Origin of the sequence: Pseudomonas sp. NFACC51, from assembly GCF_900103575.1 — a bacterium.
Taxonomy (GTDB): domain Bacteria; phylum Pseudomonadota; class Gammaproteobacteria; order Pseudomonadales; family Pseudomonadaceae; genus Aquipseudomonas; species Aquipseudomonas fluorescens_Q.
Window position 1 is genome coordinate 66,775 of sequence record NZ_FMXH01000015.1, and the last position, 99,338, is coordinate 166,112.

The 99,338-nt window shown below is 60.7% G+C and carries 88 protein-coding genes, 9 tRNA genes and 5 pseudogenes; 75 read left to right on the forward strand and 27 right to left on the reverse strand.

Translation table 11 applies throughout. The annotated features are described in order from the left end of the window. Window positions 1–261: 261 nt before the first annotated feature. The 8 genes from BLT00_RS24685 (at window position 262) to BLT00_RS24720 (ending at window position 10,367) form a co-directional block, all read left to right on the forward strand. On the forward strand, window positions 262–744 hold the full coding sequence (locus tag BLT00_RS24685) for a sigma-70 family RNA polymerase sigma factor (RefSeq protein WP_058546861.1): 483 nt from the start codon (window positions 262–264) through the stop codon (window positions 742–744). A 144-nt stretch (window positions 745–888) separates the two neighbouring features. Further along, a complete protein-coding gene (locus BLT00_RS24690; protein ID WP_092149209.1) occupies window positions 889–2,223 on the forward strand; it encodes a lysine N(6)-hydroxylase/L-ornithine N(5)-oxygenase family protein in 1,335 nt (444 codons plus the stop codon). A gap of 275 nt (window positions 2,224–2,498) precedes the next feature. Then, window positions 2,499–5,699, forward strand: coding sequence for a transporter substrate-binding domain-containing protein (locus BLT00_RS24695; RefSeq protein ID WP_092149212.1), 3,201 nt, complete (start codon window positions 2,499–2,501; stop codon window positions 5,697–5,699). Between the two features lie 127 nt (window positions 5,700–5,826). Next, complete coding sequence (locus tag BLT00_RS24700) at window positions 5,827–6,261, forward strand: response regulator (protein WP_092149215.1); 435 nt, start codon at window positions 5,827–5,829, stop codon at window positions 6,259–6,261. 75 nt (window positions 6,262–6,336) lie between these two features. Further along, the gene (locus BLT00_RS24705; protein ID WP_170845957.1) at window positions 6,337–6,990 is read left to right on the forward strand and encodes a response regulator transcription factor; all 654 of its coding nucleotides are present in this window, start codon (window positions 6,337–6,339) and stop codon (window positions 6,988–6,990) included. A gap of 128 nt (window positions 6,991–7,118) precedes the next feature. Continuing rightward, complete coding sequence (locus BLT00_RS24710; protein ID WP_063320281.1) at window positions 7,119–7,985, forward strand: pirin family protein; 867 nt, start codon at window positions 7,119–7,121, stop codon at window positions 7,983–7,985. Between the two features lie 194 nt (window positions 7,986–8,179). Further along, window positions 8,180–9,622 carry a mechanosensitive ion channel family protein gene (locus BLT00_RS24715; protein ID WP_092149218.1) on the forward strand — a complete coding sequence of 481 codons (1,443 nt, stop codon included), beginning with the start codon at window positions 8,180–8,182 and terminating at the stop codon, window positions 9,620–9,622. Window positions 9,623–9,926: 304 nt separating this feature from the next. After that, a complete protein-coding gene (locus tag BLT00_RS24720; protein WP_092149221.1) occupies window positions 9,927–10,367 on the forward strand; it encodes a carboxymuconolactone decarboxylase family protein in 441 nt (146 codons plus the stop codon). 12 nt (window positions 10,368–10,379) lie between these two features. Here BLT00_RS24720 and BLT00_RS24725 read toward each other — a convergent pair whose 3' ends face one another. Then, window positions 10,380–11,144, reverse strand: a complete 765-nt coding sequence (locus BLT00_RS24725) for an AraC family transcriptional regulator (RefSeq protein WP_092149224.1) — start codon at window positions 11,142–11,144, stop codon at window positions 10,380–10,382. A 99-nt stretch (window positions 11,145–11,243) separates the two neighbouring features. Here BLT00_RS24725 and BLT00_RS24730 point away from each other — a divergent pair, with 99 nt between their 5' ends. The 4 genes from BLT00_RS24730 to BLT00_RS24745 all read left to right on the forward strand — a co-directional run bounded on the left by BLT00_RS24730 (window position 11,244) and on the right by BLT00_RS24745 (window position 16,568). After that, on the forward strand, window positions 11,244–12,392 hold the full coding sequence (locus BLT00_RS24730; protein WP_092149227.1) for an MFS transporter: 1,149 nt from the start codon (window positions 11,244–11,246) through the stop codon (window positions 12,390–12,392). A 118-nt stretch (window positions 12,393–12,510) separates the two neighbouring features. Further along, window positions 12,511–13,011 carry a sigma-70 family RNA polymerase sigma factor gene (locus BLT00_RS24735; RefSeq protein WP_092149230.1) on the forward strand — a complete coding sequence of 167 codons (501 nt, stop codon included), beginning with the start codon at window positions 12,511–12,513 and terminating at the stop codon, window positions 13,009–13,011. A gap of 37 nt (window positions 13,012–13,048) precedes the next feature. Next, on the forward strand, window positions 13,049–14,032 hold the full coding sequence (locus BLT00_RS24740) for a FecR family protein (RefSeq protein WP_092149233.1): 984 nt from the start codon (window positions 13,049–13,051) through the stop codon (window positions 14,030–14,032). 97 nt (window positions 14,033–14,129) lie between these two features. Beyond that, the gene (locus tag BLT00_RS24745; protein ID WP_092149236.1) at window positions 14,130–16,568 is read left to right on the forward strand and encodes a TonB-dependent siderophore receptor; all 2,439 of its coding nucleotides are present in this window, start codon (window positions 14,130–14,132) and stop codon (window positions 16,566–16,568) included. Window positions 16,569–16,772: 204 nt separating this feature from the next. On the opposite strand, the gene BLT00_RS24750 is transcribed toward BLT00_RS24745, so the two are convergent. Next, on the reverse strand, window positions 16,773–17,924 hold the full coding sequence (locus BLT00_RS24750) for an MFS transporter (RefSeq protein ID WP_063320287.1): 1,152 nt from the start codon (window positions 17,922–17,924) through the stop codon (window positions 16,773–16,775). A gap of 179 nt (window positions 17,925–18,103) precedes the next feature. Here BLT00_RS24750 and BLT00_RS24755 point away from each other — a divergent pair, with 179 nt between their 5' ends. Continuing rightward, window positions 18,104–19,096 (forward strand): diaminopimelate epimerase, encoded by a 993-nt coding sequence (locus BLT00_RS24755; RefSeq protein ID WP_092149239.1) that lies wholly within the window; start codon window positions 18,104–18,106, stop codon window positions 19,094–19,096. 200 nt (window positions 19,097–19,296) lie between these two features. On the opposite strand, the gene codA is transcribed toward BLT00_RS24755, so the two are convergent. From codA to BLT00_RS24780, 5 genes are all read right to left on the reverse strand, one after another. Further along, window positions 19,297–20,544, reverse strand: coding sequence for a cytosine deaminase (codA, locus tag BLT00_RS24760; RefSeq protein WP_092149242.1), 1,248 nt, complete (start codon window positions 20,542–20,544; stop codon window positions 19,297–19,299). Window positions 20,545–20,556: 12 nt separating this feature from the next. Then, window positions 20,557–21,828, reverse strand: coding sequence for a cytosine permease (codB, locus tag BLT00_RS24765; RefSeq protein ID WP_072345861.1), 1,272 nt, complete (start codon window positions 21,826–21,828; stop codon window positions 20,557–20,559). 186 nt (window positions 21,829–22,014) lie between these two features. Next, window positions 22,015–22,845, reverse strand: a complete 831-nt coding sequence (locus tag BLT00_RS24770; protein WP_092149245.1) for an alpha/beta fold hydrolase — start codon at window positions 22,843–22,845, stop codon at window positions 22,015–22,017. A gap of 232 nt (window positions 22,846–23,077) precedes the next feature. Beyond that, window positions 23,078–23,434: a 6-carboxytetrahydropterin synthase QueD gene (gene queD / locus BLT00_RS24775; protein ID WP_003203918.1), complete on the reverse strand. Its 357-nt coding sequence runs from the start codon at window positions 23,432–23,434 to the stop codon at window positions 23,078–23,080. An 83-nt stretch (window positions 23,435–23,517) separates the two neighbouring features. Next, window positions 23,518–24,597, reverse strand: coding sequence for a hypothetical protein (locus tag BLT00_RS24780; RefSeq protein WP_092149248.1), 1,080 nt, complete (start codon window positions 24,595–24,597; stop codon window positions 23,518–23,520). Between the two features lie 144 nt (window positions 24,598–24,741). On the opposite strand from BLT00_RS24780, the gene BLT00_RS24785 reads away from it, so the two are divergent. The 7 genes and pseudogenes from BLT00_RS24785 to BLT00_RS32645 all read left to right on the forward strand — a co-directional run bounded on the left by BLT00_RS24785 (window position 24,742) and on the right by BLT00_RS32645 (window position 30,848). After that, on the forward strand, window positions 24,742–25,050 hold the full coding sequence (locus BLT00_RS24785) for a PepSY domain-containing protein (protein WP_063320292.1): 309 nt from the start codon (window positions 24,742–24,744) through the stop codon (window positions 25,048–25,050). Beyond that, the gene (locus tag BLT00_RS24790; RefSeq protein ID WP_063320293.1) at window positions 25,050–25,361 is read left to right on the forward strand and encodes a PepSY domain-containing protein; all 312 of its coding nucleotides are present in this window, start codon (window positions 25,050–25,052) and stop codon (window positions 25,359–25,361) included. Before BLT00_RS24785 ends, BLT00_RS24790 begins: the two co-directional genes overlap by 1 nt. Further along, window positions 25,361–26,029 (forward strand): response regulator transcription factor, encoded by a 669-nt coding sequence (locus tag BLT00_RS24795; RefSeq protein ID WP_063320294.1) that lies wholly within the window; start codon window positions 25,361–25,363, stop codon window positions 26,027–26,029. Before BLT00_RS24790 ends, BLT00_RS24795 begins: the two co-directional genes overlap by 1 nt. Further along, a complete protein-coding gene (locus tag BLT00_RS24800) occupies window positions 26,026–27,339 on the forward strand; it encodes a sensor histidine kinase (protein WP_063320295.1) in 1,314 nt (437 codons plus the stop codon). Before BLT00_RS24795 ends, BLT00_RS24800 begins: the two co-directional genes overlap by 4 nt. 253 nt (window positions 27,340–27,592) lie before the next feature. After that, entirely contained in the window at window positions 27,593–28,909 is a 1,317-nt protein-coding gene (locus BLT00_RS24805; protein ID WP_161951748.1) for a Na+/H+ antiporter family protein, read from the forward strand. Between the two features lie 259 nt (window positions 28,910–29,168). Continuing rightward, a pseudogene (locus tag BLT00_RS32640) lies at window positions 29,169–29,990 on the forward strand (cache domain-containing protein); the annotation flags it as partial. A 102-nt stretch (window positions 29,991–30,092) separates the two neighbouring features. Continuing rightward, entirely contained in the window at window positions 30,093–30,848 is a 756-nt protein-coding gene (locus BLT00_RS32645; protein ID WP_371856978.1) for a methyl-accepting chemotaxis protein, read from the forward strand. A gap of 266 nt (window positions 30,849–31,114) precedes the next feature. Here BLT00_RS32645 and yegQ read toward each other — a convergent pair whose 3' ends face one another. Continuing rightward, a complete protein-coding gene (gene yegQ, locus BLT00_RS24815; RefSeq protein WP_092149341.1) occupies window positions 31,115–32,446 on the reverse strand; it encodes a prephenate-dependent tRNA uridine(34) hydroxylase TrhP in 1,332 nt (443 codons plus the stop codon). Between the two features lie 147 nt (window positions 32,447–32,593). On the opposite strand from yegQ, the gene BLT00_RS24820 reads away from it, so the two are divergent. Further along, complete coding sequence (locus BLT00_RS24820) at window positions 32,594–33,655, forward strand: AI-2E family transporter (protein ID WP_092149254.1); 1,062 nt, start codon at window positions 32,594–32,596, stop codon at window positions 33,653–33,655. On the opposite strand, the gene BLT00_RS24825 is transcribed toward BLT00_RS24820, so the two are convergent. The 3 genes from BLT00_RS24825 to BLT00_RS24835 all read right to left on the reverse strand — a co-directional run bounded on the left by BLT00_RS24825 (window position 33,652) and on the right by BLT00_RS24835 (window position 34,442). After that, window positions 33,652–33,834 (reverse strand): hypothetical protein, encoded by a 183-nt coding sequence (locus BLT00_RS24825; protein WP_003203898.1) that lies wholly within the window; start codon window positions 33,832–33,834, stop codon window positions 33,652–33,654. The two genes, BLT00_RS24820 and BLT00_RS24825, sit on opposite strands and share 4 nt — an antisense overlap. 90 nt (window positions 33,835–33,924) lie before the next feature. Beyond that, window positions 33,925–34,119, reverse strand: a complete 195-nt coding sequence (locus BLT00_RS24830) for a hypothetical protein (protein WP_003203896.1) — start codon at window positions 34,117–34,119, stop codon at window positions 33,925–33,927. Between the two features lie 247 nt (window positions 34,120–34,366). Then, a tRNA-Asn gene (locus tag BLT00_RS24835) sits at window positions 34,367–34,442 on the reverse strand. A 235-nt stretch (window positions 34,443–34,677) separates the two neighbouring features. Between BLT00_RS24835 and BLT00_RS24840 the strand changes: the two genes are divergently transcribed. Beyond that, complete coding sequence (locus BLT00_RS24840; RefSeq protein WP_063320300.1) at window positions 34,678–34,905, forward strand: hypothetical protein; 228 nt, start codon at window positions 34,678–34,680, stop codon at window positions 34,903–34,905. Between the two features lie 212 nt (window positions 34,906–35,117). Here the strand turns inward: BLT00_RS24840 and BLT00_RS24845 are convergent, their stop codons facing one another. Next, window positions 35,118–36,314, reverse strand: a complete 1,197-nt coding sequence (locus BLT00_RS24845; RefSeq protein WP_014337444.1) for an amino acid aminotransferase — start codon at window positions 36,312–36,314, stop codon at window positions 35,118–35,120. 331 nt (window positions 36,315–36,645) lie between these two features. Here BLT00_RS24845 and uvrB point away from each other — a divergent pair, with 331 nt between their 5' ends. From uvrB to BLT00_RS24900, 11 genes are all read left to right on the forward strand, one after another. Beyond that, window positions 36,646–38,661, forward strand: a complete 2,016-nt coding sequence (uvrB, locus tag BLT00_RS24850; protein WP_063320302.1) for an excinuclease ABC subunit UvrB — start codon at window positions 36,646–36,648, stop codon at window positions 38,659–38,661. Window positions 38,662–38,885: 224 nt separating this feature from the next. After that, window positions 38,886–40,367 carry a glutamate--tRNA ligase gene (gene gltX / locus BLT00_RS24855; protein ID WP_014337445.1) on the forward strand — a complete coding sequence of 494 codons (1,482 nt, stop codon included), beginning with the start codon at window positions 38,886–38,888 and terminating at the stop codon, window positions 40,365–40,367. A 146-nt stretch (window positions 40,368–40,513) separates the two neighbouring features. Then, window positions 40,514–40,589, forward strand: a tRNA-Ala gene (locus BLT00_RS24860). Between the two features lie 79 nt (window positions 40,590–40,668). Next, a tRNA-Glu gene (locus BLT00_RS24865) sits at window positions 40,669–40,744 on the forward strand. 53 nt (window positions 40,745–40,797) lie between these two features. Then, window positions 40,798–40,873, forward strand: a tRNA-Ala gene (locus tag BLT00_RS24870). Between the two features lie 75 nt (window positions 40,874–40,948). Further along, window positions 40,949–41,024: transfer RNA gene (locus BLT00_RS24875), tRNA-Glu, on the forward strand. 181 nt (window positions 41,025–41,205) lie between these two features. Further along, complete coding sequence (locus BLT00_RS24880; RefSeq protein WP_063320303.1) at window positions 41,206–41,745, forward strand: TetR/AcrR family transcriptional regulator; 540 nt, start codon at window positions 41,206–41,208, stop codon at window positions 41,743–41,745. Between the two features lie 28 nt (window positions 41,746–41,773). Further along, window positions 41,774–42,607, forward strand: coding sequence for an alpha/beta fold hydrolase (locus BLT00_RS24885; protein ID WP_092149257.1), 834 nt, complete (start codon window positions 41,774–41,776; stop codon window positions 42,605–42,607). 45 nt (window positions 42,608–42,652) lie between these two features. Beyond that, window positions 42,653–43,102, forward strand: a complete 450-nt coding sequence (locus tag BLT00_RS24890) for an acyl-CoA thioesterase (RefSeq protein ID WP_092149260.1) — start codon at window positions 42,653–42,655, stop codon at window positions 43,100–43,102. Window positions 43,103–43,215: 113 nt separating this feature from the next. Then, the gene (locus BLT00_RS24895) at window positions 43,216–44,175 is read left to right on the forward strand and encodes a tRNA dihydrouridine synthase (protein ID WP_063320306.1); all 960 of its coding nucleotides are present in this window, start codon (window positions 43,216–43,218) and stop codon (window positions 44,173–44,175) included. A 120-nt stretch (window positions 44,176–44,295) separates the two neighbouring features. Beyond that, complete coding sequence (locus BLT00_RS24900; protein WP_063320307.1) at window positions 44,296–44,748, forward strand: Hsp20 family protein; 453 nt, start codon at window positions 44,296–44,298, stop codon at window positions 44,746–44,748. A 205-nt stretch (window positions 44,749–44,953) separates the two neighbouring features. Here the strand turns inward: BLT00_RS24900 and BLT00_RS24905 are convergent, their stop codons facing one another. Together BLT00_RS24905 and BLT00_RS24910 are read right to left on the reverse strand one after the other, a co-directional pair. Next, window positions 44,954–48,232 (reverse strand): sensor domain-containing protein, encoded by a 3,279-nt coding sequence (locus BLT00_RS24905; RefSeq protein WP_092149263.1) that lies wholly within the window; start codon window positions 48,230–48,232, stop codon window positions 44,954–44,956. Between the two features lie 69 nt (window positions 48,233–48,301). Beyond that, window positions 48,302–49,192 carry a LysR family transcriptional regulator gene (locus BLT00_RS24910; RefSeq protein ID WP_092149266.1) on the reverse strand — a complete coding sequence of 297 codons (891 nt, stop codon included), beginning with the start codon at window positions 49,190–49,192 and terminating at the stop codon, window positions 48,302–48,304. A 157-nt stretch (window positions 49,193–49,349) separates the two neighbouring features. On the opposite strand from BLT00_RS24910, the gene leuC reads away from it, so the two are divergent. The 19 genes from leuC (at window position 49,350) to BLT00_RS25005 (ending at window position 68,410) form a co-directional block, all read left to right on the forward strand. Beyond that, complete coding sequence (leuC, locus tag BLT00_RS24915; protein WP_092149269.1) at window positions 49,350–50,768, forward strand: 3-isopropylmalate dehydratase large subunit; 1,419 nt, start codon at window positions 49,350–49,352, stop codon at window positions 50,766–50,768. Window positions 50,769–50,779: 11 nt separating this feature from the next. Next, window positions 50,780–51,424 (forward strand): 3-isopropylmalate dehydratase small subunit, encoded by a 645-nt coding sequence (gene leuD, locus BLT00_RS24920; RefSeq protein WP_003203864.1) that lies wholly within the window; start codon window positions 50,780–50,782, stop codon window positions 51,422–51,424. Between the two features lie 138 nt (window positions 51,425–51,562). Then, complete coding sequence (locus BLT00_RS24925) at window positions 51,563–52,327, forward strand: class I SAM-dependent methyltransferase (RefSeq protein WP_092149272.1); 765 nt, start codon at window positions 51,563–51,565, stop codon at window positions 52,325–52,327. Window positions 52,328–52,389: 62 nt separating this feature from the next. Beyond that, complete coding sequence (gene leuB, locus BLT00_RS24930; protein WP_063320312.1) at window positions 52,390–53,472, forward strand: 3-isopropylmalate dehydrogenase; 1,083 nt, start codon at window positions 52,390–52,392, stop codon at window positions 53,470–53,472. A gap of 54 nt (window positions 53,473–53,526) precedes the next feature. Further along, window positions 53,527–54,639 (forward strand): aspartate-semialdehyde dehydrogenase, encoded by a 1,113-nt coding sequence (asd, locus tag BLT00_RS24935; protein ID WP_063320313.1) that lies wholly within the window; start codon window positions 53,527–53,529, stop codon window positions 54,637–54,639. Window positions 54,640–54,792: 153 nt separating this feature from the next. After that, window positions 54,793–55,803 carry an aspartate-semialdehyde dehydrogenase gene (locus BLT00_RS24940; RefSeq protein ID WP_092149275.1) on the forward strand — a complete coding sequence of 337 codons (1,011 nt, stop codon included), beginning with the start codon at window positions 54,793–54,795 and terminating at the stop codon, window positions 55,801–55,803. A gap of 210 nt (window positions 55,804–56,013) precedes the next feature. Then, window positions 56,014–58,608 (forward strand): FimV/HubP family polar landmark protein, encoded by a 2,595-nt coding sequence (locus BLT00_RS24945; RefSeq protein WP_092149278.1) that lies wholly within the window; start codon window positions 56,014–56,016, stop codon window positions 58,606–58,608. Window positions 58,609–58,979: 371 nt separating this feature from the next. Next, complete coding sequence (gene truA / locus BLT00_RS24950) at window positions 58,980–59,804, forward strand: tRNA pseudouridine(38-40) synthase TruA (protein WP_092149344.1); 825 nt, start codon at window positions 58,980–58,982, stop codon at window positions 59,802–59,804. A gap of 63 nt (window positions 59,805–59,867) precedes the next feature. Further along, a complete protein-coding gene (locus BLT00_RS24955) occupies window positions 59,868–60,500 on the forward strand; it encodes a phosphoribosylanthranilate isomerase (protein ID WP_092149281.1) in 633 nt (210 codons plus the stop codon). A gap of 252 nt (window positions 60,501–60,752) precedes the next feature. Beyond that, window positions 60,753–61,673 (forward strand): acetyl-CoA carboxylase, carboxyltransferase subunit beta, encoded by a 921-nt coding sequence (gene accD / locus BLT00_RS24960; protein WP_058546590.1) that lies wholly within the window; start codon window positions 60,753–60,755, stop codon window positions 61,671–61,673. Further along, complete coding sequence (folC, locus tag BLT00_RS24965; protein WP_092149284.1) at window positions 61,670–62,977, forward strand: bifunctional tetrahydrofolate synthase/dihydrofolate synthase; 1,308 nt, start codon at window positions 61,670–61,672, stop codon at window positions 62,975–62,977. Before accD ends, folC begins: the two co-directional genes overlap by 4 nt. Next, on the forward strand, window positions 62,961–63,635 hold the full coding sequence (locus BLT00_RS24970) for an SPOR domain-containing protein (RefSeq protein ID WP_092149287.1): 675 nt from the start codon (window positions 62,961–62,963) through the stop codon (window positions 63,633–63,635). The genes folC and BLT00_RS24970 overlap by 17 nt, the downstream gene beginning before the upstream one ends. A gap of 89 nt (window positions 63,636–63,724) precedes the next feature. Continuing rightward, window positions 63,725–64,285, forward strand: a complete 561-nt coding sequence (locus BLT00_RS24975; protein WP_030142022.1) for a CvpA family protein — start codon at window positions 63,725–63,727, stop codon at window positions 64,283–64,285. A gap of 41 nt (window positions 64,286–64,326) precedes the next feature. Then, complete coding sequence (purF, locus tag BLT00_RS24980; protein WP_003203840.1) at window positions 64,327–65,832, forward strand: amidophosphoribosyltransferase; 1,506 nt, start codon at window positions 64,327–64,329, stop codon at window positions 65,830–65,832. 58 nt (window positions 65,833–65,890) lie between these two features. Beyond that, window positions 65,891–67,102, forward strand: coding sequence for an O-succinylhomoserine sulfhydrylase (locus tag BLT00_RS24985; RefSeq protein ID WP_063320320.1), 1,212 nt, complete (start codon window positions 65,891–65,893; stop codon window positions 67,100–67,102). Beyond that, window positions 67,099–67,872: an SDR family oxidoreductase gene (locus BLT00_RS24990; RefSeq protein ID WP_092149289.1), complete on the forward strand. Its 774-nt coding sequence runs from the start codon at window positions 67,099–67,101 to the stop codon at window positions 67,870–67,872. Before BLT00_RS24985 ends, BLT00_RS24990 begins: the two co-directional genes overlap by 4 nt. A 161-nt stretch (window positions 67,873–68,033) precedes the next feature. Then, window positions 68,034–68,109: transfer RNA gene (locus BLT00_RS24995), tRNA-Val, on the forward strand. A gap of 58 nt (window positions 68,110–68,167) precedes the next feature. Continuing rightward, window positions 68,168–68,244 (forward strand) — tRNA-Asp (locus BLT00_RS25000). Window positions 68,245–68,333: 89 nt separating this feature from the next. Further along, window positions 68,334–68,410 (forward strand) — tRNA-Asp (locus BLT00_RS25005). Window positions 68,411–68,603: 193 nt separating this feature from the next. On the opposite strand, the gene BLT00_RS25010 is transcribed toward BLT00_RS25005, so the two are convergent. Beyond that, window positions 68,604–69,887, reverse strand: coding sequence for an NAD(P)/FAD-dependent oxidoreductase (locus BLT00_RS25010; RefSeq protein WP_092149292.1), 1,284 nt, complete (start codon window positions 69,885–69,887; stop codon window positions 68,604–68,606). Window positions 69,888–70,070: 183 nt separating this feature from the next. Here BLT00_RS25010 and BLT00_RS25015 point away from each other — a divergent pair. Further along, window positions 70,071–70,147 (forward strand) — tRNA-Val (locus BLT00_RS25015). A gap of 86 nt (window positions 70,148–70,233) precedes the next feature. Next, window positions 70,234–70,878: a hypothetical protein gene (locus tag BLT00_RS25020; RefSeq protein ID WP_092149295.1), complete on the forward strand. Its 645-nt coding sequence runs from the start codon at window positions 70,234–70,236 to the stop codon at window positions 70,876–70,878. A gap of 455 nt (window positions 70,879–71,333) precedes the next feature. Here the strand turns inward: BLT00_RS25020 and BLT00_RS25025 are convergent. Continuing rightward, window positions 71,334–71,750, reverse strand: a pseudogene (locus BLT00_RS25025) (type II toxin-antitoxin system HicB family antitoxin); the annotation flags it as partial. 543 nt (window positions 71,751–72,293) lie between these two features. Next, complete coding sequence (locus BLT00_RS25035) at window positions 72,294–73,163, reverse strand: AraC family transcriptional regulator (RefSeq protein ID WP_092149301.1); 870 nt, start codon at window positions 73,161–73,163, stop codon at window positions 72,294–72,296. Window positions 73,164–73,489: 326 nt separating this feature from the next. On the opposite strand from BLT00_RS25035, the gene BLT00_RS25040 reads away from it, so the two are divergent. Further along, complete coding sequence (locus BLT00_RS25040; protein ID WP_092149346.1) at window positions 73,490–73,762, forward strand: hypothetical protein; 273 nt, start codon at window positions 73,490–73,492, stop codon at window positions 73,760–73,762. A 128-nt stretch (window positions 73,763–73,890) separates the two neighbouring features. Here BLT00_RS25040 and BLT00_RS25045 read toward each other — a convergent pair whose 3' ends face one another. Then, window positions 73,891–74,199 carry an addiction module antidote protein gene (locus tag BLT00_RS25045; protein ID WP_038858737.1) on the reverse strand — a complete coding sequence of 103 codons (309 nt, stop codon included), beginning with the start codon at window positions 74,197–74,199 and terminating at the stop codon, window positions 73,891–73,893. A 2-nt stretch (window positions 74,200–74,201) separates the two neighbouring features. Beyond that, window positions 74,202–74,494 (reverse strand): annotated as a pseudogene (locus BLT00_RS25050) (type II toxin-antitoxin system RelE/ParE family toxin). 262 nt (window positions 74,495–74,756) lie between these two features. Here BLT00_RS25050 and BLT00_RS25055 point away from each other — a divergent pair. Beyond that, window positions 74,757–75,302 carry a DUF4410 domain-containing protein gene (locus BLT00_RS25055; protein ID WP_092149304.1) on the forward strand — a complete coding sequence of 182 codons (546 nt, stop codon included), beginning with the start codon at window positions 74,757–74,759 and terminating at the stop codon, window positions 75,300–75,302. A gap of 175 nt (window positions 75,303–75,477) precedes the next feature. Here the strand turns inward: BLT00_RS25055 and BLT00_RS31525 are convergent, their stop codons facing one another. Next, entirely contained in the window at window positions 75,478–76,143 is a 666-nt protein-coding gene (locus BLT00_RS31525; protein ID WP_139199635.1) for a hypothetical protein, read from the reverse strand. A gap of 418 nt (window positions 76,144–76,561) precedes the next feature. Here BLT00_RS31525 and BLT00_RS25060 point away from each other — a divergent pair, with 418 nt between their 5' ends. From BLT00_RS25060 to BLT00_RS25075, 4 genes are all read left to right on the forward strand, one after another. Beyond that, complete coding sequence (locus BLT00_RS25060; RefSeq protein WP_072339873.1) at window positions 76,562–76,762, forward strand: hypothetical protein; 201 nt, start codon at window positions 76,562–76,564, stop codon at window positions 76,760–76,762. Between the two features lie 198 nt (window positions 76,763–76,960). After that, window positions 76,961–77,398 carry a hypothetical protein gene (locus BLT00_RS25065; RefSeq protein ID WP_092149307.1) on the forward strand — a complete coding sequence of 146 codons (438 nt, stop codon included), beginning with the start codon at window positions 76,961–76,963 and terminating at the stop codon, window positions 77,396–77,398. Between the two features lie 361 nt (window positions 77,399–77,759). Continuing rightward, window positions 77,760–78,266: a P-loop nucleotide/nucleoside kinase family protein gene (locus BLT00_RS25070; protein WP_092149310.1), complete on the forward strand. Its 507-nt coding sequence runs from the start codon at window positions 77,760–77,762 to the stop codon at window positions 78,264–78,266. 143 nt (window positions 78,267–78,409) lie between these two features. Continuing rightward, entirely contained in the window at window positions 78,410–78,733 is a 324-nt protein-coding gene (locus BLT00_RS25075; protein WP_371856977.1) for a hypothetical protein, read from the forward strand. A 249-nt stretch (window positions 78,734–78,982) separates the two neighbouring features. Here the strand turns inward: BLT00_RS25075 and BLT00_RS32245 are convergent. Beyond that, window positions 78,983–79,189 (reverse strand): annotated as a pseudogene (locus BLT00_RS32245) (DUF6434 domain-containing protein); the annotation flags it as partial. A gap of 188 nt (window positions 79,190–79,377) precedes the next feature. On the opposite strand from BLT00_RS32245, the gene BLT00_RS25085 reads away from it, so the two are divergent. Beyond that, a complete protein-coding gene (locus BLT00_RS25085) occupies window positions 79,378–80,532 on the forward strand; it encodes an alpha/beta hydrolase (RefSeq protein WP_092149313.1) in 1,155 nt (384 codons plus the stop codon). Between the two features lie 141 nt (window positions 80,533–80,673). Here the strand turns inward: BLT00_RS25085 and BLT00_RS25090 are convergent, their stop codons facing one another. Next, window positions 80,674–81,558 carry a LysR substrate-binding domain-containing protein gene (locus BLT00_RS25090; RefSeq protein ID WP_072339869.1) on the reverse strand — a complete coding sequence of 295 codons (885 nt, stop codon included), beginning with the start codon at window positions 81,556–81,558 and terminating at the stop codon, window positions 80,674–80,676. Window positions 81,559–81,664: 106 nt separating this feature from the next. Between BLT00_RS25090 and BLT00_RS25095 the strand changes: the two genes are divergently transcribed. Together BLT00_RS25095 and BLT00_RS31945 are read left to right on the forward strand one after the other, a co-directional pair. Further along, on the forward strand, window positions 81,665–82,114 hold the full coding sequence (locus BLT00_RS25095) for a PACE efflux transporter (protein ID WP_092149316.1): 450 nt from the start codon (window positions 81,665–81,667) through the stop codon (window positions 82,112–82,114). Window positions 82,115–82,589: 475 nt separating this feature from the next. Further along, window positions 82,590–82,742: a hypothetical protein gene (locus BLT00_RS31945; RefSeq protein WP_175456252.1), complete on the forward strand. Its 153-nt coding sequence runs from the start codon at window positions 82,590–82,592 to the stop codon at window positions 82,740–82,742. Between the two features lie 100 nt (window positions 82,743–82,842). Here the strand turns inward: BLT00_RS31945 and BLT00_RS25105 are convergent, their stop codons facing one another. Continuing rightward, window positions 82,843–83,271, reverse strand: coding sequence for a DUF2628 domain-containing protein (locus BLT00_RS25105; protein ID WP_003203778.1), 429 nt, complete (start codon window positions 83,269–83,271; stop codon window positions 82,843–82,845). A 294-nt stretch (window positions 83,272–83,565) separates the two neighbouring features. Continuing rightward, entirely contained in the window at window positions 83,566–84,480 is a 915-nt protein-coding gene (locus tag BLT00_RS25110; protein ID WP_092149322.1) for a LysR family transcriptional regulator, read from the reverse strand. 109 nt (window positions 84,481–84,589) lie between these two features. Between BLT00_RS25110 and BLT00_RS25115 the strand changes: the two genes are divergently transcribed. From BLT00_RS25115 to BLT00_RS25130, 4 genes are all read left to right on the forward strand, one after another. Then, complete coding sequence (locus BLT00_RS25115) at window positions 84,590–85,675, forward strand: TauD/TfdA family dioxygenase (RefSeq protein WP_092149325.1); 1,086 nt, start codon at window positions 84,590–84,592, stop codon at window positions 85,673–85,675. Window positions 85,676–85,679: 4 nt separating this feature from the next. Next, window positions 85,680–86,444, forward strand: coding sequence for a sulfite exporter TauE/SafE family protein (locus tag BLT00_RS25120; protein ID WP_072339857.1), 765 nt, complete (start codon window positions 85,680–85,682; stop codon window positions 86,442–86,444). Between the two features lie 93 nt (window positions 86,445–86,537). After that, on the forward strand, window positions 86,538–87,248 hold the full coding sequence (locus tag BLT00_RS25125; RefSeq protein WP_063320340.1) for an AzlC family ABC transporter permease: 711 nt from the start codon (window positions 86,538–86,540) through the stop codon (window positions 87,246–87,248). After that, a complete protein-coding gene (locus tag BLT00_RS25130; RefSeq protein ID WP_063320341.1) occupies window positions 87,245–87,553 on the forward strand; it encodes an AzlD family protein in 309 nt (102 codons plus the stop codon). Before BLT00_RS25125 ends, BLT00_RS25130 begins: the two co-directional genes overlap by 4 nt. 53 nt (window positions 87,554–87,606) lie before the next feature. Here BLT00_RS25130 and BLT00_RS25135 read toward each other — a convergent pair whose 3' ends face one another. Continuing rightward, window positions 87,607–87,813, reverse strand: a complete 207-nt coding sequence (locus BLT00_RS25135; RefSeq protein ID WP_027912993.1) for a hypothetical protein — start codon at window positions 87,811–87,813, stop codon at window positions 87,607–87,609. Window positions 87,814–88,045: 232 nt separating this feature from the next. Beyond that, the gene (locus tag BLT00_RS25140) at window positions 88,046–89,257 is read right to left on the reverse strand and encodes an MFS transporter (RefSeq protein WP_092149328.1); all 1,212 of its coding nucleotides are present in this window, start codon (window positions 89,255–89,257) and stop codon (window positions 88,046–88,048) included. Between the two features lie 128 nt (window positions 89,258–89,385). Here BLT00_RS25140 and BLT00_RS25145 point away from each other — a divergent pair, with 128 nt between their 5' ends. Then, window positions 89,386–89,892 (forward strand): anti-virulence regulator CigR family protein, encoded by a 507-nt coding sequence (locus BLT00_RS25145; protein WP_092149331.1) that lies wholly within the window; start codon window positions 89,386–89,388, stop codon window positions 89,890–89,892. A gap of 597 nt (window positions 89,893–90,489) precedes the next feature. Here the strand turns inward: BLT00_RS25145 and BLT00_RS25160 are convergent. Further along, window positions 90,490–92,334, reverse strand: coding sequence for a sigma-54-dependent Fis family transcriptional regulator (locus BLT00_RS25160; protein ID WP_092149334.1), 1,845 nt, complete (start codon window positions 92,332–92,334; stop codon window positions 90,490–90,492). Window positions 92,335–92,689: 355 nt separating this feature from the next. Between BLT00_RS25160 and BLT00_RS25165 the strand changes: the two genes are divergently transcribed. The 7 genes and pseudogenes from BLT00_RS25165 to BLT00_RS32250 all read left to right on the forward strand — a co-directional run. Continuing rightward, complete coding sequence (locus BLT00_RS25165; protein ID WP_063320344.1) at window positions 92,690–93,784, forward strand: ABC transporter ATP-binding protein; 1,095 nt, start codon at window positions 92,690–92,692, stop codon at window positions 93,782–93,784. After that, window positions 93,784–94,893, forward strand: a complete 1,110-nt coding sequence (locus BLT00_RS25170) for an ABC transporter ATP-binding protein (RefSeq protein WP_092149337.1) — start codon at window positions 93,784–93,786, stop codon at window positions 94,891–94,893. Before BLT00_RS25165 ends, BLT00_RS25170 begins: the two co-directional genes overlap by 1 nt. Beyond that, window positions 94,890–95,756 carry a carbohydrate ABC transporter permease gene (locus BLT00_RS25175; RefSeq protein WP_030142069.1) on the forward strand — a complete coding sequence of 289 codons (867 nt, stop codon included), beginning with the start codon at window positions 94,890–94,892 and terminating at the stop codon, window positions 95,754–95,756. The genes BLT00_RS25170 and BLT00_RS25175 overlap by 4 nt, the downstream gene beginning before the upstream one ends. A gap of 10 nt (window positions 95,757–95,766) precedes the next feature. After that, window positions 95,767–96,567 (forward strand): carbohydrate ABC transporter permease, encoded by an 801-nt coding sequence (locus BLT00_RS25180; RefSeq protein ID WP_063320346.1) that lies wholly within the window; start codon window positions 95,767–95,769, stop codon window positions 96,565–96,567. A gap of 10 nt (window positions 96,568–96,577) precedes the next feature. Then, on the forward strand, window positions 96,578–96,850 hold the full coding sequence (locus BLT00_RS25185; protein ID WP_063320347.1) for a DUF2160 domain-containing protein: 273 nt from the start codon (window positions 96,578–96,580) through the stop codon (window positions 96,848–96,850). 48 nt (window positions 96,851–96,898) lie between these two features. Next, entirely contained in the window at window positions 96,899–98,641 is a 1,743-nt protein-coding gene (locus BLT00_RS25190) for an ABC transporter substrate-binding protein (protein ID WP_063320348.1), read from the forward strand. 474 nt (window positions 98,642–99,115) lie between these two features. Further along, a pseudogene (locus BLT00_RS32250) lies at window positions 99,116–99,338 on the forward strand (group II intron reverse transcriptase/maturase); the annotation flags it as partial.

The window sequence follows — 99,338 nt, forward strand, 5'->3', positions numbered from 1 at the left end:
CCTCCATGAACCTGGAGGATCCGGGACTCAGGTTTCAGGGCCGCTTCGCGCCCCAGCGGGAGCAAGCTCCCTCGCCACAAAAGTCAGGGGCCGACGCCTCGTCAACTGAACGAATCAGCCCTGATACAAACCAAAGCTTTAAATCTATATGAGAATTACTATAAATTACGCGATTGAATCTGCCACTATCGTGCCATTGCCTTTCCCGGGCATGCCGAGTGGGCACAGGGATAGCTGGCGCAGCCATTGCGCACGGGAGTCATGTTGGAAAACTACTATCGCGAGCTGGTGTGTTTCCTGAACGCCAGGCTAGGCAACCGCCAGGCGGCCGAGGATGTGGTGCATGACGCCTATGTGCGGGTGCTGGAGCGCGCCAGCGACACGCCCATCGAACAGCCCCGGGCGTTCCTGTATCGCACGGCATTGAACCTGGTGATCGACGGGCATCGGCGCAATACCTTGCGCCAGGTCGAATCCCTGGAGGTGCTGGACAGCGAAGAGCGCTTCTTCACCCCGTCGCCCCAGACCAGCCTCGACCACGGCCAGCGCCTGGACATGCTCCAGCGTGCCCTGGCCGAGCTGCCACCGCTGTGCCGCGAGAGCTTCCTGCTGCGCAAGCTCGAAGGCCTGTCCCACCCGCAAATCGCCGAGCGCCTGGGCATTTCCCGGGCACTGGTGGAGAAACACATCGTCAACGCCATGAAGCACTGCCGCGTTCGCGTGCGGCAGTGGGACGCGCATTAATCTGCCTACGCCGGTCGTCTCGCGGTAAATTTTTTTTCATTGTCCTCGTTCCTCTCAACACACGACTTGTTGGCCCCTAAACGCTGGGCAGGTCACCCCAGGCTTTTCGCGCCCTGTTGAGGGCTTTTCCAGAGGACACTGGACATGACACAGGCAATTGCATCGCCCATCGTTCACGACTTGATCGGCATCGGTTTCGGCCCCTCGAACCTGGCGCTGGCCATCGCATTGCAGGAGCGCGGGCCGGTCCAGGGTGAACTGGACGTGCTGTTCCTCGACAAGCAGGCCGACTACCGCTGGCACGGCAACACCCTGGTGACCCAGAGCGAGTTGCAGATTTCCTTTCTCAAGGACCTGGTGACCCTGCGCAACCCCACCAGCCCGTATTCGTTCGTCAATTACCTCAAGCACCATGGCCGCCTGGTGGACTTCATCAACCTCGGCACCTTCTACCCGTGCCGCATGGAGTTCAATGACTACCTGCGCTGGGTGGCCGGGCATTTCACCGAACAGAGTCGCTATGGCGAAGAAGTGCTGCGCATCGAACCGCTGCTGCACAATCAGCAGGTCGAAGCCCTGCGGGTGATTTCCCGCGGCCGCCAGGGCGAAGAATTCGTACGTACCACCCGTTCGGTGGTGGTCAGTGCCGGTGGTACGCCGCGGATTCCCGAGGCGTTCAAGGTGTTCAAGGACGACGCGCGGGTGTTCCACCATTCCCAGTACCTGGAGCGCATGGCGGGCCAACCGTGCGTGAAGGGCCAGCCGATGAAGATCGCGATCATCGGCGGTGGGCAGAGCGCGGCGGAGGCCTTCATCGACCTCAACGACAGCTTCCCTTCGGTGCAGGTCGACATGATCCTGCGCGGCTCGGCCCTGAAGCCGGCGGACGACAGCCCGTTCGTCAACGAAGTGTTCTCGCCGGAATTCACCGACCTGGTGTTCCAGCAACCCCACAGCGAGCGCGAACGGCTGGTCAACGAGTACCACAACACCAACTATTCGGTGGTGGACATCGACCTGATCGAGCGCATCTACGGGATTTTCTATCGCCAGAAAGTCTCTGGCATCGCCCGTCATGCGTTCCGGACCCTCACTACGGTGGAGAAGGCCACGGCCACCGACGCCGGCGTGGAACTGGCGGTGCGCAACAACGCTACTGGCGAGTTGACCGTGCGCCGCTATGACGCCGTGGTGCTGGCCACAGGATACGAGCGGCAGATGCACCGCACCTTGCTGGAGCCGCTGGCGCAATACCTGGGGGATTTCGAGGTGGATCGCAACTACAAGCTGATCACCGACGAGCGCTGCAAGGCGGCGATCTACATGCAGGGCTTCTGCCAGGCCAGCCATGGCCTGAGCGATACCTTGCTGTCGATCCTGCCGGTGCGTGCCGATGAAATTGCCGGCTCGCTGTATGAGCACGGGAGCAATCGCGGGCAGGCGCGTCCGGTGCGCGATCAGTTGCTCGCCGCCGTATAGGCCCTGTGGAGGCGAGTCACTCGCAGGAAATCTATCAGCCAACGCAACCCTGTGGGAGCGAGCAAGCTCCCACAGGCCATAGGCCCGGTCTCTGGTCACCCGCAGGAAATTCTTCAGAAATTTCCTACACTCACTTCACAGCCTCCTGCTGTTTGACAGGCTTGGTTCGCTGTTCCCTCGTATTGGCAGTCTGAACCCCTCAGCCGGTCCACCCTGACTGTATGTGCAGTCGGTGTGAGCCGGGCCGACTACGCCAAGCGAAACACCCTGACCAGATGATGTTGCTTTTACGCACAGGCCTGGTGGCGCTGTTGCTGGGCTCATTGAGTGTGGTGCCACCAGTGGACGCGGCCCCCGAGGCGCTGCGGGTGCTCGGGCGCTCCAATGTGAGCGATTATTCGGTGTCCCTGGACGACGCCGACTGGACCTGGCTGCGCCAAAAGGGCACGTTGCAGTTGGGCGCCTCGGCGCCGGACTACGCGCCGTTCAGCATCACCGGCAATGGTCGCGACTATGAAGGCCTGACCGCCGATTATGCGCAATTGCTCGGGCAACTCCTTCACATCAAGGTGCAGGTCCAGCGCTACCCATCCCGTGCCGAATCGCTCCAGGCCCTGCGCGGCGGTGAGATCGATATGCTCGGCACCGCCAACGGCTTCGAAGCCAGCGACCCGGACCTGGCGATGTCCCAGGCCTATGCCGATGACCTGCCCACCCTCGTGGCGCGCATCAACGACAGCCAGGACTTGCCCAGCGACCTGGCGGGCAAGCGCGTGGCGATGCTGTATCACTACTTGCCGCCGGAGACGGTCGAGGCGTTTTACCCCGAAGCCTCCTTGCAGCTGTTCCCCTCGACCTTGAGCGCCATCGGTGCCGTGGCGTTTGGTCAGGCCGATGTTTATCTGGGGGACTCGATCAGTTCCAACTACCTGATCAGCAAGAATTACCTGAACAATATTCAACTGGCCGATTTTTCGCGCATGGAAGTGCAGCCGTTCGCCTTCGCGGTCAGCCGCGACAACGTGCGCCTGTTACGCATCATCAATGCCGCGCTGCAAGCCATCCCCGCCAGCGAACAGATGAGCATCCTGAGGCGCTGGAGCGCTGGCGGCGCGAGCATGCCGGGTCAGCAGGCGCTGCATTTCAGCGTCAAGGAGCAGCGCTGGCTGGATGCTCACCCACGGATCAAAGTCGCTGCCAACGAAAACTTCTTGCCGCTGACGTTCTTCGATGAACAAGGCCATTTGCACGGCATCGGCGCCGATGTGCTGGCGAGGATCAGTTTGCGCACCGGTTTGAAATTCGATGTGCAGCGTGGCGACTCGGTTGATGATTTGATCGGGCAGATCAAGAGCGGCAAGGTCGACGTCCTGGCGACCGCCATACCCAGCACCGAACTCGAAGACGAGTTGCGCTTTACCCGACCGTACCTGACGAATCCGTTCGTGCTGGTGGTGCCCGCGCGGGCCAAGGGGCCGCTAACCCTGGACCAGATGGCCGGCAAGCGCCTGGCGCTGGTGCGTGGCAACGTGTTGCGCGAGTTCCTGCTGGAGCAGTTCCCCCGCGTGCAGTTGGTGACGGCACAAAACACCGCCGATGCCATGGCCATGGTCGCCGCCGGCAGGGCGGACGCTGCGGTCAATCCGCTGATCAGCGCCCGCTACATGATCTCCCGCCAGTACCGCGACACGCTGCAGGTCACCAGTACCGTCGGCACCTTGCCCGCGCGCGTTGCGTTGGCGACGAACCGGGGCGCATTGGAGCTTTACTCGATTCTCGACAAGGCGCTGTTGAGCATTTCTCCCGAAGAGATGGACGAGCTGACCAACCGCTGGCGCAGTGAGGTAGTGATCGACGACAGTTACTGGCTGCGCAACCGCACCACGATTCTCCAGGGGTTCACCGTCGCTGCGCTGCTATTGCTGGTGACCTTGGGCTGGGTCATTTACTTGCGGCGCCTGCTGGAGCAATTGCGCGTCGCCAAGGAAAGCGCTGACGACGCCAACCGGGCCAAGACCACCTTCGTGGCGACCATGAGCCATGAGATCCGCACACCGATGAACGCGGTGATCGGCCTGCTGGAACTGGCCCTGAAAAAAGCCGACCAAGGCATCGTGGACCGGGTCGCCATCGAAGTCGCGTCGGGGGCGGCCCATGGCATGCTGGACTTGATCGGCGACATCCTCGACATCGCCCGCATCGAGTCGGGCAAGCTGTCGCTGGCGCCGCAACGGGCCAATCTGCACGAATTGACCGAGTCGGTGGCGCGGATTTTCGAGGGCCTGGCCCGGCAGAAACACCTGCGCCTGCAACGGGTGCTGGACACCGGGGTCAACCATGACGTGTTGATCGACCCGTTGCGCTTCAAGCAGATCGTCTCGAACCTGTTGAGCAACGCCATCAAGTTCACCGACCAAGGCGAGGTGCGCCTGAGTGTGCGCGGCGAGCCGGACATTGAACACAGGCGCCTGGGCATTTGCCTGCGAGTCGAGGACACCGGCTGCGGGATTTCGCCTGAGGACCAGCGCCGCCTGTTCAGCCCCTTTACCCAGGCCAGCCACACGACCCAGTCGGCCCGCAGCGGTTCCGGGCTGGGGCTGGTCATCAGCCGCACCTTGTGCGAAATGATGGGCGGCACCCTGACGTTGCGCAGCGTGGCGGGGGCGGGCACGCAGGTCGAGATCCTGCTGGACCTGCCCCTGCTCGACGCCTTGCCGACCTTGCCGCCTGTCGAGGCTGAGGCGCTGGTGCCGGGCCGGGCGCTGAGGATCCTGGTGGTCGATGACTACCCGGCCAATCGCTTGCTGCTGTCCCAGCAACTGGCCTACCTGGGCCATCGTGTCCAGGAGGCGCAGAACGGTGTCGAAGGCCTGCACGCCTGGCGCAGCGAGCACTTCGATGTGGTCATCACCGATTGCAACATGCCCTTGATGAGCGGTTATGAACTCGCGCGGGCCATTCGCGACGAAGAGCATGCGCAAAACCTGTCGCCCGGGTTGATCCTGGGGTTCACGGCCAACGCCCAGCCTGAGGAAAAGGACCGCTGCGCCGAGGCCGGGATGGACGATTGCCTGTTCAAACCCATCAGCCTTCGGGCGCTCAATGCGTGCCTGGTTTCGGTCACGCCGGACGTGGGGGCGCCTCAGCCCGACGATGGCATCGACTTGACCAGCCTGGAACAACTGACCGGTGGCGACACGACCGCCATCAGGGCACTGCTGGAGGAACTGGTCAGCAGCAATGCCGACGATCAGGCGCGACTGTTGCACTTGTCCAGCCGACAAGACTTGCCGGGCCTGGCGGACCTGGCGCACCGGATCAAGGGTGGGGCGCGGATCGTCCAGGCGCAACGGCTGATCGCCGCCTGCGAGGCGCTGGAAAGCGCTTGTCGGGGCGGCGATACGTTGCTGCTCGCCCAAGCCGTGGAAGATATTCGCCAAGCCATCGAGCACGTGGCGGAGCAACTGAAGACCTAACAAGGGCTTCGTCTGGCTTCATTTTGGGAATAATCCTACATCGTCTTTCAAGCGCTTCCTCTAGCCTGACGGCCTTTAATGTTCTGAGCCGGTTTCTACCTGGCGCGTTGCTATTGGAAAGCTTGCCATGCCGAACAAAGCACTCCGTATCCTGATTGCCGACCCACACCATGCTCATCGAATCGTGCTGGAGCGCCTGTTCAATCAACAGGGCTATTTCCGGATTGTCCCTGTGAGCCATGTGCAAGAGTTGCTGACACTGGTGGAGTACGGCAGCGAGCCCTTCGACCTGATCGTCGTCAATGCCGGGCTGACCAGTGGGGCGTTGGATTTGCACGATTTTGTTATCTATAACCCACAGGTTCGTCACGGGATGATTTACAACGCGCAACCGGCCAGCCTGTCGCCGGTGCCGGTCGCGCGCCGATCGAGCATGCACCTGAGCCAGGCGCCACTGCCTGACCTTGTCTCCCTGCGGCGCCTGATGGAGCAGGTCGACCCTCAAGCCCGTGAGTCGCTGCAACCGTGGACGCACGCCCTCAGGCAGGGCCATGGACGCTGAGAAAGACCGTTGGTCTGCACTGTCGGATCTGACAGGTGTCTGGGCCTGGCGCTTGTGCAAGAGTCCGGTGCAGTCATGGCGCCGGTGCCGTTTGTAATGACCTGGGGAATTGCCTTGAAAGACGTGTTGATCGTGGATGACCACCCTGTCATACGAGGGGCGCTGCGGCTTATTTGCCAGAATGAGGCGTTCACCCACATCCGAGACGCCAGCGGCGTGGCCGATGCCAGGGCTCTCATCAAGGAGTGCGTGCCAGACCTGGTGATCCTCGACCTGGTGATGAACGGTTTCGATGGCCTGGACCTGCTGGTCTGGATCATGGCCCAATTCCCTGAGTGCAGTGTGCTGGTGTTCACTTCCCAGGATGCGCAGCACTTCTGCAACCGCTGCATCTCGGCCGGGGCCCGGGGTTTTGTGACCAAGAAAAGCGACCTCAAGGAACTGACCAAGGCCATCCAGGCCTTGAAGTCCGGTTATGCCTATTTTCCGCAGATGTCCGTCAGGCTGGATTTTCAGCAGCGCAGCGAACAGCAGGCGCTGGAAAGCCTCTCCACCCGCGAGCTGTCCATCCTGCGCATGCTGGCCATGGGCATGCGCGGCAAGGACATCGCCGAAAGCCTGTTCCTGAGTCCAAAAACTGTCAGCACCTACAAGACTCGGTTGCTGGAAAAGCTTGGCCTGCAATCCTTGGTGGGACTGTCGGAGTTCGCTAAGCGCAATCACCTTTGAATGACACCAGGCTTTTCAGTCGTTCTCTAAATAGAACGCTAAAGCCGATTTTTGCAGTCTAGTGCTGCAAAGGTGTCGGTTCTAAGCTGTGTCCATTGAATCGCAGTACCTGATTTTGGAGACACAGCATGAAAAACATCATCGGCCTCTACACCAGCCCACGGCCCCATTGGGTTGGCGATGGCTTCCAGGTTCGCACGCTGTTTTCCTACGACAACCTGGGCAAGCACGTCAGCCCGTTCTTGCTGCTGGACCACGCCGCCCCGACTGAATTCACGCCCACCACCGAGCGTCGTGGCGTCGGCCAGCACCCGCATCGCGGTTTCGAAACGGTGACCATCGTCTACCAGGGTGAACTGGAGCACCGAGACTCCACGGGCAGCGGCGGCAAGATCGGTCCCGGCGACGTGCAATGGATGACCGCCGCGTCCGGCATCATCCACGAAGAGTTCCACTCCGAAGCTTTCGCCCGGCAGGGCGGGTTCATGGAGATGGTCCAGTTGTGGGTCAACCTGCCTGCCAAGGACAAGATGGCCCCGGCCGGCTACCAGACACTGCTCAAAGGCGACATTCCGAACATTGCGCTGAAGGACGATGCCGGCAGCCTGCGGTTGATCGCCGGGCGCTTCGAGGGGCATCAAGGGCCCGCGAAGACTTTCACCCCCATCGACGTCTGGGACATTCGCTTGAAGGCCGGTAAAGACTTGGTCCTTGACCTGCATGAAGGCCACAACACCGCCCTGGTGGTGCTGCATGGCTCGGTCCAGGTCAATGGCCGCGAACGGGTCGAGGCCGGCCAGCTAGCGCTGTTCGACCGGGCTGGCGACCAATTGAGCCTGCAAGCCAATAACGATGCCGTTGTGCTGCTGCTCAGTGGCGAGCCGATCGACGAACCCATCGTTGGCCATGGCCCGTTCGTGATGAACAGCGAGCAGGAAATCCACCAGGCCTTCAACGATTTCCACTCGGGGCGTTTTGGCCGGATGGACGATTGAACGCGAAAACAACAGCCACGCCGCACCCACTGTGTGGGAGCTTGCTCGCGATAGCGGTCTAACAGTCCAGGCATCATTGACTGACGCACCGCAATCGCGAGCAAGTACGCTCCCACATGGAGATCTGCGGGGATCTCTACAGCTTGGTCATTCTGTGCCAATCTTCGCCTCATTGATCTTTCTGGAGCCGTCCGATGCTGTCTCTGATCTCCGAGCACCCGCTGCTCTGTGCCCTGGCGCTGCTTGTGCTCGACATCCTGATATGGCGGCTGGTGAGTGCGGATCGGACCTACTGGAAAATCGGCGCGCGGCTGGTGATTTTTTCCTTGTTCAGCATGTTGCTGTTCAACGAGGGCCTCAACCCCATGGAGCCGGCGCAGTGGGTCGACGACGTGCCACGGCACCTGGCGGCCACAGGGTTGCAGATCGCCTGGTGGCTGCTCGCCGCGCGAACCCTGACGGTGATGATGGGCGCGGTGATGATGCAGCGGGTCGGTCACACCGGGCGCTTGTTGCAGGATTTGCTCGGCGCGGTGATTTTCCTGATCGCCGTCATCGCAGCGCTGGCCTATGTGCTGGACCTCCCAGTCAAGGGCGTGCTGGCGACGTCCGGGGCGATGGCGATCATCGTCGGCCTGGCGTTGCAGAGCACCCTCAGCGACGTGTTTTCCGGGATCGTGCTCAACACCACCAAGCCTTATCAGCTCGATGACTGGATTTCCATCGACGGCACCGAAGGCCGGGTCACTGACATCGACTGGCGGGCAACGCGGTTGCAGACCGCCCAAGGCAGCATGGCGGTGATCCCCAACTCACTCGCGGCCAAGGCCAAGGTCATCAACTTCAGTCGACCCAGCGATGTCCATGGGTTGTCCATCAGCGTCCAGGTCAGCCCTCACGCGCGGCCGCAAACCGTGATCGACGCGCTGGAGCGAGCGATGATCGGCTGTCGGACCTTGCTCGCCAACCCGGCACCCTGCGTGACGCTCAAAAGCAGCAGCAGTGATGGGGCGGAATACGAGATCAGCGGGTTCGTCGCCTCCAGGGCCCAGAAGCGCGAGGTGCGCAACCAGCTGTTCGACCTGGCGTTCCGGCATTTGCAGGCCTCGGGCGTGAGCCTGTTGTCCAACAGTGAAAGCGCCACCGCCAAGGATGCGTCGCGGCCTCGGGCGTTGCTGGAAAGCTCGAACATCTTCTCCACCTTGCGCCAGGACGAGAAAGATACCTTCAGCCAGAACATGACCCTGCAGACCTTCCGCGCCGGCGACATGATTTTGCCGGCGGGGGAGGTCAGCGATCATTTGTTCATCATTGAATCCGGCGTGGTCAGCGTGACCCTTGTGCGTAACGGCCAGCCATTCGAAGCCGGGCGCATGGGGCCGGGAGAGGTGATCGGCGAAGCCGGGATCGTTTCCGAACAGGCCGCGCTGGCGAGCTTTTCGGCCAAGACCTTCTGCACCCTTTATCGCATCGAGAACAGCTACCTCAAGCCTTGCCTCGACGCCCGTCACGACATCAACGACGCCATGAAAAACCTGCTGGACGTACGCATCCACCTCGCCCAGAACCTCACCCGCGAGCTACCCAAGCCCGTCGCCAAGAAGCGCTTCCTGCAGTGGCTGCGCAGCCGGGCCTGAACCTGCCCCGAAAACACCCCCTGTGGCGAGGGAGCTTGCTCCCGCTGGGTGGCGCAGCCGCCCCAAAATGGCCTACACCGTTCCCCAGGCAGACCGCGTCAGTCGGGTGACGACTGCTTCGCAGCCGAGCGGGAGCAAGCTCCCTCGCCACAACAGCCCGTAGGGTTGGACTCCCTTGAAAAGGCCAATACCCGGTCACGTCTTGCGGCGCCATTGGCCACCCGAACTTCCCAACAATTGGCTATTTGTACCGCGCCACTGCACGGCTAACGTAGCGCTACACCCCATTGTTCTGGAGCTCATCATGCAACCGCGTATCGATTTCTACACCGCTTCCCCAGACGCCTTCAAAGCCATGCTGGCCCTGGAAAATGCCGTCTCGAAACTGGGCCTGGAAAAGTCCCTGCTGGAGCTGGTCAAGCTGCGTTCCTCGCAAATCAACGGCTGCGCCTTCTGCATCGACATGCACACCGCCGATGCTCGTAAGGACGGCGAGACCGAACGTCGCCTCTACGCCGTGACCGCCTGGCGCGAAGCACCGTTCTTCACCGGCCGCGAGCGCGCCGCTCTGGCCTGGACCGAAGCCCTGACCCGCCTGAGCGACACCCACGCGCCGGACGCCGACTATGCCCTGCTGAGCGAGTATTTCAGCCCCAAGGAAATGGTCGACCTGACCGTGGCGATCAACGCCATCAATGGCTGGAACCGTTTGGCGGTGGGCTTTCGCAAGATGCCTGAGGCGTAAACCGGCCGGCAATCAACCCAAGTAGGCTTTTGGCGTAAAACCGGTCATTTGCTTGAAGAAGGCGATGAAGGCGCTGTCGCTGGCAAAGCCCAATTCGAAAGCGCTGTAGCTCAGGCCGCGGCCGGTGGCGAGCAGTTCAATGGCGCGCATCAGGCGCCATTGCTGCCGCCATTGCTGATAGCCCATGCCGGTTTCCCGTTGAAAGATCCGGCCGATGGTCCGGCCACTGGCCCCGATTTGCTCTTCCAATACGTTCAATGTCGGCGGCAAATGCTGCAGTGCCGCGAGCAGAGGTGCCAGGCGTTTGTCCTGAGGCAGCGGCAGCAGCATCGGCTGTTGCGGTGCCTCGCGGATTTCATCCAGGCACAACCCCAGCAGGTGCTTGTTACGGCCTTGCGTCCAGTCGCTGTCGAACGCTGCGTCGGTGATCGGTTCGAGTACGGCGCGTAGCAGTGGCGATACATCGATGATGCACACGTGTGAAGGTAAGTCAGCGCACAGTGATGCCTTCAGGTAGATCGATCGATAATCCACGCTCTGTTGCATCACGGCGCGGTGGGGTATCAACGGCGGAATCCAGGCAGCTCGCGATGGTGGCAGCAAGCACAGTTGCTGCGCCAGGGTGATGCGAGTACAGCCCTGGCGTGTGAACAACAGTTGCCCGCGCTGATGTCGATGTACGCCGGAATCGTGATGACCCAGCGTTGCGGCGAGACCGATGACCGGCGCGTCATGGCGGTCGGGGTCGAATAGGGCATGAGCGTCGAGCCAGGCCATGACTTGTCCGATTTCGAGGATTATTTGTCAGGCTTCGGATAATACGACAGCCAATGGCTTCGTAGACTGCTCGCCCGTCTTCGAACGAGCTTGGCTTGCATGATTTCGCGACCTTTCCTTTGCCTGGCGATTGCCTTGGTGATGTTCCCGCAGATTGCCCAGACCCTCTACAGCCCAGCGTTGGCAGACATCAGCGCGAGTTTTGCCGTCAGTGCAGAAATGGCCGCGCAGCTGTTATCCACGTTTTTCTTGGGATTCGCCCTGGGTGTAGCGGTGTGGGGGCGTGTGTGTGACCGCATCGGTCGCCGGCCCGCCATGTTGAGCGGGTTGGCCTTGTATGCTGCCGCGACGATGCTGGGGTTGAATGTCGACACCTTCGATGCGCTGCTGGCCGTTCAGGCCCTGGCTGCGTTTGGTGCGGCAGTTGGTTCGGTGGTGACCCAGACGGTCCTGCGTGATCGTTATCACGGTGTACAACTGGGCCAGGTTTTTTCAGTGATCGGTATTGCCCTCGCGGCCAGCCCAGCGATGGGTTTGTTCAGTGGCGCCAGCCTGGTACGACTCTTTGGTTACCAAGGCGTACTCGGCGGCCTATTGATGCTGTCGTTGGTTTTACTGGTGTGGTGCGCACGCGCCTTGCCCGAAACCCTGCCGGACCGTCTCCCTGCGCAACCCCTATCGAAGACACTGTGGCGCATGCTCAAGGACCCCTCCATCTGGTGTTCGTCGTTTCTTGTCGCCGCCTTCAATGTGGCGCTGTTCAGTTACTACAATCTCGCTCCGTTTCAGTTCGAACGGCTCGGATTGAGCCCCGAGTTGTTCGGCTACAGCGGCGTGATCCTGGCGCTGGGCTCGGGCTTGGGGGCTTGGCTGAACAAGCGTCTGTTGGCGCGAGGTTACGACGGTGGCCAGTTGTCGGCGGTGGCGGCAGTGGTGCTGCTGATCGGTGGCGTGAGTGTTCAAGGCTTGCTCTACAGCGGCGGTTTTGTTGTGGCGATGCTGCTGATCGTGTTGGCGTTTGGCATGGCGATACCCAACGTGCTGGGCGCCGCGTTGGTTCGCTATGGCGACTGCCTGGGTACTGCCGGGGCGTTGTTTGGCTTGTTCTATTACGTGTTGATTAGTGGTGCACTGATGCTCGCTGCCTGGTTTCAGGCGCTGGGCTGGACCTTGATCCTGTGTGGCGTTCTAGCGGTGTGCTTGGCGGGAAACCCAGCGCGACTCAAGTCGAAAAACCAGTCTGTTTGAGTCACCACAGGAATCTATCGTCGGCTGGGACAGCTTCGGACGACAGGCACCGCAATAGGTTTGCTTCGTATTAATAGGAAGCATTACTATTCACACCCCGTTTCCACAGCGCGCCGCGATGACCCCCAAGTTGCCCCGCAGTCCCGGCTTTTTCGAGCATTACGAAGAGTTGATCGGCACCTGGACCCGTCGCCTGCGCAATCGCCAGCAGGCCGAGGACCTGGCCCATGACACCTTCGTGCGGGTGCTTGAGTCCGATTCGAGCGGGGTCGAGCAGCCACGGGCCTATTTGCATCAGACGGCGCGCAACATTGCAGTGGATGGCTATCGGCGCGAAGATCGACGGGGGGCCATGGAGGAGGCGGCCGTCGACCATAGCCAGTCGCTGTCGGGCGACCCGGAGCACTACATGCACGCGATCCAGCTGGCAGACTCCATCGAGCGAGCGCTTGCCGAGCTGCCGGCCAACTGCCGTACGGTGTTTGTCTGGCAGAAGATCGAAGGCCTGACCCAGGCGGAAATCGCCGAGCGTTTGGGCCTGTCCAAAAACATGGTGGAAAAATATATGATCCGCACCCTGCGGCATCTGCGCGATTGCCTGGACGGGCCAGGCCAATGATCCGTCGTCCTCTTCCACCTGAGCCACAGGACCTTCCATGATGGATAGCCGTGAATGCCCGTGCGGGCAGGACAGGGTTCGCGACGCGGCGGCGCAATGGTTCGTGCGCCTGCAAGCGCCCGCCATGAGTGTCGAGGAGCGCCAGCGTTTCGAAGCCTGGCTGGACGAACATGCCAACCACCGCGACGAAATTCAATTGCTCCAGGGTATCTGGAGCGCCACGGACCTGCTGCCCAAGGAACGCCTGCGAGCGCTGTGCGAACCTCCCGCCAAACGTCCCAAGCGTCGGCCACTGCTGCGCTATGCCGTCGCCGCCGGACTGTTCGCGGTGGCGCTGGGGTTGGGGCTGTTCAGCGGTTTGAGTTCTTCCACCGACTACAGCGGCGAATACACCACCGTCCTCGGCGAGCGTCGGCATATCGCCTTGCCGGACGGCTCGATGATCGACCTCAACAGCCGCAGCCGGGTGCGTATTGAATTCGCGCACCATCAGCGCCGGGTGGAACTAGTCGAAGGCGAGGCCCTGTTCAGCGTCGAACACGATGCTGGCCGACCCTTCACCGTCAATGCGGGCAACGGTCAGGTGACGGTGACCGGGACGCGCTTCGACGTGCGCCGCGATGCCGATAAGACTCGGGTGGCGGTGGCGCAGGGCAGCGTCAAGGTCCAGGGACGCGCCGCGCCCCCGGCTCAGTTGGCCATACTGACAGCGGGTCTCGGCACCCAGATCGATGCCCAGGGCAAAGTCGCCACACCTTACGCGGTCAACGCCGAGGCGCTCACCGCCTGGCGCAACGGCAAACTGGTGTTCAACAACGCGCCGCTCAAGGAAGTGGCCGAAGAGGTTTCCCGTTATCGCACTCGCCCCCTGCGGGTCGGCAGCGCGGCGGTGGGCGACCTGCGCCTGACCAGCGTGTTCCGCGCCGACGATCCTGAGGCACTGCTCAAGGCGCTGCCGAGCATTCTGCCGGTGGCTGTGCGCAACCTGGATGACGGCAGCCAGGAAATAATTGCGCGATAAATTCAGGTTTTTTTCGAGTTCTTCGTCTTCTTGTCCAACTGCAACTGGTTTGCATTAACAGACGCGTATTCTTGCGATCAACAGGACAAGGTTCGACGTGAAAACAACCGCCAAAAACAACAACCGTACCCACGTACGCTGGCTGCCCCTGGCCCTGGCCCTGGCGGTCAGCGCCGCTGTGCCCCAGGCGTATGCCGATCAGGCTACCACCGCCATTCACATCCAGGCGCAGCCGTTGGGGCAAGCCTTGAGCCAGCTCGGCCAGCAAACCGCGTTGCAGGTGTTCTTCAGCCCCGAACTGGTGGCCGGTAAACAAGCGCCGGCCGTGGACGGCACCCTGTCCCCGGAAGCGGCCTTGCACCAACTGCTGCAGGGCAGTGGTCTGCAATACCGGATTGATGACGGTTCGGCGACCGTATTGCCGGCGCCTTCGGCCTCCAGCGCCGGCCCGCTGGAGCTTGGCGCTACTGAAATCCAGGTGGTCGGTGACTGGCTTGGCGACGCCAATGCGGAGGTGGTGCAGAACCACCCCGGCGCGCGGACGGTGATCCGCCGCGAAGCGATGGTGGAGCAGGGCGCGATGAACGTCGGCGACGTGCTGCGGCGTGTGCCGGGGGTGCAGGTGCAGGACGCCAACGGCACAGGCGGCAGTGACATCTCCCTGAACGTCGGCGTGCGCGGCCTGACTTCGCGCTTGTCGCCACGCTCCACGGTGTTGATCGACGGCGTGCCTGCAGCGTTCGCGCCCTACGGCCAGCCGCAACTGTCCATGGCGCCGATTTCCTCGGGCAACCTGGACAGTATCGACGTGGTGCGCGGCGCCGGTTCCGTGCGCTACGGGCCACAGAACGTCGGCGGGGTGATCAACTTCGTGACCCGGGCGATCCCGGAAAAAGCCACCGGTGAAATCGGCAGCACCCTGGAAACCTCCCAGCGCGGCGGCTGGAAGCACATCGACACGGCGTTTCTCGGCGGCACGGCGGACAATGGCCTGGGCGTGGCGCTGTTGTATTCCGGCGTCAACGGCAACGGTTATCGCCGGAGCAACAACGACAACGACATCGACGACGTCATCCTCAAGACCCATTGGGCACCCACCGAGGTGGACGATTTCTCGCTGAACTTCCATTACTACGACGCCAAGGCCGACATGCCCGGTGGCCTGACCCAGGCCCAGTACGACGCGGACCCGTACCAGTCCGACCGCGACTGGGACAACTTCAGCGGCCGGCGCAAGGACGTGTCGTTCAAATGGTTGCGCCAGATCGACGACCGCACCCAGGCCGAAGTGCTGACCTATTACTCCGACAGTTACCGGGGCAGCACCATCGCTTCCCGGGACCAGCGCAACCTGGTGTCCTACCCGCGCACCTATTACACCTTCGGCATCGAGCCCCGGGTGTCCCACGTGTTCGACCTGGGCCCCACCACCCAAGAGGCCAGCGTGGGTTATCGCTACCTCAAGGAAGGCATGCACGAAGAGGCCAGTCGCCTGGCGTTGCGTGATAACGAACCAGTGGTGCGTCCGGGGGCCGACGGTCACGTCTACCAGGACCGTACCGGTGGCACTGAAGCCCACGCGGTGTATATCGATGACAAGATCGATGTCGGCAAGTGGACCATCACCCCGGGCATCCGCTTCGAAAGCATCAGCACCGAATGGCATGACCGCCCGGTGCTCGACACAGCCGGTCGCCCGGTGCAGGAAAAACGCCGCAGCATCGACAGCAACGAACCGTTGCCGGCCCTGAGCGTGATGTATCACCTGTCCGATGCCTGGAAGCTGTTCGCCAACTACGAGACCTCGTTCGGCAGCCTGCAGTATTTCCAGCTCGGCCAGGGCGGTGACGGCAACAACACCGCCAATGGCCTGAGCCCGGAAAAGGCCAAGACCTACGAGATCGGCACGCGCTACAACGATGACGTGTGGGGCGGGGAAGTGACGCTGTTCTACATCGACTTCGACGACGAATTGCAGTACATCAGCAACGACGTGGGCTGGACCAACATGGGCGCGACCAAGCACCAGGGGCTGGAGGCTTCGGTGCATTACGACATGGCCGCGCTCGACCCACGTCTCGAAGGCCTCACCGCCAATGCCGGTTTTACCTACACCCGTGCGACTTACGAAGGCCAGATCCCGAGCTTCAAGGGACGTGACCTGCCGTTCTATTCCCGGCAGGTGGCCAACGTGGGCCTGCGCTACGACGTCAATCGCTGGACCTACAACCTCGACGCCTTTGCCCAGTCCAAGCAGCGCTCACCGGGCAACAGCGTGAACGCCGATGGCAGCTTCAGCGACGACTACATCACCGATGGCAGCGCCGATGGGCAGTTTGGCGACATGCCGGGCTACGTGCTCTGGAACGTGCGCGCCGGTTATGACTTTGGCGCGCAGCTGTCGAACCTGAAAGTCGGCGCCGGGGTGAAGAACCTGTTCGACCATCAGTACTACACCCGTTCCAGTGACAACAACTCGGGCATGTACGTGGGCGCACCGCGTACGTTCTTTGTGCAGGCGAGTGTGGGGTTCTGATCGAGGACCAGGCCCTGTAGCCTGGAACACAATGCCAGGGGCTGAAATACAATCCAGTGGCGAGGGAGCTTGCTCCCGCTGGGTGGCGCAGCCGCCCCAAAATGGCCTGACGCCGTTTTCCAGGCAGACCGCATCGGCTGGTTTACGACTGCTGCGCAGCCGAGCGGGAGCAAGCTCCCTCGCCACAGAGAGCGGTGTGAGGCCTCAGACTTTCAACACTTTCCCGCTAATCGCCACCGCCACCAGCGACAGCGCAATCAACCCAAACGCAAAGCTCAAGCTGCTGCCATGGGCGACGAAACCAATCAGCGCCGGGCCGGCAAGGATGCCGGCATAGCCGATGGTGGTGATGGCCGGCACAGCGATGGCCTCTGGCATCAAGGTCTGTTTGCCGACGGCGGTGTACAGCACCGGCACGATGTTCGAACACCCGGCGCCCACCAACCCATAGCCCAGTAGCGCGGCTTGCCACATCGGTGCGAGGGTCGCCAACAGGAACCCGGCTGCCGCGATCGATCCGCCATAGATGATCACGCGTTTGGCTCCGAGGCGATGTACCACTGAATCGCCGGTCAGCCGGCCGACGGTCATGGTCAGCGCGAAGGCGGCATAACCCAGCCCGGCATAGGCGGTATCCACCGCGCGCTCGGTGGTCAGGAACACGGCGCTCCAGTCCAGCACTGCGCCTTCGGCCAGGAACACGATGAAACAGAGGATGCCGATAAACAGCACCACGCCATGGGGAATGGCGAACGCCGGTCCCGAGCTTTCACTGCCGTAGGGCAGCAGGTGCGGCGCAGCCTTGAACAACGCTACCAGCAGCACGCCATTGACCACCAGCGTCGCCCCCAGCGGCGAAAGCCCCAGGCCAAGCAGCGCGCTAACACCCGCCGCGCCAATGATCCCGCCGAGACTGAACATGCCGTGGAAACCCGACATCATGGTCTTGCCACTGGCCCGTTCGACGATCACCGCTTGCAGGTTCACGGTCGAGTCCACGGTGCCGAGCCCGGCGCCAAACAGGAACAATGCGGCCACCAGCCAGGGCAGGGAAGTCATTGTCGCCAGTAACGGCAACGCCAGGCAGATCAGAATCGTACCGCCGCTGAGCACCCGCCGGCAGCCGAACCGCGTCGCCAGCGCACCGGAAATCGGCATCGCCAGGATCGACCCGACCCCCAGGCACAACAGCAGCAACCCGAGGGTGCCTTCATCCAGGTTCGCCCGCACCTTGGCGTAAGGCACCAGCGGCGCCCAGGCGGCGATGCCGATGCCGGCGATGAGATAGGCGATGCGGGTGGACATCTGTTCCAGGCGTCCGGGGATAAAGGTGGGCGGGGGCGTAATGGCAGTCATGAAACGTCCTTGGCTTACGTGCGATGCGGTGGTGCAGGCAGGAGCCTATGCTTGCATATCCACTGACCGCACCGCGACCCCAAGGTGCCGACGCGAATATCCGGTTGCCAGCAAGCTTTGCTCCCTGGCCTTTGCCGACATAAAGTAGCGGTCCTTGCTGGCTGATACCGGACAGATCCATGACGAAGTTTTATGACGCGCGCGGCAATATCTATGGCGTCATTTCCCCTCGGCAGGTTCGAGACCACGGCATCGCTCTGCCTCAGTCGGCTGCCCAGGCCGCGCAGACACGCGAGTCTTGGGCAACGGCTGCCGTGCACGCGTTCTGCGCCTGGGCGCCGGGCGAAGCGCCGCCGGATGCCAAGGCTCATCGCAGTGACGGTTTGCTGATCGGCCCGTTCCAGAACGAACCGCCCTTTGATCTGTTGATCGTCAATACCGACGGCACCCTGGCCGAGCGCAGTGGCAACGGCTTGACGATTTTCTCCCAGGCCTTGCAAGAGCAGGGCTTGATGGCAGGGACGGGTGATTGCTTGCTGCAGGTCCATCACGATAAACCCGACGGTTTGTCACCGCTGCAAACCTCGGTTCGCGCTGCTGAATTCGAAGGCGCCCAAGGCTTCTGGCTGGACCTGGGCAAACCGCTGTTCGGGCCCGGCGCCGTCGGTGCCCAGGACGTCGAGCGTGTGATGTTCAACCAGTGCGATGTCAGCCGTGTGGCGGCGCTTGACCGGTTGAACCCGGCGTGGGGCAACAGCCAGTTCGTGAACATTGGCAACCCGCATTGCGTGACGCTGGTGGACAGTGCCGAGGCGCTGCCGAGCAATTCGCAGATGCGTGCGCCGGCACTGTGCCAGAGCCTGACCCGCATCGCCTATGCTCCGCCGGGTGGGTCTGGAATGCCGTGCCCTATGGGGGTGAACCTGCAATGGGCCTGGCTCGAAGCCGAAGGGCGAATCGCCGCCCGGGTGTTCGAGCGGGGTGAAGGTCCCACCGCATCCTCGGGCACCAGCGCCAGTGCCGTGGCCAGTGCGGCATGGCGGGTGGGTTGGGTGCAGGCGGGGGCGGTGAGTGTGATGATGCCAGGGGGGACTGCGCCGATTTTGCTGGAAGAAGAGGCGGGTGAGTTGGCGCGGGTCAGGTTGTTTGGGACGGCGCGGTCTGTGCCCTAGAGCTTTCTGAAGGTTTGTGGCGTGGCCGATGCCGCTTCGCGAGCGCGCCCGCTCCTACAATGGATCTGTGTCGGATACAACATTTCTATTCATTGAAAATCCCCTGTGGGAGCGAGCTTGCTCGCGATAGCGGCAAGTCAGTCACATCCATATCAACGGTTAGACCGTCACCGCGAAGCACGCCCGCTCCCACAGGGAAATCAGCCTGGCTGCTGCGCAAACTCCACCACCGGCATCTGCCGCTTCATCAGCACCTCACCGTTGCGAATCGAATAGAGCGGCAAGCCCTGGCTGCGGATCACTTCGTAGTCACTGTCCGCCGACAGGATCAGCAGGTTAGCCGGACGCCCGGATTCCAGGCCATAGCGCTCGCCCAGGGCCATGGCCTTGGCGCTGTTGTCGGTGACCAGGTCGAGGGCGCTTTGCAGGTTGCGGTAGCCGAGCATGTGGCAGATGTGCAGGCCGGCTTCGAGGACTCGCAAGATGTTGCCGTTGCCCAGCGGGTACCACGGGTCGACGATGGAGTCCTGGCCGAAGCACACATTCATCCCGGCCTCGAGCAGTTCATTGACCCGGGTGACACCGCGGCGTTTGGGGAAATTATCGAAGCGCCCTTGCAGGTGAATGCTTTCGGTCGGGCACGAGACGAAGCTGATGCCCGAATGCCCGAGCAGGCGGAACAGCTTGGCGCAGTAGGCGTTGTCGTAGGAGCCCATGGCCGTGGTGTGGCTGGCGGTGACACGCGCGCCCATGTCGCGGCTGCGGGCTTCTTCGGCGAGCACTTCGAGGAAACGTGAGTGCGGGTCATCGGTTTCGTCGCAATGCACATCCACCAGGCAGCCGGTGCGTTCGGCCAGGTCCATGAGGAATTTCACCGAGCTGACGCCCTGGTCGCGGGTGTACTCGAAGTGGGGAATGCCGCCCACCACGTCGGCGCCCATGCGGATCGCTTCTTCCATGAGCTCGCGGCCGTTGCGATAGGACTCGATGCCTTCCTGGGGAAACGCGACGATCTGCATGTCGATCAGGTGACGGCTTTCCTCGCGCACTTGCAGCAGGGCCTTGAGCGCCGTGAGCTCGGGGTCGGTCACGTCGACGTGGGTGCGCACATGCTGGATGCCATGGGCGGCGAGGGCCTGGATGGTTTTCTTGGCGCGGGTCTTGGTGTCTTCCTCGGTGATGGTGGCCTTGCGTTCGCCCCAGCACTCGATGCCTTCGAACAGCGTGCCGCTCATGTTCCAGCGCGGTTCACCGGCGGTGAGCGTGGCGTCCAGGTGGATGTGTGGTTCGACGAAGGGCGGGACCACCAGGTTGCCGCCGGCATCGAGGTCTTCCGGGCCGAGGCTGGGTGCCTCGGTCTGGCGGGCGATGTTGGCGATCAAGCCGTTTTCCAGGTGCAGTTCATGCAAGCCTTCACGGTTACGCAGGCGGGCGTTGATGATGTGCATCAGGCGAATCCTTTAGAGGTTTTGTAGGGACGCATCAGCGGTGCGAGTACCCATTACGCTGATCAATAGCACATACGTTAGCGCGCCGGCAGCGATTCCTACCAGCGGCGCGACCCAGGGTGAATTGAACGCCGCGACGGTGCCAACCCCATAGGCCAACAGCCCGGGCCAGTTGAACGCCGGCAGTTGCGCCTCGGCCAGGCGCGGATAACGACCACGCCAGCGGAAGAAGAAATCGGCCATGATGACCCCGCCGATGGGTGGGATGACGGTGCCCAGCAGGATCAGGTAGGGCACCAGCAGATCGTACATGCCCAGCAGCGCCAGCAACGTGCCGATCACCGCGCCACCGAGGGTTACGGTCTTGCGCCGACGGGTGCGCAGCAGGTTGCAACCGGCCACGGCGAAGTTGTAGATGGTGTTGTCCTGGGTGCTCCAGATGTTGAGCAGCAGCATCGCCATCGCCGCCATGGCGAAGCCCTGCAGCAGCAACACTTCGACCACGTCCGGTTGTTGATAGACGATGGCCCCGTAGGCGCCGATCAGCACCATCAGCCCATTGCCTAGGAAGAAGCCGATCAGACTCGCCAGCACCGCGACCTTCGCCGAGCGGGAGAACCGCGTCCAATTGGTGGCCTGGGTCGCGCCGCTGACGAAGGTGCCGAACACCAACGTGATGGCGGTGGACCAGTCGAGGCTGCCCGTCGGCACCACCGCCAACAAGCCCTCGAAGCCACCGACCTTCACCGTCGCGACCCACATCGACAGCATCAGCAGCAACATCATGGCCGGCACGGCAATGTAGGAGAGGATTTCCAAGCCGCGATAACCAATGTAGGCCGTGGCGCAGAACCCCAGGCCGAACAGCACCATCAACCCGAGCACGGTGCTCTCGCTCAACTCGAAATACTTGCCCAACACCACTGCGGCAGTCGCCGTGCCCCAGGCGTACCAGCCGATCTGGGTGAACCCCAGGATCAAGTCACTGAGCTTGCTGCCCACCTCGCCGAAACAGAAACGCCCCATCAACACCGAATTGAGCCCGCTCTTGAAGGCGATATAGCCCAGGCCTGCGGCGTAGAGGCCCAGCAGCAGATTGCCGATGACGATGACCGTGAGCATCTCGGCAAAACCGAACGCTACCCCCAGCTTGCCGCCGGCAAACATGGTGGCGGTGAAAAAGGTGAAACCCAGCAGCACCATGGCCGTGGAGGCCAGACCCTTGCGAGCGTGCATCGGGACTTCGCTCAAGGGATAGTCATTGCCCGGATCGTTCTGAGTCATGTGGCGGTCCTTGCGGATGAGGGGGATATCGCAAACGTGCAGCGCCCGTGCCAAGCGAGTGATCGCGAGGTTATTTATAGACAATCCTGGGGATTGGGTGGGCGCAGGGACCAAAAGCGGTGCAAGAGTGATTCAAGTTGGAACACGGATCTCACTCGCAGGGAATCCCCTGTGGGAGCGGTTTCTTCAGGGACCAAGATGCAATGGTAGGAACCGCAACACCGCCGCGACGATGGCCTCCGGCGCGTCTTCCTGGACCAGGTGCCCGGCATTTGGAATGGGATGAAATTGTGCCCCTGGGATCATCCGTTGCAGGGCCCGGCCGCGCTCGATGGGAATCCACTGATCATCCTCGCCCCACAGGATCTGGGTCGGGCAGCGCACGTTCGGATACAGCCTCTCGGCTTCCCGGGTGTAGCGTTCGTCCATCTGCGCGATCTGCCGGTAGAACGCCGCCTGGCCCGGCTCGCCAAGCCAAGGCTGCACGTAGGGCGCCAGTTCCGCGTCCGGGATGTCCCGTTTGATCGCGCCGCGGACATAGGTCGGCACGATGGCCCGCTGAATGTAGTCGGGCAGGCCGCTGAAGGCCGCTTCATGCTGGCGGACATGCTGCACAAAGGGCGAACCCCAGGGTGACAGCGCCACGGGGTCGATCAGGGTCAGGCTGCGGTAATCCTTGCCGTTTAGCAGGTGCGTGCGCAGGGCCGTGGCACCGCCAAAGTCATGGGCCACCACATCCGGGCAATCCAGGCGCCAATGCTCCAGCAATTGTGCGAACAACAGGTTTTGCACGCCGAGGGACACGTCGGCATCGGGTTGCGCGGATTGGCCATACCCCAGCAGGTCGAAGTAATGCACCCGGTGGGTGGCGAAGAACAGCGGGGCGATCCGGTGCCACACGTAGGAAGAGAAAGGAGTGCCGTGGACAAACACCAACGGCGGGCCATCGCCGTGGATGGCGTAGCGGATGCAGTGCCCGTTGAAGTCGTATGTTTGATCCAGCGTCCAGTGGGTCATGATCGATACTCCCCAGAAAATGGCTCAGGGGCTAGAGCATAGGCCAATGCCATTGAGCTGGGGAGACACCCTTGTGGCGAGGGAGCTTGCTCCCGCTGGCCGCGAAGCGGTCCTCAAGCCTGAGATTGCGGTGTATCAGGTTGAATCGAGTCGCTGCTTTTGGGGCTGCTGCCCAGCCCAGCGGGAGCAAGCTCCCTCGCCACAGAAGCTCCCTTGCCACAAGGAAAAGGGGTTATTCGCCGTGGTAGATGCAACCGCTGGTGCAGGTCTCATGGATGCGGATGGCGCTGAGTTCCGGCAGCAATGGCTTCAATTCATTCCAGATCCACTTGGCCAGGACTTCGCTGGTGGGGTTTTCCAGGCCAGGAATGTCGTTGAGGTAGTTGTGGTCCAGGCGCTCGTAGAGCGGCTTGAAGATCGCCTTGATTTCCGAGAAGTCACGAATCCAGCCCGTGTGTGGATCGATGTCGCCGCTCAGGTGGATCGCCACTTTGAACGAGTGGCCGTGAAGGCGGCCGCACTTGTGGCCGTCCGGCACGTGGGGCAGGCGGTGGGCGGATTCGAAGGTAAACTCTTTGAAAATTTCCACAGGTTCGGGCTCTTTAGATATCGGTGCGCAAGGCAGGCGGCGGAGTTTATCAGTTTGATAACGGTGTTGCGCGACCGTGCTGACTAAAGGGTCAGCAAACGTTCGCCCAAGCCACCGTTGGCCGTCAGCTCCAGGAACTCGTCACCGAGCCGGCGGCTCTCGTCCATCGCCGTGCGCCAGTACTTGCGGCGGCTCGGGTCATCCCCCATGAAGCGCTTGAAGTCGTTGCGGTCCGGCAGTTTGCCGTAGGGCAGGCGCGCCAGGTATTCACGGGACGGTGCCAGCAGCAGCACGTCTTGCAGGCGGTCGACGTTGCCCCGGCGCCACGGCAGGCCCTTGTCGAACCAGCCGGGGATGACCCGGTCGGTGAAATGCGGGTAGAGCACGATGTCCTCGCCGCTGTAGGGCAGGTCGAGGTGGTAGTCCAGCAGACCGCCGTCGCGGTAGGTACCGGCACCGGCGCCCGGCAGGTCGCGCACGCCTTCCATCACCATCGGGATCGAGCCCGAGGCCAGCAGGGCCTGGCGCAGGTTGCCGGCCGCCAGCGGAACGAAGCGTGACGGAAAGTCATTCAACGGATGCAGGGGCGGGGCCAGGCGCGGGTCATGGATGATCAGCCGTTCGAAATGCCGCGACAGCCGCGCCCGACCTCGCAGGTTGTCGGCGATCACCGACGACAAGCCCAGGCCCAGCCGGCCGCGATGATCCTGGGCCAGCAGGCCGTGGCTCTTGACCACCATGATGTTGAGCCGGTATCGCGGGTTATCGAGGATCGAAGCGTCGCGGCCGTCGAGCAAATCATCGAGCATGCGTTGCGAGCTTTGGCTGACCCCGGCCATGGTCACGCCTTTGGCAAAGCTTTGTTCGTTGTACAAGGTGCCCAGGCGCCGGATGCCCTCGGCGGCATCCGGCAGGCAGGCGCTGGCGAAGCGCCAGGCACCCACCGAGGCCCCGATCAGCGAGCGCTCCCGGGGCGCGGCGGGCAGCCATTCGTCGAACAGCGCCAAGTCCAGCCCCTGGATGCCCAGGGCCTTGGGACCACCGGCAGCGCCCGGCAGGATGCCGACGTCGGCGGCGTTCAAGCCGGCCTGGCGAATCCGCGCGAACGCACGGGGGCCGGCCTTGAGGGTGAGGGCGGGAAACTTGATGTGGATGGCGGTCATACCGGTCTCGAATGCGGGTAAGCGGCTGATTATAACGACACAAAACCTTGTTATTGATGTGGGTCCCATGATGGCCATTCAGTTTCAGTTAAGTTCACCCCGATACAGTCGCCCCGGTAAAGATTATAAGAAGGAGATACCCCCATGAACCGCCTGACTGCCTTTTTTATCGCGACCCTGATGGCACTGGGAACCAGCCTGGTTCACGCACGAGACCTGGACACGGACGAAGCCCGCAAACTGCAAGACGCTGGTACCATCCTGTCCTTTGAAAAACTCAACGCCGCTGCCCTGGCCGAACACCCTGGCGCCACCTTGACCGATACCGAGCTGGACGAAGAGTACGGCAAGTACATTTACCAGGTGGATTTGCGCGATACGAAGGGCATTGAGTGGGATCTGGAATTGGACGCCACCAACGGCAAGGTGCTCAAGAATCATCAGGATACGTAATGAAGCTTAATCTGCGCGCCCATAATCGATGGGCGCTGGCGCTGCTGGCGTTTTGTTCGCTGGCCGTGGCCCGGGACCTGGATCAGGACGAGGCCCTGCAACTGCGCCAGCAGGGTGTGATCTTGCCGCTGGAGCAACTGCTGCAACAGGCGCTGGACCTGCACCCGGGCGCCAAACTGCTGGAAGCCGAGCTGGAGGAGAAACACGGCGTCTATATTTATGAGGTCGAGCTGCTGGATACCGACGGCGTCGTGCGCGAATTGGACCTGGAGGCCGCGACCGGCCGCTTACTCAAAGATAAGGAAGACTGATGCGCCTGCTTCTGGTGGAAGATCACGTGCCCCTGGCCGACGAACTGATGGCCGGGCTTGCACGCCAGGGCTACGCCGTCGACTGGCTCGCCGATGGTCGCGACGCGGTGTACCAGGGCAGCAGCGAACCCTACGACCTGATCATCCTCGATCTCGGCCTGCCGGGCGTGCCGGGGCTTGAGGTGCTCGCCCAATGGCGTGCCGGTGGCTTGAGCACGCCAGTGTTGATCCTTACCGCGCGCGGTTCCTGGGCCGAGCGCATCGAAGGCCTCAAGGCCGGGGCCGACGATTACCTGACCAAACCTTTTCATCCTGAAGAGCTGCAGTTGCGGATCCAGGCGTTGCTGCGCCGCTCCCACGGCCAGGTCAACCAGCCGACGCTGAAGTCGGCCGGGTTGCACCTGGATGAGAGTCGCCAGTGCGTGGTCCGCGACGGCACCGACATCCAGCTCACGGCCGCCGAGTTCCGCCTGTTGCGCTATTTCATGCTGCATCCCGAGCAGATCCTTTCTAAAAGCCATCTCGCCGAACACCTGTACGACGGTGAGACCGAGCGCGATTCCAACGTGCTTGAAGTCCACGTCAATCACCTGCGGCGCAAGCTGGGCCGCAGCGTGATCGAAACCCGTCGCGGCCAGGGTTACCTGTTCGGCGGGCAGGCGCAGTGAGATCCATCCAGCGGCGCCTGAGCCTGGGGTTGATCGGTGTGATGGTGGTGGTCGGCCTGGTTCTGGCACAGACCAGCCTATGGTTGTTCGAGCTGGGCTTGCAGCGTTACCTGGAAGCCGGGCTGCGCAACGACAGCGAAAACCTGCTGGTGGCCCTGGTGCGCGGCCCGCAGGGGCTGCAACTGGATGAACGACGCTTGTCGCCGGCCTATCAGCGGCCGTTTTCCGGACATTATTTCCGTATCGACTTTGCCGATGTGCACTGGCGCTCCCGCTCCCTGTGGGACCAGGAATTGCCCCGGCTCGATCACCCGGGCCTGCACAGCAACCTGCAACTGGGGCCTGAGGGCCAGAAGCTGCTGGTGCTGCGCACCGACTATCGACGGCTGGGCCAGGCGATCTCCATCAGCGTGGCCCAGGATTACACGCCGGTGCGTGACAGCTTCCGCCGAATGCAGCAGATCGGCCTGGGGCTCGGGTTGGCGGGGTTGCTGTTGATTCTGTTGCTGCAACGCATCACCGTGCGCCGCGCCTTGCGTCCGCTGGACCGGGCGCGGGAGCAGATTGCCCAGTTGCAGCGTGGGCAGCGTTCGCAACTCGACGAACAGGTGCCACGGGAGCTGGAACCGCTGGTGGCGCAAATCAACCATCTGCTGGCTCACACCGAGGACAGCCTCAAGCGTTCACGCAACGCCCTGGGCAACCTCGGCCATGCCTTGAAGACCCCGCTGGCGGTGCTGCAAAGCCTGGCTTCGAACGAGAAGCTCGATCCGTATCCCGAGTTGCGCAAGCTGCTGCTCGATCAACTGGAGCAGGTCCGCCAGCGCCTGAACCGGGAACTCAACCGCGCCCGCTTGTCCGGCGATGCCTTGCCCGGCGCGCACCTGGACTGCGATGCCGAGTTGCCAGGATTGCTCGCCACGCTGAACATGATCCACGGCGAACACCTGCACCTGAGCTACGCCGCCCCGCCGGGCCTGCACCTGCCCTGGGATCGTGAAGACCTGCTGGAATTGTTGGGCAACCTGTTGGACAACGCCTGCAAATGGGCCGATGCCGAAGTGCGCCTGACCATGACCGAGACAGCCGACGGATTCAGTCTGGCCGTGGAAGACGACGGCCCGGGCATCCCCAGGGATCGCCGCGACCAGGTGTTCAGCCGCGGCACGCGGCTGGATGAACAGACCGATGGACACGGCTTGGGCCTGGGCATCGTGCGGGACATCGTCGACACCTGGGGCGGCCTGCTGGCGTTGGACGACAGCGAGTGGGGTGGATTGAAGGTCGTGATTGAGTTGCCCAAGCGCTGACCTCTATCGCATGGCGCCGCCCTCCTGTGGGAGCGAGCTTGCTCGCGATGGCGTCAGTTCAGCCACATGGATAGCTACCGAAAGATCGCTATCGCGAGCAAGCTCGCTCCCACTAGGGTGGGGCGGCGGTGGTAGTCAATATTGCGAGATTTGAAAACCCGCCCCACGGCCCTTGCAGCTTGCCGCCGCTTGCTGCAAAGTCGCGACCTTTTTGTCCGGTGGCTTTCCATCGCTGTGCTTTGAGGTAATGATGATAAATGCAGTAATTGCCGCGGTTGGCGTCATGCTGGTGCTCAGCCTGGCCCGCGTGCATGTGGTGATCGCGCTGATTATCGGTGCGTTGGTGGGTGGCCTGACGGGTGGCCTGGGGATCGAGGCGACGCTCAAGGCGTTCAACGCCGGCCTGGGTGGTGGTGCGACGGTGGCGCTGTCCTACGCCTTGCTCGGCGCGTTCGCCGTGGCGATTGCCAAGTCCGGCATGGCCCACGCCCTGGCGGACAAAGCCCTGGCCCTGGTGGATCGCCAGGACACTGCCGGCGGCAGGGGCGTCAAATGGGTGCTGATCGGTTTGCTGGGAACGGTCGCGGTCGCCTCCCAGAACATTTTGCCGATCCATATCGCTTTCATTCCGCTGCTGGTGCCGCCGCTGCTCTATGTGCTGACCAAGTTGCAGCTGGACCGCCGGTTGATCGCCTGCGTCATGACCTTCGGCCTGATCACCCCCTACATGTTCCTGCCGGTTGGTTTCGGCAATATCTTCCTCAACGAAATCCTCCTGGCCAACATCGCCCGCAGCGGCGTGGACGTCAGCGGCATCAACGTCACCCATGCCATGGGCATTCCGGCGCTGGGCATGGTGTTTGGTCTGCTGTTGTCATTGTTCTCCTACCGCAAGAAGCGCGTCTATGACCTGAAGAAAATCGCCCGGGTCGAGCAAGTGGCCGTGCGCTACAACCCACTGAGCCTGATGGTGGCCGGTTTTGCGGTGGCGGCGGCGTTCGCGGTGCAACTGCTGGTGGACTCGATGATCATCGGCGCCCTGGTCGGGTTCCTGATTTTCTCGCTGTCGGGGGTGGTGCGCTGGCGCGAGACTGACGACCTGTTCACCGAAGGCATGAAGATGATGGCGATGATCGGCTTCATCATGATCGCGGCCTCAGGCTTCGCCGAAGTGATGAAGGCCACCGGCGAAGTCCAGAGCCTGGTGGAGTCTTCGGCGGCCTGGATCGGCCACAACAAGGGCATTGGCGCGCTGATGATGTTGCTGGTGGGGCTGCTGGTGACCATGGGCATCGGCTCGTCGTTTTCCACGGTGCCGATCCTGGCGACGATTTTCGTGCCATTGTGCCTGCAACTGGGCTTCAGCCCGCTGGCGATCGTCTGCATCGTCGGCACCGCCGGCGCCCTGGGCGATGCCGGCTCGCCCGCCTCGGACTCGACCCTGGGCCCGACCTCCGGCCTGAACATCGACGGCCAGCACCATCACATCTGGGACACCGTGGTCCCGACCTTCATCCACTACAACCTGCCGCTGCTGGTGTTTGGTTGGGTGGCGGCGATGGTGTTGTAAGGCTGATTCAACAGGGCTCAAGGACCGAGTCGCATCCTTCGCGAGCAAGCCCGCTCCCACACTGGATCCGCAATGAACACAGAATATGTGTGCACCAGCGATCCCTTGTGGGAGCGGGCTTGCTCGCGATGAGGCCTTTGAATCCCGCGAAGAAGTTGCTGCCTGTACGCGATAGCCGGTTAAACCTGTCCTACAGTTTTGCCGTGCGGTGCCGTTAATACAGCTAACCACGCCAATAACACCTACAAGAGTGAACAGCATGCGCCTGAGCCTGAAGGCTAAAGTCCTGTCCCTTGCGATACTGCCGGTATTGCTGTCCGCCGTGATCATCAGCCTGACCACGGCTTTCATCTTGAAGGAGCAAGCTAGCAAAGAGGTCCAGCAGACCCGCGAACGCCTGCTCAGCGAGGCCAAGGCCACGCTGCAGAACTATGTGGCAGTGGGCCTGACCGCCATCAAGCCGCTCTACGATGCCGCTGCGCCTGGCGATAATGAAGCGCGTGCCCAGGCGATCAAGCTGCTGTCGAACATCAGCTACGGCAAGGACGGCTATTTCTTCGGCTACGACTCCGAGACCATTCGTCTGTTCAAGGCCAACAGCCCCGATGGCGTTGGCAAGAGTTTCAAGGACAACCGCGACCCGAACGGTGTCTACGTCAACCGCGACCTGGTGAAAGTCGCCAAGGACGGAACGCATTATCTGGAATACAGCTCGCCACTGCCCGGCAGCCAGGACTTGGTGCCCAAGCTCGGCTACACCGAGTACCTGTCCAAGTGGGACCTGGCAGTCGGTAGCTCAGTCAACCTGGACGGCATCGAGGCCCAGGTGGCCCTGGTGGAAGCCAAGGTCCACGATCGTGTACAAGGCGTGATATTGAGCATTGTCGGGATCGCCGCCGTGGTGTTGCTGGTGATCGCGGTCGTGGGCCTGTTGCTGGCCAATGCGATCCTGCGTCCCCTGCACCTGATGAAAGACAACCTCGACGACATCGCCGCGGGCGAGGGCGACCTGACCCGTCGGCTGACCATCACCAGCCAGGACGAGCTCGGCCAACTGGCCGGTTCGTTCAACCGCTTCGTCGACAAGATCCACGGCCTGGTGCGGCAGATCACCGACATGACCTCGCAACTGACCGGGCTGGTGACGCAAGTCTCCGAGCAGGCCCAGCGCTCCGAGCAGGCCATGGAACGCCAGCGCCACGAAACCGATCAGGTCGCCACGGCGATCAACGAGATGTCCTCGGCAGCCCAGGAAGTCGCCCGCAGCGCCCAGGGTGCCGCCGTCGCGGCCCAGCAGACCGACGAGGAAGGACAATCGGCCAAGCGTGTGGTGGCCGGCAGCATCCAGCAGATTCATGCGTTGGTGAACGATATCCGCAGCAGCGGCGTGTCCCTGGACAGCCTGCAGCAGGACGTGGCCTCGATCGTCAGCGTGCTCGGGGTGATTCGTTCGATTGCCGAACAGACCAACCTGCTGGCCCTCAACGCCGCCATCGAGGCCGCACGTGCTGGCGAGGCAGGGCGTGGGTTTGCCGTGGTGGCCGATGAAGTGCGGGCCCTGGCCAGCCGGACCCAGCAGAGCACCCAGGAAATCCAGGGCATGATCGATCGCCTGCAATCAGGCACCCACGCGGCGGTGGAAGCGATGCGCCGTTCCAGTGAGGCCGGCGACGGCACCTCGGAACGGGCCAACGAGGCGGGCGCCTCCCTGGACACCATGGCGCAACTGATCGGCACCATCAACTCGATGAACGCCCAGATCGCCAGCGCTGCCGAAGAACAGACCGCGGTGGCCGAGGAAATCAACCGCAGCGTGCATCAGATCGCCGTGGCGGTGGACAGCGTCGCCGACGAAACCCAGCTCGGCGCCCAGACCTCCCGCAGCCTGGCTGACCTGGGCCAGCGCCTGGGCAAGCTGGTGGGGCAGTTCCGGATCTGATCCCATCGCAGCAGGAGCTGCCGAAGGCTGCGATCTTTTGCTCTCGATCCAGATGTTTTCACCCGGGCAACCGGGTCTTATCGAGAAAGAAGGATCGCAGCCTTCGGCAGTTCCTGCCGGGTAAGTGGCGAGGGAGCTTGCTCCCGCTGGGTTGCGAAGCAATCCTGGAACCAGGCACCTCGGTGTAACGGGCTGATCACCTTTTTGGGGCTGCTCCGCAGCCCAGCGGGAGCAAGCTCCCTCGCCACATTGCCACATTGCCATAATCAGGCAGGCAACTCGCGCACATCGCGCATCAACAACCCAAACCGCAGGTCCACCGCATCCGGGATGGGCAGGTACACCACGTGTCCATCCCCCGGTGCCACCTCGATGCCCTGGCCTTTGGCATTCTGCAACTGATGCAGGTCGAAGTGGAAATTGCCCTTGGGGGTCATCAGTTCCATGTGATCCCCCAGGCCAAAGCGGTTCTTCACCCGCACTTCGGCCAGGCGTTCGCGCCGTTCGCCGGTCAGTTCGCCAACGAACTGCTGGCGCTCCGACACCGAGCTGCCGTTCTGGTAGTTCTGGTATTCGTCGTGCACGTGGCGCCTCAGAAAACCTTCGGTGTAGCCGCGCTGGGCCAGGGACTCCAGGTCGGTCATCAGGCCACGATCGAATTCCCGCCCGGCCACCGCGTCATCGATGGCCCGGCGATACACCTGGGTGGTGCGCGCGCAATAGAAGTGCGACTTGGTCCGGCCTTCGATCTTCAGCGAGTGCACGCCCATGCGCGCCAGGCGCTCGACGTGTTGTACGGCGCGCAGGTCCTTGGCATTCATGATGTAGGTGCCGTGTTCGTCCTCGAAGGCCGGCATGGATTCTTCCGGGCGGTTGGCTTCCTGGAGCAAAAACACTTGGTCGGTGGGCGCGCCGAGGCCCAGGGTCGGCTCGGGCTGATAGCTCTGCACAATGTCGCCCACGGTATTTTCCACCGCCGGTTGTGCCGCATATTTCCAGCGACAGGCATTGGTGCAACTGCCCTGGTTGGCGTCGCGCTTGTTCAAATAGCCGGACAGCAGGCAGCGCCCGGAATAAGCCATGCACAGCGCTCCGTGGACGAACACTTCCAGTTCCATGGCCGGCACCTGCTCGCGGATCTCGGCGATTTCCTCCAGGGACAGTTCCCGGGACAGGATGATCCGGCTCAAGCCCTGCTGCTGCCAGAACTCGACGCTCGCCCAGTTCACCGTGTTGGCCTGCACCGACAGGTGAATCGGCATCTGGGGGAAGTGCCGGCGCACCAGCATGATCAGCCCCGGGTCGGACATGATCAGCGCGTCCGGCGCCATGGCGATCACCGGTTCAAGGTCTTTGAGGAAGGTGCGCAGCTTGGCGTTGTGCGGGGCAATGTTCACCACCACGTAGAAGCGCTTGCCCATGGCCTGGGCCTCGGCAATACCCAAGGCCAGATTCGCATGGTCGAACTCGTTGTTGCGCACCCGCAGGCTGTAGCGCGGCTGGCCGGCATACACCGCATCGGCACCGTAGGCGAAGGCATAGCGCATGTTTTTCAGGGTACCGGCGGGAGCCAGCAGTTCGGGGGCGGCGAGGGTCATGATGGCGTCGGATCGCAAAAGGCGGCGAGGGTAGCCCATGGTCGGCCAGGCCTTATTGATCTGAATCAATGCACGGCGCAAACGAGAAGGCACTCCCACGAGTCCTGGCTGACTAATGTTTATCCCGCCTTAGGACATGGAAAGCTGATGAATCGAAAGATGCTGCAAAACAAAGCCCAGATGCTGCTCCTGGTGCTGGTCACCATCGCGTTCATCTGGATTCTGCTGCCGTTTTACGGCGCGGTGTTCTGGGCGGTGATCCTGGGCATCGTCTTTGCGCCGATGCAGCGCCGCCTGCAGTTGAAATTCGGCTGGCACCGCAATGTCACGTCGCTGTTCACGTTGAGCATCTGTGTGGTCAGCGCGATCTTGCCGGTGATCATCATCAGCACGTTGTTGGTCCAGGAAGGCGCGGCGCTGTACAAGAGCCTGGAAAGCGGAGAACTGGACATTGCCGATTACCTGGCCCGTTTCAAGGATGCCTTGCCGCCGTACTTTCAGCACCTGCTGGACCGCTTCGGCCTGGGCAACCTGAACGGCTTGCGCGACAAGATCGTCAAGAGCGCGATGCAGGGCAGCGAGTTCTTCGCCACCCAGGCCTTCAGTTTCGGGCAGGGCACCTTTCAGTTCATGGTCAGCTTCTTCGTGATGATCTACCTGCTGTTCTTCTTTCTGCGCGACGGCGCGGAGCTGGTGCGCAAGGTGCGCATGGCCATTCCCTTGGCGGAACACCAAAAGCGCCGCCTGCAGCTGAAGTTCAATCGAGTGGTGCGCGCCACGGTGAAAGGCAACCTGCTGGTCGCCATCAGCCAGGGGGCGCTGGGTGGGCTGATCTTCTGGGTCCTGGGGATTCCGACGGTGTTGCCCTGGGCGGTGCTGATGGCGTTCCTGTCGTTGTTGCCAGCGGTGGGGGCGGGCCTCGTCTGGGCGCCAGTGGCGGTGTATTTCCTGCTTTCCGGGGCGATCTGGCAGGGCGTGGTGCTGACGCTGTTCGGGGTGTTCGTGATCGGCCTGGTGGACAATTTCCTGCGCCCGATCCTGGTGGGCAAGGACACCAAGATGCCCGACTACATGGTGCTGGTCTCGACATTGGGCGGGCTGGCGGTGTTCGGGCTCAATGGCTTCGTGATCGGGCCGCTGATCGCCGCGCTGTTCATGTCGAGTTGGGCCCTGTTCGTCGAAACCACGCCGCGGGTGCAGTTGCCCTAGGCGCTCAGCAGGTACGGGCCGATGCGTTGCGACAGGGCCTGGGCGGCGGGCAGTGAAGTCAGCGGGCCGCTGATGGTCACGCCGTCTTGCACCAGATACCAGCAGGCCAGCAACCCGAGCTCCCGGAGTGGGGCAGGGACGGCGCTGCCAATGACAGACATGATTTGAACCTTGGGCATGGGACACCTCCATCAATCGATGGGGGTTACCTTACGACTCAGTGGGGGTAACGAAAAATCAACCGGCTCAATAGTAGGAATCGATGTCGCTCAATCGACGACCAGATCGAGCATGTGCACCACTTCCTGCTCGTTGAGCAGGCCCTTGCGCACCAGGTTTTCCGCCAGTAAGGAAAGGAACTTGGCGCTGCGGTGGCCTTCGAGTTGCTTGAGTTCGGTCAGCACGTTGTACACCTTGCTTGAGGTGCACAGGCCGACGATGCGATGGGGGTTTTGTGTTGGCATACCTTCGTCCTTGTTTTTATGAAGCTGTTGTTGGCGGACAGAGCCAGTTTGCGGCCCTGTCATGACGCTCACGTGACAGCTTGGGTTGTTGGAAAAAAGAAAGCAGGATTCAGACCATAATGCCTTTTTGGCGCCGGATTATTGTTCCTGTAGCGACCTCGGCAAGTCTTTTCAACCAGCTGCGCTTTATTTTTCCCACAAAAAAGCCCCTGAACCTTTCGATTCAGGGGCTTGATTGCTTGCTATCTGGCTCCACGACCTGGACTCGAACCAGGGACCCAGTGATTAACAGTCACTTGCTCTACCAACTGAGCTATCGCGGAATGGCGCGTATGTTACTGATTGGAAAAGAGAAGTCAAGCGTCCATTGGCGGGCGGCGCATTCCTGGTGCCCTTTGATGGTCAATCAACGATTGGCAGTTACCGTCAGGGCAGGAGAGGACTACCATGGTCGCCCGGAAGTGGCAGGATGCGCTGCCGGCCATTCGCCGACATTAAGGTACGCGCCATGAACCACCTGTTACCTCTTCTCAGTGCCCGCCGCGCCGAGGTGCTCTTGTGAGTACCGCCCAGATCAGCTTGCCCAAGGGTGTGGGGCCTCATGCCGAGAAACTGTACGACGCCATCACCCAGGCCAGCACGGCTGAGGAATTGAACCGTGCCGGGGGCAAGGCCGAGGGTTTTGTCCTGGGGCTGGAAAGTACCAAGGCGATCAAGAGCCAGGTGGCCGAGTCGCTGTACGTCGTGTACGACGATGCGGCGAGCCAGCGGGCGACGGAGTTGTAGTCCTGGAGGCTTTTTGTGGCGAGGGAGCTTGCTCCCGCTGGGCTGCGTAGCAGCCCCAGGAAATGCTTGAGCCAATCAGTCTGACACACCGCGGTGGCTGGCTTTAGGGCCGCTTCGCAGCCCAGCGGGAGCAAGCTCCCTCGCCACGGGTCGGTGTGCGGGCTCAAAAAAAACGGGAAGCCATGGCTTCCCGTTCTTCATTACAGAGACCTTCAGATCACCTGGACGATGGCCTTGGTCACCGCGTCGATGTTGTTCTGGTTCAGCGCGGCCACGCAGATGCGGCCGGTGTCCAGGGCGTAGATGCCGAACTCGTTGCGCAGGCGCGTCACTTGTTCAACGGTCAGGCCGGAGTAGGAGAACATCCCGCTCTGGCGTGCGACGAAGCTGAAGTCGTGGTGCGGGGCGGCCTTGGCCAGCATGTCCACCATCTGGATGCGCATGCCGCGAATGCGCAGGCGCATTTCGGCCAGCTCGGCTTCCCACTGGGCCCGCAGTTCCGGGCTGTTGAGCACGGCGGCGACGATGCTGGCGCCGTGGGTCGGTGGGTTGGAGTAGTTGGTGCGGATCACGCGCTTGACCTGGGACAGCACGCGGGCACTTTCTTCTTTCGATTCGCTGACGATCGACAGGGCGCCGACGCGCTCGCCGTACAGGGAGAACGACTTGGAGAACGAGCTGGAGGCAAAGAAGGTCAGGCCCGACTCGGCGAACAGGCGCACGGCCGCCGCGTCTTCGTCGATACCGGCGCCAAAGCCCTGGTAGGCCATGTCCAGGAACGGAACGTGGTTCTTGGCCTTGACCACGGCCAGCACGTTTTTCCAGTCTTCCGGGCTCAGGTCCACGCCGGTCGGGTTGTGGCAGCAGGCGTGCAGCACAACGATCGAGCGGTCGGGCAGGGCGTTGAGGTCTTCCAGCAGGCCGCTGCGGTTCACGTCGTGGGTGGCGGCGTCGTAGTAGCGATAGTTCTGCACCGGGAAACCAGCGGTTTCGAACAGGGCGCGGTGGTTTTCCCAGCTTGGGTCGCTGATGGCGACGACGGCGTCAGGCAGCAGTTGCTTGAGGAAGTCGGCACCGATCTTCAGTGCGCCGGTGCCGCCCACGGCCTGGGTGGTGATGACGCGACCGGAGGCGATCAGCGGCGAATCCTTGCCGAACAGCAAGGTCTGCACGGCCTGGTCGTAGGCGGCAATGCCGTCGATCGGCAAGTAGCCACGGGAAACGTGCTGAGCCACGCGAGCCGTCTCGGCCTCGACAACGGCGCGCAGGAGTGGAATACGCCCCTCTTCATTGCAGTAAACACCTACACCCAGGTTGACCTTGTTGGTACGGGTGTCGGCGTTGAAAGCTTCGTTGAGGCCCAGGATGGGGTCGCGGGGTGCCAATTCGACAGCGGAAAACAGGCTCATTATTGCGCGGCTCTAATGGAGAGTGAGGGGAGGTGTGGCGCTCCAGCCGAATGCACTAGAGCGGTGCACAAACGGGGAGCTAGTATAGAGGCCATCACTCGGCACGGCGACAGGCGATTCGGCTTTCAGGCTAAGTTTTTTCGATTTTTTTCGACCGTTAGTCCTTTCGCCGCGTCAAAGTCTTCAAGGCGTGTAGGACGTTCGTCTTGAAAGCGAAGGCATTCACCTCCACATTGTGTGCATCCCAGCTTTTTCCTCGGGCGACACCCGTCGTTTCGGTCTTTCTCGTTCCTGTCGGCTGGCCGACAGGGGTGAATCCAGAGGTTATGTCATGTCTGAATTCCAGCTAGTCACCCGCTTCCAGCCCGCCGGCGATCAGCCGGAAGCCATCCGCCTGATGGTCGAAGGCATCGAGGCCGGGCTGGCGCACCAGACGTTGCTCGGTGTGACCGGTTCGGGCAAGACCTTCAGCATCGCCAATGTGATCGCCCAGATTCAGCGCCCGACCCTAGTACTGGCGCCGAACAAGACCCTGGCGGCGCAGCTGTACGGCGAGTTCAAGGCGTTTTTCCCGAATAACGCCGTGGAATACTTCGTTTCCTACTACGACTACTACCAGCCCGAGGCCTACGTGCCGTCGTCGGACACCTTCATCGAGAAGGATGCCTCGATCAACGATCACATCGAACAGATGCGACTGTCGGCGACCAAGGCCTTGCTCGAGCGCAAGGACGCGATCATCGTCACCACGGTGTCGTGCATCTACGGCCTGGGCAGCCCGGAAACCTACTTGAAGATGGTGCTGCACGTGGACCGTGGCGACAAACTCGACCAACGCGCCTTGCTGCGGCGCCTGGCGGACTTGCAGTACACCCGCAACGACATGGATTTCGCCCGGGCGACGTTCCGGGTGCGTGGCGATGTGATCGACATCTACCCGGCGGAATCGGACCTGGAAGCGATTCGCATCGAGCTGTTCGACGATGAAGTGGAGAGCCTCTCGGCGTTCGACCCGCTGACCGGTGAAGTGATCCGCAAGTTGCCACGCTTCACGTTCTACCCCAAGAGCCACTATGTGACGCCCCGGGAAACCCTGCTGGACGCCATCGAAGGGATCAAGGTCGAGTTGCAGGAGCGCCTGGAATACCTGCGTTCGAACAACAAGCTGGTGGAAGCCCAGCGTCTGGAGCAGCGGACCCGGTTCGACCTGGAGATGATCCTGGAGCTGGGCTACTGCAACGGCATCGAAAACTATTCGCGCTACCTGTCGGGCCGTCCGGCGGGCGCGCCACCCCCCACCTTGTATGATTACCTGCCAGCCGATGCCCTGCTGGTCATCGACGAGTCCCACGTCAGCGTGCCCCAGGTCGGCGCCATGTACAAAGGCGACCGTTCGCGCAAGGAAACCCTGGTGGAATACGGTTTCCGCCTGCCCTCGGCGCTGGACAACCGGCCGATGCGCTTCGATGAATGGGAAAGCGTGAGCCCGCAGACGATTTTTGTCTCGGCTACGCCCGGCAACTACGAAGCCGAGCATGCCGGGCGGGTGGTCGAGCAAGTGGTGCGACCGACCGGGCTGGTGGACCCGCAAGTCGAAGTGCGCCCGGCGCTGACCCAGGTGGACGACCTGCTCTCGGAAATCTCCAAGCGCGTGGCGCTGGAAGAGCGAGTGCTGGTCACCACGCTGACCAAGCGCATGGCCGAAGACCTTACCGACTACCTGGCCGACCACGGCGTGCGGGTGCGTTACCTGCACTCGGACATCGACACGGTGGAGCGGGTCGAGATCATTCGCGACCTGCGCCTGGGCACTTTCGATGTGTTGGTGGGGATCAACCTGCTGCGCGAAGGCCTGGACATGCCGGAAGTGTCGCTGGTGGCGATTCTCGACGCCGACAAGGAAGGTTTCCTGCGTTCCGAGCGTTCGTTGATCCAGACCATTGGTCGTGCGGCACGTAACCTCAATGGCCGGGCGATTCTGTATGCCGACCGCATCACCGGCTCCATGGAGCGGGCCATCGGCGAGACCGAGCGCCGTCGCGACAAGCAGATCGCCTTCAACCTGGCCAACGGCATTACCCCCAAAGGCGTGTTCAAGGACGTCGCCGACATCATGGAGGGCGCCACCGTGCCCGGCTCGCGCAGCAAGAAGCGCAAGGGCATGGCCAAGGCGGCCGAAGAGAGCGCTCGTTACGAGGCCGAACTGCGCTCGCCAAGCGAAATCACCAAGCGCATCCGTCAATTGGAAGAGAAGATGTACCAGTTGGCCCGGGACCTGGAGTTCGAGGCGGCGGCGCAGTTGCGCGATGAGATTGGCAAGTTGCGCGAGCGTTTGCTGGTTGTCTGAGGTTGTGTGGCGACCTTAAGGGCGTCATCTCGAGCAAGCTCGCCCCCACAGTTCGATCGAATCGCCCAATGATCCCTTGTGGGAGCGGGCTTGCTCGCGATGGGGGCGATTCGGTCTGACGACTGGCGACACAAATCCCGCTCTCACTGGAGCCCGCCCGCCATCGCCTGTTACCATTCGCCCCCTGTTTGATCTTCGCTTTTATATTCTTTCCGAGACATGCCATGACCACCGTCCGCACCCGCATCGCGCCTTCGCCCACTGGCGATCCCCATGTCGGCACCGCCTACATCGCTTTGTTCAACTATTGCTTTGCCAAGCAGCATGGCGGCGAGTTCATTCTGCGGATCGAGGACACCGACCAGTTGCGTTCGACCCGCGAGTCCGAACAGCAGATCTTCGACGCCCTGCGCTGGTTGGGGATCGACTGGAGCGAAGGCCCGGACGTCGGCGGCCCGCACGGTCCGTATCGCCAGAGCGAGCGTGGTGACATCTACCAGCAGTATTGCCAGCAACTGGTGGACATGGGGCATGCGTTCCCGTGTTTCTGCACCGCCGAAGAGCTGGACCAGATGCGCGCCGAGCAAATGGCCCGTGGCGAAACCCCGCGCTACGACGGCCGGGCGCTGCTGCTGTCCAAGGAAGAAGTCGCCCGTCGCCTGGCGGCTGGCGAGCCCCATGTGATCCGCATGAAGGTGCCCACCGAAGGCGTCTGCGTGGTGCCGGACATGCTGCGTGGCGATGTCGAGATCCCGTGGGATCGCATGGACATGCAAGTGCTGATGAAGACCGACGGCCTGCCGACGTACTTCCTGGCCAACGTGGTCGACGATCACTTGATGGGCATCACCCACGTGTTGCGCGGTGAAGAATGGCTGCCGTCGGCGCCGAAACTGATCCTGCTCTACGAATACTTCGGCTGGGAGCAACCACAGCTGTGCTACATGCCGCTGCTGCGTAACCCGGACAAGAGCAAGCTGTCCAAGCGCAAGAACCCGACCTCGGTGACGTTCTACGAGCGCATGGGCTTCATGCCCGAGGCGATGCTCAACTACCTGGGACGCATGGGCTGGTCGATGCCGGACGAGCGCGAGAAGTTCTCGCTGCAGGAAATGGTCGAGCATTTCGATCTGTCGCGCGTGTCCCTGGGCGGGCCGATCTTCGACGTCGAGAAACTGTCGTGGCTCAACGGCCAGTGGCTGCGGGACCTGCCGGTGGAGGAGTTCGCCGCACGTGTGCAGAAGTGGGCATTGAACCCTGAGTACATGATGAAGATCGCTCCTCATGTGCAGGGTAGGGTAGAGACCTTCAGTCAGATCGCCCCGCTGGCCGGTTTCTTCTTCGCCGGCGGCGTGACGCCGGATGCGAAGTTGTTCGAATCCAAGAAGCTTTCGGGCGACCAGGTGCGCCAGTTGATGCAACTGATCCTGTGGAAGCTCGAAAGCCTGCGTCAGTGGGAGAAGGACAGCATCACCGCGACCATCCAGGCCGTGGTCGAATCGCTGGAGTTGAAACTGCGCGATGCCATGCCGCTGATGTTCGCCGCCATTACTGGCCAGGCCAGTTCGGTGTCGGTGCTCGATGCGATGGAAATCCTCGGGCCGGACCTGACCCGTTTCCGCCTGCGCCAGGCCATCGATCTGCTCGGTGGTGTGTCGAAGAAGGAAAACAAGGAGTGGGAAAAACTGCTGGGCGCGATCGCGTAAGCGTTCAATGAGGCAGGACATACCCCGGTTTTCCGGGGTTTGTCGGTAAGTGATTGTTATCCCGGCAAAAAATTTTCAAATTTGTTGAAAATAAATTTGACAGCCCTCCGATACGCCCTTAAGATTCGCCCCGTCCTCAGCGATGAGGGGCTATAGCTCAGCTGGGAGAGCGCTTGCATGGCATGCAAGAGGTCGACGGTTCGATCCCGTCTAGCTCCACCAATTTACACTTCAAGGCCTGGCCACACCGGTCTTGATGCGATCAACACTCAGCGTTGATCAGTTGTACAGAAGGGTTTGCGTCCCCTTCGTCTAGTGGCCTAGGACACCGCCCTTTCACGGCGGTAACAGGGGTTCGAGTCCCCTAGGGGACGCCAGTTTTACAGAAGCGATGTTGCAAGATGTCGCTCCGCCGCGAGGCGAAAAATCCGGGGCTATAGCTCAGCTGGGAGAGCGCTTGCATGGCATGCAAGAGGTCGACGGTTCGATCCCGTCTAGCTCCACCAATTACAGGTTCAAGGTCTGGCCACACGGTCCTTGAATCGATCAGTTCTCAGCACTGATCAAGTCAGAAGGTTTGTGTCCCCTTCGTCTAGTGGCCTAGGACACCGCCCTTTCACGGCGGTAACAGGGGTTCGAGTCCCCTAGGGGACGCCACGATTACCCGCTCTGCGGGATTTTATAAGGGTCATTCAATTCTTGAATGGCCCTTTTGTTTGTCTGGCGTTCGGCCAATTCCCTTGTCCTTGAAAATAGACTTCTGACCGGCGGTCAAAATTTCCGCTTGCGGAAAATTATTATAGGAATAATATTTCAATCGTAATATTCGGAGGCGACGATGAGCGATAAAAAGGCACAAACCCGTGAACGCATTCTCAAGGCCGCCAGCGACGCGCTGATCCAGCGTGGGCCGGCTGAGCCGAGCGTGGGCGAGGTGATGGGCGCGGCCGGCCTGACGGTGGGCGGTTTTTATGCCCATTTCGAAAGCAAGGATGCCTTGATGCTGGAGGCATTCAAGCACTTGCTCAGCCGGCGTCGCGGCCTGATCGCCGACATGGACGGCGAGCTGACAGGCGAAGAGCGGCGCGCCCTGGTGGCGGCGTTCTATCTGTCGCGCAAGCACCGCGATTCCACCGAAAACGCTTGTCCGATCCCGGCGTCGGTCGGCGAGCTCGGTCGGCTGCCGGATGCGTTCCGTGAGGTCCTCAATGAGCATATCGAGCTGATGACCGCACAGTTGGCGGCCAGCCCGGAGGACGCCGACAAAGTCTTGGCCGACATTGCCTTGATGGTGGGCGGCCTGGCCCTGGCGCGAGCACTGGGCCCTGGAGAGTTATCGGATCGTTTGCTGCGCGCCGCCAAGTCGGCGGTGCGATGAGCTAAGGCGCAAGCCCTGGAGATGAGCGATGAACAGGTTGAGCTGGATTCGTAGCGTCAATGGCACGCTTGGTTGGGTGGCTCCGCGCCTGGTGGCGAAGAAGATGCGTGGGGTGTTCATGCAGCCCCGGAACCTGCCGCCCCGCGACTGGGAGTTGCCGCTGCTGGCCAGTTCTGAGCGCATCACCTTGCGTTTCGGTCTGTCGGCGTTACGTTGGGGCAGGGGCCCGGTCGTCCTGCTGATGCACGGCTGGGAAGGGCGGCCCACTCAGTTCGGGGCGTTGATCACTGCGTTGGTGGACGCCGGCTACATGGTGGTGGCGCTGGACGGCCCGGCCCATGGTCGCTCTCCTGGTCGCGAGGCGAATGTCTTGCTGTTCGCCAGGGCCATGCTTGAAGCAGCGGCTGAATTACCGCCGCTGCAAGCCGTGATCGGGCATTCCATGGGCGGTGCCAGTGCCATGCTGGCGGTTCAGTTGGGGTTGCGTACCGAGACCCTGGTCAGTGTTGCCGCGCCCGGCCGCATTCTTGGCGTGTTGCGCGGGTTTGCCCGAATGATGGGGTTACCACCCAAGGCACGTTCGGCCTTCATTCGCGAAGTGGAGCGTGACGTCGGCATGCGGGCCGCAAAGATGGACGTCTCCCACTACCAGCTGGATCTGCCTGGGCTGATCGTCCATGCCGAGGACGACACATTCGTCTCGGTCAAGGAATCGCAACTGATCCACGAAGCCTGGTTCGACAGCCGCTTGCTGCGATTGCCCGAGGGTGGGCACCAGCGGGTGCTGGCCGATCCTCGTGTCATTGATGGGGTGTTATCACTGCTGGCCGGGCGCAGCCTGCAAGCGCGGCAATCGGCTTGATCATCCGTTACACTGCCCCGATCCACATTCAACCGGGAGAGGGGCATGGGCTGGGATCGCGCAACACCGTTCATTATTGATCTTCAGGTAAATGCCGAAGACATCGACGGGCTGGGGCACGCCAACAACGCGGTGTACGTTACCTGGCTCGAGCGCTGTGCCTGGCGTCATTCCCAGCGCCTGGGGCTGGATCTGGTGGAGTACCGGCGCCTCGACCGGGCCATGGCAGTGGTGCGGCATGAAATCGATTACCTGGCAGCCGCCTATGAAGGCGACGAGCTGCAATTGGCGACCTGGATCGTCGACTGGGACCAGCGGTTGAAGATGACCCGGCATTTCCAGCTGATTCGGCCAAGCGACAACACTACGTTGCTGCGGGCCCAGACCACCTTCGTTTGCATCGAACTGTCCACTGGCCGGCCCAAGCGTATGCCGCAGGAATTCATCGAGGGTTATGGTCCCGCCCTGGAACCGTCCGGCATCCTCGTGGGCTGATCCACCGCCATCGCGAGCAAGCTCAGCTCCCACAGGGATTGGTGGTGAATTCCGATGTCATGGGCAAAATCCGGTAAACTGCCGCACGTTTTTTCCTTGAGTGTGTCTTTTTCATGCAAATTGCCCTGGCGCCCATGGAGGGGTTGGTCGACAACATCCTGCGGGATGTCCTGACCCGTGTTGGCGGGATCGACTGGTGTGTCACCGAGTTCATCCGTGTCAACGACCGCCTGCTCACGCCGGCCTATTTCCATAAGCTCGCCCCTGAGTTGCTGACCGGTGCCCAGACCGCTGCCGGCGTGCCGTTGCGGGTGCAGTTGCTCGGTTCCGATCCGGTGTGCCTGGCGGAAAACGCGGCGTTGGCGTGCGAGTTGGGTTCCCAGGTTATCGATCTGAACTTCGGTTGCCCGGCCAAGACCGTGAACAAATCCCGGGGTGGGGCGGTGTTGCTCAAGGAACCGGAGTTGCTCAACCAGATCGTCGAACACGTGCGCCGCGCGGTGCCCAGGCATATCCCCGTTACCGCCAAGATGCGCCTGGGTTTCGATAGCCCGGACGGCGCGCTGGTGTGTGCCACAGCGCTGGCCGAAGGTGGCGCGGCGCATATCGTGGTGCATGCGCGGACCAAGGTCGACGGCTACAAGCCTCCGGCCCACTGGGAGTGGATTCCGCGGGTGCAGGAAGTGGTCAAGGTGCCGGTGTTCGCCAACGGCGATATCTGGAGCGTGGACGACTGGCGCCGTTGCCGCGAAATCAGCGGTGTCGAAGACATCATGCTCGGTCGCGGTCTCGTTTCCCGTCCTGACCTGGCCCGGCAGATCGCCGCCGCTCGAGCCGGTGAGGAGGTGGTCGAGATGTCCTGGGTCGAACTGCAGCCGATGCTCCACGACTTCTGGGTGCAAGTGGTCGAGCAACTGACACCGCGCCAGGCCCCGGGCCGGTTGAAGCAGTGGCTGGCGATGCTGACTCGCAATTACCCCGAAGCGGTGGCGCTGTTTAGCGCTTTGCGCCGGGAAACCGACCTGGACGCGGTGGGCCATTTGCTGGGTGTGCAGCGCACCGAAGCGGCCTGAAAAAAATTTCAGAAAAAGCTCTTGAAAAGTTTTTGGCGGTCCCTAGATAAGGGTTACGCGATGCCGAATTCGGGTCGCGGAGACAAAAAAACTTGCTGAATTTTTCAGGAGATTTGAATCATGAGTACTGCATTTTCGCTGGCCCCTCTGTTCCGTTCCTCGGTAGGTTTCGACCGTTTCAATGACTTGTTCGAAACCGCCCTGCGCAACGAGCCGGGCAGCAGCTATCCACCCTACAACGTGGAAAAACATGGTGATGACGAGTACCGCATCGTGGTCGCCGCCGCCGGGTTCCAGGAAGAAGACCTGGACCTGCAAGTGGAAAAAGGTGTGCTGACCATCAGTGGTGGCAAACGTGAAGCCAGTAACGACAGCGTCACCTACCTGCACCAGGGCATCGCCCAGCGTGCGTTCAAGCTGTCCTTCCGGTTGGCCGACCATATCGAGATCAAGTCCGCCGGCCTGCGTAACGGTCTGTTGAGCATCGACCTGCTGCGAGTGGTTCCGGAAGAGGCGAAAGCCAAGCGCATCCCGATCAACGGTGCGCAGCAGCAACCCGCGCTGCAAAACTGATGCATCGCAACTGAAGAAGGGCGCCAGATGGCGCCCTTTTTCATATTTGTACCTGTGGCGAGGGAGCTTGCTCCCGTTGGACTGCGCAGCAGTCCCAATCAATTGTCGAGGTACAGTCGACCGCTTTGTAGGGCTGCTGCGCAGCCCAGCGGGAGCAAGCTCCCTCGCCACAACATCGCCTGGCTCGGCTTTCTCATATTCCTTTCTATGGCAACAACCGCTCAAACGCCTCCAGCGGCAGCGGTCGGCTATGCAAATAACCCTGGTATAGATGGCAATCGAGCCCTTGCAGGAAGTGCAATTGCTCCAGGGTCTCCACGCCTTCGGCAATCATGATCAGGTTGAGGCTGCGGGCCATGGCGACGATGGCGCGGATGATTTCGGCGTCGTTGGGGTCGCTGGTGGCGTCGCGCACGAATGACTGGTCGATTTTCAGCGTGTCCACCGGCAGGCGCTTGAGGTAGGTCAGCGACGAATAACCGGTGCCGAAATCATCCATGGCGAAGCTCACCCCCAGTTTCTTGAGCCGGCGCATCTTGGCAATGGTGTCGTCCAGGTTCTGGATCACGATGCCTTCGGTGATCTCCAGTTTCAGCAGGGAGAAGGGCAGGCCATGAGTGACGAGGCTATTTTCGATGCGTTCGACAAAGTCGCTCTGGCGGAATTGCCGTGGGCTGATGTTCACGCACAGGCTGAATTGCTGGGGATCGATCTTGCCCTTGGCGATCAGTTGCTTGAAGCCGTCGCAGGCTTCATCGAGGATCCAGGTCCCGACTTCCAGGATCAGGCCACTGTCCTCCAGCACTTTGATGAATTCGTTAGGCGATTGGGCGCCCAGGTCCGGGTGGTGCCAGCGCACCAGGGCTTCGGCGCCGATGATGCGGTTGTCCCGGGCATCGACCTGAGGCTGGAAATGCACGCTGAACTCGCCACGGGCCAGGGCAAGGCGCAGATCGGTCTCCATGCGTAGTCGTTCGCTGGCGGCTTTTTGCATGGTGGTGTGAAACATCTGCGAGGTGTTGCGCCCTGAGTCCTTGGCGCGGTACAGCGCAATGTCGGCGCGCTTGAGCAAATCGGTGGGCGTGGAACCGTGGTCGGGAATCAGCGCTATACCGATGCTCGGCGTGACCTGCAGTCGCTGCCCATCGAGGAACATCGGCTCCGAGAGCAATTCGCGCAGGGTGTTGGCCAGGGTCTGCACTTGCTTGCTGACATCGCTGCGCGAGCCTTCCAGGCCGCTGAGCAGCACCACGAACTCATCGCCACCCAGCCGTGCGACGGTGTCTTCCAGGCGCACGCTGGCCTCCAGGCGTGCGGTGATGATCTTCAGCACGGTGTCGCCCACCGGGTGACCGAGGGAGTCGTTGATGTGCTTGAAGTGATCCAGATCGAGAAACAGCAGGGCGCCGCGCAAGTTGTGGCGCTTGAGCAGGGCGATCTGCTGGCTCAGCCGGTCCATCAGCAAGGCGCGGTTGGGCAGGTTGGTCAGCGGGTCGTGGTAGGCCAGGTGGCGGATCTGGGCTTCGGCATTGCGCAGCAGGCTCACGTCCCGGGCGGTCAGCAGCAGGCACGCCGTTTCATTGAGGGTGATGGGCTCGACCGAGACCTCCACCGTAAGGATTTCCCCCCGTTTATTGCGCCCGAGCATCTCCTGGTGAACGACGCGGCCCTTGAGTCGCAGCTCGGCCAGCAAGGCGGCTCGCTGTTTTTCTTCGGCCCAGATCCCCACTTCGTAGACGGTGTGCCCGATCACTTCGTCGGCGCGGTAGCCGGTCAGCCGGCAGAAGCCGTCGTTGACCTCGAGGTAGCGACCGCTTTCGAGCTCGGTGATGGTGATGGCGTCGGGGCTGGAATGAAAGGCCTTGGCGAATTTCTCTTCACTGGCCTTGAGGGCGGCTTCGGAGCGTTGTTGCTGCGTGATGTCCCGCAAGGTCGTGACGATGCAGGGCTGGTTGCCGACGTTGATTTGCCGGCTGGAAATCACACAGGTCAATGGCTGGCCGTTCTTATGGTGAACGACGATGGCGACATTGTTCAGCGATTGTTCGCGGATCACCCGTTCGATGCGTTGCAGGCTGCTGCCCGAGGCATCCCATAGGCCGATTTCGTCGGCGTCGAGACCAATCACGTCGCTGGCGGTCCAGCCGAAGGTCTGGGTGAAACTGGAATTGATCTCAAGGAACCGGCCGCTGTCCTGGTGAGTGACGCAGATGGGGTCGGGGCTGACCTGGAACAGTGTGGCGAATTTTTCCTCCGAGGCGGCCAGGCTTTGTTCGCGCTCCACCTGGTCGGTGATGTCGAGCAAGGTGCCGGCCATGCGCAAGGGGCTGCCGTCGTCGTTGCGGTAGAGGCGGGCGCGGCTTTCCAGGTAGCGCGAGCTGCCGTCCGGCAGTTGCACGCGGTAGGTCAACTGATAGTTGCCCGCCGGGCCTTCGCGCAGGCTGCGATAGGCATTGCGCATGTTGTTGCGTTCTTCAGTGGGGACGCCTTCGAAAAACGCATCGAACGATTCGTGGAACGGCTTGGGCTCCAGGCCATGGAGCTGCGCGGCCCGGGCCGAGCCGTAGAGCATGCCGCTGGGAATGTGCCAGTCCCAGGTGCCCAGTTGCGCCGAGTCAAGGGCCAGGTCCAGGCGTTCCTGGCTGTCCTTGAGGGCCTGTTCGGCGAGTTTGCGCTCGGTGGTGTCGAGGAAGGTACTCAACAGGTAGGGCTGGCCCTCCAGCTCGACTTTCTGTGCGCTGAGCAGGCCGGTGTGGATCTGGCCGTTGCTGGCCCGCAGTTCCACCTCCATGCTCGCCAGTTCGCCCCTGGCCTTGATGACCTCCAACAGTTTTACCCGTTGCCCGGGGTCGACCCACAGGCCCAGTTCCAGGGTGGTCCGGCCAATCACATCGTGCAGCGGCCAGCCGAACAGGCTTTCGAAATACTGGTTGGCCTCGCTGATCATCCCGTCTTCCTGGCGGGTCAGCAACACCATGTTCGGGCTCAGGTGGAACAGCGTGGCAAAGCGCTTTTCCGAACTGCGCAGCGCCTGTTCCCGCTCGCGCTGATGGGTGATTTCGCGGATCACCCCGATCATGCGCGGGCGCCCATGCTTGTCGGGCAGCACGCTGCCGCTGATCTCCAGCCAGTGCAGGCTGCCATCGGGCCAGACGATGCGGTGGTGCATGGCCTGTTCCAGCGGCGCTCCGGCCACTGCTGCGTGAAAGGCGCGCACGGCCCGGGCCCGGTCTTCGGGTAGTAACAGGTCCAGATAATCCACATCCGCTGGCAATGGCTGACGCGGATCGAAGCCGAACAGCGCCTGGGTGCCTCGGGACCAGCTGATCTGTCCGCTGTCGATGTCCCACGACCAAGCCCCCAGCCGTGCACCGTTCAGGGCGGCCAGCAACTGCTGCGCGCTGTCCCAGCTTTGTTCGGACCGTTTCGGGTCGAGCGCCTGGATGCGTGGCAAGGGCGGGAGGTGGTCAGCGGGTTTGGGCATTATCTCGCGAGCCTTGAGCGGGTTTGGGCATAAAGCACAAGCGTTCGGGCCCTACAGGCGCGGCACAACCTATGCCCTTGTCCCTGGCAAATCGATTTGTGCGTCCAGTAAGGCCATGAAAGCCCGTGCGGCATTCGATAGCGTCCGTTCGGTGTGCAAGATATAGCCTAGCTGGCGACTGAGTTGTATGCCCGGCAAAGGAATGCGCGCCACCTGTTCGTCGAGCATGGTGCGGGGCAAGACGCTCCAGGCCAGGCCGATGGAGACCATCATTTTTATGGTTTCCAGGTAATTCGTGCTCATGGCGATGTTCGGCGTCAGGCCCTGGGCTTCGAACAGCCGTTGCACGATGTGATGGGTAAACGTGTTGCCCCCCGGGAAAACCGCTGGATGCAAGGCAACGTCCGCCAGGCTGACCGCGCCGTTTTCCAGCAGCGCATGCTCCGGGGCGACCACGAAATCCAGGGGGTCGTCCCACACTGGCTTGGCCCGTACCAGCGTATGGGGTTCGGGGGCGAGGGTGATGACGGCCAGTTCCGCCCGACCATGGAGAATTTCTTCGTAGGCCACTTCCGAATCCAGAAACTGGATATCCAGCGCCACCTGGGGGTAGCGTCGGGTGAATTCCCGCAATAACGGCGGCAGGCGGTGCAGGCCTATGTGGTGGCTGGTGGCGAGCGTCAGGCGCCCGGTCACTTCGCCGGTCAGGTTGGTCAGGGCGCGGCGGGTGTCGTCCAGCACGTTGAGGATCTGATAGGCCCGAGGCAACAGGGCCCGGCCCGCCTCGGTCAGGCCCACTTCACGACCGAGACGGTCGAACAGGCGTACCTTGAGCTGTTGTTCGAGGCCGGCAATGCGCTTGCTGATGGCCGGCTGGGTCAGGTGCAAGCGTTCGCCGGCGCCGGAGAAACTGCCCGTCTCGGCGATGGCTATAAAGGCATTGAGGTTGGCGAGGTCCATGGCGGTTCCGGTTGAATTCCAGTTGGTTATGCAAAGTATGAAAAATATGAATTTGAGTTATTTAATGTAACCCCATAGGATCAGCCTCACAAGCCAAGGGGTTATTGATTCGTTCAGGGCCCGGGGCATAGAAACAAGCTGATGAGGAAACCGTCTGATGGCCGGCAAAACGCTCTACGACAAGCTCTGGGATTCGCATTTGGTCAAGCAGCGCGACGATGGCTCGGCGCTGATCTATATCGACCGTCACATCATTCATGAAGTGACGTCGCCGCAAGCCTTCGAAGGCCTGCGCCTGGCCGGGCGCAAGCCTTGGCGTATCGATGCCAACATCGCGACCCCGGACCACAACGTACCTACCACCCCGGAGCGCAAGGGCGGCATCGAAGCCATTGTCGACCAGGTCTCGCGCCTGCAGGTCCAGACCCTCGACGATAACTGTGACGAATACGGCATCGTTGAATTCAAGATGAATGATGTGCGTCAGGGCATCGTCCACGTCATCGGCCCGGAGCAGGGCGCGACCTTGCCTGGCATGACCGTGGTCTGCGGTGACTCGCACACCTCGACCCACGGTGCTTTCGGCGCCCTGGCCCATGGCATCGGCACCTCCGAGGTGGAGCATGTGCTTGCCACCCAGTGCCTGGTCGCCAAGAAAATGAAAAACATGCTGGTGCGCGTCGAGGGCAAGTTGCCGTTCGGCGTGACCGCCAAGGACATCGTCCTGGCGGTGATCGGCAAGATCGGCACCGCCGGCGGTAACGGCCATGCCATCGAGTTCGCGGGCAGCGCGATCCGTGACTTGTCCGTCGAAGGCCGCATGACCATCTGCAACATGTCCATCGAGGCCGGTGCCCGCGTGGGCCTGGTGGCCGCCGATGAAAAAACCGTGGAATACGTCAAGGGCCGTCCGTTCGCCCCGAAAGGCGCCGAATGGGACATGGCGGTCGAGGCCTGGAAAGACCTGGTCTCCGACGCCGATGCCAAGTTCGACACCGTGGTCGAGCTCGACGCAACGCAGATCAAGCCGCAAGTCAGCTGGGGCACTTCGCCTGAGATGGTGTTGGCGGTGGACCAGAACGTACCGGATCCGGCCAAGGAAATGGACTTGGTCAAGCGCGACTCCATCGTCCGCGCCTTGAAATACATGGGCTTGAGCGCCAACCAGGCGATCACTGATATTCAGCTCGACCGCGTGTTCATCGGCTCCTGCACCAACTCGCGGATCGAAGACCTGCGCGCCGCAGCAGTGATCGCCAAGGGCCGCAAAGTCGCCTCGACCATCAAGCAGGCCATCGTGGTGCCGGGTTCGGGCCTGGTGAAAGCCCAGGCGGAAGCGGAAGGGCTGGACAAGATTTTCCTCGAAGCCGGTTTCGAATGGCGGGAGCCGGGCTGCTCGATGTGCCTGGCGATGAACCCGGACCGTTTGGAGTCGGGCGAACATTGCGCCTCCACCTCCAACCGTAACTTCGAAGGCCGTCAGGGCGCCGGTGGTCGTACGCACCTGGTGAGTCCGGCCATGGCCGCGGCGGCGGCTGTCAACGGCCGTTTTGTCGACGTCCGCGAATTGATCTGAAGGAGCGCAGCATGAAAGCTTTTACCCAGCACACCGGTCTTGTCGCGCCTTTGGATCGTGCCAACGTCGACACCGACCAGATCATTCCCAAGCAGTTCCTGAAGTCCATCAAGCGCACCGGCTTCGGCCCGAACCTGTTCGACGAGTGGCGCTACCTGGATGTCGGCCAGCCGTACCAGGACAACTCCAAGCGCCCATTGAACAAGGATTTCGTGCTCAACGCCGAGCGTTACCAAGGCGCCAGCGTGCTGCTGGCCCGTGAGAACTTCGGCTGCGGCTCGAGCCGTGAGCATGCGCCATGGGCCCTGGAAGAGTACGGTTTCCGCAGCATCATCGCGCCGAGCTATGCCGACATTTTCTTCAACAACAGCTTCAAGAACGGTTTGCTGCCGATCATCCTCAGCGATGCTGACGTGGATGAGCTGTTCCAGCAGGTCGAGGCCAACCCGGGCTATCAGTTGCAGATCGACCTGGCCGCCCAGACCGTGACCCGTCCCGACGGCAAGGTGCTGGGTTTCGAGATCGACGCGTTCCGCAAGCATTGCCTGCTCAACGGCCTGGACGATATCGGCCTGACTTTGCAGGACGGCGAGGCGATTGCTGCGTTCGAGGCCAAGCATCGGGCGAGCCAGCCTTGGTTGTTTCGCGATGCTTGATTTTGCGTAAGGCGTAAAGACACCATCGCGAGCAAGCTCGCTCCCACATTGGATTTGCGGCGTTCACAAAGCCCCCGTGGGAGCGAGCTTGCTCGCGATGGGGCCGGCCCAGGCAAGACAAAACCACAAGGACATCCCATGACCAGCACCGCCCACAGTCAGGTTGTACAAAAGCAATTCGGTGAACAGGCCTCGGCCTATCTGAGCAGTGCCGTGCACGCCCAGGGTGCTGAATTCGCGCTGCTACAAGCTGCATTGGCCGGTCGTGGCGATGCCCGGGTGCTGGACCTGGGGTGCGGTGCCGGCCATGTGAGTTTCCACGTGGCGCCCCTGGCCGGTGAAGTGGTGGCCTATGATTTGTCCCAGCAGATGCTCGACGTGGTTGCCACGGCGGCTGCCGAGCGTGGCTTGGGTAATATCGGCACGGTACGGGGCGCCGCCGAGCACCTGCCGTTCGCCGACGCTGAGTTCGACTTCGTGTTCAGCCGCTATTCGGCGCATCATTGGAGCGATCTGGGCCCGGCCCTGCGCGAAGTACGCCGGGTGCTCAAGCCGGGCGGGGTGGCGGCGTTCATCGACGTCCTGTCGCCTGGCATGCCGTTGCTGGACACGTACCTGCAAAGCGTCGAAGTGCTGCGTGACACCAGCCATGTGCGCGATTATTCGGCCGGTGAGTGGTTGCGGCAGGTCAGCGAGGCGGGGCTGCACACCCGCAGTACTTCGCGTCAGCGCCTGCGCCTGGAGTACCGCTCATGGGTCGAGCGCATGCGCACCCCCGAGGTGATGCGGGCGGCGATTCTCGAGCTGCAGCGCTCGATGGGCGACGAAGTGCGTGAATATTTTCAGATTGAGGCCGATGGTTCGTTCAGTACAGATGTACTGGTGCTGTGGGCCGAGCGATAGCATTTTTCCCGGCCCGCCAGGGACACAAAGCCTGGCGCGCCGATAGCGCAAACGAGGAACGCATGAGCAAGCAGATTCTGATTCTCCCCGGTGACGGTATTGGCCCGGAAATCATGGCCGAAGCGGTCAAGGTCCTGGAGCTGGCCAACGATAAGTATGGCCTTGGCTTCGAACTCAGCCACGACGTGATCGGCGGCGCCGCCATCGACAAGCACGGCGTGCCCCTGGCCGATGAAACCCTGGACCGTGCCCGTGCAGCCGATGCCGTGCTGTTGGGTGCCGTGGGCGGCCCGAAGTGGGACAAGATCGAACGCGACATCCGTCCTGAGCGCGGCCTGCTGAAGATTCGCGCGCAACTGGGCCTGTTCGGCAACCTGCGTCCGGCGATTCTTTATCCGCAACTGGCCGATGCGTCGAGCCTGAAGCCGGAAATCGTCTCGGGCCTGGACATCCTCATCGTCCGCGAGTTGACCGGTGGTATCTACTTCGGCGCCCCGCGTGGCACCCGTGAGCTGGAAAATGGCGAGCGCCAGGCCTATGACACCCTGCCGTACAGCGAAAGCGAAATCCGCCGTATCGCCCGGGTCGGCTTCGACATGGCTCGCGTGCGTGGCAAGAAGCTGTGCTCGGTGGACAAGGCCAACGTACTGGCTTCCAGCCAACTGTGGCGTGAAGTGGTCGAGCAGGTGGCCAAGGATTACCCGGACATCGAACTGAGCCACATGTACGTCGACAACGCCGCCATGCAACTGGTGCGTGCGCCGAAGCAGTTCGACGTGATCGTCACCGACAACATGTTCGGCGACATCCTGTCCGACGAAGCGTCGATGCTCACTGGCTCCATCGGCATGCTGCCGTCGGCCTCCCTGGATGCCAACAACAAGGGCATGTACGAGCCGTGCCACGGTTCGGCGCCGGACATCGCCGGACAGGGCATTGCCAACCCATTGGCGACCATCCTGTCGGTGTCGATGATGCTGCGCTACAGCTTCAACTTGAACGATGCCGCCGACGCGATCGAAAAAGCCGTCAGTGTGGTCCTGGACCAAGGCTTGCGCACCGGTGACATCTGGTCGCAAGGTTGTACCAAAGTCGGTACGCAGCAAATGGGCGATGCAGTAGTCGCCGCGCTGCGGAATCTGTAATCTTTCGGGCCCACCGCTCCGACGGTGGCCCACTTTTGTATAGGTGTAGTTGCGATGAAACGTGTAGGTCTGATCGGTTGGCGCGGCATGGTCGGTTCCGTGCTCATGCAGCGAATGCTGGAAGAGCAGGATTTCGATCTCATTGAGCCGGTGTTTTTCACCACTTCCAATGTCGGTGGCCAGGGCCCGTCCGTGGGCAAGGACATCGGTGCGCTCAAGGATGCCTACAGCATCGAAGAGCTCAAGACCCTCGACGTGATCCTGACCTGCCAGGGTGGCGACTACACCAGCGAAGTCTTCCCCAAGCTGCGTGAAGCCGGCTGGCAGGGTTACTGGATCGACGCCGCCTCCAGCCTGCGCATGCAGGACGACGCGGTGATCATCCTCGACCCGGTGAACCGCAAGGTCATCGACCAGCAGTTGGACGCGGGCACCAAGAACTACATCGGCGGCAACTGCACCGTCAGCCTGATGCTGATGGGCCTGGGCGGCCTGTTCGAAGCGGGTCTGGTGGAATGGATGAGCGCCATGACCTACCAGGCGGCGTCCGGTGCCGGCGCGCAGAACATGCGTGAGCTGATCAAGCAGATGGGCGCCACCCACGCCGCCGTCGCCGATGACCTGGCCAACCCGGCCAGCGCCATCCTCGACATCGACCGCAAGGTCGCCGAGGCGATGCGCAGCGATGCCTACCCGACCGAGAACTTCGGCGTACCGCTGGCCGGCAGCCTGATCCCCTGGATCGACAAGGAACTGCCTAACGGCCAGAGCCGCGAAGAGTGGAAGGCCCAGGCCGAAACCAACAAGATCCTGGGTCGCTTCAAGAGCCCGATCCCGGTGGACGGCATCTGCGTGCGCATCGGCGCCATGCGCTGCCACAGCCAGGCGCTGACCATCAAGCTGAACAAAGACGTGCCGATCGCCGACATCGAAGGGCTGATCAGCCAGCACAACCCTTGGGTCAAGCTGGTACCGAACAACCGCGAAATCAGCATGCAGGAGCTGAGCCCGACCAAGGTCACCGGCACCCTGAACGTACCGGTCGGTCGTCTGCGCAAACTGAACATGGGTTCGCAGTTCGTCGGTGCCTTCACCGTCGGCGACCAACTGCTGTGGGGCGCGGCCGAACCGCTGCGTCGCATGCTGCGGATCCTGCTCGAACGTTGATCGATTGCTGCTGTGAAAGAACCCGTGCCTTGTGAGAGGTGCGGGTTTTTTTATCTCGGTCGGGTGAGTGCCACAGGTTCTCTTGTGTTCAATTGCTTGCCCGCCAGCCACCCGGTAAAGTGCCGCTCCCCACGTTTTACCTGAGGTAGACCCATGAGCCAGTCCTTTGATATTGCCGTGATCGGCGCCACCGGTACTGTCGGCGAAACCCTCGTGCAGATTCTCGAAGAGCGGGACTTCCCGGTCGGCAACCTGCACCTGCTGGCCAGCAGCGAATCGGCAGGCAGCTCGGTGATGTTCCGCGGCAAAAACGTGCGGGTGCGCGAAGTCGACGAGTTCGATTTCAGCAAGGTCCAACTGGTGTTCTTCGCCGCTGGTCCGGCAGTGACCCTGAGTTTCGCCCCGCGGGCCACGGCGGCTGGCTGTGCGCTGATCGACCTGTCCGGGGCCTTGCCGCCTGAACAGGCCCCGCAGATCGTGCCGGAAGCCAATGCCCAGATGCTCGCCGGCTTGGGCAAGCCGTTGCAGGTCAGCAGCCCCAGCGCTTCGGCCACGGCCTTGGCGGTGGTGCTGGCGCCGCTGCGCGAATGCCTGGACTTGCAGCGCATCAGCCTGACCGCGAGCCTCGCTGTGTCGGCCCAGGGCCGCGTGGCGGTGAGCGAATTGGCGCGCCAGACCGCCGAGCTGCTCAACGCCCGTCCGCTGGAGCCGAAATTCTTTGATCGACAGATGGCGTTCAACCTGCTGGCTCAGGTCGGCACCCCTGACGAGCAGGGTCATACGCAACTGGAAAAGCGCCTGGTCCGCGAGTTGCGCCAGCTGCTGAATCAACCTTTGTTAAAGATTTCCGTAACTTGCATTCAAGCCCCGGTGTTTTTTGGCGATAGCTTTAGCGTGACTGTGCAGTCTGCGAGTCCCATCGACCTGGTCAAGGTCAACGCGGCGTTGGAAGCGGCACCCGGTATCGAGTTGGTGGATGCGGGCGATTATCCGACGGCGGTGGGCGATGCGGTGGGGCAGGATGTGGTCTACGTTGGTCGTGTGCGCGGTGGGATCGACGATCCGGCGGAACTAAATATGTGGCTGACGTCAGATAACGTGCGCAAGGGCGCGGCACTCAATGCCGTGCAGGTGGCTGAGTTGTTGATAAAAGACTTGCTGTAAAAGATACTTGGCATCAATTTGTCGAATGATTCTAGCTGGGCGCTATGCTTGGTCGGAGTGCTGAAGGCGAACATCCCTCTGGGCGACTTTCCCGGGGCATGAGTGAAATGATCGCGCGCACCGTCGCATCGGGGCTGCGCGCAATGCCTTACGGCAGCGGCATCAATACCTTCTCGCTGGCCGAGGAATGTTCAAACAAAGGAAGAGGCTATGGTTCAAGTTCGCAAACTGGTGTTAGCAATAGCGGCCGCCTCGGCGCTGTCCTCCGGTATGGCGCAAGCGCTCGGGCTCGGGGAATTGACCCTGAAGTCGACGCCGAACCAGCCTCTGGTCGCCGAGATCGAGTTGCTCGACGTCCAGCAACTGACCGCTGCCGAAGTCGTGCCGAGCCTGGCCTCGCCCGATGACTTCGCCAAGGCCGGCGTCGACCGCCAGGCCTTTCTCAACGACCTGAGCTTCACCCCGGTGATCAACGCCAATGGCAAGAGCGTCTTGCGGGTAACGTCCAGCCGGCCGCTGTCTGAACCGATGGTCAAGTTCCTGGTGCAGGTGATGTGGCCCAACGGCCGTCTGCTGCGCGACTACAGCGTATTGCTCGATCCTTCCAAATTCTCGCCACAGGCCGCTGACGCGGCCCGGGCGAAACCGCCCCAGGTCGTGGCCACGCCGGTCACCGGGGCCACCAAGCCTTCCCAATACACCACCACGCCGCGCGATACCCTGTGGGAAATCGCCGCCAAGGTGCGTAATGGTGGGTCGGTCCAGCAAACCATGCTTGCGATCCAGGCGTTGAACCCGAACGCATTCATCAACGGCAACATCAACCTGCTCAAGACCGGTCAGGTCTTGCGCCTGCCCGACCCGGTGCAAAGCACTGCACTGCCGCAACCCCAGGCCATCGCTGAAGTGGCTGCGCAGAACGCCGCCTGGCGCTCGGGTCGCCGTGGCGTGGCGGGTGCTGGCAAGCAGCAGTTGGATGCCACCAAGCGTGGCCGTGGCGAAGGCGCGCCGGCGCAGGCTGCCGGTCGCGACAACTTGAGCCTGGTGTCGGCCGACTCGGCGAAGGCGGGCGGCAAGGGCAAGGGCGCTGCCGGTGATGCCCAGGCGCTTAGCAACAAGCTTGCAGTCACCCAGGAAAGCCTCGACTCGGCTCGCCGGGATAACGAAGAACTGAAAAGTCGCATGGCAGATCTGCAGAGCCAACTGGACAAACTGCAGCGCCTGATCGAGCTGAAGAACAACCAACTGGCCAAGATGCAGGCCGAAGGTGCCGCCGTTCCTCCTGCTGGCGAGGCACCTCCTGCAATGTCCGCAGAGTTGACCCCTGCGCCAGCGGCACAGGCCCCGACGGCTGCGCCTGCGCCAGAGGCGGCCCCGGAAGCGACGCCGCCTGCCGCTCCGGTCGAGCCGACGCCTGCCGCGTCCAACGAACAAAAATACAATGACCTGCTGACCAACCCGATCCTGCTGGGATTGATTGGCGGCGGCGCGGTGCTCCTGCTGTTGCTGCTGTTGTTGCTCGCCCGTCGCCGCAAGGCTCAACAGGAAGCGGAAAAGCATTTGCGCATGGCTCGAGCCCTTGAGGAGGAGGCTGACTTCTCCCCGGAGCTCGATCTGCCCCCGAGCAGCTTCGAGGGCATTGATGTTCCACCGCCAAGCGTGAAACTCGAGCCAAAACCCGCGCCTGCCCCTGCGCCAGTACCCAAGCCGGCTCCGGTGGTCGCGCCTGTGGTGGTCACACCGCCTATCGCGGCGCCATTGGTGGCTCCGGCTGCCGAGCGCTCCGACGACGTGCTGCCCCAGGCCCAGTCCCATATCGACCGCGGTCGCTTGAACCAGGCCGCTGACTTGCTTGAGCAAGGCATCAAGGCCGAGCCTCAGCGCAGCGACCTGCGCCTGAAGCTGATGGAAGTCTACGGTCAGCAGGGCGACCGCGACGCTTTCGTCGCCCAAGAACGCCAATTGGTGGCCAATGGCGAGAATTTCGCCCAGGTCGAACAGCTGAAAAGCCGTTTCCCGGCCATGGTGGTCGCCACCGCCGCAGGCTTGGCCGCCGCGACCGTGGCAGCAGAGCTGGACGCGCAGTACGTCAAGGACCTGCTGGAAGACAAGACGCCGACCGACGAGGAGTTGGACAACGCTTTCGACCTGAGCCTGGATGACCTGGAAGCGACCCCGGTTGCGCCGGCGCCAGAGCCTGTCGCTGAGCTGGACGCGTTCCCGGAAGATGACGACCTGAGTTTCGAGTCGGTGCTCAAGCAGCAGACTGAAGCCAACGAAAGCCTGGACGACCTGTCGGAATTCGACCTGGACCTGGGCGCCGAGGCGCCGACGCCGGTTGCGGCGCTCGACGATGAAGACTTCCTGCTGGACTTGGACGACGACCTCAAGGGCCTGGATCTGCCTGCAACTGAAACGCCAGCCTTGGCCGACATCCCAGCCGACGATCTCGAACTGCCAGCGGATTTCGATCTGTCCCTGTCTGACGAAATGGACGCGCACGATGCGCCCAAGGATGCCTTCGAGTCCGAGCTGGACGATGTGAACGCCGAGCTGGATCGCCTGTCCGACAGCCTGGGCCAGCCGACGTTTACCGCCGAAGATGCCTTGGTCGGCGCCGAGGACGAACCGGACTTCGACTTCCTTAGCGGTACCGATGAAGTGGCGACCAAGCTCGATCTGGCCCAGGCCTACATCGACATGGGCGACAACGACGGTGCCCGCGACATCCTCGGCGAAGTCCTCAGCGAAGGCGACGCCACCCAGAAGAGCGAAGCGCAGGAGATGTTGTCGCGCCTGGCGTGAATCAGCGGTTATAAAAAAACGGCAGCCGGTGAGGCTGCCGTTTTTTTTGCGGGTGATTCACACCGCTCTTGGTGGCGAGGGAGCTTGCTCCCGCTGGGCTGCGAAGCAGACCCTCTCCATGGTGCGTCGAGCACTTTTGCGAGCGCTGCGCACTCGAGCGGGAGCAAGCTCCCTCGCCACAAAGGCTTGTCTTGGTCTGGAAAGTCACCTGAGCCTCTGTGGGAGCGAGCTTGCTCGCGATAGCGCCAGCCCATTCAACACAGGATCACCCGCCGGACTGGCATCCCAAGCCATCGGCCTTATAATGCCCGCCTTTGCGTACCTCAGCAGGCTGTAATTCCTTGGCAAACATAGACAACCCGGCCGCCGAAATGGCGGCCGACGGCTTTTTCCGGATCGCCTTGGGCGTTGAATACAAAGGCTCGCGCTATCGTGGCTGGCAGCGCCAGGCTTCCGGTGTATTGACGGTGCAGGAAACCCTCGAAAACGCCCTGTCCAAAGTCGCCGACTCGCCCGTGTCGCTGCATTGCGCCGGCCGTACCGATGCCGGCGTGCATGCTTGCGGCCAGGTGGTGCATTTCGACACCCAGGTCGAGCGTTCGATGAAGGCCTGGGTGATGGGCGCCAACATCAACTTGCCCCACGACGTCAGCGTCAGTTGGGCGAAGGTGATGCCGGCGCATTTCCATGCACGCTTCAAGGCCATCGCCCGGCGTTATCGCTACGTGATCTACAACGATCAGATCCGCCCGGCGCACCTGAACGAAGAAATCACCTGGAATCACCGCCCGCTGGACGTCGAGCGTATGGCCGAGGCCGCGCAATACCTGATCGGTGTCCATGATTTCAGCGCCTTCCGTGCCGGCCAGTGCCAGGCCAAATCGCCGATCAAGGAGTTGCATCACCTGCGCGTGACCCGTCACGGCAAGATGATCGTGCTCGACATCCGCGCCAGCGCGTTCCTGCATCACATGGTGCGCAACATTGCCGGCGTGCTGATGACCATTGGTGCTGGTGAACGGCCGGTGGAGTGGATCAAGGAAGTGCTCGACAGTCGTGTCCGTCGCTCCGGTGGCGTCACCGCGCACCCGTTTGGCTTGTACCTGGTACAGGTCGAATATCGCGATGAATTCGAGCTGCCGGAGCGTTACATCGGGCCACATTTCCTCACGGGCTTCTCGGAACTCGACGGCTGACGCCCTCCGCAGCATTTGCTACCATCCGGGACTTTCACGGATTTGCCTGAGGTTTTACCCACCATGCCGGTCGTTCGCAGCAAGATTTGCGGGATTACCCGCGTCGAGGACGCGTTGGCGGCTGTCGAGGCCGGGGCCGATGCTATCGGGCTGGTGTTTTACGCCAAGAGCCCGCGCGCGGTGACGGTGCAGCAGGCGAGAGCGATTATCCAGGCCTTGCCGCCGTTCGTGACGCCCGTGGGCCTGTTCGTCAATGCCAGTCGTTGCGAGTTGGGCGAAATACTTGATGCGGTGCCGCTGGGCTTGTTGCAGTTTCATGGCGACGAGCCCCCGGCCGATTGCGAAGGCTGGCATCGCCCGTACATCAAGGCGTTGCGGGTCAAGGCCGGGGATGACATCGCCGCCAGTTGCGCAGCGTTCGCCAGTGCCAGCGGCATTTTGCTGGACACCTATGTGGAAGGCGTTCCCGGAGGGACCGGCGAAGCGTTCGATTGGTCGCTGGTGCCCCAAGGCCTGGACAAGCCGATCATCCTGGCTGGTGGCCTGACCGTGGACAACGTGGCCCAGGCCATTCGCCAGGTTCGCCCTTACGCGGTGGACGTGAGCGGAGGTGTGGAGCAGAGCAAGGGCATCAAGGACCCTGCAAAGATTCGTGCATTCATGGCCGCTGTGCGCAGCAGCCAGTCGTCAATGTGACGGCTGGCAGACTGCCGCCGTCCATACCTGCACTGTACAAAGCAGGCCGGTGCCGCCTCCGGGTGGGCCGATAGCGAAGTGGTAGCCGCCGTGCGGTTGCCGGGATGGCTGAGGAAGGTTGGGTTGCACGCAGGTCATGTTTTGCACTGACCGTGGCGGCCCCTCGACTCGCCGCACAATGAATTTAGCTCAAGGGCATACGCGGGGCCGCGAACCAAAGCGTTCGGGCCGCCGGTACTGGAGAAAGAAAGCATGAGCAACTGGTTGGTAGACAAACTGATCCCTTCGATCATGCGTTCCGAGGTGAAGAAAAGCTCGGTGCCTGAAGGTCTGTGGCACAAATGTCCATCCTGCGAAGCGGTGCTGTACCGCCCCGAGCTGGAAAAGACCCTGGACGTTTGCCCCAAGTGCAACCATCACATGCGCATCAGTGCGCGTGCCCGTATCGACATTTTCCTCGATGCAGAAGGCCGTGTTGAGCTGGGTGCCGACCTGGAGCCAGTGGACCGTCTGAAATTCCGCGACGGCAAGAAGTACAAGGATCGCCTGACCGCTGCCCAGAAGCAGACCGGCGAAAAAGATGCGCTGATATCCATGAGTGGCACCCTGCTGGGCATGCCGGTGGTGGTATCGGCCTTCGAATTTTCCTTCATGGGCGGGTCCATGGGTGCCATTGTCGGTGAGCGCTTCGTTCGTGCCGCCAACTACGCTCTGGAAAACCGTTGCCCGATGATCTGCTTCGCCGCTTCCGGCGGTGCGCGGATGCAGGAAGCGCTGATCTCCCTGATGCAAATGGCCAAGACCTCCGCGGTGCTGGCGCGTCTGCGCGAAGAAGGCATTCCGTTCATCTCGGTGCTGACCGACCCGGTCTACGGTGGCGTTTCCGCCAGTCTGGCCATGTTGGGCGACGTGATCGTCGGCGAGCCGAAAGCCTTGATCGGCTTCGCTGGCCCGCGCGTGATCGAGCAGACCGTGCGTGAAAAACTGCCGGAAGGCTTCCAGCGCAGTGAGTTCCTGCTGGAGCACGGCGCTATCGACATGATCATCCATCGTCAGGAGTTGCGTCCGCGCCTGGGCAACCTGCTGGCGCAACTGATGGGGCTGCCGACGCCGAAATTCGTCGCCGCACCGATCGAGCCGATCGTGGTTCCGCCAGTGCCTGCCGGACTATGACCCAACGCACCCTGGGCGACTGGCTTGCCTACCTCGAGCAGTTGCATCCATCGGCCATCGACATGGGGCTGGAGCGCTCGCAAGCGGTAGCGTCCCGGATGGGGCTGTCCAAGCCGGCGCCCCGGGTCATCACTGTTACTGGCACCAACGGCAAGGGTTCGACCTGCGCCTTCGTGGCTTCGCTGCTGCGGGCCCAGGGCCTGAGCGTCGGTGTCTACAGCTCGCCGCACCTGCTGCGCTACAACGAGCGGGTGCAAGTGAACGGCGTCGAAGCCACTGACGTCCAGCTGTGCGAAGCCTTTGCCGCGGTGGAAGCCGGGCGAGGCGATACAACCCTCACGTATTTCGAGATGGGCACCCTGGCGGCGTTCTGGTTGTTTGCCCGTGTCGGTCTCGATGCGGTTGTACTGGAGGTCGGCCTGGGCGGACGGCTGGATACGGTCAACCTGGTGGACGCCGACATTGCACTGGTCACCAGCATTGGTGTGGACCATGCCGATTACCTGGGCGATACCCGCGAATCCGTGGCCTTCGAGAAGGCCGGCATCTTTCGCCAGGGCGCGCCTGCGCTTTGCGGCGATCTCAATCCCCCCCAGCCGTTGCTGGACAAGGTGCGCGAATTGAGCTGCCCGTTCTTTCTACGCGGGCGGGATTTCGACCTGGCGATGACCGAGCAGCATTGGCAATGGCGCGGCAGCGACTTGCAGGGCAATCCAGTGGAGTTGCACGATCTGCCCTTGCTGGACCTGCCGATGGAAAACGCCGCGCTGGCGCTCCAGGCCTACCTGTTGCTGGGCTTGCCATGGGATGCCGGGCAAATCGTCCAGGCGCTGCAGGCGACCCGTGTGGTCGGGCGCCTCGATCGTCGTCAGTTCGACTGGCAAGGCAAGCGTCTGAACCTGTTGCTGGATGTCGGCCATAACCCCCATGCGGCGCAGTACCTGGCCGAGCGCCTGGCACGGCGACCCGTGGTGGGGCAGCGCCTGGCGGTGTTCGGGCTACTGGCCGACAAGGATCTGGATGGCGTTGTCGAGGCGTTGGGTGCTAGTGTCCAGCATTGGGCGGTGACGCCACTGGATTCGCCGCGCTCGCGTACCGCGGCGCAGTTGCAGGAAGCCTTGCAGCGCCATGGCGCTTCAGTGCAGGCCTACGCTAGCGTGGCCGCCGCGCTGGAAGGGCAGTGCGCCCTGGCGACGGCCGATGATGAAATCCTGCTGTTCGGATCATTTTTTTGTGTTGCCGAGGCCCTTCAATGGTTGGCCCGGCGCTCCACGGAGGAGGCTGCAGATGGCATTGCTGGATAAGGCGTACAAGCAGCGCATGGTCGGGGCCCTGGTGTTGGTGGCCCTGGCGGTGATTTTCCTGCCGATGCTGTTTTCCCGTCAGGACGAGCAACGCCAGGTCACGGTCGACGCGCCGGCCGCGCCCCAGGCGCCTTCGGTGCCGCCGGTGCAAGTCGAGCCAGTGGCGGTGCCCGAGCCCCAGGCGTTGCCTCAGGAACCTGTCCCGAGCGACGAGGAATTGGCCGAGCAATCGGCGCCGTCGATGCCGATTGCGCCTGCGCCCGCAACGCCAGCGCCTGCCGCACCGACCAAGCCGTCAGTCGCTCCGGCTCCAGCTCCCGTTCCGGCCGCTCCAGCGGTCAAACCTGCCCCAAGCCAGCCGATTACCGCCGCCACGACCAAGCCTGACACCGCGCAGAGCCGCGTGGATGCCAATGGCCTGTCGGTCAGCTGGTCGGTGCAGCTGGCCAGCCTGACCAGTCGCGAAAGTGCCGAGAACTTGCAGAAAACCCTGCGCAGCCAGGGCTACAACGCCTACATCCGTTCCGCCGATGGCAAGAACCGGGTGTTTGTCGGGCCGCTGATCGAGCGCGCCGAAGCCGATCGCCTGCGTGATCTGCTCAGCCGCCAGCAGAACCTCAAGGGTTTTGTGGTGCGCTTCCAGCCAGAGCGCGGCTGACAGCGATTTGGCTGATTTGAATCGTGCAGCTTACCGACAGCCCTGCGCTCTGCTAAAATGCGCCGCCTTATCCGTCTGTAGGCTGCACCGTGCCATTTACCTGGGTTGACTGGGCGATCGTTGCGATCGTCGCCATCTCCGCATTGATCAGTCTGAGTCGCGGCTTCGTCAAGGAAGCCCTCTCGCTGCTGACCTGGATCATCGCGGGAGTCGTAGCCTGGATGTTTGGTGGTTCGCTGTCCCAGTACCTCGCCGGATACATCGAAACTCCGTCGGCTCGCGTGATCGCGGGCTGTGCCATCTTGTTTATCGCCACCTTGCTGGTTGGCGCAATGATCAATTATCTGATCGGCGAACTGATTCGCGTCACCGGGCTTTCCGGGACGGACCGGTTCCTGGGCATGGCCTTTGGCGCGGCGCGTGGCGCGTTGCTGGTGGTCGTGGCCGTCGGGCTCTTGAGCCTGGGGCCGGTACAGCAGGATACGTGGTGGCAGGAGTCCCGGCTCGTGCCACAATTTCTATTGGTCGCAGACTGGTCCAAAAACCTGATCCTGGGTTGGAGTAGTCAGTGGCTTGCCAGCGGTATCAGCGTACCCGCTGAAATACCGTTCAAGGAACACCTCTTGCCGACGGCCAAAACGCCGCAGTAAGTGTTGTTCAGTTCAGATCCATTAAGTAGGGGTTGCGTCGCATGTGTGGCATCGTCGGTATCGTCGGTAAGTCGAACGTCAATCAGGCGCTGTATGACGCGCTAACCGTGCTCCAGCACCGCGGCCAGGACGCTGCCGGTATCGTGACCAGCCATGACGGCCGGTTATTCCTGCGCAAGGACAACGGCCTGGTGCGTGATGTGTTCCACCAGCGCCACATGCAGCGCCTGGTCGGCCACATGGGTATCGGCCACGTGCGCTACCCGACCGCGGGCAGCTCGACGTCGGCTGAAGCCCAGCCGTTCTACGTCAACTCGCCGTACGGCATCACCCTGGCGCACAACGGCAACCTGACCAACGTCGAGCAACTGGCCAAGGAGATCTACGAATCTGACTTGCGCCACGTCAACACCAATTCCGACTCGGAAGTGATGCTCAACGTGTTCGCCCACGAGCTGGCCCAGCGCGGCAAGCTGCAGCCGACCGAAGAAGACGTATTTGCCGCCGTGACCGACGTGCACAACCGTTGCGTGGGCGGCTACGCGGTGGTGGCAATGATCACCGGCTACGGCATCGTCGGTTTCCGCGATCCCCACGGCATCCGTCCGATCGTGTTCGGCCAGCGCCACACCGATGAAGGCGTCGAATACATGATTGCCTCCGAAAGCGTGTCCCTGGACGTGCTGGGCTTCACCCTGATTCGCGACCTGGCCCCGGGCGAAGCGGTCTACATCACTGAAGACGGCAAGCTGCACACCCGTCAGTGCGCGACCAACCCGTCCTTGACCCCGTGCATCTTCGAACACGTCTACCTGGCGCGTCCGGACTCGATCATCGATGGCGTCTCGGTCTACAAGGCCCGCCTGCGCATGGGTGAGAAACTCGCCGACAAGATCCTGCGCGAGCGTCCGGACCATGACATCGACGTGGTCATCCCGATCCCGGACACCAGCCGCACCGCGGCCCTGGAACTGGCGAACCACCTGGGCGTCAAGTTCCGCGAAGGCTTCGTGAAGAACCGCTACATTGGCCGGACCTTCATCATGCCAGGCCAGGCTGCACGAAAAAAATCCGTACGCCAGAAGCTCAACGCCATCGAACTGGAGTTCCGCGGCAAGAACGTGATGCTGGTGGACGACTCCATCGTCCGTGGCACCACGTGCAAGCAGATCATTCAGATGGCCCGTGAAGCCGGCGCCAAGAACGTGTATTTCTGCTCTGCGGCCCCGGCCGTGCGCTACCCTAACGTCTACGGCATCGACATGCCGAGTGCCCATGAGCTGATCGCTCATAACCGTACCACCCAGGATGTGGCCGACCTGATCGGCGCCGACTGGTTGATCTACCAGGACCTGCCGGACCTGATCGAAGCGGTCGGTGGCGGCAAGATCAAGATCGAGCACTTCGATTGCGCGGTATTCGACGGCAAGTACGTCACCGGCGACATCGACGAGGCCTACCTGAACAAGATCGAGAACGCACGTAACGATGCGTCCAAGGCCAAGACTCAGGCGGTCAGCGCGATCATCGATCTGTACAACAATTGATTAACCAACCGGCCCTGAGGGGCCGGTTTGCGTTTAAACCGATTTCAGGAGTGACAGCATGAGTCAGGATTGGGATGCCGGTCGGCTGGACAGCGACCTTGAAGGCGTAGCGTTCGATACCCTGGCGGTTCGCGCGGGTCAGCACCGTACACCGGAAGCCGAACATGGCGATCCGATGTTTTTTACCTCCAGCTACGTGTTCCGTACCGCTGCCGATGCAGCCGCACGGTTTGCCGGCGAAGTGCCGGGCAACGTTTACTCGCGCTACACCAACCCGACCGTGCGGGCCTTCGAGGAGCGCATCGCCGCCCTGGAGGGCGCCGAGCAAGCGGTGGCCACTGCCACCGGCATGGCCGCGATCATGGCCGTGGTGATGAGCCTGTGCAGCGCTGGCGACCACGTGCTGGTGTCGCGCAGCGTCTTCGGCTCGACCATCAGCCTGTTCGAAAAGTACTTCAAGCGCTTTGGCGTGGAAGTCGATTACGTGCCCCTGGCGGACCTGTCTGCTTGGGATGCGGCAATCAAGGCCAATACCAAGCTGCTGTTCGTCGAGTCGCCTTCCAACCCTCTGGCCGAGCTGGTGGACATCGCCGCGCTGGCGGAAATCGCCCACGCCAAGGGCGCCATGCTGGTGGTCGATAACTGCTTCTGTACCCCGGCGCTGCAACAGCCACTGAAAATGGGCGCGGACATGGTGGTGCATTCGGCCACCAAGTTCATCGACGGCCAGGGTCGTTGCATGGGCGGCGTGGTGGCCGGTCGTGGCGAACAAATGAAAGAAGTCGTGGGCTTCCTGCGTACCGCCGGGCCAACCCTCAGCCCGTTCAACGCCTGGATCTTCCTCAAGGGCCTGGAAACCCTGGGTCTGCGCATGAAAGCCCATTGCGCCAATGCCCAGGCCCTGGCCGAGTGGCTGGAGCAGCAGGATGGCATCGAGAAGGTGCATTACGCCGGCCTCAAGAGCCATCCGCAGCATGACCTGGCCTTGCGTCAGCAACGCGGTTTCGGCGCGGTGGTGAGCTTTGAGGTCAAGGGGGGCAAGGAGGGTGCCTGGCGCTTCATCGACGCGACCCGGTTGATTTCCATCACCGCCAACCTGGGTGACAGCAAGACCACCATCACCCACCCGAGCACCACGTCCCACGGTCGCCTGTCGCCCCAGGAGCGTGAATCGGCGGGTATTCGTGACAGCTTGATCCGCGTTGCGGTCGGCCTGGAAGACGTGGCTGACCTGCAAGCCGACCTGGCCCGCGGGTTGGCGGCCTTGTGATCGAGCTGGCAACGCCACCGAGCGGCACTCATGGCCGGGTTGCCCTGGTTACGGGCGCCGCACGGGGCATCGGCCTGGGCATCGCTGCCTGGCTGATCTGTGAAGGCTGGCAGGTGGTGCTGACCGACCTGGATCGCGAACGCGGTTCCAAGGTGGCGAAGACCCTGGGCGACAATGCCTGGTTCATTGCCATGGACGTGGCGGACGAGGCGCAGGTCGCCACCGGTATCGCCGAGGTGCTTGGGCAGTTCGGGCGGCTCGACGCGCTGGTGTGCAACGCGGCCATCGCCGACCCGCACAACATCACCCTGGAAAGCCTGGACCTGACTTATTGGAATCGGGTCCTGGCGGTGAACCTGGGTGGGCCGATGCTGCTGGCCAAGCACTGCGCGCCGTATCTGCGCGCTCACAACGGCGCCATCGTCAACCTGGCTTCGACCCGCGCTGCGCAATCGGAACCTGACACCGAAGCCTATGCGGCGAGCAAGGGCGGCTTGCTGGCCCTGACTCATGCCCTGGCCATCAGCCTCGGGCCGGAGATCCGGGTGAACGCCGTCAGCCCTGGCTGGATCGACGCGCGCGATCCATCACAGCGTCGTGCGCAGCCGCTGACCGACGCCGATCACGCCCAGCATCCAGCGGGCAGGGTAGGCACGGTAGAGGACGTGGCGGCGATGGTGGCGTGGCTGTTGTCGCGCAACGCCGGTTTTGTCACGGGGCAGGAGTTCGTGGTGGACGGCGGCATGACCAAGAAAATGATTTATGAGTGAGGAGCAGCTGCAAGTGGCGAGCTGCAAGCGACTATGCGGTGTTGGTGCTTCTGACTTGTAGCTTGAAGCTTGCCGCTCGAAGCTGTTTTTGAAAAAAACCCAACCCTGCTATTGACTTAGCTTCGGTACCTGCGTAAATTTCGCGGCCTCAACGAAGCAAAGGGTGATTAGCTCAGCTGGGAGAGCGTCTGCCTTACAAGCAGAATGTCGGCGGTTCGATCCCGTCATCACCCACCATGTTTTACGAGAGTTTTGCGAAAGCAAGACGGAAGCTGTCAAAAGCCTCCACCGACGCGCAGCGGTAGTTCAGTCGGTTAGAATACCGGCCTGTCACGCCGGGGGTCGCGGGTTCGAGTCCCGTCCGCTGCGCCATATTTTCCGAAGCAGGTTCGCCTGGTTCGAGATCCAAGCTCAAAGGGTTGGGTCAGACGAGTTAACTGGACGCAAGTCCATAGCGATACGCAGCGGTAGTTCAGTCGGTTAGAATACCGGCCTGTCACGCCGGGGGTCGCGGGTTCGAGTCCCGTCCGCTGCGCCATATCTGCTTTGAGGCCCACTGAACGCCTTGAAGCTAAGAAGAAAGCTGCAAAGCTACTTCTAATCGATAGCAAAGACCCTGGTCGAAAGACCGGGGTTTTTTGTTTTTGGTGTACTGCAATCCATATGTTGGATGCTGTGGCGAGGGAGCTTGCTCCCGCTGGGCTGCGAAGCAGCCCTTGGTGTTGGTGGCTTCAGAACCCCAATTTATCCCGCAACCCGTAATACCAAGCCCCCAACGCCGCAAAAGGCGTACGCAACAACTGACCGCCAGGGAAAGGGTAGTGAGGCAGGTCCGCAAACGCATCAAAACGCTCAGCCTGACCCCGTAGCGCCTCAGCCAGAACCTTGCCCGCCAGATGCGTATACGTCACGCCATGGCCGCTGCAGCCCTGGGAATAATAAATGTTATCCCCCAGCCGCCCGACCTGTGGAAGACGCGACAGCGTCAGCAGGAAATTTCCGGTCCAGGCGTAATCGATCTTCACATCCTTGAGCTGCGGGAATGCCTTGAGCATCTTGGGGCGAATGATTGCCTCAATGTTCGCCGGATCCCTCGCGCCATATACCACGCCGCCCCCGAAGATCAGGCGCTTGTCGCCGGTCAGGCGGTAGTAATCGAGCAGGTAGTTGCAATCTTCGACGCAATAATCCTGGGGCAGCAGGCTATGAGCCAGTTCATCGCCCAACGGCTCGGTGGCGATCACCTGCGTGCCGCAAGGCATGGACTTGGCCGCCAACTCTGGCACCAGATTGCCCAGGTAAGCATTGCCCGCCACGATAATGAACTTGGCCCTGACCTTGCCCTGTGGCGTATGCACAACCGGGCTGGCACCACGCTCGATGCGCACCGCTGGCGATTGCTCATAAATTACCCCACCCAGCGACTCCACCGCCGCCGCTTCGCCCAGCGCCAGGTTGAGCGGATGAATATGCCCGCCGCTCATATCGAGCATGCCGCCCACATACTCATCGCAAGCCACCACCTCGCGAATACGCCGCTGATCCAGCAACTCCAACTGGGTATGCCCGAAACGCTCCCATAAGCGCTTCTGCGACTCCAGGTGGCCCATCTGTTTAGCGGTGAGGGCGGCGAATACGCCGCCGTCCTTCAAATCACACTGAATCTGATACTTCGCCACCCGCTCACGAATGATCCGTCCACCCTCAAACGCCATGTTGCCCAGCAACTGCGCCTGCTGAGGGCCAACGCTGCGTTCGATCACATCAATATCGCGGCTATAACTGTTAACGATCTGCCCACCGTTGCGACCCGAAGCCCCAAAGCCGACCTTCGCCGCCTCAAGCACGGTGACTTTGAAACCGTTCTCCAGCAAAAACAGTGCAGAGGACAGGCCGGTGTAACCAGCGCCGATCACGCACACATCCGTCTCGACGTCATCCTGCAGGGTAGGGCGCGGAGGAGTGGGGTTGGCCGACGCGGCGTAATAGGACGCTGGATAGGATGTGTTCGCCATTCTGCAACCTCTGTTTTATATTTTTTACGAATGCAGCGATCCTACCCGAGATAAAAATCGGCCGCCAGCCACCGCCAAGTCTTCGTCGCATCGGCGAAATTAAATATTTTGCATATTCATAGGGTTAGGTGAAAAAAAGGTGTTGACACCCCTCCGGAATTCCGTAGAATGCCGCCTCACAGCAGGCACGTAGCTCAGTTGGTTAGAGCACCACCTTGACATGGTGGGGGTCGTTGGTTCGAGTCCAATCGCGCCTACCAAACAAAATCCGCTCTGCTGGGCGGTCTAGAAGGGTCAACCGAGAGGTTGGCCCTTTTTTGTTGGTTTTACACATAAGGACATGGTCATGCGGGTTGTCACTTCCGTCACTCTTCTTGCTTTAGCACTTGCGGGTTGCTCTGGGATACCTTCAGTTCCATACGAAGAGCCTGCTCAATCAGAGGGCGTGGCGCGTGTTCGCGTTATCACGAACTCCGATGTGTATGGAGACAGCATCGTCGGCAGTTGTGCGCCTGCTACCCGGCATAAGATGGCTGAAGCCGGACGTTTCGGGCAGGACGGTACGGCGAGCATCAACTATCCGCAGTATCCCCAGAAGTCGGCGAGCATTGGCATACCGAAAAGAGTTTGGCCCAGTCTTATCCAGTACGTCCCTGCAATTCGGATGGGGGAAGGGGCTTACAAAGAGGTCGTGACCGAGTATCGCGTCAGGACCGATCTGCCATTCCAAATTGCAACCCGAGGCGCGACCATTGCGGGCAATGGCAGCTCTTACCGGACCTGTGGTGATCAGGCGCTCGTTTACAAGCTGGAACCCGGGAAAGACTACGAAGCTGTGGTAGGGGTGGATAGCAGACCAAGCAAAGATGGCGAGCAAGCGCTGATTTGCATGTTGGCGGTTCTCGAACTTACCACTTTGCCTGGCTCTTCGATTGTGATTCCCCAAAAGCTGACGCCTGCTGCGCCTCCGCAGGTGGTCTGCAAAAACTGATAAGCACAGCCCGCCGTCGAGCGGGTTTTGCGTCTGGCAGAAACGAAAAAGCCCCGACTTGGATCGGGGCTTTTGCGTTGCGGCGGATAACGAGAGGCATAGGCGCCTCTACAGTAATCGGGGCCTTTTCGTTTTCAGCCACGCTGGGTTTTTTGTTGCTTCAAATCCTCGTCATGAGTAGGGCCCAGGTCTTCATGTTTCAGCCTCGCAAGGCTAAAAGCGTCCCAGCCAAAGTTGCTGAGGCGTTCAGAACTTTCACTGAGCCACCAGAACTTATCGTCGTCACCGTCTAGAACTACGGTTGCGAGCTTTGGTGGAACGGCGGCGTACTCCTGTGCCAGTCCAATTGGCAGGCTCAATTCATCCAAGCCTTTATTTGCAAGATGCACGAGGTAACGGGTGGCCGTCGGCTCTTGAATTTGGCGAATCAACAATCTGGTTGGGTTCTGGCTCATTACCTTGACATCAACGTAGAGTTCAAGAGCATCCAGGGCGCGCTCGACCTGATCCATTTTGGAGGTGTGAAGAAAGTCGACCAAGCGATCGCCTTGGGCCTGATGCACACCGAGCAGTCGGCACAAGTCGGCCTTTCGCATATCTCGCTCCATCATGGTGTTCCAAAGCGCGATCTTCGCCACGGTCACCGCAGGTAGATGAACAACGTGTTCGCCTTCCAGCGGGGCGGACGCCGGCGGAATCGAGCGGCGCTCATCGACGTAGATGGAGAGGGTGGATTCAATCCCGTCCAGGGCTTCGCGGATAGCGTGCTTCCGATCATCGCCGTAGCTGTTCAGCTCTGGCAGGTCGCGGCAGAACACGGCAACGCCCGGGGCGCTAACGTCCTGTTCGAATCGGATTGGATAGTCGTACATCGTCACTCCTTGGAGGTGAAGTCCAGTGCTCAGGCGTGGTGAAAGGGCTCTTCAGAGCCCAGTTGTTTAATGATCGCCTTACCGGTCGGTTCCGGCTTTTCCTTGGAACTGTGATCCGCGAGGTAGCCTTGTTGCCGTGGGAGGACTTTGAAGTGGCTTCCTTTGCCTGCTTCGAAGGCCATCCTTTGGGTCTTCAACCATCGTCTGAGCTCGCTGAGCTTCATCACTTCGCTTGGTTGCTTGGATGAGTCCACTCTACAACATTTCTGTGTTAATACAACACTTGTGTGTTGTTTGGTTCGAGCAGTGCCCGGGCCATGCAGGCCACTTTTATTCTGAAATGACGATGGACCCTACTGATCTCGGCACAGGCACAGCTACCTGGATGAACTGACGAGCAAAACGAGCATCGCGCAGACCAGCTGTTTGCAGTTGATGGATGTAAGCGGGTGCCTCTCAGCTGTGTTGCGTCGACCGGTTGAATCCACAACCCTGAACGGACATTCATCGACGTCAGTTCAGGGTCGAAAACTGCTTGCTCCGCTATTGCAGCGGAACATACACATCAGTTTGCCAGTGATCCTGCGGTGTCTCGGGATAGATGCTCAAGTAATGGAAGAACAGCGGCTGGTCACGAAGTTCTTCTCCACTGCCAGGAAGCCAATCGCGGTAAATCGGATAGATCGTTTCGCCGATGTGATCCGGTGACCCCTCATGTCGCGCCACGGCACAGCGACCGCCGGGAATGACGATTTCGCGCACGCCGAACTCATTCGGCGCCACGGCTTCGTGAATCTCGCCGCAGATTGCGAAGCGGAACGCTTGCGCGGGTGTCGTGTCGGGGTTGCCATAGGGAATGCCGAAGCTGCGACTCGACGCCACCGGCGACTGTCCGCTCTGCTTACGCCACTCGATGAACTTACGCACGCTCTCATTGACGAGCCCGGCGGGCCCACAGTGTTCAAATGCTGCGACCCTGACTTCAGGGAATTGCACGATTCGTATTTGCATGATGATAGTCCTGGAAAAATGAGGGATTGCGAACACCGCATTCCAGACCTGCCAGTTCGGCTCTTTCCTGAACGCACTCGGCGTCATACCGAACGCCCGCCTGAACGCCCTGCAAAAAGCCTCCGGACTTTCGAAGCCGGCACCGAGTGCGGCCTCCAGTACCGAGTGATCAGCAGCTGCGGCAAGGCGATGCGCCGCGCGTCGTAATCGCATCAGTTGCACATAACGTGAAACAGGCACGCCTACGAACGCGGTGAATTGTCGATGGAAGTGAAATGCCGAAAAGTTCGCCACATGGCTCAACGTATTCACCGACAGATCACCTTCGAGATTCTCATTAATGTAGGCGAGGACGGCGTTGAAGCGTTTTGCGTAAGCGAAGTTGGTCGACATGTCAGACACTTGGAAAAGGCTCCTGGAAGTACGGTCGGCAATAGAGTCGACTATAGCGCCGTGAACGCGCCTAGCCGCGTTTGCTCAAGGCACGTTTTGGGTTGGCACGTGCGATCGCTTCCAAGGCGATGTGAAGGTCGGGGGGGCATGTCAGGCGTTCACTTCTGGCCGTTCTCTGCCGGTGCTCACTGCTTCGTTTGCTGGTCAAGTCGAATGAGAAAGGAAAAAAGGATGAAAAAATTCTCAGCGCACAGATGGCGATTCGGGTTTGGCGACTCGATTGAATGAAGCGCAGAAGCTCCTGCTCCTAAATCAATTGAATGAAGGTACTGCTCATGCCCCGATACATGCCCATCACCGGCATCGACTGCATCCCCGCGACCCTGCTCATCGACACCGAAGCGCCTCTGGACGTCCTTTTCGAAACCGCCGATTACCGCATCCGCACGGTGACCCAAGTCTTGGAAAATATCGCGTTTCGCTCGGACATCAGCTCAGACACTGTGGTGCTGACTGATTTTTGTAAATTGCTGACCACATCGTTACGCGATGGTTGTGATGTCATGGATGTGATTGGAAGACGATTGCGGGCACAGGCGTCGGAATAATGAAGACGGGCGACTTATAAGCCGCCCCGTTTCATAAGAGGAGAACAGGGACAGACTACGATTATGAGACCGACCGATTTTACAAGCGAACTCAAAATCGTGGTTTGTCCCGGTGTCTAATCCGTTCGTCAGGCAGGTGAATGATTAGCTGCATGCCCAGGCTGCGCATGAAGATCAATGCCTAGCGCATGAATGACCTTGAGTACGGTGTCAAATCTCGGCTTTGATCCGGGTGCGAACGCCTTGTACAAGCTTTCTCGCCCCATGCCAGAGTCCTTGGCGATCTGCGCCATGCCGCGGGCCTTGGCGACATAGCCGATCGCTCGGAGAAACTCCTCGCTATCACCGTCAGCCAGCACTTGGGAAAGGTATTCACTGATGGCTTCGTCGCTATCGAGTAGTGCCGCCATGTCAAATGTCGTCAGGTGTTGGCTCATGTTCAAATCTCCTTTGCCAATTTCTTCGCTCGCCGGATATCAGCACTCTGTGAAGACTTGTCACCACCCGCCAGTAGCACGATGACCACTCCACCGCGCATGGTGAAATAGACCCGGTAGCCAGCGCCTACATCCACACGCAACTCTGAAATACCATCACCGACAGGTTTCACATCGCCCAGGTTCCTGCTGCGGCGCGATCAATGCGGCGGGCGATAGCGATTTTTGTTCGCAGATCACGGACCGATGAATGCCAAGCAGTGAACGTCTGCGTTTGCTGGATGAGATAATTCATGAGTGGGCCGTATCCAGTTGGATACTGGAAGTCAAGATGCTGATGCTGGTCGTCCCGGGGTGGTGGGGTAGGGAAGAAAATGGGGGCAGCCCATGACCTGTGAACTCAAACCATGGTCTGTCGCCAGTCTTTGCTGACCTCGTCCTTGCCTCGTAGCAGCGAAGTATTGGTGCTAAATTCTGCGCGTCCAGCCTGCGGGCCCATCTGGCTCGGCGGGATATTTAACGCCTCTCTCAACCGATTTTGTGGATATGGAAATTCAATGAGCACATCCAAGCTTTCGATTACGCTGTCCTGCGCTGCAGCTGTTTTGATGTTGAGCGGATGCGCTGCCTCTGTAAAAAGCGGCGGGACTGAAACGCTCGTCATTCAGGAGTCAGCCAAGCAGAACCTGGTCGTAAACTTTCAAGGCAATAGCAAGGTTCAACAAAACGAGGACTGGCCTCGCTTGAAACAAGAGTGGAATGACGCCCTGCACGTCGAAGCGACTCGCGCCGGCTACAGCCTTAAAGAGGCTCAGGCATCAAGCCTCGACGGCAAGGACGGTGTCGGTATCAAGATCAACGTGACCAATTTCCGTTACCTGACCCCAGGTGCTCGCTACGGAGCCGGGGTCATGGTGGGAAATGCGTGGGTCAATTCCAGTGCAGATTACTCGGACTTGAAATCGGGCCGCCTGATTGGAACTCGTACCTATGACACGTCGTCGTCGGCTTGGGAAGGTGTCATGTCGGCTATGACCAAAGAGCAGGTTCAGGCTATTTCTCAGGAAATCATCAGTGATATCAAGAGCGCAAAAGCCAAGTAATGCGATCCTGGCTAATCAGCGGCGATGACCGGGGCGGTGTCAATCTGATGCACGCCGCTGTTGATCTTTCGGAAAGCGGATAGGTAACAGGGAAAACGGGGACAGGTCACGATTATGAGATTCAGATGAATTCAAAATCGTGGTCTGTTCTAGTTTTTAGTGCGTGGCTAGTCCTCTATTCTAGTTTTTCAATGTCTCCGTTTGAAGTTTTGAAGTAGCTTATTATATCTTTCGGTTGCAAGCCGGAGATTATTTTCATATCGTTGAGGCTGTTGAAATGAAAAAGCTTTAGTTCTTCTGCGTATGTGGCGACAATGGTTTCGTCATTTTCAAGGTGGCATACATACATGTTATGAAATGGGGGGCGCGTTTCGGGCCAGTCATGGGGCTTGGTGGTGGTGGATGGTATTGGGCCAGCGAACGTTTGATCGTTTCCTGATTTGAAGTCTTCAGTTAGATTTCCTGTATAGAATTCTAGGTGGCCGATAACGTACTCTATTTTTCGAGTGCGAGGTGATGCGGACGGAAAGTGATAAAAGTCGTTAAAGTCTCGGACTAGACAAGAGCCCGTGTCGCTGTAGTTTCTTGCGGCCTGGTTCCCCTTGAAAACTTTCCATGATTCCCAGTAGGTTATAGTTTTGTTTGGGGTTTTTTCTATAAAGACTTTGTCTACCAATGAGAATTCTCTTGTTGTAATGGTGACTTTTTGTACTAGATATCCATCTGATGTGGGGTTGTTAATGGCAAATGAGCATTTCCAACTTACATCTCTTCCTTGTGTTCTGCTAGGCAAGTCCAGAGAAACTATTGCGATTCTAGGTTTGTCTTTCATCAATTCCATATGTGCGATCTCCAGGAGGTATTACTTTTCGGACTCCAAGAACCTTAGCTGACTCATGGTTGAACGCCTGATCACCGGTGGAGTAGACCAAGGCTCCAGTATGATCGATACCACGACAGGTCACGAACGCTGGTGTCTTGTGAGAGTGGTCCTTAGCTATCCAACTCTCCGAACTGGGAGCATAGCTGCGTATGGAAAAATCGTAAGGCTGCGATCGTGGGGCGAGCCGATTGCAAGTGAGCTCAAAATTGTGGTGTGTTCCCAGTTTTCTTTTTTGCTCGAAACCTTGTCGCCCAGTCTTGTACCGAGAGCGCGAACGGTTGGCCGTTAGCCGGGTCTGGACACCTGCGTAGTGTTCTGGCGTGTGATGTAATCGCGTCGAAGCTGATGAAACAACGGGCCCGAGGAAGGTTAATCAATGCCAAAGAAACAGCAGGAAAGCAAAGCAGCGACGGCTGCTGACATTGAGCGCTCTATCCAGGCACTGAACAAGATGGCTGAACGCCTCTGGGGCGATGGTCGGGAGGCTGAGGCGAAAGCCCTGCTCGATGCCTTGGACGCTTTAAACAGGGCGCTCGACAGGATCAGGATCGGGGAGAGTCGCAGGGTTCTTCATTGAAGTGCGAAGGAAAATGGGACAGACACGATATGAAACGGGCCGATTGCAAGGGGCTAGAACCGTAGTCTGTCCCCCAGTTCCATCCCCGCCAACCACTGGGCTTTTGTCCTTGGTGGATGCCTGGCCAGTCTGTTGGCGTTTTATCAAGCCCATGCAAGTCGTGATATCGTTCTGCTACTTAGCAATGGGAGGCAAGCGATGAAAGTCGATAATTGGCAAGGCTGGGAACCCGAGTGGCTTAGGCTGACTGAGCATTTCCTCAATGCACCGGCGGCACCCGGCGCCTACATAATCTGTGCAGACCACGAGATTCGCCGGGCTGTCGGTTCCGACGAGCACGGTATCTTGACTATTGGCGAATCGGACAATTTACGGCGGCGTCTTGCTGCGTTTGTGCGCTGCGCAAGGAATCCCGGAGTCTCAGGGCATATGGCGGGCTGGCGGTTTAATTACGCCTCTTTCGAAACCGTTTTCCCTTTGGACACACTTTGGGTTAGCTGGTGTCCGACTCTCGATAAGTCAGCCGCCTATGCAAAAGAAGGGGAGATGTTGGCCCTCTATTTGGCCCAGCATTTCGAGCTGCCTCCTCTCAACTACAAATTTAACTGGCCAAAGCTGGAAGTGGCAGTGCTTTAGCCCCAGGGGAAAGCGGGAGAAAACCACGATTATGGGACGGACTGATTACAGATAAACTCAACATCGTGGATTGTCACCGGTTTCTAGGCGTCGACCTACCTTTGGCACGCAAAGAAAAGCCCGACTGGGGAGGCCGGGCTGAAAGGGTTTCACTAGGAGCTGAGATGACCATAGGCGCTCGGCTGTGAAAGGGATGTGAAAGATTGCGTTCAGTACGAGTTTTAAAATCGTGGTGCCCCTGGTTCCATTAAAGAAATGTTGATCCCGCTGTCGACGTGGCGAGCGAGTGAAATCGACCAATCGCTGCCGCATAACCGACTGCCGCCTACACTGGATTAGCTCATTAATCGAAGGACATGGAATGCTCATCGTCTTCAGCGGCCTTCCCGGCACCGGAAAAACGACTATCGCCAATGATCTCGCCGCTACAACAGGCGCCGTGTACCTGCGGATCGATACGATTGAGCAGGCGATTCGAAACTCGGGCGCTCTTGCGCAAGATGTGGGGCGCAGTGGTTACATGGTCGCCAATGAGCTGGCCCTGAGCAACCTTCGTTTGGGTCGAACAGTCATCGTTGATTGCGTCAATCCCGTCCTCGAAAGTCGAATCGCGTGGAGCGAAATAGCCTCACAGGCGAGCTGTCGATTGGCAAACATCCAAGTGATTTGCTCCGATAAAGATGAACATCGGCGTCGGGTTGAAACAAGGATGGTTGATATTCCCGGGTTGACGCCACCCACCTGGCAGTCGGTACTGGATCACGAATATGAGCCGTGGAATGAAGCTACGTTTTGCATAGACACAGCTCTGATTTCTCCGGTGCAAGCGGTCGCGATGATCATCAATAGACACGGTGGTGCTGACTGATTTTTGTAAATTGCTGGCTACATCGTTACGCGATGGTTGTGATGTCACGGATGTAATTGGAAGATAATTGCGTGCGCAGGCGGCGGAATAATGAAGACGGGCGACTTATAGGTCGCCCGGAGCCGGTTAAAGGCGGCTACGAAATGAATTTACCGGCGGTCCGACCTTTTGGAATTGCTGTCGCCCGGGGGACTCCACTCATAGAGAAATATGTATTTCTCAATTGCGGTGAACTCCGCCCCGAGGTAAATGGAATGACGTCGTTCGAAGAATTCAGGGCCACATCCCATGAGCTTCTCAAAGAGCTAGACGCTGCGACGATAAAAATGATGATGCTGGTTTCTGCGAAAGAGGTATCCGGTCCTTTTTGGGAGGATGCTGCCCAGCGGCATCATGATGCTGTAGATGCTTGGCATTCCTTTCTCAATATCCCTACGGATTTCGCTGCGAATCCGGCTCTTCCCTAAACGGGCGGAAGGAAAGGGTCGGCGATTTCCTCTGTTCTTCCGCGCTACAGGCGTCACGGGGGGCAGTTACGCTCGGACGGCCACAGATTCAAAAAAAACGAAGGCAGACCACGATTATGAGACGGGCTGGTAACAGGTGAGCTCAAATCGTGGCCTGTCGCCGATTCTAATCCTGCCGTACACATGGACGCCCATTTGAACATCCAGAGTGTTGGGCCTGATGCCCATGGGACGTTCAGGGGGGGCGCGATCGCGCAGCAGCCAATCATTGACGGCTTCTCCGAGCGTTTTAGGTACGCCATTACGTATCCAGGCCATAAAGCCCCTATCAAATTTAAAGTTCGTACTGCAGTGCTCCACCATGAATCTGCGGACGTTTTGGGTGTTTCGGTAATTCTTGCCGTAGCAGCATCCAGCGCTACTTGCAGGACCGGCGCACCTCGACGCAAGGTCAATGCCGTACGGCATCCAAACCATGACCCAAGTCTTGGAAAATATTCGTCATCAAATTTCTTGACTAATGGCAAATTGATGCTATTTGTTTTTGTGAGGTTTGAGGTGGACAGTATTTTTTGCTGAAAGAAATTTGGATTGCTTTCTGTTTTTTTTGTTTGCGCTAAATAAAATCAAAGGATGGAAAAATAATGAGGTTTTCTTTGTTAGGTGTTATCTGGCTTCTATCATTCAGCCTATTTTTTGCCGGGTGTGCATCTTCAGTTTCGTATCCGGCTCCAACTTCCAGTTCTGAGCAGTTACCTTATCCCACGCCGGAATACAGGACTGAAGTTTTTGCGCCAGTGAAGGTCAGCTATGCAACAAATAGAAGAAAAGCGCCGGATGGCAGTCTATTACCTGAGTTGAATGTGTCCGGTGACCCCCTGTCTTATGGTCAGGAGACCGTTCTGATTCCTTTCAAGCGGGATGTAGGAAGCTTTAAAGATTCACATAGCCCTGCATTTAAGATGTTAATGAAGTTTGGGGTCGTGGATGAGCAGGATGATCCGATTATTACCTTGCTTAATGACCAGTCGCTAACGTTGACTGAGGCTGACTTCTTTAAGCAGTTCAAGTCAACGACAGGTTTTAAAAGCGGTGATGTATTGCTTTTCGTACATGGCTTTAATGTGAAGTTTGAAGACGCTGTGAAGCGTGCCGCTCAAGTTTCCTATGATATTAATCCTGATTTGCAACCGGTGGTGTTCAGCTGGCCTTCTATTGGGGATCCGTTAAAGTACAATCGCGATTTCGGTAGGGCGTTGGACTCCGTTGATGACTTCGAAACCTTCATGTTAAAGCTGGTGGCCTCTACGCAGGGAAAGAGAGTTCATGTCCTGGCTCATAGCATGGGGTCAAAAGTAGTCATTCCTGCACTGGCGAGACTCTATTCTACTCATCCAAAACTATTTGATAAGAAACTGGGTAATATCATACTGGCTGCGCCTGATTTTCCCAGGGAGACGTTTATTCTAAAATATAAGGCCGCGTTTAGTAAGTTTGGCCGCGCGACAATCTATATGTCGTCGGAGGATAAGGCGCTCAAAGTTTCCTCTAGCACCTATCTTGCTGATCGAGGAATGCTTGGCTTTAGTGGCTCTGAAGGGTTTTTCTTTCCCGGAATTGACTCTGTTGATATAACTCGTGCGGGAGGTGTTGATGAACTTCTTGGGCATTCGAACTATGGTAGTTCGGCGCGTGTGCTAGTGGATATGCATGATATGATCGGGAGTAATTTGAGGGCTAACAAAAGGAAAGGTTTTATCGTTGTGCCGCCTTACAAGTATTTTTTTCTACAGCCGTAGTGGTTTTTGGGGCTGGGAAGCGTGGCCAGGCGCGATGATTAGGAAGTCGTGATGCCTAAACTCGCAGAGTCTAAACCACTGGCTAACAACGCACCCGAGGCTGCAAGCGTCTTGATTCGTCGGGACGCAGGCAGAACTAATTCAACCAATACTCCGCCCCAACAACCACTCACTAAACCCCCGCACCGCCGCCTGCCGCTCCCGCCCCGGCACGCACACCACGGTATACCGCGCACCCGCCAAGCGAACCTCAGGGCGATATTCAACCAGCTCCCCACGCGCAACAGCCTCAGCAACCAACACATTGCTGGCAAGCACCAGCCCGTGCCCGGCGATCGCCGCCTGCAGGGCGTGTTGTTCCTCGTCATAACGCCGAAAACGCGCGTTCTCCAGCCAGCCTAGGGTGCCGGCCTTGGCACACCATGCAGGCCAGTCGACTGCAACGTTTGCGCTGCTCAGCCATGGCACGTCGATCAGTTCGACGGGTGAGCCCGCCGCGGGTGGTTGCCAACCGGGGCGGCAATAAACGCCAAAGTGCTCATCCAACAGAGGCTGTTCAAACAGCTGTGGGGCCGGCCTGAAGAGGGCGCGTATCGCCAGGTCGATGCTGGCGTCACGCTGCAGGTCGACCACGTCGTTGCTGGTATGCAGCCTGACGTCGATCTCCGGGTACAACCGATGGAAATCCCCGAGCCGCGGTATCAGCCACAGGCTGGCGAATGCCGGCGTCGTGCTCACCACCAGAGACTGTGCCGCACAAGGCGGTGACAGCACCTGCAGGCCATGTTGGATATCAAGCAGGGCGCGGTGCATGAAAGGGTGAAGGCGCTCGCCATCGGCGCTCAGGCGCACGTTTTGGCTGGAGCGTTCGAACAGTCGCACGCCAAGGAAGGCTTCAAGACTTTTGACTTGATGGGAGATCGCCGCCGGGCTGACATTCAGTTCCAGGGCTGCTGCCTTGAAGCTGCCTAGCCGTGCGGCAGACTCGAAGCCACGCAAGGCGGTGAGGGGCAGTTTGGCGAACATGGGCGGGTAGGTTACTCAGGTTGAGCGTGGCTCAATTTAGCTCAATTGTGCGCGAGGGCTCAACTTGCCAGGCTGGGGTCTTCCAAACCGGCTCAGGAGCCCAGCGATGCAAGGTACGCCCCGTAAAATCCTCCAGGCCATCCTCTACGAAGCCGGTGGCGTGCTGTTCGTGGCACCGGCGCTGGCGCTGACTTACGGTCAAGGCATGGGTTATTCAACCCTGCTGTCGCTGGTGATTTCCGCCGTCGCGCTGGCCTGGAACATGCTTTTCAACGGCCTGTTCGAGTGGTGGGAGCGCCGCCAACCCAGTCGCCATCGTAACTGGCAGCGGCGACTACTCCACTCTCTGGGATTTGAAGGCGGCTTGACGTTGATTCTTACCCCGGTGATTGGCGCGTGGTTGGGCATCAGCCTGTGGTTGGCGCTGGTGACCAATCTGGGGTTGTTTGTATTTTTCTTTTTTTACGCACTGGTTTTTCAATGGGTGTTCGATCGAGTGTTCGATGTTCCGCTTTCTGCGCAGACCGATCAGGGGTCTGCGTCCAGCGCCCGCTGAGTCAGTTGCACGACGTGACATTGCGCCTGGTTGTTGCTGATCGTCAGTCATAACCGGGTGCCGATGCTAAAAAACTCATCCAGAAGCCGATAAAAATAAATTCGATCCCGATAAACCTCGATCACTCCATATCGCCGCAGAAACGGCGCTACCCATTGTTCTCCCAACCCCTCGGCAATGTCCCGAGTTGCCAGCGCCAGGTCTTGGTATCGATGCGTGTAACGGGGTGGTGGTTGATTCGTCCTGGGGGGCACCGCAGCTCCTTGGAAGGTCTGGGTCGACCGTCATGAAACCACACATTGGCCCGCCGTGGCAGGGTGTCATTGGTCGGCGACTCGTCTAGACCGGGGGTTTATGCCGGGTCAAGGGTTGCCACTCAGGTTGTTGGCGACTACCCTGAAAATGTTTGGATTGTTACGAGAAAATTCAAGCGTGGCAATTTTCGGTCAACCGACTTAAGGATGAGGTGAACACAATGTTTTCTCATGAAGGTGCTGCAATAGAGGTGCTGCTATTCATTTTTGGCTTTGCCGGGTTTGCCCTGGCACTGTGGTTTGTTCACGCCTATTTTGAGCGAAAGACTAAAAATGGTGTAAAAAAACAACATTCAGCTCAACGGGGCAGTTGAGCGTCGGCTGATACTCCTTCCCAAGAATTTTTAATCCTCAGAAACAACAAGCCCGCACACTCATGATGAGGCGCGGGCTCTCGATGACCCAAGCCTGCAATCAGAGACGCATGCCTTTGAACGGGTTCCAGCCTTGCTCGCCTTTCACTTCCTTGAGGTAGTAGGCGTAGTTGGCCATGAGTGCGTACATCATCGACAGGGCGATGCTCAGGCCTGTACTCAACGGCCGCGGAAACTCCATGCCGAGGATCGCGAAAATCACGCTCAACGCGATATTGATCGCCAGGAAAATACCCAGCAGGGCGAGGTTTTTCTTCCAGAGGCCGAGGACGAACAGGTAGATAGGGCCAAAGAAAAAAGCAATCACGTTGGCGTTGATGAGGATTTTCTTCTTGACGCCTGGCAGCGTCTTGACGGCTTCCTTATAGCGCGGGTCGTTTGGTGCGCCATAGGTTTCAAAGAAGTCAAAGCGTTCCTGCCACTTGGCGCTGTATTTACCCGTGCTTTGTACTTGTTCAGTTGTGCTCATTTTGCAAGGCTCCTGCTTTCCATTAGTAATTTTTCTTTCTTCCAAGAAATCCTGTGCTCTGTTTCTAGCGCATTGATTGCTTTGATCTTTGACAAAGGGCGCGAGTGAGTCGCCTGAGGTGTTTATTTTGCCGTTTTATGGGCCTTGGTGTGGAACATTCCGCACTGGCCGCTGGAACGGTCGCCTGGTCTGTGACGTGCTTCACCCTATTTTTTCAATGGGGCCCCCGGTGTGCTGAATCCGGATCGGGAGCAGCAGGTCGAGAACAGAGCAGCACAACTAGACGGTTGACCTTCAGGAGCGGCTGACGCGGTCACCGTAGACACGGATCATCTCCAGCAGGTTCTTGACCCGCAGCGGCAGGTTGCCGGCTGGATAGACCGCATGCATGCGCGGGTCTTCACCCGTGCTGGAGGTTAGCTTGTACTCAGGGAACACCCGCACCAGGCGTCCCGCAGCCACTTCCGGCTCCGCCAGCCAGTCGGCCAGGCGGGCAATCCCGGCACCGGCCAGCGCAGCCTGGAACACCGCCGTGCCGGAACTGAAGCGAAACTTGGGGTGCACGCGAAAGCTGCCGGCCTGGCCCGGCCCACGAAAATTCCATTCCTTGAGAATCCGCGGCGCCGTGTGCAGGATCAATGCGTGCTGTTCCAGCGCCTCGATGGATGTCGGCAGCCCGCATCGCTCCAAGTAGCCAGGGCTGGCATAGAGGTAGCGCGAATAGTTCCACAGCGGGTAGCCGATCAGGTCGCTGGATTGTGGGAAGGCGCCGCGAATCGAAAAGTCCAGCTTGCCCTCGACCGGATCGACCGCCGCATCGGTAAAGATCACATCCACGCTGACATCGGGATAACGCTGGCTGTACTGGGTGATCAACTGGGGGACCACCGTGTGGGCCAAGGATTGCGGTGCGGAAAAGCGGATCCAGCCGGTGGCCAGGCCGCTGAGCCCGGCCAGGTCCTCGTCCGCCTCACGTTGCAGATCGAGCATTCTGTGGGCGTGGGGCAGTAGCCGCTCGCCGGCCTCGGTCAGCGTCACGGCATTGGCCGAGCGATTGAACAGCTTGACCCCACTGCGTTCTTCCAGCCCTTGAATGACGCGGGTCAGCGAGCTGGGGGAGCGCCCCAGGCTACGGGCTGCGACGACAAAGCTGCGCTTGCGGGCCACCGTCGCAAAGGCTTCAAGATCAGCCAACATATCCAGTGCCACCGGCTACCTCATTGCACTTTTCACAATATGACATTGCAACACAAAAAAGCCCCTTCCGTTAGCCTTCCCGTTCTCAGCACAAGGACGTAGGTAGACAGGAGCAATGGATATGTCAACGCTGGATGAAACGCTCAGAAAAGCAACCGCCCTTGCGGGCGAAGCGACCCACGAATGGCTGGTGCCAAAAGCCCCCCTCTCGACAGAAAAGCCTTTGGTCGAATTACAGCTTTCCTACGAAGAAAAAAGAAAACTCCACAACGAACTCAGGCATTTCGCGATCGGCGACAGCGCCAGCGGCCTGCGGCAGATGCCCGCCCTCGGACGCTGCCTGGAACAACTGCTGGCTCCGGAAAAATCCCGCTTGCTGCGTGATTTCCAGCACTGCGACGAGGTGGCGCTGGTGATCCGTGGCCTGCCGGTCGACGCGCAGTTGCCGGCGACGCCTTACGGTGGCAACCCGGATATCGCCGAACTGCCGGTGGTCGCCGGGGCGATCCTCGCGGTACTCGCCGTGCTCGGCACCTGCCCGGTGGGCTACCAGGGCGAGAGCGAGGACAGCATATTTCGCCATGTCTCGCCCAAGCAGCAGCGGGAAACCGAGAGGAGTTCTTACGGCTCGCGCCTGGACCTGGGCATGCATGTCGACAATCCACACCTGCCGCTCAGTTGCGAGGCCGTGCAGCAGTTGTCTGCCTGCCCCGAGTACCTGAGCCTGACCGGCTTGCGCTGCGAACTGACGGTGCCGACGCGGATTGTCGCGATTGCCGACGTGCTCAACATGCTGCCGGACTTCGTCGAGCAGGAGCTGCTGCGCCCGAGCTTTTCGGTCCGCCGGCCGGACTCGTTCGCCCGCCAGGACACGGTCCTGGAACAAGTCCCGCTGCTCTACCGGCCCAGCAGCGGCGGCCTGCACTGTCGCTACAACATGGCCAGCATCAGCGCTCACTGCGAGCACTCGCGACTGGCCCTGCAACTGTTCGCCGCCGCCGCCAATCACCCCGACGTGGTCCGCTCGGTACTGCTGCAGCCCGGCGACATGCTGATCTTCAAGAACCAGCAGACCCTGCACGCACGCGATGGCTTCGCGCCGCGCTACGACGGCCTGGACCGCTGGATGCTGCGGGTCTTCGGCGTCAACGACCGCAAGCGCCTGCTCCCGTTTTCGGCCACCCACCCCTTTATCGCCAGAGCCTGATCCAATGTTCGATATCGTCCTGCTATGTGTCTTCGCCTTCGCCGCCGGCCTGATCGATGCGGCCGTCGGCGGCGGCGGCCTGATCCAGATCCCGGCACTGTTCAATGTGCTGCCCGGCGCCCAGCCCGCCGCCCTGCTCGGCACCAACAAGGTCGCGGCGGCCTGCGGCACGGCCTTTGCCGCGCGCTCGTTCGTGCGCAAGGTGGTGATCGACTGGAGTCTGGTGGTTCCTGCCGCCGGCGCGGCCTTTGTCATGGCCTTCGCTGGCGCGGCGACGGTATCGCTCGTGCCGCAGGCCGTGATGCGCCCGGCGGTATTGGTGCTAATCGTGCTGATGGCGATCTACACCTTCTGGAAAAAGGACTTCGGCAGTCTGCACAAGCCCATGCGCATCGGCACCAAGGAGAAGCTGCTGGCGGTACTGGTCGGTGGCGCCATCGGTTTCTACGACGGGTTGTTCGGACCGGGCACCGGCAGCTTCCTGATCTTCCTGTTCATTCGCTGCTTCGCCTTCGACTTCCTGCACGCCTCGGCGTCGGCCAAGCTGGTGAATATCGCCACCAATGTCGCGGCGCTGCTGTTCTTTATCCCGAGCGGCAACGTGCTCTACTTGGTAGCGCTGCCGATGGCGCTGTTCAATATCCTCGGCGCGCTGACCGGCACCTGGCTGGCGGTGCGCAAGGGAGTGCCCTTTGTTCGCGCGTTGTTCCTGGTGCTGCTGGTGATTCTGATCAGCAAGCTGTCCTATGACCTGATCTCGGTGGGTTGAGTTGCCCATAGCCCCGCCAAAAAGTGTTCGGCAAGCAGATTCAGCCCCATACTCTCGGTTTTTGCACCGCAGATATCCAGATGAGGCCCTGTTTTGTCGAATGTTGAACCCCAGTTGCACGCGCTGACGTTGAATCACATCTATGACGGTTTCAAACAGCTGATCCCAATCTCTCTTTTCGTCGTCGTGTTCGGCGTTGCTTTCGGCCTGGCGGCTGCGCAAACGGGCTTGAGTGATACGTCAGCGGTACTCATGAGCACGCTGGTTTTTGCCGGCGCTTCTCAATTTGCCGCACTGGATCTGTGGGGGCAGCAAGTGCCGGTCGTTCCCCTGATGATCACCGTCTTCGCTATCAACGCCCGGCACTTGTTGATGGGCGCGACGCTTTACCCGTGGCTGCGGGAGCTGCCCGTTGCCAAACGCTACGGTGTCATGCTGGTTGTTTCTGACGCCAACTGGGCCATGGCGATGCAGGCGCTCAGTCGTGGCAAGCCGGGGCTCGGGCTTTTATTCGGCGGTGGCATTGCGCTCTGGGTCGCGTGGATCCTGGGCAGTTGGCTGGGACTTCATTTCGGCAGCGCCATTGAGAACCCGGTCAGTTTCGGGCTCGATATGGTGATGGGCTGTTTCTTGTTGGCGATGGTCGTGGGCGGGAAGAAAAACCTGCGCATGTTCATTATCTGGACCGTGGCGGCCTGCTCATCGCTGTTGGCTTACTGGTACTTGCCGGCGAACAGTCATGTCGTGGTCGGCGCTTTGGCGGGGGGCATTCTGGGTGCGCTGTGGATGGAGAAAACACAATGAGCATTGAAACGGCGGGTTACGGCACCCTGATTGTCATATTGATAATGGCCGCGGTGACATTGGCGACTCGGTGGGGCGGTGTTTTCGTGATGTCGTTCGTGCCGATCAACTATCGGGTGCAACAATTCATCACGGCCATGTCCGGTTCGGTGTTGGTGGCGGTGTTGGCTCCGCTGGCGGTTAAAGGTGATAACGGCGCACGCCTGGCTTTGCTGACTACGGCGATCGTCATGCTGATACTGAAAAAACCGTTGCCGGCAATTGCGGCCGGCATACTTGCAGCGGCTTTAGCCAGGCAGTTCTGAATGGTCGAGTCGCCCGCGAACAAGCGAGCGACGAAACCCCATCAACACCCAGGTCAAAAACTCAGCGCCGCCGCTTCCCCAAACGAGTGATCCTGTACACCCGTCATAAAGTGCAGCGACATCTCCTGTGGCGCCTCGATGGGCGGAATTTCAAAACTCCCCACCACCTGCCCCTGAAGCGCACTCAGCCGCATCGACTCTTCTTCCTTTAACTTTGCCATTCTCGCGTGATTCGCTGCGATTTCGTTGAGAGTTGACACGGTACATCTCCGTTTGCTGACCAAGCATTGATTAATTTGCCGCCGCGTCAGAATTACGTCGTTCTTGGCTGCTGAGACAAGTCAGTGCAAGCCCTGAGCCAGACGTGGCCGCCTGTTGGCTCCGCCACTGGACAGGTGACGAATGGCGGGGCAGACGTGCATTGACGGCGGCAACGTTGCAACCATGCCTCAACAATAAGTCACTGATAATACAAACCGCTCCCCGGCAGGGTCAGTCGGTCTCGGCGCTGTAGATGCTTGACCGGTGTGTCGAATACCTGTGCACCACAACCACCCCGGCTCCGATCAGGCTGGTGGTCACCGCCAGCAGCAGAATCACCTGCTGCGTTCCAATAGGCGCGGCCAGCACCGCGACCAGTAGGCCTGCGAGTGGTTGCGACAGGTTGTTGAGCAGCGTGATGACGCCGACGGTCTTGCCGAAGTCCTGGGGCGGAATGACTTGCTGGCGGAGGGTGCGGAAGTAGACGTTGAACATTTTGTCGAAACCGACAATCAGCAAGAAACCGACGACGTAGCCCCCTGTGTTCGGGCTGAGCGCAGTGATGAAGGCGCCGACGGCAATCAGCGTGTAGGAGAGGGCGCCCAGCAGTTTCAAGGGCAGGGTCAGCCGGGCGAGGAGGAACAGAATGAGGATGGTGGTCACGGCACCGGCTGCCTGTAGGCCTGCGTAGTCATCCTTGCCGGCGCCGTAATGGCCGATGACCATGGCCGCCGAGGTGGCGAGGGTGACGCCGATGATCAGGTTGACGCCCACTGCCAGGCTGATGATTTTTTTCAGTTCTGCCAGGTTGCGGATGTGGCCGAAGGCAATGCGCAGCGGGTTCAGCCAGAGGTCATGATGCTGCTCGAAGGTTTCCAGGGTGACCGAACTGATGCGCTGCCAATACAGCATCGCCAGGTCTGCCAGCAGGAACAGCCCGGCAATCGCTAGTACCACCCAGTGCCACGCCCACACCTCAAGCAGCAGCGCAGCGATCAGCGGGCCCAGCACCAAGCCGGTCTGGTCGGCTATTTGCGAGTAGGACAGGGTCTTGGTGTAGGTGTAGTGCTTGAAGATGTACGGCATCACCACTTCGCGGGCCATGATGCCCTGGGTGGTCAGCACGCCGCACAGGGCCGAGAGCGCGACGATCCAATAGATCCCGCCGAAGACGCCATGGAGCACGACCGCCACCCCGCAGGCGACGGCGCGATAGACCTGGCTGATGTGCAGGATGCGAATCGGCGAGAACTTGTCGCACAGCGCGCCGCAGATCGGGAACGACAGGTAGCGTGGCAGGGACTCGACGAAGAACGCCAGGCCTGCCCAGGAGACGCTGTTGGTGGTCTGGAAAACAATCAGCGGGACGATGAACAGCAGAATCTGGTCGGCCAACCGGGAGAGGAACATCGAGACGAAAAAAGCCAGATAATCCTTGCGCATGAAACTCCTTGATTGCTGTGTTCAGGTGCATCCGGTCCAGGCAAGCGGCGCGCAGTGTGATATGGAACTAATATCACCGTTAGTCTCTATATCTTTACAGGGGACATCCCTTTTTTGAGAGAACTGCCATGTTCAAATCGCGCTCGTTGATTGCTGCAGTGACGTGTTTCGCCCTGGCGGCTGGCCCAGGCATTGTTGTCGCGGACCCGGGCAACGGCAAGGGGAATGCTCAATTCGATCAAGGTCCTGGCCTGGGAGGCAAAGGCGGGCAAGGCAACAAGGGCGGTCAAGGAAATCCCGGTAACAAGGGGAACCAGGGCGGCAAAGGCAACCAAGGTGGTGGCGGCGGCGATTGGCATAACGGCCCGAGCCTCGACCGCAGCGGCATCCTGGGTGTGATTGGCGGATATCGCGATTACTGGAGCCCCGGCCCGGCGTTGCCGCCAGGCATCCAGAAAAATCTTGCACGAGGCAAGCCGTTGCCACCCGGTATCGCCAAAAAGCTCGATGGGCGACTACTGGGGCGGTTGCCGCACTATGACGGTTATGAGTGGCAACAGGTCGGTACGGACCTGATCCTGGTGGCGATTGCCACTGGCATCATCTATGAAGTGCTCAATGGTGCGTTCGACTAAGTCGGAGTAATGCCAATCAGTTAAGCAAAACGCCTGTGGGAGCGGGCTTGCTCGCGAAAGCGGTGGGTCAGCTAGCGATGATGTTGGCTGTGCCGACGCCTTCGCGAGCAAGCTCGCTCCCACAACTGGATTGGAGTATGACTGGGAGAGCCAGGCCGGCTGTCAGGCCACCTCGCGAGCAAGCTTTGCTCCCACAGGTCCTGCTCAAACAAGTCTGATGGCGGTACGACTGGGAGAGCCAGGTCGGCTACTAGGCCGCCTCGCGGTGGACGTTGATCTCGGCGCCCCGTTAACCACGATGGCCGAACGCAGGTATTGCGTAGTGGGCATCCCGGCATGGATGCCGGGATAGCCGCGCTGGGCCATGGATGGCCCTTCGCGGCGGGCCAACGGAGCAATGCCGGAGTGAGGGCACACCGAGCCTAGGCGAGGTGCCGAGTGGTGGGGCAAAAGCGCTTTGGTTACTTTCGCCTGGGCCGGCTTCCGGATTTTCGAAAGTGACCCGCCGTCAGGGCGGAACCCTAAGTGGCCGTTACCGCAGCAATGGATATGTACTCAATCAACAAGAGCAAGCCCCCCACTCCCACAGGTTTCGTATCAGCTTTCAAGTTGCCGCAGCCGTTTGTACAAGGTATTGCGGCTGACCCCCAGCCGTCGCGCCAGGTGTGAAATGTTCCCGCCCACTGCCTGCAACTGACGGTTCAGGTCCTCGGCATCGTTCAGGTCCACCGTCAGGGGCTCAGGCGTTTCCACCGGTTCCATTTCAAGGTCGACAAAGAAGTCGTCGGGCAGGTGTTCCGGGCGGATCGGCTGTTCCTCGGCCATCGCCAGGGCCACTTGCAGCACGCTGCTGACCTGTCGCAGGTTGCCCGGCCATGGATGGCGTTCGAACAGGTCCAGTACCTCGCGGCTCAGGCCGGCCCATTGGGTCGGTTCGCGGTGGTGTTCCCAGAGGCGTTTGAACAGGGCCTGTTTGTCGCTGCGTTCGCGCAGCGGTGGCAGCTCCAGCGTCAGGCCGCCGATGCGGTAGTACAAGTCTTCGCGAAACCGCCCCAGTTGCACCTGTTCACGCAGCGAGCGGTTGGTGGCGGAGATGATGCGGATGTCCACTGGGAACAGCTCGGCGCTGCCCACCGGCTGTACGCAACGTTCCTGCAAGACCCGCAGCAGCCGGGCCTGGGTTGGCAGGGGCATGTCGCCGATCTCGTCGAGGAACAACGTACCCCGGTCGGCCTTGCGGATCAGGCCGATGCTGCCTTTCTGGTTGGCACCGGTGAAGGCGCCTTTTTCGTAGCCGAACAGTTCCGACTCCACCAACTCGGCGGGGATCGCTGCGCAGTTGACGGCAATGAACGGCTGCTTGCAGCGTGAACTGGCCAGGTGCAGCGCTTTGACGAAGACTTCCTTGCCGACACCGGTCTCGCCGTGGATCAGCAGCGGAATGTCCTTCTCCAGCAAGCGCTCGGCCTGGCGCACGGCTTTCTCCACGCGGCTGTCACCGAAGTGCAGGGTGTTGAGGCTGATGGCGTTGCTGGCGGGGGCCGGCGCAGGTGCTGTTTCGGTGAACACGCGAGCCTTGATCGACACCTGGCTCGGGCGCCTGAGCAAGCACTGGAAACGGTTGCTACCGGATGCTTGCAGGGCGAACGGCAGGCCGTCGGGCTGGTTCAGCAGTTCCAGCAGCGAGACCTTGAACAGGCTTTCGATACTGACCCGTGACAGGCTCAGGCCCAGCAGGTTGTCGGCCCGACGGTTGGCGGACAGGACCTGGCCGCTCTCATCGAAGATCAGCAGTCCGGCCCATTGGCTGTCGAGGTTGTTCAGGCCGGTGTTGAAGGTCAGTTGGAAGTGTTCACCGCGAAACAGGTTGAGGATCAGCCGGTTCTCCACGGTCTGGCTCATCATCTTGACCATGCCCAGGGTGTGGGAGGGCGGCAGGTAGCTGTCGCTGGAGACGTCGAGCACGGCGATGACCTTGCGCTCGGCATCGAAGATCGGCGCGGCCGAGCCGGTCATGAAGCGGTTGGCCTTGAGGAAGTGTTCATCGTGTTCGATGTGCACCGCCTGTTCGCAGGCCAGCGCGGTGCCGATGGCGTTGGTGCCGGTGCAGCGCTCCATCCAGCTCGCCCCGACGCTGAAGCCATGGGCCAGTTTCGGCTCGATGAAACGCTGGGTGCCCCAGGAGGTCAGCACTTGGCCCTGGTTGTCGGCCAGCATGATCAGGCAGTTGGAGTTGCTCAGGATGTTTTCGTAGTACGGCAAGACTTCCTGGTGGGTGGTCTGCACCAGCGAATGCTGGCTCTCCAGCAACTGGGCGATGCCTTGGGCGGGCAACTGGTCGAAGGCCGGCACGCTTTGATGGTTCAGGCCGAAGGCGCGGCAACGGGACCAGGAGGCCTGGATGATGGCCTCGTGGGACAAGGCTGGAGCAGGTGCGGCCATGGGGCACTCTCGCAGGAGCTGTTTTTATTGTTGTGGCAAGTCTCGCACAGACTCCTTGTGCTGGGGCAGGCCTGAATACCACTTCATACACATGCCCTTGTGGGAGCGAGCAAGCTCCCACAAGGGCATGGCCAGGCTAGCCGAAAACGTTCTTTCAGTGTTGTTCAAAATTGTTCATTGTCAACCCGTGAGTTGTTCATTTGTTCAGTCGTGGCTGTTCACTTGTGTTCATCTGCGAACGTGGCTTTCTCAGGTTTTCTGAAAAAAACAAGCCAGATCAGCGGCTTGTCATTTCTGGCACGGCTTTCGCTTTCTAACTCGGGTCGCTTGACTCCAATAATAAAAAGGCCGAGCCATGTCATTAAAGCTTGAGCACATCTGTCGCACCGTCGAAGGCCAGACCTGGATCGACGATGCCAATCTGAGTTTCGAACCCGGATCCTTCAACGTCCTGTTGGGCCGTACGCTGTCCGGCAAGACCAGTCTCATGCGCCTGATGGCCGGTCTGGACAAGCCCGACAGCGGCCGCATCCTGATGAACGGCGTCGACGTCACCCACCGCCCGGTGCGGCTGCGCAATGTGTCGATGGTTTACCAGCAGTTCATCAACTACCCGACCATGACTGTTTTCGAAAACATCGCCTCGCCGTTGCGCCAGGCCGGTGTGTCCAACGAGGTGATCCAGAGCAAGGTGCTGGAAACCGCCAGGATGCTGCGCATCGAGAAATTCCTGCAGCGCCATCCGCTGGAATTGTCCGGCGGCCAGCAGCAGCGCACGGCCATGGCCCGGGCCTTGGTCAAGGACGCCGAACTGATCCTGTTCGACGAGCCGCTAGTGAACCTGGACTACAAGCTGCGTGAAGAGCTGCGCCAGGAAATGCGCGAGCTGTTCCAGGCCCGCCATACCATCGCTGTCTACGCCACCACCGAGCCCAACGAGGCGTTGGCCCTGGGTGGCACCACCACGATCCTGCATGAGGGCCGGGTGATCCAGAGCGGCAAATCGTCCTCTGTGTATCACCAGCCGCAAACCGTGCTGGCCGCCGAGTTGTTTTCCGAACCGCCGATCAACCTCATGCCGGGTCGTATCGCCGGCAACGAAGTCAGCTTCGCCAATTTCGTGCACTTTCCGCTGAATGTCGACCTGCGCCCGGTGGGCGAGGGTGAGTTCCGTTTCGGCGTGCGCCCCAGCCATATTTCCCTGGTGCCGAGCAACGACGACGACCTCGAACTGGCGGTGACCGTCGAGGTGGCCGAGATCAGTGGCTCGGAGACCTTCCTGCACGTGCGCAACGAGCATTTCCTGCTGGTGCTGCACTTGCCAGGAGTGCATGAGTACGACGTGGATGCGCCGATCCGCATCTACATTCCGACCCACAAACTGTTTGTCTTCGACGCCCAGGGCAAGCTGGTCCAAGCCCCAGGGCAGCGTATCGCGAGGGTTGCCTGATGGCCGAAATTCGTTTGCAGAACCTCGCCCACAGCTACACTAGCACCCCGGCGGGCCCCGAGGACTACGCGATCCGCGAGATGAACCACATCTGGGAGCAGGGCGGCGCCTATGCGCTGCTCGGACCTTCGGGCTGCGGCAAGTCCACCTTGCTCAACATCATTTCCGGACTGCTCAGCCCCTCCGAAGGGCAGGTGATGTTCGACAGCAAAGTCGTCAACGACCTGACCCCGGAGCGGCGCAACATCGCCCAGGTGTTCCAGTTCCCGGTGGTGTACGACACCATGACCGTGTTCGACAACCTAGCGTTCCCGCTGCGTAACCAGGGCATGGCCGAGGCCAGGATCCACACCAAGGTCCAGGAAATCGCCGAGGTCCTGGACCTGCAGAGCCTGCTGGACAAAAAGGCCCGCAACCTCACCGCCGATGAAAAGCAGAAAGTCTCCATGGGCCGCGGGCTGGTGCGCGACGATGTGTCGGCGATCCTGTTCGACGAGCCACTGACCGTGATCGACCCGCACCTGAAATGGAAACTGCGGCGCAAGCTCAAGCAGATCCATGAGCAGTTCAACATCACCATGGTCTACGTCACCCACGACCAGTTGGAAGCCTCGACGTTCGCCGACAAGATCGCGGTGATGTACGGCGGCCAGATCGTGCAGTTCGGCACGCCCCGGGATTTGTTCGAGCGCCCGAGCCACACCTTTGTCGGCTACTTCATCGGCAGCCCGGGGATGAACCTGATCGAGGTCACGGTACAGCCCGGTGGCGTCGGCTTCGCCTCGACGCACTTGCCGCTGTCGGAAACCTTGCAAAGCCGGGTCGCCGAAGCCGAAGGCAAAAGCCTGAAGGTCGGTATCCGTCCCGAGTTCGTGCATGTCTGGGATGGCCCTTACGACGACGCGATGCGGGCTGACGTGGTCCATGTCGAAGACCTGGGCACCTACAAGATCCTGACCCTCAACCTCGATGGCGTACCGCTGAAAGTGCGGCTGGCCGAAGACAAGCCCGTGCCCGAAGGCACCGCGTACATCAGTTTTCCGGGCCAATGGCTGATGGTCTATGCCGATGAGTATTTGCTGGAACCGTTGAGTGAGGTGCAGCCATGAACAAGGTGCAGAACAACAAGGCCTGGTGGCTGGTGTTGCCGGTGTTCCTGCTGGTGGCCTTCAGCGCCGTGATCCCGATGATGACGGTGGTCAACTATTCGGTGCAGGACATCTTCGACCAGTCCAGCCGCTACTTCGTCGGCGCCGACTGGTACAAGCAGGTGCTGCTCGATCCACGGCTGCACGATTCGCTGCTGCGCCAGTTCATCTACTCGGCGTGCGTGCTGCTGATTGAAATCCCCCTGGGCATCGCCATCGCCCTGACCATGCCGACCAAGGGCAAATGGTCGTCCCTGGTGTTGATCATCCTCGCGATCCCACTGCTGATCCCGTGGAACGTGGTGGGCACCATCTGGCAGATTTTCGGCCGCGCCGACATCGGTTTGCTGGGCTCGACCCTCAACGGCCTGGGTATCAACTACAACTATGCGGCCAACACCATGGACGCCTGGGTCACCGTGCTGGTGATGGATGTCTGGCACTGGACGTCGCTGGTGGCGCTGCTGTGCTATTCGGGGCTGCGGGCGATTCCCGACGTGTACTACCAGGCCGCGCGGATCGACCGGGCGTCGAACTGGGCAGTGTTCCGTCACATCCAGTTGCCGAAGATGAAAAGCGTGCTGCTGATCGCGGTGATGCTGCGTTTCATGGACAGTTTCATGATCTACACCGAGCCGTTCGTACTCACTGGCGGCGGGCCGGGCAACGCCACCACGTTCCTCAGCCAGACCCTGACGCAGATGGCCATCGGCCAATTCGACCTGGGCCCGGCGGCGGCGTTTTCCCTGGTGTACTTCCTGATCATTCTGTTGGTGTCCTGGCTGTTCTACACCGCCATGACGCACTCCGACGCCAACCGTTGAGGCCCGCACGATGAGCAAGAGAAAGCTGATACCCCTGCTGATCTACATCCTGTTCCTGCTGGTGCCCATCTACTGGCTGCTGAATATGTCGTTCAAGAGCAACACCGAGATCCTCGGCAGCCTGACCCTGTGGCCGCAGGATTTCACCTTCCACAACTACAAGGTGATCTTCACCGACCCGAGCTGGTACACCGGTTACTTGAACTCGCTGTACTACGTGAGCCTGAACACGGTGATCTCCCTGGGCGTCGCGTTGCCGGCCGCCTATGCGTTTTCCCGCTATCGGTTCCTGGGGGACAAGCACCTGTTCTTCTGGCTGCTCACCAACCGCATGGCGCCACCGGCGGTGTTCCTGTTGCCGTTTTTCCAGCTGTATTCGTCCATCGGGTTGTTCGACACCCACATCGCCGTGGCCCTGGCCCACTGCCTGTTCAACGTGCCATTGGCGGTGTGGATCCTCGAAGGCTTCATGTCCGGGGTGCCGAAAGAAATTGACGAGACCGCCTACATTGACGGCTACAGTTTCCCCAAGTTCTTCGCCAAGATCTTCATTCCGTTGATCGGCTCCGGCATCGGCGTCACGGCGTTCTTCTGCTTCATGTTTTCCTGGGTCGAATTGCTGCTGGCGCGCACGCTCACCTCGGTGAATGCCAAGCCGATCGCAGCGGTCATGACCCGTACGGTGTCGGCGTCCGGTATCGACTGGGGCGTGCTGGCGGCGGCGGGGGTGTTGACCATCCTGCCGGGCATGCTGGTGATCTGGTTCGTTCGCAACCACGTGGCCAAGGGCTTTGCCCTGGGCCGGGTCTGAGGAGTCGATGATGGAATGGATGAACTGGACCGCCCCCACGGCGGCGTTCTTTGGGGTCATCGCCTTGCTGCTGGCAGGCATGACCACGTGGGAATTGCGTTCGCCGAGTATCCCTCGGCGTGGTTTCCTGCCGATTGCCACCACCCGTGGCGATCGGTTGTTTATCGGTCTTCTCGGTAGCGCCTATCTGCATCTGCTGGTGATTGGCGTTACCGACTGGAGCATCTGGATAGCGTTCGCGTTGTCTGTGGTGTGGCTGTTGGCAGTGATGCGGTGGGGCTAATCGCGACAATTCGACGATCAGGCTCTTAAACCCAAACAGGAGGTCTCTATGTTCGATAAAAACAATAAGCTGCGACATAGCGTTTCATTGGCAGCCATGCTGGCACTCAGCGGGCTGAGTGCTGCGGCCTGGGCCGACGCCTATGAAGACGCCGCTAAAAAGTGGATCGGCAGTGAATTCAAGCCGTCTACCTTGACAGCCGAGCAGCAGCTCGAAGAACTCAAATGGTTCATCAAGGCCGCCCAGCCATTTCGTGGGATGAAAATCAACGTGGTGTCGGAAACCATCGCCACCCACGAATATGAATCCAAGGTGTTGGCCAAGGCCTTCAGCGAAATCACCGGGATCCAGCTGACCCACGACCTGCTCCAGGAAGGCGACGTGGTGGAGAAGCTGCAGACCCAGATGCAGTCGGACAAGAATATCTATGATGGCTGGGTCAACGACTCGGACTTGATCGGTACGCACTTTCGCTATGGTAAGACCGAATCGATCACCGACCTGATGGCCAATGAAGGCAAGGACTTCACCTCGCCGACCCTGGACCTCAAGGACTTCATCGGTATCTCCTTCACCACCGCGCCGGACGGCAAGGTCTATCAACTGCCCGACCAGCAATTCGCCAACCTGTACTGGTTCCGCGCTGACTGGTTCGAGCGTGCGGACCTGAAGGCCAAGTTCAAGGAGAAATACGGCTACGAGCTGGGCGTGCCGGTGAACTGGTCGGCCTATGAGGACATTGCCAAGTTCTTCTCCGAAGACGTCAAGGAAATCGACGGCAAGCGCGTCTATGGTCACATGGACTACGGCAAGAAAGACCCGTCCCTGGGTTGGCGCTTCACCGATGCCTGGTTCTCCATGGCCGGCGGCGGCGACAAGGGCCTGCCCAACGGTTTGCCAGTGGACGAGTGGGGCATTCGCGTCGAGGATTGCCATCCGGTCGGTTCCAGCGTGACCCGTGGCGGCGACACCAACGGTCCCGCGGCTGTGTTCGCGACCACCAAGTATGTGGATTGGATGAAGAAATACGCACCGCCGGAAGCAGCGGGCATGACCTTCTCCGAGTCCGGCCCGGTGCCGTCCCAAGGCAACATCGCCCAGCAGATTTTCTGGTACACCGCTTTCACCGCCGACATGACCAAGCCGGGCCTGCCGGTGGTGAACGCCGATGGCACGCCGAAATGGCGCATGGCTCCTTCGCCACGCGGCCCGTATTGGGAAGAGGGCATGAAGCTGGGGTATCAGGACGTGGGTTCCTGGACGTTCATGAAGTCCACGCCGGAGAAGCAGAAGCTCGCGGCCTGGCTCTATGCGCAGTTCGTGACGTCCAAGACCGTGTCGCTGAAGAAAACCATCGTTGGCTTGACGCCGATTCGTGAGTCGGACATCAACTCCCAGGCGTTGACCGACCTGGCGCCGAAACTCGGTGGCCTGGTGGAGTTCTACCGCAGCCCGGCCCGCGTGCAATGGACCCCGACCGGGACCAACGTGCCGGACTACCCGCGCCTGGCTCAGCTGTGGTGGAGCCACATCGCCGAAGCCGCCAGTGGCGAGAAGACCCCGCAGCAGGCCCTCGATGGCTTGGCCAAGGACCAGGATGCGATCATGACGCGCCTGGAACGCTCCAAGGCCCAAGCCACCTGCGCCCCGAAAATGAACCCCGAGCGCGACGCGCAATACTGGTTCGACCAACCGGGCGCACCGAAGCCGAAACTGGCGAACGAGAAGCCTAAAGGTGAAACAGTGAGCTACACCGAGCTGTTGAAATCGTGGGAGGCAGCACGCAAGTAAAGCCCCAAGCGTGAAAACGAACGGCACCGAAAGGTGCCGTTTTTTTTGGTGCGCCAGGCATGGCGCGTTGCGCGCAAGCGCAACCAGCTTGGCTGTGGTGGTCACGCTGGTGACTTGGAGGTGAAAGTCCTCTACACACCCGGCAAGGGGAAGTGTTAGCCAGAGGCAAGGGTGTCGCGGGTGACTGCGAATCTGAAGGAAGCCCGAGGCAAAATGCTGGCCTGACGAACAGGAAGCGGATTAGGCGGTGCAGCGGGGTAAGGTAGCCAAAATTGCCAAAGCCCAATACTTGCACGGAACGCTGTGACGTAGATCCGACAGGCATAAGCAGGAAGGTCGCGCGAATTACCCTGGGAGATCTGCCCGTTTGCCAGTGTGCTACCGAGCGTCGAGAGGCGACGGGATGAACGTGTAGAAGTCAGCCGAAGCCGTAGTAAGTGGCGGTTAACCGCGTCACCAAGGGCCGAACAGGTTGTGCCGCCGGTAGGCGTCAGAGTCTCGTTGAATATCGAAATGCAGAAATTTCTCCCAGAGAAGACTGTGACTCCGAGTCCTGGACAGAATCCGAGGATGACGGCTGACAGCGCACAGGTATCGACGGCGTTTGTGACGTGGACGAACGCGGAGCCGGACACGCTGATGGAGCGAGTGCTTGCACCCGCCAACCTCAGACGTGCGTATCAACGTGTGGTCAGCA

Coding starts and splice junctions, on each gene's coding strand:
- BLT00_RS24825 (WP_003203898.1), bottom strand. CDS start 33,834: ATGCCCAAGGTTCAAATCATGTCTGTCATTGGCAGCGCCGTCCCTGCC.
- BLT00_RS24880 (WP_063320303.1), top strand. CDS start 41,206: ATGAGCGATAAAAAGGCACAAACCCGTGAACGCATTCTCAAGGCCGCC.
- leuB (WP_063320312.1), top strand. CDS start 52,390: ATGAGCAAGCAGATTCTGATTCTCCCCGGTGACGGTATTGGCCCGGAA.
- BLT00_RS24725 (WP_092149224.1), bottom strand. CDS start 11,144: ATGGCCTGGCTCGACGCTCATGCCCTATTCGACCCCGACCGCCATGAC.
- BLT00_RS25140 (WP_092149328.1), bottom strand. CDS start 89,257: ATGCGCAAGGATTATCTGGCTTTTTTCGTCTCGATGTTCCTCTCCCGG.
- BLT00_RS25020 (WP_092149295.1), top strand. CDS start 70,234: ATGCGGGTTGTCACTTCCGTCACTCTTCTTGCTTTAGCACTTGCGGGT.
- BLT00_RS25145 (WP_092149331.1), top strand. CDS start 89,386: ATGTTCAAATCGCGCTCGTTGATTGCTGCAGTGACGTGTTTCGCCCTG.
- asd (WP_063320313.1), top strand. CDS start 53,527: ATGAAACGTGTAGGTCTGATCGGTTGGCGCGGCATGGTCGGTTCCGTG.
- BLT00_RS25095 (WP_092149316.1), top strand. CDS start 81,665: ATGCAAGGTACGCCCCGTAAAATCCTCCAGGCCATCCTCTACGAAGCC.
- BLT00_RS31525 (WP_139199635.1), bottom strand. CDS start 76,143: ATGGAATTGATGAAAGACAAACCTAGAATCGCAATAGTTTCTCTGGAC.
- BLT00_RS24770 (WP_092149245.1), bottom strand. CDS start 22,845: ATGACCCACTGGACGCTGGATCAAACATACGACTTCAACGGGCACTGC.
- BLT00_RS32645 (WP_371856978.1), top strand. CDS start 30,093: ATGGAACGCCAGCGCCACGAAACCGATCAGGTCGCCACGGCGATCAAC.
- BLT00_RS25055 (WP_092149304.1), top strand. CDS start 74,757: ATGAGCACATCCAAGCTTTCGATTACGCTGTCCTGCGCTGCAGCTGTT.
- BLT00_RS24905 (WP_092149263.1), bottom strand. CDS start 48,232: ATGCCCAAACCCGCTGACCACCTCCCGCCCTTGCCACGCATCCAGGCG.
- BLT00_RS24740 (WP_092149233.1), top strand. CDS start 13,049: ATGATGGATAGCCGTGAATGCCCGTGCGGGCAGGACAGGGTTCGCGAC.
- BLT00_RS24925 (WP_092149272.1), top strand. CDS start 51,563: ATGACCAGCACCGCCCACAGTCAGGTTGTACAAAAGCAATTCGGTGAA.
- BLT00_RS24900 (WP_063320307.1), top strand. CDS start 44,296: ATGAGTACTGCATTTTCGCTGGCCCCTCTGTTCCGTTCCTCGGTAGGT.
- BLT00_RS25185 (WP_063320347.1), top strand. CDS start 96,578: ATGGAATGGATGAACTGGACCGCCCCCACGGCGGCGTTCTTTGGGGTC.
- BLT00_RS24710 (WP_063320281.1), top strand. CDS start 7,119: ATGAAAAACATCATCGGCCTCTACACCAGCCCACGGCCCCATTGGGTT.
- BLT00_RS24735 (WP_092149230.1), top strand. CDS start 12,511: ATGACCCCCAAGTTGCCCCGCAGTCCCGGCTTTTTCGAGCATTACGAA.
- BLT00_RS24895 (WP_063320306.1), top strand. CDS start 43,216: ATGCAAATTGCCCTGGCGCCCATGGAGGGGTTGGTCGACAACATCCTG.
- purF (WP_003203840.1), top strand. CDS start 64,327: ATGTGTGGCATCGTCGGTATCGTCGGTAAGTCGAACGTCAATCAGGCG.
- codA (WP_092149242.1), bottom strand. CDS start 20,544: ATGCACATCATCAACGCCCGCCTGCGTAACCGTGAAGGCTTGCATGAA.
- BLT00_RS24830 (WP_003203896.1), bottom strand. CDS start 34,119: ATGCCAACACAAAACCCCCATCGCATCGTCGGCCTGTGCACCTCAAGC.
- BLT00_RS25070 (WP_092149310.1), top strand. CDS start 77,760: ATGCTCATCGTCTTCAGCGGCCTTCCCGGCACCGGAAAAACGACTATC.
- BLT00_RS24945 (WP_092149278.1), top strand. CDS start 56,014: ATGGTTCAAGTTCGCAAACTGGTGTTAGCAATAGCGGCCGCCTCGGCG.
- BLT00_RS25075 (WP_371856977.1), top strand. CDS start 78,410: ATGAATTTACCGGCGGTCCGACCTTTTGGAATTGCTGTCGCCCGGGGG.
- BLT00_RS25120 (WP_072339857.1), top strand. CDS start 85,680: ATGTTCGATATCGTCCTGCTATGTGTCTTCGCCTTCGCCGCCGGCCTG.
- BLT00_RS25065 (WP_092149307.1), top strand. CDS start 76,961: ATGAAAGTCGATAATTGGCAAGGCTGGGAACCCGAGTGGCTTAGGCTG.
- BLT00_RS24790 (WP_063320293.1), top strand. CDS start 25,050: ATGAAGCTTAATCTGCGCGCCCATAATCGATGGGCGCTGGCGCTGCTG.
- BLT00_RS24795 (WP_063320294.1), top strand. CDS start 25,361: ATGCGCCTGCTTCTGGTGGAAGATCACGTGCCCCTGGCCGACGAACTG.
- BLT00_RS25060 (WP_072339873.1), top strand. CDS start 76,562: ATGCCAAAGAAACAGCAGGAAAGCAAAGCAGCGACGGCTGCTGACATT.
- BLT00_RS25180 (WP_063320346.1), top strand. CDS start 95,767: ATGAGCAAGAGAAAGCTGATACCCCTGCTGATCTACATCCTGTTCCTG.
- BLT00_RS25165 (WP_063320344.1), top strand. CDS start 92,690: ATGTCATTAAAGCTTGAGCACATCTGTCGCACCGTCGAAGGCCAGACC.
- BLT00_RS24685 (WP_058546861.1), top strand. CDS start 262: ATGTTGGAAAACTACTATCGCGAGCTGGTGTGTTTCCTGAACGCCAGG.
- BLT00_RS24785 (WP_063320292.1), top strand. CDS start 24,742: ATGAACCGCCTGACTGCCTTTTTTATCGCGACCCTGATGGCACTGGGA.
- BLT00_RS24715 (WP_092149218.1), top strand. CDS start 8,180: ATGCTGTCTCTGATCTCCGAGCACCCGCTGCTCTGTGCCCTGGCGCTG.
- BLT00_RS25170 (WP_092149337.1), top strand. CDS start 93,784: ATGGCCGAAATTCGTTTGCAGAACCTCGCCCACAGCTACACTAGCACC.
- BLT00_RS25190 (WP_063320348.1), top strand. CDS start 96,899: ATGTTCGATAAAAACAATAAGCTGCGACATAGCGTTTCATTGGCAGCC.
- BLT00_RS25045 (WP_038858737.1), bottom strand. CDS start 74,199: ATGAGCCAACACCTGACGACATTTGACATGGCGGCACTACTCGATAGC.
- BLT00_RS24890 (WP_092149260.1), top strand. CDS start 42,653: ATGGGCTGGGATCGCGCAACACCGTTCATTATTGATCTTCAGGTAAAT.
- BLT00_RS24695 (WP_092149212.1), top strand. CDS start 2,499: ATGATGTTGCTTTTACGCACAGGCCTGGTGGCGCTGTTGCTGGGCTCA.
- BLT00_RS24780 (WP_092149248.1), bottom strand. CDS start 24,597: ATGACCGCCATCCACATCAAGTTTCCCGCCCTCACCCTCAAGGCCGGC.
- BLT00_RS24970 (WP_092149287.1), top strand. CDS start 62,961: ATGGCATTGCTGGATAAGGCGTACAAGCAGCGCATGGTCGGGGCCCTG.
- BLT00_RS24750 (WP_063320287.1), bottom strand. CDS start 17,924: ATGACTGCCATTACGCCCCCGCCCACCTTTATCCCCGGACGCCTGGAA.
- BLT00_RS25010 (WP_092149292.1), bottom strand. CDS start 69,887: ATGGCGAACACATCCTATCCAGCGTCCTATTACGCCGCGTCGGCCAAC.
- leuC (WP_092149269.1), top strand. CDS start 49,350: ATGGCCGGCAAAACGCTCTACGACAAGCTCTGGGATTCGCATTTGGTC.
- yegQ (WP_092149341.1), bottom strand. CDS start 32,446: ATGACCCTCGCCGCCCCCGAACTGCTGGCTCCCGCCGGTACCCTGAAA.
- BLT00_RS24985 (WP_063320320.1), top strand. CDS start 65,891: ATGAGTCAGGATTGGGATGCCGGTCGGCTGGACAGCGACCTTGAAGGC.
- BLT00_RS25160 (WP_092149334.1), bottom strand. CDS start 92,334: ATGGCCGCACCTGCTCCAGCCTTGTCCCACGAGGCCATCATCCAGGCC.
- BLT00_RS25175 (WP_030142069.1), top strand. CDS start 94,890: ATGAACAAGGTGCAGAACAACAAGGCCTGGTGGCTGGTGTTGCCGGTG.
- BLT00_RS24820 (WP_092149254.1), top strand. CDS start 32,594: ATGAATCGAAAGATGCTGCAAAACAAAGCCCAGATGCTGCTCCTGGTG.
- BLT00_RS25090 (WP_072339869.1), bottom strand. CDS start 81,558: ATGTTCGCCAAACTGCCCCTCACCGCCTTGCGTGGCTTCGAGTCTGCC.
- BLT00_RS24705 (WP_170845957.1), top strand. CDS start 6,337: ATGGCGCCGGTGCCGTTTGTAATGACCTGGGGAATTGCCTTGAAAGAC.
- truA (WP_092149344.1), top strand. CDS start 58,980: ATGGCGGCCGACGGCTTTTTCCGGATCGCCTTGGGCGTTGAATACAAA.
- codB (WP_072345861.1), bottom strand. CDS start 21,828: ATGACTCAGAACGATCCGGGCAATGACTATCCCTTGAGCGAAGTCCCG.
- BLT00_RS25115 (WP_092149325.1), top strand. CDS start 84,590: ATGTCAACGCTGGATGAAACGCTCAGAAAAGCAACCGCCCTTGCGGGC.
- leuD (WP_003203864.1), top strand. CDS start 50,780: ATGAAAGCTTTTACCCAGCACACCGGTCTTGTCGCGCCTTTGGATCGT.
- BLT00_RS25085 (WP_092149313.1), top strand. CDS start 79,378: ATGAGGTTTTCTTTGTTAGGTGTTATCTGGCTTCTATCATTCAGCCTA.
- BLT00_RS24845 (WP_014337444.1), bottom strand. CDS start 36,314: ATGAGCCTGTTTTCCGCTGTCGAATTGGCACCCCGCGACCCCATCCTG.
- BLT00_RS31945 (WP_175456252.1), top strand. CDS start 82,590: ATGTTTTCTCATGAAGGTGCTGCAATAGAGGTGCTGCTATTCATTTTT.
- BLT00_RS24700 (WP_092149215.1), top strand. CDS start 5,827: ATGCCGAACAAAGCACTCCGTATCCTGATTGCCGACCCACACCATGCT.
- BLT00_RS24730 (WP_092149227.1), top strand. CDS start 11,244: ATGATTTCGCGACCTTTCCTTTGCCTGGCGATTGCCTTGGTGATGTTC.
- accD (WP_058546590.1), top strand. CDS start 60,753: ATGAGCAACTGGTTGGTAGACAAACTGATCCCTTCGATCATGCGTTCC.
- BLT00_RS24910 (WP_092149266.1), bottom strand. CDS start 49,192: ATGGACCTCGCCAACCTCAATGCCTTTATAGCCATCGCCGAGACGGGC.
- BLT00_RS24955 (WP_092149281.1), top strand. CDS start 59,868: ATGCCGGTCGTTCGCAGCAAGATTTGCGGGATTACCCGCGTCGAGGAC.
- BLT00_RS24940 (WP_092149275.1), top strand. CDS start 54,793: ATGAGCCAGTCCTTTGATATTGCCGTGATCGGCGCCACCGGTACTGTC.
- BLT00_RS24885 (WP_092149257.1), top strand. CDS start 41,774: ATGAACAGGTTGAGCTGGATTCGTAGCGTCAATGGCACGCTTGGTTGG.
- BLT00_RS24755 (WP_092149239.1), top strand. CDS start 18,104: ATGACGAAGTTTTATGACGCGCGCGGCAATATCTATGGCGTCATTTCC.
- BLT00_RS25105 (WP_003203778.1), bottom strand. CDS start 83,271: ATGAGCACAACTGAACAAGTACAAAGCACGGGTAAATACAGCGCCAAG.
- BLT00_RS24720 (WP_092149221.1), top strand. CDS start 9,927: ATGCAACCGCGTATCGATTTCTACACCGCTTCCCCAGACGCCTTCAAA.
- BLT00_RS25040 (WP_092149346.1), top strand. CDS start 73,490: ATGCCCCGATACATGCCCATCACCGGCATCGACTGCATCCCCGCGACC.
- gltX (WP_014337445.1), top strand. CDS start 38,886: ATGACCACCGTCCGCACCCGCATCGCGCCTTCGCCCACTGGCGATCCC.
- uvrB (WP_063320302.1), top strand. CDS start 36,646: ATGTCTGAATTCCAGCTAGTCACCCGCTTCCAGCCCGCCGGCGATCAG.
- BLT00_RS25130 (WP_063320341.1), top strand. CDS start 87,245: ATGAGCATTGAAACGGCGGGTTACGGCACCCTGATTGTCATATTGATA.
- BLT00_RS24690 (WP_092149209.1), top strand. CDS start 889: ATGACACAGGCAATTGCATCGCCCATCGTTCACGACTTGATCGGCATC.
- folC (WP_092149284.1), top strand. CDS start 61,670: ATGACCCAACGCACCCTGGGCGACTGGCTTGCCTACCTCGAGCAGTTG.